General features: G+C 32.7%; 108 protein-coding genes, 1 pseudogene and 1 riboswitch (1 of these 110 running past the window's edge). Of the genes and pseudogenes, 73 read left to right on the top strand and 36 right to left on the bottom strand.

Annotation, left to right across the window (positions count from 1 at the left end; genetic code table 11):
• From TD18_RS02320 to TD18_RS16550, 3 genes are all read left to right on the top strand, one after another.
• Window positions 1-1,000, top strand: a 1,000-nt coding sequence (locus tag TD18_RS02320; RefSeq protein WP_040248009.1) for a DUF4347 domain-containing protein, incomplete at its 5' end; no start/stop codon positions are given.
• A gap of 82 nt (window positions 1,001-1,082) precedes the next feature.
• A complete protein-coding gene (locus tag TD18_RS02325) occupies window positions 1,083-1,709 on the top strand; it encodes a hypothetical protein (protein WP_040248014.1) in 627 nt (208 codons plus the stop codon).
• A gap of 202 nt (window positions 1,710-1,911) precedes the next feature.
• The gene (locus TD18_RS16550) at window positions 1,912-2,592 is read left to right on the top strand and encodes a toxin-antitoxin system YwqK family antitoxin (RefSeq protein ID WP_152611294.1); all 681 of its coding nucleotides are present in this window, start codon (window positions 1,912-1,914) and stop codon (window positions 2,590-2,592) included.
• On the opposite strand, the gene TD18_RS02335 is transcribed toward TD18_RS16550, so the two are convergent.
• The 6 genes from TD18_RS02335 to TD18_RS02360 all read right to left on the bottom strand — a co-directional run bounded on the left by TD18_RS02335 (window position 2,589) and on the right by TD18_RS02360 (window position 7,923).
• Window positions 2,589-3,710 carry a type II secretion system F family protein gene (locus TD18_RS02335; RefSeq protein ID WP_040248700.1) on the bottom strand — a complete coding sequence of 374 codons (1,122 nt, stop codon included), beginning with the start codon at window positions 3,708-3,710 and terminating at the stop codon, window positions 2,589-2,591. The two genes, TD18_RS16550 and TD18_RS02335, sit on opposite strands and share 4 nt — an antisense overlap.
• A complete protein-coding gene (locus TD18_RS02340; protein WP_040248016.1) occupies window positions 3,700-4,182 on the bottom strand; it encodes a type II secretion system protein in 483 nt (160 codons plus the stop codon). The genes TD18_RS02335 and TD18_RS02340 overlap by 11 nt, the downstream gene beginning before the upstream one ends.
• Entirely contained in the window at window positions 4,166-4,522 is a 357-nt protein-coding gene (locus TD18_RS02345) for a hypothetical protein (RefSeq protein WP_040248019.1), read from the bottom strand. The genes TD18_RS02340 and TD18_RS02345 overlap by 17 nt, the downstream gene beginning before the upstream one ends.
• Window positions 4,500-5,723 carry a hypothetical protein gene (locus tag TD18_RS02350; protein WP_152611296.1) on the bottom strand — a complete coding sequence of 408 codons (1,224 nt, stop codon included), beginning with the start codon at window positions 5,721-5,723 and terminating at the stop codon, window positions 4,500-4,502. The genes TD18_RS02345 and TD18_RS02350 overlap by 23 nt, the downstream gene beginning before the upstream one ends.
• 138 nt (window positions 5,724-5,861) lie before the next feature.
• Window positions 5,862-6,680, bottom strand: coding sequence for a CsgG/HfaB family protein (locus tag TD18_RS02355; RefSeq protein WP_152611297.1), 819 nt, complete (start codon window positions 6,678-6,680; stop codon window positions 5,862-5,864).
• Window positions 6,673-7,923 carry a hypothetical protein gene (locus TD18_RS02360; RefSeq protein ID WP_040248027.1) on the bottom strand — a complete coding sequence of 417 codons (1,251 nt, stop codon included), beginning with the start codon at window positions 7,921-7,923 and terminating at the stop codon, window positions 6,673-6,675. The genes TD18_RS02355 and TD18_RS02360 overlap by 8 nt, the downstream gene beginning before the upstream one ends.
• Window positions 7,924-8,292: 369 nt before the next feature.
• Here TD18_RS02360 and TD18_RS17355 point away from each other — a divergent pair, with 369 nt between their 5' ends.
• The 16 genes from TD18_RS17355 (at window position 8,293) to TD18_RS02430 (ending at window position 22,997) form a co-directional block, all read left to right on the top strand.
• A complete protein-coding gene (locus TD18_RS17355; RefSeq protein ID WP_162835785.1) occupies window positions 8,293-8,463 on the top strand; it encodes a hypothetical protein in 171 nt (56 codons plus the stop codon).
• A 31-nt stretch (window positions 8,464-8,494) separates the two neighbouring features.
• Window positions 8,495-10,201, top strand: coding sequence for a tetratricopeptide repeat-containing sensor histidine kinase (locus TD18_RS02365; RefSeq protein WP_152611298.1), 1,707 nt, complete (start codon window positions 8,495-8,497; stop codon window positions 10,199-10,201).
• Window positions 10,202-10,207: 6 nt separating this feature from the next.
• Window positions 10,208-10,876, top strand: a complete 669-nt coding sequence (locus TD18_RS02370; protein WP_040248030.1) for a DNA-binding response regulator — start codon at window positions 10,208-10,210, stop codon at window positions 10,874-10,876.
• A gap of 87 nt (window positions 10,877-10,963) precedes the next feature.
• Window positions 10,964-11,170 carry a hypothetical protein gene (locus tag TD18_RS02375; protein WP_040248031.1) on the top strand — a complete coding sequence of 69 codons (207 nt, stop codon included), beginning with the start codon at window positions 10,964-10,966 and terminating at the stop codon, window positions 11,168-11,170.
• A 32-nt stretch (window positions 11,171-11,202) separates the two neighbouring features.
• The gene (locus tag TD18_RS17360; protein WP_162835786.1) at window positions 11,203-11,343 is read left to right on the top strand and encodes a hypothetical protein; all 141 of its coding nucleotides are present in this window, start codon (window positions 11,203-11,205) and stop codon (window positions 11,341-11,343) included.
• A gap of 28 nt (window positions 11,344-11,371) precedes the next feature.
• Window positions 11,372-11,620 carry a hypothetical protein gene (locus TD18_RS02380; protein ID WP_040248033.1) on the top strand — a complete coding sequence of 83 codons (249 nt, stop codon included), beginning with the start codon at window positions 11,372-11,374 and terminating at the stop codon, window positions 11,618-11,620.
• 479 nt (window positions 11,621-12,099) lie between these two features.
• Complete coding sequence (locus tag TD18_RS02385) at window positions 12,100-12,543, top strand: tellurite resistance TerB family protein (protein WP_040248034.1); 444 nt, start codon at window positions 12,100-12,102, stop codon at window positions 12,541-12,543.
• Between the two features lie 222 nt (window positions 12,544-12,765).
• A complete protein-coding gene (locus tag TD18_RS02390; protein WP_040248037.1) occupies window positions 12,766-12,975 on the top strand; it encodes a hypothetical protein in 210 nt (69 codons plus the stop codon).
• A gap of 1 nt (window position 12,976) precedes the next feature.
• Window positions 12,977-13,183, top strand: a complete 207-nt coding sequence (gene yidD, locus TD18_RS17550) for a membrane protein insertion efficiency factor YidD (protein ID WP_052461015.1) — start codon at window positions 12,977-12,979, stop codon at window positions 13,181-13,183.
• Between the two features lie 122 nt (window positions 13,184-13,305).
• Window positions 13,306-14,574 (top strand): hypothetical protein, encoded by a 1,269-nt coding sequence (locus tag TD18_RS02400; protein WP_040248039.1) that lies wholly within the window; start codon window positions 13,306-13,308, stop codon window positions 14,572-14,574.
• A gap of 12 nt (window positions 14,575-14,586) precedes the next feature.
• Entirely contained in the window at window positions 14,587-14,973 is a 387-nt protein-coding gene (locus TD18_RS02405) for a hypothetical protein (RefSeq protein ID WP_040248042.1), read from the top strand.
• 4 nt (window positions 14,974-14,977) lie between these two features.
• Window positions 14,978-16,513, top strand: coding sequence for a hypothetical protein (locus tag TD18_RS16555; RefSeq protein ID WP_052461016.1), 1,536 nt, complete (start codon window positions 14,978-14,980; stop codon window positions 16,511-16,513).
• Window positions 16,514-16,540: 27 nt separating this feature from the next.
• Window positions 16,541-20,101, top strand: a complete 3,561-nt coding sequence (locus TD18_RS02415) for a hypothetical protein (RefSeq protein WP_040248044.1) — start codon at window positions 16,541-16,543, stop codon at window positions 20,099-20,101.
• A 1-nt stretch (window position 20,102) separates the two neighbouring features.
• Window positions 20,103-21,764, top strand: a complete 1,662-nt coding sequence (locus TD18_RS02420; protein ID WP_152611299.1) for a hypothetical protein — start codon at window positions 20,103-20,105, stop codon at window positions 21,762-21,764.
• Between the two features lie 3 nt (window positions 21,765-21,767).
• Complete coding sequence (locus TD18_RS02425; protein WP_152611300.1) at window positions 21,768-22,586, top strand: hypothetical protein; 819 nt, start codon at window positions 21,768-21,770, stop codon at window positions 22,584-22,586.
• A 99-nt stretch (window positions 22,587-22,685) separates the two neighbouring features.
• Entirely contained in the window at window positions 22,686-22,997 is a 312-nt protein-coding gene (locus tag TD18_RS02430; RefSeq protein WP_040248053.1) for a hypothetical protein, read from the top strand.
• A 42-nt stretch (window positions 22,998-23,039) separates the two neighbouring features.
• Here TD18_RS02430 and TD18_RS17555 read toward each other — a convergent pair.
• The 4 genes and pseudogenes from TD18_RS17555 to TD18_RS02445 all read right to left on the bottom strand — a co-directional run.
• Window positions 23,040-23,197: pseudogene (locus TD18_RS17555) on the bottom strand (helix-turn-helix domain-containing protein); the annotation flags it as partial.
• 343 nt (window positions 23,198-23,540) lie between these two features.
• Complete coding sequence (locus tag TD18_RS02435) at window positions 23,541-24,356, bottom strand: endonuclease/exonuclease/phosphatase family protein (RefSeq protein ID WP_040248054.1); 816 nt, start codon at window positions 24,354-24,356, stop codon at window positions 23,541-23,543.
• A 262-nt stretch (window positions 24,357-24,618) separates the two neighbouring features.
• A complete protein-coding gene (locus TD18_RS17410; protein WP_174435317.1) occupies window positions 24,619-25,020 on the bottom strand; it encodes a hypothetical protein in 402 nt (133 codons plus the stop codon).
• 115 nt (window positions 25,021-25,135) lie between these two features.
• A complete protein-coding gene (locus TD18_RS02445) occupies window positions 25,136-26,362 on the bottom strand; it encodes a 3-deoxy-D-manno-octulosonic acid transferase (protein WP_241480631.1) in 1,227 nt (408 codons plus the stop codon).
• Window positions 26,363-26,449: 87 nt separating this feature from the next.
• Here TD18_RS02445 and TD18_RS02450 point away from each other — a divergent pair, with 87 nt between their 5' ends.
• The 3 genes from TD18_RS02450 to TD18_RS02460 all read left to right on the top strand — a co-directional run bounded on the left by TD18_RS02450 (window position 26,450) and on the right by TD18_RS02460 (window position 29,010).
• Window positions 26,450-27,604 carry a DegT/DnrJ/EryC1/StrS family aminotransferase gene (locus tag TD18_RS02450; RefSeq protein ID WP_040248056.1) on the top strand — a complete coding sequence of 385 codons (1,155 nt, stop codon included), beginning with the start codon at window positions 26,450-26,452 and terminating at the stop codon, window positions 27,602-27,604.
• A gap of 5 nt (window positions 27,605-27,609) precedes the next feature.
• A complete protein-coding gene (galE, locus tag TD18_RS02455) occupies window positions 27,610-28,635 on the top strand; it encodes a UDP-glucose 4-epimerase GalE (protein WP_040248059.1) in 1,026 nt (341 codons plus the stop codon).
• 183 nt (window positions 28,636-28,818) lie between these two features.
• On the top strand, window positions 28,819-29,010 hold the full coding sequence (locus tag TD18_RS02460; protein WP_040248062.1) for a hypothetical protein: 192 nt from the start codon (window positions 28,819-28,821) through the stop codon (window positions 29,008-29,010).
• Window positions 29,011-29,051: 41 nt separating this feature from the next.
• Here TD18_RS02460 and lspA read toward each other — a convergent pair whose 3' ends face one another.
• From lspA to TD18_RS02490, 6 genes are all read right to left on the bottom strand, one after another.
• Window positions 29,052-29,549: a signal peptidase II gene (gene lspA, locus TD18_RS02465; protein WP_040248064.1), complete on the bottom strand. Its 498-nt coding sequence runs from the start codon at window positions 29,547-29,549 to the stop codon at window positions 29,052-29,054.
• Between the two features lie 6 nt (window positions 29,550-29,555).
• Window positions 29,556-30,449 (bottom strand): ACP S-malonyltransferase, encoded by an 894-nt coding sequence (fabD, locus tag TD18_RS02470; protein WP_040248067.1) that lies wholly within the window; start codon window positions 30,447-30,449, stop codon window positions 29,556-29,558.
• A 44-nt stretch (window positions 30,450-30,493) separates the two neighbouring features.
• Complete coding sequence (locus TD18_RS02475; protein WP_040248069.1) at window positions 30,494-32,053, bottom strand: NAD(P)/FAD-dependent oxidoreductase; 1,560 nt, start codon at window positions 32,051-32,053, stop codon at window positions 30,494-30,496.
• Window positions 32,054-32,139: 86 nt separating this feature from the next.
• Complete coding sequence (locus TD18_RS02480) at window positions 32,140-35,721, bottom strand: M1 family aminopeptidase (RefSeq protein ID WP_040248071.1); 3,582 nt, start codon at window positions 35,719-35,721, stop codon at window positions 32,140-32,142.
• Between the two features lie 22 nt (window positions 35,722-35,743).
• Window positions 35,744-36,628 carry an ABC transporter ATP-binding protein gene (locus TD18_RS02485; protein ID WP_040248074.1) on the bottom strand — a complete coding sequence of 295 codons (885 nt, stop codon included), beginning with the start codon at window positions 36,626-36,628 and terminating at the stop codon, window positions 35,744-35,746.
• Between the two features lie 168 nt (window positions 36,629-36,796).
• The gene (locus TD18_RS02490; RefSeq protein WP_040248076.1) at window positions 36,797-37,726 is read right to left on the bottom strand and encodes a dihydrofolate reductase; all 930 of its coding nucleotides are present in this window, start codon (window positions 37,724-37,726) and stop codon (window positions 36,797-36,799) included.
• Window positions 37,727-38,025: 299 nt separating this feature from the next.
• On the opposite strand from TD18_RS02490, the gene TD18_RS02495 reads away from it, so the two are divergent.
• Window positions 38,026-38,325, top strand: coding sequence for an isoamylase early set domain-containing protein (locus TD18_RS02495; RefSeq protein WP_040248079.1), 300 nt, complete (start codon window positions 38,026-38,028; stop codon window positions 38,323-38,325).
• A gap of 57 nt (window positions 38,326-38,382) precedes the next feature.
• Here the strand turns inward: TD18_RS02495 and TD18_RS02500 are convergent, their stop codons facing one another.
• The 6 genes from TD18_RS02500 to TD18_RS02525 form a co-directional block, all read right to left on the bottom strand.
• Window positions 38,383-38,814 carry a hypothetical protein gene (locus tag TD18_RS02500; RefSeq protein WP_040248081.1) on the bottom strand — a complete coding sequence of 144 codons (432 nt, stop codon included), beginning with the start codon at window positions 38,812-38,814 and terminating at the stop codon, window positions 38,383-38,385.
• Between the two features lie 5 nt (window positions 38,815-38,819).
• Entirely contained in the window at window positions 38,820-39,644 is an 825-nt protein-coding gene (locus TD18_RS02505; protein ID WP_040248711.1) for a thymidylate synthase, read from the bottom strand.
• Between the two features lie 252 nt (window positions 39,645-39,896).
• On the bottom strand, window positions 39,897-41,606 hold the full coding sequence (locus tag TD18_RS02510; RefSeq protein WP_040248083.1) for a nucleoside transporter C-terminal domain-containing protein: 1,710 nt from the start codon (window positions 41,604-41,606) through the stop codon (window positions 39,897-39,899).
• 12 nt (window positions 41,607-41,618) lie between these two features.
• Window positions 41,619-42,227, bottom strand: coding sequence for a bifunctional nuclease family protein (locus tag TD18_RS02515; RefSeq protein WP_040248087.1), 609 nt, complete (start codon window positions 42,225-42,227; stop codon window positions 41,619-41,621).
• Between the two features lie 114 nt (window positions 42,228-42,341).
• Window positions 42,342-43,304 carry an electron transfer flavoprotein subunit alpha/FixB family protein gene (locus tag TD18_RS02520; protein WP_040248089.1) on the bottom strand — a complete coding sequence of 321 codons (963 nt, stop codon included), beginning with the start codon at window positions 43,302-43,304 and terminating at the stop codon, window positions 42,342-42,344.
• A 125-nt stretch (window positions 43,305-43,429) separates the two neighbouring features.
• Window positions 43,430-44,176, bottom strand: coding sequence for an electron transfer flavoprotein subunit beta/FixA family protein (locus TD18_RS02525; protein WP_040248092.1), 747 nt, complete (start codon window positions 44,174-44,176; stop codon window positions 43,430-43,432).
• Between the two features lie 376 nt (window positions 44,177-44,552).
• On the opposite strand from TD18_RS02525, the gene TD18_RS02530 reads away from it, so the two are divergent.
• From TD18_RS02530 to TD18_RS02580, 12 genes are all read left to right on the top strand, one after another.
• Complete coding sequence (locus TD18_RS02530) at window positions 44,553-45,143, top strand: MCP four helix bundle domain-containing protein (RefSeq protein ID WP_040248095.1); 591 nt, start codon at window positions 44,553-44,555, stop codon at window positions 45,141-45,143.
• A complete protein-coding gene (locus tag TD18_RS02535) occupies window positions 45,136-46,227 on the top strand; it encodes a sensor histidine kinase (protein WP_040248098.1) in 1,092 nt (363 codons plus the stop codon). The genes TD18_RS02530 and TD18_RS02535 overlap by 8 nt, the downstream gene beginning before the upstream one ends.
• Window positions 46,228-46,235: 8 nt before the next feature.
• Complete coding sequence (locus TD18_RS02540) at window positions 46,236-47,564, top strand: sigma-54-dependent transcriptional regulator (RefSeq protein ID WP_040248100.1); 1,329 nt, start codon at window positions 46,236-46,238, stop codon at window positions 47,562-47,564.
• A 186-nt stretch (window positions 47,565-47,750) separates the two neighbouring features.
• Complete coding sequence (locus TD18_RS17160) at window positions 47,751-47,927, top strand: hypothetical protein (RefSeq protein ID WP_160289447.1); 177 nt, start codon at window positions 47,751-47,753, stop codon at window positions 47,925-47,927.
• A gap of 375 nt (window positions 47,928-48,302) precedes the next feature.
• A complete protein-coding gene (locus tag TD18_RS02545; protein ID WP_040248103.1) occupies window positions 48,303-49,607 on the top strand; it encodes a Glu/Leu/Phe/Val family dehydrogenase in 1,305 nt (434 codons plus the stop codon).
• A gap of 22 nt (window positions 49,608-49,629) precedes the next feature.
• Complete coding sequence (locus tag TD18_RS02550; RefSeq protein WP_040248105.1) at window positions 49,630-50,049, top strand: GreA/GreB family elongation factor; 420 nt, start codon at window positions 49,630-49,632, stop codon at window positions 50,047-50,049.
• Between the two features lie 11 nt (window positions 50,050-50,060).
• Window positions 50,061-50,480, top strand: a complete 420-nt coding sequence (locus TD18_RS02555) for a hypothetical protein (RefSeq protein WP_040248107.1) — start codon at window positions 50,061-50,063, stop codon at window positions 50,478-50,480.
• A 72-nt stretch (window positions 50,481-50,552) separates the two neighbouring features.
• Window positions 50,553-50,882: a hypothetical protein gene (locus TD18_RS02560; RefSeq protein ID WP_241480632.1), complete on the top strand. Its 330-nt coding sequence runs from the start codon at window positions 50,553-50,555 to the stop codon at window positions 50,880-50,882.
• Window positions 50,883-51,067: 185 nt separating this feature from the next.
• On the top strand, window positions 51,068-51,457 hold the full coding sequence (locus tag TD18_RS02565) for a universal stress protein (RefSeq protein ID WP_040248112.1): 390 nt from the start codon (window positions 51,068-51,070) through the stop codon (window positions 51,455-51,457).
• Between the two features lie 30 nt (window positions 51,458-51,487).
• A complete protein-coding gene (locus TD18_RS02570) occupies window positions 51,488-51,898 on the top strand; it encodes a hypothetical protein (protein WP_040248115.1) in 411 nt (136 codons plus the stop codon).
• A gap of 212 nt (window positions 51,899-52,110) precedes the next feature.
• A complete protein-coding gene (locus TD18_RS02575) occupies window positions 52,111-53,094 on the top strand; it encodes a pyruvate dehydrogenase complex E1 component subunit beta (protein ID WP_040248118.1) in 984 nt (327 codons plus the stop codon).
• A 96-nt stretch (window positions 53,095-53,190) separates the two neighbouring features.
• Window positions 53,191-55,701 carry a DUF5686 and carboxypeptidase-like regulatory domain-containing protein gene (locus tag TD18_RS02580; RefSeq protein WP_040248714.1) on the top strand — a complete coding sequence of 837 codons (2,511 nt, stop codon included), beginning with the start codon at window positions 53,191-53,193 and terminating at the stop codon, window positions 55,699-55,701.
• Here the strand turns inward: TD18_RS02580 and TD18_RS02585 are convergent.
• Window positions 55,698-56,141: a DUF4174 domain-containing protein gene (locus tag TD18_RS02585; RefSeq protein WP_040248120.1), complete on the bottom strand. Its 444-nt coding sequence runs from the start codon at window positions 56,139-56,141 to the stop codon at window positions 55,698-55,700. The genes TD18_RS02580 and TD18_RS02585 overlap by 4 nt on opposite strands.
• A gap of 162 nt (window positions 56,142-56,303) precedes the next feature.
• Here TD18_RS02585 and TD18_RS02590 point away from each other — a divergent pair, with 162 nt between their 5' ends.
• The 3 genes from TD18_RS02590 (at window position 56,304) to TD18_RS02600 (ending at window position 60,445) form a co-directional block, all read left to right on the top strand.
• The gene (locus tag TD18_RS02590) at window positions 56,304-56,831 is read left to right on the top strand and encodes an inorganic diphosphatase (protein WP_040248122.1); all 528 of its coding nucleotides are present in this window, start codon (window positions 56,304-56,306) and stop codon (window positions 56,829-56,831) included.
• A 117-nt stretch (window positions 56,832-56,948) separates the two neighbouring features.
• Window positions 56,949-59,360, top strand: coding sequence for a sodium-translocating pyrophosphatase (locus TD18_RS02595; protein ID WP_040248125.1), 2,412 nt, complete (start codon window positions 56,949-56,951; stop codon window positions 59,358-59,360).
• A gap of 83 nt (window positions 59,361-59,443) precedes the next feature.
• Window positions 59,444-60,445, top strand: coding sequence for an App1 family protein (locus tag TD18_RS02600; RefSeq protein ID WP_040248128.1), 1,002 nt, complete (start codon window positions 59,444-59,446; stop codon window positions 60,443-60,445).
• On the opposite strand, the gene TD18_RS02605 is transcribed toward TD18_RS02600, so the two are convergent.
• From TD18_RS02605 to TD18_RS02625, 5 genes are all read right to left on the bottom strand, one after another.
• Complete coding sequence (locus tag TD18_RS02605) at window positions 60,435-60,890, bottom strand: glycosyl-4,4'-diaponeurosporenoate acyltransferase CrtO family protein (protein WP_040248130.1); 456 nt, start codon at window positions 60,888-60,890, stop codon at window positions 60,435-60,437. The two genes, TD18_RS02600 and TD18_RS02605, sit on opposite strands and share 11 nt — an antisense overlap.
• A 119-nt stretch (window positions 60,891-61,009) precedes the next feature.
• On the bottom strand, window positions 61,010-61,624 hold the full coding sequence (locus TD18_RS02610) for a deoxynucleoside kinase (RefSeq protein ID WP_040248133.1): 615 nt from the start codon (window positions 61,622-61,624) through the stop codon (window positions 61,010-61,012).
• Between the two features lie 2 nt (window positions 61,625-61,626).
• Window positions 61,627-62,412 (bottom strand): hypothetical protein, encoded by a 786-nt coding sequence (locus tag TD18_RS02615; protein WP_040248136.1) that lies wholly within the window; start codon window positions 62,410-62,412, stop codon window positions 61,627-61,629.
• Window positions 62,413-62,445: 33 nt separating this feature from the next.
• Entirely contained in the window at window positions 62,446-63,126 is a 681-nt protein-coding gene (locus TD18_RS02620; protein ID WP_040248140.1) for a response regulator transcription factor, read from the bottom strand.
• Window positions 63,119-64,735 carry a sensor histidine kinase gene (locus tag TD18_RS02625; protein ID WP_040248143.1) on the bottom strand — a complete coding sequence of 539 codons (1,617 nt, stop codon included), beginning with the start codon at window positions 64,733-64,735 and terminating at the stop codon, window positions 63,119-63,121. The genes TD18_RS02620 and TD18_RS02625 overlap by 8 nt, the downstream gene beginning before the upstream one ends.
• 123 nt (window positions 64,736-64,858) lie before the next feature.
• On the opposite strand from TD18_RS02625, the gene TD18_RS02630 reads away from it, so the two are divergent.
• From TD18_RS02630 to TD18_RS02650, 5 genes are all read left to right on the top strand, one after another.
• Complete coding sequence (locus TD18_RS02630; RefSeq protein ID WP_040248144.1) at window positions 64,859-65,227, top strand: hypothetical protein; 369 nt, start codon at window positions 64,859-64,861, stop codon at window positions 65,225-65,227.
• A 5-nt stretch (window positions 65,228-65,232) separates the two neighbouring features.
• A complete protein-coding gene (locus TD18_RS02635) occupies window positions 65,233-66,048 on the top strand; it encodes a GLPGLI family protein (RefSeq protein ID WP_052461020.1) in 816 nt (271 codons plus the stop codon).
• 106 nt (window positions 66,049-66,154) lie between these two features.
• The gene (locus tag TD18_RS02640; RefSeq protein ID WP_040248146.1) at window positions 66,155-67,033 is read left to right on the top strand and encodes a GLPGLI family protein; all 879 of its coding nucleotides are present in this window, start codon (window positions 66,155-66,157) and stop codon (window positions 67,031-67,033) included.
• Window positions 67,034-67,091: 58 nt separating this feature from the next.
• The gene (locus tag TD18_RS02645) at window positions 67,092-69,842 is read left to right on the top strand and encodes a TonB-dependent receptor (RefSeq protein ID WP_040248149.1); all 2,751 of its coding nucleotides are present in this window, start codon (window positions 67,092-67,094) and stop codon (window positions 69,840-69,842) included.
• 243 nt (window positions 69,843-70,085) lie between these two features.
• Complete coding sequence (locus TD18_RS02650) at window positions 70,086-70,919, top strand: GLPGLI family protein (RefSeq protein WP_040248152.1); 834 nt, start codon at window positions 70,086-70,088, stop codon at window positions 70,917-70,919.
• Between the two features lie 188 nt (window positions 70,920-71,107).
• Here TD18_RS02650 and TD18_RS02655 read toward each other — a convergent pair whose 3' ends face one another.
• A complete protein-coding gene (locus TD18_RS02655; RefSeq protein ID WP_040248153.1) occupies window positions 71,108-72,934 on the bottom strand; it encodes a carboxypeptidase-like regulatory domain-containing protein in 1,827 nt (608 codons plus the stop codon).
• A gap of 159 nt (window positions 72,935-73,093) precedes the next feature.
• Window positions 73,094-74,347 carry a methionine adenosyltransferase gene (gene metK / locus TD18_RS02660; RefSeq protein WP_040248156.1) on the bottom strand — a complete coding sequence of 418 codons (1,254 nt, stop codon included), beginning with the start codon at window positions 74,345-74,347 and terminating at the stop codon, window positions 73,094-73,096.
• 378 nt (window positions 74,348-74,725) lie between these two features.
• On the opposite strand from metK, the gene TD18_RS02665 reads away from it, so the two are divergent.
• The 8 genes from TD18_RS02665 (at window position 74,726) to TD18_RS02700 (ending at window position 85,399) form a co-directional block, all read left to right on the top strand.
• A complete protein-coding gene (locus TD18_RS02665) occupies window positions 74,726-76,279 on the top strand; it encodes a hypothetical protein (RefSeq protein ID WP_040248158.1) in 1,554 nt (517 codons plus the stop codon).
• 165 nt (window positions 76,280-76,444) lie between these two features.
• A riboswitch (SAM riboswitch) is annotated at window positions 76,445-76,570 on the top strand.
• 138 nt (window positions 76,571-76,708) lie between these two features.
• Entirely contained in the window at window positions 76,709-77,716 is a 1,008-nt protein-coding gene (locus tag TD18_RS02670) for a homocysteine S-methyltransferase family protein (RefSeq protein WP_040248161.1), read from the top strand.
• A gap of 40 nt (window positions 77,717-77,756) precedes the next feature.
• Window positions 77,757-78,116: a four helix bundle protein gene (locus tag TD18_RS02675; protein ID WP_040248163.1), complete on the top strand. Its 360-nt coding sequence runs from the start codon at window positions 77,757-77,759 to the stop codon at window positions 78,114-78,116.
• Window positions 78,117-78,118: 2 nt separating this feature from the next.
• Window positions 78,119-80,866, top strand: coding sequence for a methionine synthase (gene metH / locus TD18_RS02680; protein WP_052461021.1), 2,748 nt, complete (start codon window positions 78,119-78,121; stop codon window positions 80,864-80,866).
• Window positions 80,867-81,226: 360 nt separating this feature from the next.
• Window positions 81,227-82,183 (top strand): methylenetetrahydrofolate reductase [NAD(P)H], encoded by a 957-nt coding sequence (gene metF / locus TD18_RS02685; protein ID WP_040248166.1) that lies wholly within the window; start codon window positions 81,227-81,229, stop codon window positions 82,181-82,183.
• A gap of 67 nt (window positions 82,184-82,250) precedes the next feature.
• Window positions 82,251-83,510 carry a pyridoxal phosphate-dependent aminotransferase gene (locus tag TD18_RS02690; protein ID WP_040248168.1) on the top strand — a complete coding sequence of 420 codons (1,260 nt, stop codon included), beginning with the start codon at window positions 82,251-82,253 and terminating at the stop codon, window positions 83,508-83,510.
• A 45-nt stretch (window positions 83,511-83,555) separates the two neighbouring features.
• Window positions 83,556-84,653, top strand: a complete 1,098-nt coding sequence (locus tag TD18_RS02695; RefSeq protein WP_040248169.1) for an acyloxyacyl hydrolase — start codon at window positions 83,556-83,558, stop codon at window positions 84,651-84,653.
• Window positions 84,650-85,399 (top strand): head GIN domain-containing protein, encoded by a 750-nt coding sequence (locus TD18_RS02700; protein WP_040248171.1) that lies wholly within the window; start codon window positions 84,650-84,652, stop codon window positions 85,397-85,399. The genes TD18_RS02695 and TD18_RS02700 overlap by 4 nt, the downstream gene beginning before the upstream one ends.
• A 3-nt stretch (window positions 85,400-85,402) precedes the next feature.
• On the opposite strand, the gene gldA is transcribed toward TD18_RS02700, so the two are convergent.
• Window positions 85,403-86,299: a gliding motility-associated ABC transporter ATP-binding subunit GldA gene (gene gldA / locus TD18_RS02705; protein ID WP_040248172.1), complete on the bottom strand. Its 897-nt coding sequence runs from the start codon at window positions 86,297-86,299 to the stop codon at window positions 85,403-85,405.
• 279 nt (window positions 86,300-86,578) lie between these two features.
• Here gldA and TD18_RS02710 point away from each other — a divergent pair, with 279 nt between their 5' ends.
• From TD18_RS02710 to TD18_RS02725, 4 genes are all read left to right on the top strand, one after another.
• A complete protein-coding gene (locus tag TD18_RS02710; RefSeq protein WP_040248724.1) occupies window positions 86,579-87,406 on the top strand; it encodes a prephenate dehydratase in 828 nt (275 codons plus the stop codon).
• Window positions 87,403-88,560, top strand: coding sequence for a pyridoxal phosphate-dependent aminotransferase (locus TD18_RS02715; RefSeq protein WP_174435318.1), 1,158 nt, complete (start codon window positions 87,403-87,405; stop codon window positions 88,558-88,560). The genes TD18_RS02710 and TD18_RS02715 overlap by 4 nt, the downstream gene beginning before the upstream one ends.
• The gene (locus tag TD18_RS02720) at window positions 88,553-89,404 is read left to right on the top strand and encodes a prephenate dehydrogenase (RefSeq protein WP_040248176.1); all 852 of its coding nucleotides are present in this window, start codon (window positions 88,553-88,555) and stop codon (window positions 89,402-89,404) included. The genes TD18_RS02715 and TD18_RS02720 overlap by 8 nt, the downstream gene beginning before the upstream one ends.
• 73 nt (window positions 89,405-89,477) lie before the next feature.
• Complete coding sequence (locus TD18_RS02725; protein ID WP_040248179.1) at window positions 89,478-90,560, top strand: bifunctional 3-deoxy-7-phosphoheptulonate synthase/chorismate mutase type II; 1,083 nt, start codon at window positions 89,478-89,480, stop codon at window positions 90,558-90,560.
• 41 nt (window positions 90,561-90,601) lie between these two features.
• On the opposite strand, the gene TD18_RS02730 is transcribed toward TD18_RS02725, so the two are convergent.
• Window positions 90,602-91,054 carry a hypothetical protein gene (locus TD18_RS02730; protein WP_040248181.1) on the bottom strand — a complete coding sequence of 151 codons (453 nt, stop codon included), beginning with the start codon at window positions 91,052-91,054 and terminating at the stop codon, window positions 90,602-90,604.
• Window positions 91,055-91,211: 157 nt separating this feature from the next.
• Here TD18_RS02730 and TD18_RS02735 point away from each other — a divergent pair, with 157 nt between their 5' ends.
• The 10 genes from TD18_RS02735 to rlmN all read left to right on the top strand — a co-directional run bounded on the left by TD18_RS02735 (window position 91,212) and on the right by rlmN (window position 102,790).
• Window positions 91,212-92,855 (top strand): hypothetical protein, encoded by a 1,644-nt coding sequence (locus tag TD18_RS02735; RefSeq protein WP_152611301.1) that lies wholly within the window; start codon window positions 91,212-91,214, stop codon window positions 92,853-92,855.
• An 86-nt stretch (window positions 92,856-92,941) separates the two neighbouring features.
• A complete protein-coding gene (rsgA, locus tag TD18_RS02740) occupies window positions 92,942-93,889 on the top strand; it encodes a ribosome small subunit-dependent GTPase A (RefSeq protein WP_040248186.1) in 948 nt (315 codons plus the stop codon).
• 18 nt (window positions 93,890-93,907) lie between these two features.
• The gene (dtd, locus tag TD18_RS02745; protein WP_040248188.1) at window positions 93,908-94,360 is read left to right on the top strand and encodes a D-aminoacyl-tRNA deacylase; all 453 of its coding nucleotides are present in this window, start codon (window positions 93,908-93,910) and stop codon (window positions 94,358-94,360) included.
• Window positions 94,360-94,878: a metal-dependent hydrolase gene (locus TD18_RS02750; RefSeq protein WP_040248190.1), complete on the top strand. Its 519-nt coding sequence runs from the start codon at window positions 94,360-94,362 to the stop codon at window positions 94,876-94,878. The genes dtd and TD18_RS02750 overlap by 1 nt, the downstream gene beginning before the upstream one ends.
• Before the next feature lie 104 nt (window positions 94,879-94,982).
• The gene (locus TD18_RS02755; protein ID WP_241480633.1) at window positions 94,983-96,848 is read left to right on the top strand and encodes a DUF3857 domain-containing protein; all 1,866 of its coding nucleotides are present in this window, start codon (window positions 94,983-94,985) and stop codon (window positions 96,846-96,848) included.
• Complete coding sequence (locus TD18_RS02760) at window positions 96,849-98,885, top strand: DUF3857 domain-containing protein (RefSeq protein ID WP_052461022.1); 2,037 nt, start codon at window positions 96,849-96,851, stop codon at window positions 98,883-98,885. It abuts the gene before it with no gap.
• A complete protein-coding gene (locus tag TD18_RS02765) occupies window positions 98,885-99,211 on the top strand; it encodes a nucleotide pyrophosphohydrolase (RefSeq protein ID WP_040248195.1) in 327 nt (108 codons plus the stop codon). The genes TD18_RS02760 and TD18_RS02765 overlap by 1 nt, the downstream gene beginning before the upstream one ends.
• 2 nt (window positions 99,212-99,213) lie before the next feature.
• Entirely contained in the window at window positions 99,214-100,437 is a 1,224-nt protein-coding gene (locus TD18_RS02770; protein WP_040248198.1) for a 3-phosphoshikimate 1-carboxyvinyltransferase, read from the top strand.
• A 140-nt stretch (window positions 100,438-100,577) separates the two neighbouring features.
• On the top strand, window positions 100,578-101,627 hold the full coding sequence (gene queA / locus TD18_RS02775; protein ID WP_040248201.1) for a tRNA preQ1(34) S-adenosylmethionine ribosyltransferase-isomerase QueA: 1,050 nt from the start codon (window positions 100,578-100,580) through the stop codon (window positions 101,625-101,627).
• Window positions 101,628-101,749: 122 nt separating this feature from the next.
• A complete protein-coding gene (rlmN, locus tag TD18_RS02780; RefSeq protein WP_040248203.1) occupies window positions 101,750-102,790 on the top strand; it encodes a 23S rRNA (adenine(2503)-C(2))-methyltransferase RlmN in 1,041 nt (346 codons plus the stop codon).
• A gap of 49 nt (window positions 102,791-102,839) precedes the next feature.
• Here rlmN and TD18_RS02785 read toward each other — a convergent pair whose 3' ends face one another.
• Window positions 102,840-103,652 (bottom strand): T9SS type A sorting domain-containing protein, encoded by an 813-nt coding sequence (locus TD18_RS02785; protein ID WP_040248206.1) that lies wholly within the window; start codon window positions 103,650-103,652, stop codon window positions 102,840-102,842.
• A gap of 203 nt (window positions 103,653-103,855) precedes the next feature.
• Between TD18_RS02785 and TD18_RS17165 the strand changes: the two genes are divergently transcribed.
• Complete coding sequence (locus TD18_RS17165) at window positions 103,856-104,014, top strand: hypothetical protein (protein ID WP_160289448.1); 159 nt, start codon at window positions 103,856-103,858, stop codon at window positions 104,012-104,014.
• Window positions 104,001-106,601, top strand: coding sequence for an alkaline phosphatase family protein (locus TD18_RS16935; protein ID WP_084205827.1), 2,601 nt, complete (start codon window positions 104,001-104,003; stop codon window positions 106,599-106,601). The genes TD18_RS17165 and TD18_RS16935 overlap by 14 nt, the downstream gene beginning before the upstream one ends.
• A gap of 45 nt (window positions 106,602-106,646) precedes the next feature.
• Here the strand turns inward: TD18_RS16935 and TD18_RS02795 are convergent, their stop codons facing one another.
• Entirely contained in the window at window positions 106,647-107,588 is a 942-nt protein-coding gene (locus tag TD18_RS02795) for a T9SS type A sorting domain-containing protein (RefSeq protein WP_040248208.1), read from the bottom strand.
• A gap of 145 nt (window positions 107,589-107,733) precedes the next feature.
• On the opposite strand from TD18_RS02795, the gene TD18_RS02800 reads away from it, so the two are divergent.
• The 5 genes from TD18_RS02800 to dnaG all read left to right on the top strand — a co-directional run bounded on the left by TD18_RS02800 (window position 107,734) and on the right by dnaG (window position 113,447).
• On the top strand, window positions 107,734-108,711 hold the full coding sequence (locus TD18_RS02800; protein ID WP_040248211.1) for a polyprenyl synthetase family protein: 978 nt from the start codon (window positions 107,734-107,736) through the stop codon (window positions 108,709-108,711).
• Window positions 108,712-108,877: 166 nt separating this feature from the next.
• The gene (locus TD18_RS02805) at window positions 108,878-109,441 is read left to right on the top strand and encodes an RNA polymerase sigma factor (protein WP_040248214.1); all 564 of its coding nucleotides are present in this window, start codon (window positions 108,878-108,880) and stop codon (window positions 109,439-109,441) included.
• Window positions 109,428-110,219 (top strand): hypothetical protein, encoded by a 792-nt coding sequence (locus TD18_RS02810; RefSeq protein ID WP_040248216.1) that lies wholly within the window; start codon window positions 109,428-109,430, stop codon window positions 110,217-110,219. The genes TD18_RS02805 and TD18_RS02810 overlap by 14 nt, the downstream gene beginning before the upstream one ends.
• 57 nt (window positions 110,220-110,276) lie before the next feature.
• Window positions 110,277-111,374: a hypothetical protein gene (locus tag TD18_RS02815; RefSeq protein ID WP_040248218.1), complete on the top strand. Its 1,098-nt coding sequence runs from the start codon at window positions 110,277-110,279 to the stop codon at window positions 111,372-111,374.
• A 105-nt stretch (window positions 111,375-111,479) separates the two neighbouring features.
• Window positions 111,480-113,447, top strand: a complete 1,968-nt coding sequence (gene dnaG, locus TD18_RS02820) for a DNA primase (protein ID WP_040248221.1) — start codon at window positions 111,480-111,482, stop codon at window positions 113,445-113,447.
• On the opposite strand, the gene TD18_RS02825 is transcribed toward dnaG, so the two are convergent.
• Window positions 113,444-114,073, bottom strand: coding sequence for a response regulator (locus tag TD18_RS02825; protein WP_040248223.1), 630 nt, complete (start codon window positions 114,071-114,073; stop codon window positions 113,444-113,446). The genes dnaG and TD18_RS02825 overlap by 4 nt on opposite strands.
• A gap of 118 nt (window positions 114,074-114,191) precedes the next feature.
• Window positions 114,192-114,992, bottom strand: coding sequence for an NAD(+) synthase (gene nadE, locus TD18_RS02830; RefSeq protein WP_040248224.1), 801 nt, complete (start codon window positions 114,990-114,992; stop codon window positions 114,192-114,194).
• Between the two features lie 105 nt (window positions 114,993-115,097).
• Between nadE and gldB the strand changes: the two genes are divergently transcribed.
• Window positions 115,098-115,343, top strand: partial view of a gliding motility lipoprotein GldB gene (gldB, locus tag TD18_RS02835; RefSeq protein ID WP_040248226.1) — the start only. Its footprint extends 714 nt past the window's final position; 246 of the gene's 960 nt are visible here — the first part of the coding sequence; the start codon lies at window positions 115,098-115,100; its stop codon lies off the right edge, out of view.

A 115,343-nucleotide genomic window follows, 5' to 3' on the forward strand; every position in this document is an offset into this window, starting at 1 on the left:
AGGTGGAGGGAATAGTTATGATTTTGGAGCTAGAATGTTGGATCCTAGAATTGGAAGATGGATGAGCCCAGATCCTTTGATGGATCTTTTTCCTAGCCAATCCCCTTACTCTACTTTCGACAACAATCCTATCTTTTGGATAGATCCAAATGGAGCTGCTCCTCAAAGCAATGACAAAGATAAGGAGAAAGAGAAAGAGAAAGAGAAAACAAAAGTTAATGTGTTGATTGGGCCAAAAGATAAGACTTGGTCAGGAAATGAAAAAACTAAAGACACTAAACAAAAAGATGTAGATGCAGCAATGATGAATTTTATTTCTAATGCTAAAAGCGAATCTGAACTTATTGTTATTGAGGCAACTAATATAGATGATGCGCTTGTTCTTTTGAAAGAAGCACTAGGTGATGATAAGGAAATAGAAAATTTATTTATAGCTTCGCATGGTGGGTATAAAAACGCATCATTTAGGATAGGCAACAATGGTGCAAATGGGTCACTTTATCATGCTTGGAGTGTTTCAAATGATAAAAAGCTAAAGAAGTTGGGTGAATCATTAAGTGATAATTCAAATGTTATTTTGATGGGATGTCATGCAGGATCTTATCATAATGGAGGAGATAAGCTAGTCCAAAACCTATCTATCGCATTAAACGCTACTGTTTATGCAAATCAAAGTTGGGGCTGGAGTCCACAATCTAATCTATTTTATGATGACACTTGGACAAACTTGTGGGGAGCTTTTGACGATCCATATTATCAAGCAGGCTATTCGAATCCAGCAGAGTTTCCTTATGCTAGTAGAAAACAAGCATATGATAATGCGGGAAAATGGACAAAAGCTAGCCCTGTTTTAGAGAAAGGCGAAGCTAAAGCTAATTTAGAAACTGTTAACGCTGTTTACTATAAAGCTAATGGTACAATAGGTGTTTCTGATTTTGATTGGAGCGAAACCCAAGAGAACAAAGTAGAACTCAAAAAAGTTAAAGAACTTAAAGATTAGGTAAATGAAATATAAAATACAAATATTGACCATAATAGTTTTTCTTCTTCTTTTCGTTTTAAGTGGATTTAAATTAAAAAGTATGAACGATAATATTAAATATTATAAAGATTTTGATGAATTAACATTAACAGGTTTTGGATTAATTAAGGACAAAAAAAAACTGAATTATCCTTATGTAGAAGTGAGATACGATGAGGACAATAAAGTTAAGGATGTTTTTATACACGTTTCAGAGAAAAGGGTGTATGTAAAGGATATAGTTGAAATAGAAGGGAAAAGATGTTTAAGATACATAGCTGGGCATCAAGATGAAGGTTGCTTGAATCATTATTACACTTTGTATGTTGAGAATTTATCTTACACATTTGAATATTGTGGTAATCTTGATAATGACGAAAACTTTTATTTAAGTAGTCTTAAAATTAGTTCTAAAGATAAAGAGGTAACTTATATTTATGAGCCTTATAAATATAAATCTAAACCTACACTAGATTTTATAAATGATATTCCTAAGCCAAAAGTAACCTACAATATTCATATTGACATTGATGAAAACAACTGTTTAAAATATACAGAACAAAGAGTTGATAATTGGGACAACAACAGTATTGGTTATGAGGAAGTATCTTGTTATGAATTAGGTAATTATTCATATTTTTGGTGGACATATTTTGGAAACAGGATGAAGAAAGTCTCATGTAGATAATTAATTGTCTTTATAAGGAATAATAAAAAAAAGTTACTTTTTACTGTAGTTTTATTATACTTAATGCAAAGCCATATTCTCATCGAAGAACTGATTGAATTAGAAATCAACAAAAGTAAAGTTCTGAAAACCCTATTGCTATAATAAGCTTAACAGTTGTCTAACTAAAAAAAGTTAGATACATTTATACAAAATACTTTTCGTGAAAAAAAAATTACTACTTATAATCTGTTTTAGTTTGTTATTATCTGTTTCATCAGAGATGCAACGTAAGTATATTAGAGCAGGAGATTTTGACATTGTTTGTCATGTGGCGCTTAAGCAAGTTAATAATTACCAAAATGGCAAACTTTACTATTGGTTTAAGACAGGAGAAATCCATACAAGTATTTCCAATGCAGGTGGCTTGGTATTACATGAAGACTATTCAAAATTTTATAGATCAAAACAATTAGCCGAAAAGGGTGATTTTAATTATGGTCTTAAAGATGGTGAATGGCGTTCTTGGTATGAAAATGGAAGTTTAAAAACCATAATCGATTGGAAAAGCGGTCTTAAACATGGTGTTTACATCTCTTACGACCAAGAAGGAGAATTAAAAGAATCAGGTACTTATACCAACCATAAAAAGAGTAGAATGTGGATTAACCACAAGCTTAAAGACACAACCTATTACAAAGGTGATAGTGCTTATGCAACGAAGCCAGTAAGTAAAGTTAATGGTTTTTTTAGTAAGTTGTTTAGAAAGCGAGATTCTACAGAAAAAGCACAAATTAAATTTGATCGCCAATTAAAACGAAAAGCAGATTCGACATCTAGAATTCAACGAAAAAAAGAGAAGCAAGATGCTAAAGAAAAAGCTGAAATGCAATCAAATAATTAGCGTTCTAATATCTTACTTAAATTAAATATTGGTGAATACATCGCAACCATAATAAACCCAACAATACTACCGATTAAAAGTATCATTACAGGTTCTAAAATAGTACCAATAAGTTTTGTTGAATGATCAATGTCTTCATTGTATTGATTAGCTAAATTATCATACATTTTATCTAATTCATTAATCTGCTCTCCAATAACTGTCAATGAGATTATTTTGGGTGTAAAAAACGAATGCTTAGCTAAACTATTTGCTAATGTTTCTCCTTTTAAAACATCTATTCTAGTATGATATAAAGCTGTTTTAAGTGGGTAGAAACTAATCATTTTTTCTGTCAAATCTAATGCTGTTATTAATGGTGTTTTTGCGGCTAACAATAAACTAAATGATTGACAAAATCTAGCTAAATATATTTTAGTAAAAAGTGGTCCAAAAAATGGAATATTCATTAGTAATTTGGAAGTTAAATGACGATATTTTTTATTGGCTTTTAAAAGCTTATGACCAAAAACAAATCCTAAAACGATTAATAGAAATACAAGGAGTATGGTGTTGAAATTTTCAGATAAATCCAGAACAAATTGTGTAATTCCTGGCAGTTCTTTTCCAAATTGTTTGAAAATGGAAGAGAACATAGGAACCACAAAATTTAACATAAAATATAAAACACCAAAAGTGATAAACAACACAAAAACAGGGTAGGCAAGTACAGAAACTACTTGACGTTTCATCTTTATTTTCCTAGCAAAATATTTTTGTAATTGATCAAAAACTTCAGGTAACCTACGTGTGTCTTCACCAATTTTTATACTGTAATATTCGTAAGGTGAAAAATGCTTAAAATCTTGAATCGCTTGATGAAGAGGCCTGCCTTTAACTATTGCGCTATTAATTTGCTCATAGATTGTTTTTAGAAATTTTGATTTTTGTTGACCAGACAGTATTTGTAGCGCCTGATTATAATCTACACCAGATTTCAAAAGCGTTGAAAATTCTCTGTAAAAATCTTCTTTTTGTTTATTTGAAAACCTTTTGAATGAGGGTAATTTTGTATCATAACCCAAGCTTAATGAAGGCTTTTTAGTTTTCTTATTATTTTGAGATAAATCAATCTTCATTAAATAGTTGTTTGTTGATTTTTTTAGCATTATTTTCTTTAAAATAATAGCTTGTTGTAATGGTATCTTTAAGAAGTTTTAGTTTGATTTCTAGGTTATTCTTTGCTTTACGACCTTCTTCTACTAAAGAGAAATTTATGGTATGTATTTTAAATGAGTTTTCGAAATTGTCCTGACGTCTTAAAATTGCATCATCTAAAATATAATAATCAATATGAGCTTTGCTGTAAAAGTCTAAATGAATATGATTTTCATTAACTAAAAACCCATTAGCATTATTAACGTCATTCATAAATGTTGAATTAAATAAATTATACTCTAATATTTCAGTGTTTTCTTTTTCAAATAGGCTTAACTGTCTTCCAATTAAGTCAATTAAGGCATAGGAAAGTGCAATAATAATACTTATCAGCATTAAGGTAATTAGAGACTCTAATAAGGTAAATGCATGTATTTTAATTACCTTTTTCAAATTTAACAAGTTTAATAATATTATATTTTTTATTTCCAGTAGTGATAGTGTAGTCTAAAACAACTATCTGTTCATCAGCTTTTATAATTGCATTTTTTGTTATAGTGTAATGATTATATTTGAAAATGTCATTTTCATAATCTTGATTTTTTATAGCTAGATGAGTTAATTGTTCAACCTTGTGTTTGGCTTCATAATAATGAACAGGGCTATTTTGGCTTATAACATTTATATATACGGATAATGCTACTAATGAGCATATCGAGATTAATACAATTGCTATAATAGTTTCTACAATTGAAGAAGCTTTTAATACCTTAAAATTCTTTAATAATTTCATGTGTCTTAGTATTAATTTCTAAACCTGATAGAGTTAGGTTTACAAAATTTTCAGGCAAACTATCTCGACTTATTTTTCCATCTAAGATAATATTTTGATAATCTAATGTTTTTGTTTTTAAAAAGAAACGATCTGTATATATTTCTCCGATGACTTCGCCTTGCAATTGAGTATTACCATAGCAATAAACACTGCCATAAATTTTAGAAGACTTATCGATTATAAGTTTTCTTTTCAAAGATCCTTCATATGTATTACCATCAATTATGATTCCTCCAGCAATTTTTGAGAATTCTTTTAAATGTACTTTAACTGAATCTGTGTCATTTTTAATATAAATACTGGAAGGATATTTTAGTTGGCTATTTTTATTTAAAGTAACCTCATTATTTGAAACGATTTGTAGATTGCCTGAAAAACCTGATTCTATTATAACTTTTTTTGCAATTAATACTACATCACTTAATTCAGTAGAAGGGGAAATAGTAAGTTCATCTGAAGTATATATAATAACATTGCCTTTAATAGTGAGATCTCTTAAGTCTGAAATGTTGGAAACATCAATAACCAAGGTTTCTAAATCAAATGAATTTATAATAGAATTAGTTTTAACATCACTAAGAATAACTTTTTTGTATAGAGAAAGATCGAAGTTATATTTTATATCTAAAGTTGGTAGTTTATCTTCTGATTTAAGTTGTTGTCCACTAATAGTTATGGAGTTAGTTTGTTGATTATTTATATAAGCCTGCTCAATTAATCCGTTTGGAACTTTAGATATACCTTTTATAGTAGTATTTCCAGCTACTTTTATAGGGCGATCATAATTTGTAACATATAAAACAGGTGAGTTTTTTTTGTTTTGGAAATTTCCAATTAAACCAATTCTACGAATAGTATCGCCTTTAAATATGGTTTTAGAAGATAGCAAATCATAGAAACCCCATTTTTTTTTGGTTGTATGAGTTCTAATTCCATCTTCAAAAATATCTTTTGTACTACTAATATCATATTCTAATTTGTCAAGATTTAAAGAATAGTATGTAAAAGCAGCATTATTTGAATTAATTAATGATTCTCTTAACTCTAATTTTAGATTCAGTAAATTTTGATAATGAGATATAAGCACTAAGCAACCCGAAAATATCGAGATCATTAAACACACAAAAATAGCATTGCTTAAGGAGGATGCTTTTAACAAGATTTTAAAATTTTATTCAATGTCATGATAATATTTTTATTTTGAAAACATTTGTGCGTAAAATGAAGATAAAAAAATCACTAAGTTTGAGAAGAATGATTTTAGTAATATTTTTGAAAATGATAAAGCCTATTAAAACTATTTTAGCTCTATAATCTTAGATTGACAAGTTTTAATTTGAAAATTACCTTCATTAATTATCGTAAACCCATCTTTTGATACTGAAAAATAAAAGCCTTCAGGAGGAAGGTTTTTAATACAACCGTGATTTCCGCCATTAACAGTTATTGTTCTATATGTTGAAGAGAGCGTTTTACCAATATCTTGAATTTTTATTACATATTTAGTATTTGAATTATTTTCAAAACAAATGTCTCCAACATTTTCCTTATCACAATTTGGGTTACTGCTTTTATTTTTTTCAGCTTCTTCTATCGTCACTTTCCAATCTTTTAAACCAATATAGTTTGCTATATCATAAGTTATAGGCAATTTACCAGATTCAGTAGTTATAATTTTGCCAGTTTGAGTATCTGTGACAGTAACTCTTAACCTAATGATACTATTAAAAACATAAACCATACCTGTTATGTAAGCATCAGCAGCGATTAACATACCAAATTGCTTTTCTGTTTTAGGGTCAATCAAACCTCTACTTTTTAATTTATGTTCTTTAAAATATTCATCAAAGGTAGCTCTATCCATTACTTCATAATTAATCGCTGACTTGGGCATCAAATCCCAAAACTCCTCTGTTACATACTCTGCGAGGACATCTTCATTTTCTTTTTTGAACTTAAAAGGATAAATGGCAATTTGAAAATTATCATTATAGTTATTAAGATCTTTTGCAATGCTTCCAATAACCTTAGCTAAGCTTGAATCAAAATCTTGAGCATGATTAACTTGAGTCATTAGAAAGAATAGGCTTATTATGCATATTAATGTTTTAGTCATAATTTATTTTTTTGATAGCGTTAATTTTTGCTTCAGTGTTAGTGTATCCTGATCCAATAGTTTTTATTGTTTTGGAATTAATTTCATTCCAGCTTTTTTTAATATTGACGTAGACAGTTAATTCTAAATTTAGATTACAAGTAATCATATTTTGTATATCGATATCTTTTGAGAAATGATATGCAGATGTACCTAAAACAAGTGTGTCAACTTTAATTTGCTTTCCAAATAAGTAGAGTTTTTCATTTGGATTGAATTTGGAAATAAAACTTTTTTGATAATTATTTGAGTCTCTTAAATTTATCACAGAACTATTTTTATCTAAATAGTTTGACTTCAAATTTGTTACTAATTCATTGTCAAAATCATTATCATTTAAAATCAAAACTGCTATTCTCTTATTTATAGAATTTTCGTTTTCATTAGAAATAAAGGAATCAGGTTGAGTCTTGTGGATTGGTACATATTTTTGAATCATTCCTTCAGTTATTTTTTTTAAAGTTTCTCCATTTACTGGGTGCAGTCCAGGCGAGGTAAAGTATTCTAACTTATCTTCTTTAGTTTTGTAATACCAAACTAGAGGTTTTCCTGTTTCTTCTGAAAAAAAAGTAGTTGAAGCATCGACTTCGATCTTTTTCATTTTACTTTTAGATAGTAGAAAGGGCTCTACCTTAGTTCCATGATCTGGATGTAATTGAAATCCACAATCTGTAATTTCATAATGATCTTTAGCCCAAGCCATGCATTCTATTGGTTGTTTATCATCGGTTTTGTTTTTCCATATATGGTTACTGGCAATCTGATAAAGAATAAGTGTAAGAGCAGATACAATAATTATTTGAAGAGTTAAAATCCATTTTCTTTTTTTACTATTGTTTTCTTCTTCTTCTTCTATTGGATCAGAGGTATCTATTTTTGTGTTTTTAGGTTCTATTTCATTCTTGGGTTCTTCGTCTTTCAGTTCAATTTTTATGTTATTTTTTAAATAATCTTTATAATCTTCATAGCCTATAAACTTACAAAAGTTGTCTATAGATTGCTTTTTAAACTTTCCTATACTATCATCATTTTCAATATATTTTTTATGAGCCCTTTCTGCTGTTTTATAACTAATCCTATTTTTTGGATCAGATTGTAATTCAATTTCATTAGTCCAACCAGTTATTGAGTCTGTAGTTGAGGTCAATTTGATTTTATCAAACATCTGTTCAACTATCTGTTTAATATAATAATGATGATCCATACTTTAAAGTTACAAAATTTCATTAGATATATATGACATGATGTCTCAAACACCCTGATATTAAAGGTGTCTTAAAGAAGTCCTTTAGAAGTCTCATCCTTGTCTGCAATAAATGTACAATCTCTTATTTACTTTGCTTCAGTGATTGGTTCTCGTTATGCCTTGCTAAACATAACTCTTGTACAAAACTAATTATTATGGAAACCCGTAATGCGGTTTGTTGATAGTCAATAAGGAAGTTACTAAAGACGATCGCAAAGGGTTTCAGCTTCCTTAAATAATTTTTATCAGATGGCAAAGCGCCATTCACGTCTCTAGGTAAAAAACCTGGACAGGGACACTGATGTTTAATTCAAAAATTTTAAAATCATGAAAAATATATTATATGTTATAATTGTTTTGTTTATGGGTGCTAATATTACGTCTTGCACACCAGAGAATATTGTTGATGAGGTTACTCAACCACAAGCTTGTTGTGACGATGGAGGACACATCCCTCCACCACCTCCGCCACCAGGAGGAGACCCTGTAGGAGGATAATAGTTAACTAAATAATTAATACTTTAGAGGTATGAAACTAATTAATACTTCATTCCTCTTTTTTTTTGTAAAACTTGCCTTTATGCTACTAAGTGGTGTGTCTTTTGTTTACGGACAAGAAGAGTCAATTGATAGTTTAAGCTATTATTATGAGCTTGCAAATAATCCCAAGGATAAAATTGATTTAACATTAGCTTATGTTTATTATGAAAATCATAAAGATGATAGTTTACTAAAAAAAGATACTATAAATGCCATTAATGATTTACGGCAGATTGCAATTATTCAATATGAGTTAGGCCTTATACACGAAAGTGAGATAACAGCAACTGAAGCTTTAAATTTAATTGATAACCTCAAATTAAATGATTCACTCATTTATGAGCCTAAAGTTGGTATTTATAACCACTTAGGAAGGGTTTCAGATTATTTAGGGGAATATGATATTGCGTTAAATCACTATGACAAAGTGTTGTCTATTGAAAAAGATTCGTCTAGAATTAATGTGTTACTTAACAATAAAGCTTTAGTATATTATAAGCAAGGTAAGTATGAATTATCATTAAGAAATTTTAAAATAGTATATGAAAATAGTTTGAAGTATGGCGAAAAAAAGGAAATGGCAAGAGCTTTGAATAATTTAGGAATGGCTAAGTCAAAATTAAATCTTCCAGATGCGTTATTAGACATTCAAAATGCTTTAAATATTAGAGAAGAAATTAATTATGACATTGGTAAATTTTCAAGTTATCTTGATTTATCAGAATATTACATTGACAGAAGCAACAGAATTAAAGCTAGAAATTATATTCAAAAAGCATTAGATATTTCTGATAAAAACAAGAATATAAAGTTAAGGGAGAGCGTTTTATCTGCTTTAATTGATTTAAATAATGATTCAATTGTAATTGAATATAAAAAGCTAAATGATAGTTTAAATAAGAGTAAGCAAAATATTAGGAATATATATTCATCAAAAAAATATGCATATGATAAACAAGAAAAAATAGCTAATGAAGTTAAACTTAAACTTAAAGACAGTGAATTAATGCGTGAAAAACAAAAGTCTAAGATAACTGTATCAATTGTTGTTGCAATATTTGTAGCGTTGTTATCAATGTTTATGTTTTTCATTCTTAAATCAAGACACACAAAAGAAAAGCAAAAAAAGGTGCTAGAAACCGAATCTCGTATTTCAAAACGTATTCATGATGAGCTAGCTAATGATGTATATAGTGCTATGGTTCAGCTAGATAACAACTCGGTTCCAGTAGCTGAAATTCTTAATGATCTTGAAAACATTTACCATAAAGCAAGAGATTTGTCTCAAGAAAAGTCTACAATAAAAAGCATTAAGGAGTTTATGGAAGATCTAAAAAAAGCATTAGCGTCATTCAATAATGATATGACAAATGTTATAGTTAAAGGTTTAGTTCCAGACATATGGATTGATGTTTCAGACGAAAAAAAGCTAGTTGTCTTTAGAGTTATCAAAGAACTTATGGTAAATATGCGTAAGCATAGTAGAGCTAATATAGTAAGTATTATTTTCGAGAGAAGTAATAATATAATAACTTTAAGGTACGCAGATAATGGTGTAGGATCATATAAAAAAGAAGTTTCGAAAGGGGTAGGATTGGTAAATGCGGAAAACCGTATTCAAGCTATTGGAGGTAATTTTATATTTGATGCATCCTCAGAAAAAGGGTTGAAAATAATTATAGAAATTCCAGCATAAAAAATTATGTTTAAAAAAGTATTAGTTGCAGAAGATCTAGGAACAACCAATTATGGTATTGCCAATATCTTGAAAGAAAAGCTTGATATTCCAGATGTGCAACAGGCACTTTATTGTGATGATGCCTTTATGAAAATGTGCAAGGCAAATAAAGATAATACACCTTTTGAAATTCTAATAACAGACCTTTCTTTTACCAAAGACTACAGAGAACAAAACATTAAAAAAGGAGAGGAATTGATAGTGAAAACTCGTGAAGTTATTCCTAATATCAAAATTCTAGTGTTTTCCATAGAAAATAGGCCGTCAAAAATTAAATCATTATTTAAAAACTATGCTATCAATGGTTATATATGTAAAGGTAGATATAGTTTAAAGGAGTTAGAAAAAGCTATGCCCCAAATACATTTAGGTATTAATTACGTGTCTAAAGACCTTGAACGAACACTTAAGTCTTCAATCATCTTTGAACTCAAAGAATTCGATACTATATTGCTACAACGATTGTCAGAAGGGCTTTCGCAAGAACAAATTTCACTTCAGTTTAAAGAAGAAGGCATTTCACCAAGTAGCCTAAGTAGTATAGAAAAGCGATTAAATAGCATTAAACTAGAGTTCAGGGCAGGAAATACCATTCAACTTATTTCTATTGTAAAAGATTTAGGTTTGATTTAGAAAAATTTCCATACGATAAGGTATCCCGTAAAGTAAATCTTCAAATGACTATTAGTTTTGTTTTAAACAATTTAAAACATTAAAACTATGTCTCGTTATTATGTAAACAACAATGCCCAATCAAATGGAGATCACGAAGTCCATAAAGAAGGCTGCTTTTATCTCCAATTTGTAATCAGTAAAAAAGATTTAGGTTATCATACCACTTGTGAAAGTGCTGTAAGAGAAGCCAAAGAAACCTATGCTACAGCAGATGGTTGTAAAACTTGTTCTGAGGAATGTCATAACAGCTGAAAATAAAGATATTGATAATTAAAAAATAAATAATGAATAAAAATCAAGCAATTAAACCAGGGCCAAAACCAAAAAAAGAAGATGGAACACCTGATAAAAGAAGACGTGTAACACCAGAAAGGAGACCAAAACATCCAGGACTAAAACCTCACAAGCATAAACGTGGGGATTAAAGCTTTTGATAGAATAAAAATAAATTTTATGATTGAATATTTTATAAGATACGATTTAAGAGATAGTCAAGACTATCAGAAATTATATGATGAATTAAAAAGATTTAAAGCTATTCAAGTATTAGTATCTCTTTATTGCCTAAAATATCAAAATGATAAAACTGAAGAACTTTGTAATCATTTTAAAAAATTCATTGATGGTGATGATGGACTGATAGTTATTAAATCTGCATTTTGGGCAGGAGTTAATTTAGATAATAGTCCAAACAATATTTAACATTATTTATGAGATATATTAAAAGTAATTTGAAAACACTATCCTTGGCAATAGGATGTTTTATTTGTATTCAAATATTTACTTCTTTCACCCTCAATTCTAATATACGGCAAACACATTCAACAAATGAATTTATTAGTTCCAATGTTTCTCATAAAGTTTCAGATATTCAAGTCTACATTTGTAAAGGTCCTACTAGCAAACGATATCACTACAATAAATCCTGTCGAGGATTAAATTCCTGCTCTACAAAGATTTATAAAGTTTCACTTTCAGAAGCAGAGGAAATAGGAAGAACCTTATGTGGTTGGGAAGATTGAACTCAAAACTTTTTTTCATTTAAATTCTCACTTTACGGAAATCCGTAATAAACTGATTTTCAAACTTGCTAGGTTTGTTGTTGATAAAGGTTCTTGTCAAACCTTATCTAGAGGAAGCCGAAAATCTATACAGAGTAGGTTAGCATAAGAATAAACAATATGGGATTATTTAGTAATGTTTTAAAAGGAAATGAATCTGATTCTTCATTTACAAACGAAGAAGCTTTTTTAGGTACCATAGTTGCGATTACTGCTGCAGATGGTGATATATCAGATGAAGAAATGTCTGATTTAAAATCGATCATAAACAAATCGCAAACATTATCAGATGTTGATGATAACACTTATAGTAAAATCGTGAATAAAGTATTTAGGGTTCTACGAAAAGATGGTGTGGATCATCTAGTTAACCTTTCTGTAAACGGCTTGTCCGATAGCTTATATGAGGGTGTCTTCGCGTTAGTTTGTGATCTAGCTTACTCAGATGGATTCATTGAAAAAGATGAAGAGAGAGTACTGGAGCGTCTACAGCAAGAATTTAATATTTCAGATAGTACTGCACTTAATATTGTTAAAGTCATAACTGTAAAAAATCTAGTCTAGACGTAAAGCGTTTAACACTTAAGTTATAAATATTCAAAGAAACAATTTAATTATTATGGCAAAAGGAAAAAAATGTCCGTATTGTAGTACAATACTATATGTACAATCAGAAAGAGAAGAACCCAAAGGAAATTGGGTAGTTTACATATGTCGAAATGGTAATTGTAGGCATACTGAAAAAATATTTGAAAGCAAATAATAATTTATTAAAAACCAACAACTATGCAATACAAAGTCATTCCTTTTCCCCAATCCAAAAATATAAACAAACAATTTCAATCTATAATTGACGAACATGCTGTAGATGGTTGGGTTTATGTAAACCACAATTACTCGCATTATTTATTGCCTGGAAACGCAGGTTGTTTTGGTATAGGTGCAAAGCCAGATACTATTTGGCATGTTGGAAATGTGGTTCTCCAAAAGGGATAATATGAAATATATTTTATTGGTCATCATTAAATCCTATTGGCATTTAATTCCAGCTAAAAAAAGAACGCTATGTATTTATAAAGAAAGCTGCTCTCATTATGTTTTTGACAAAACTAAAACTGAGGGTTTTTCAAGTGGATTAAGAGCATTATGGTTTAGATATCAAAATTGTCGTCCTGGCTATTATTTAATGACAATTAATAATTAAACCATTTTAGTTACTGTAAATAATGAAGTTTTTTCAGAAGAAGAAATTGATTCTAGACTATTAACTCAACAAAACCAATGAATTTGTTTAACCGCTATAATTTTACAATTCTATATATACTTTTGAGTATCATATTTGTTTTTTCTACAACGAGTTGTAGTGATAAAAATGTTTATGAACTTTCCACAGAGCAAGAGACTCCTGTTGATACATTAGGCTTATTAGGTGTTAATTTCTATTTAGAGACTTCAGCAAGTATGAGAGGATACGTTAATTCTAATGTACCTGGTAATTACCCATTAAAAGATTTAATGCCTTTTATAGTGACTGACTTCGACAATACATTCGCTATTGAGAGTAATTTGTATACGATATCAGATAAGCAACAAAAGTACAGATATTCGAAAGCAAAGTTTTTTGACCAGTTAAGAGCTGGTAAAGTTTTCACAGGTAAGTCATCAAAACTACAAAACATTTTCGCTGATGTTATTTCAGCTACAGGTAATGGTACAGTAAGTATTTTAATCACAGATTGTATTCCAGATTTAGGAAAGATTAATACTAAAACTGAGGGGTCTAAAATCACAAGCCAGTTATATAATCATTTAGTAGGTAATAAATCTCTTGGTGTAGCTGTATTTAAGTATAGTAGCAATTTTAATGGGACTCATTATTTTAATCGTGAAAATAATAACGGAGTGCCTCAAAGTAAAAGACCGTTTTACAATCAAATTTTAAACGATAGACCATTTTACATATGGGTATTTGGAGAACCAACACTAGTTACAAAAGTATTATCAAAAAATATTATAAAAACTTATCAAGCTGCTCACACCTATAATTTGCCATTGCAAAAGATGGAAGTTGGATTGTTGAAATATCCTAAATCTGGAAAAATTTCAATTACTCCTGAAAAAAATACGATTTTGATAAAAGAGATTGAAGCTAAAAGACCAGCTACATTTACTATAGGATTGGATTTAAAGGAGCTTTCAGATCTTCAAAAAAATCAACTTTTAGATTCCTTGAACTATGAGGTGTATCCTAAATATATAGCAGAGACTATTAGCTTAATTATAAAAGATAAAAACACATTGCTTTTAGAAAAAATAAAAGATAAATCGGTGATTGAAAGCTCAAGCTATACTCATTTTGTACAACCTACTCTATATGATTTCAATGTAGGGACAGAGAAAATATATTTCAAAAATTTTAATAAGGAAGCTGAGTGGATAAATGATACTGATTTAGAAGATGATGTAGATATTTCAAAAAGTGATTTAGAAAATAAAACCTTTGGTTTTCAATTTATCACCAAAGCCTTTAGCAGAGCTTTTTCAGCCGAAAACGCAAGTTTGCAACTAACACTCACAAAACAAGAAAAACGATAAACATTTATACTCATGGAAGAATTTTATTTCTTATTTGAAGACTTAAATAACTGGGACGTTTGGACCGACACAGGCTACACAACTGCATTCATCATTTTAGTAACTACTTCGCTCATTGTTAGTGCAATTTATTACTTGTTATTAGGGAGAATAAGTATGCGATATTCTACTATGGGGAAGTGGTTTCTATTTAGTATGATTAATTTAATGTTAGTTTTTATTCTAACTATAACAATAGAAGGTATCTTAATTTTTGATTTGGTTTTCGGAGAGTTTTTTCCAAAACTGTGGATTTTTACAATTATAAATTCAATCTACAGCTTTGTATTGTATTTATTATTGTCATTAGTTTTTAAGCGATTCTCAATTTTCTCAAAATTCATACCTGTAAAATTTTAAAACGATGTCAAGACCAAAATTATATTTATTTGCAATTGGAGGTACAGGATCAAGAGTATTACGATCATTAACTATGCTTCTAGCTTCTGGAATAAAAACGAATACCGAAAAAATAATTCCTATGATTATTGATACCGACATCAATAATGGAGATGTTGAGAAATGTAGAAATATTATAAAAAACTACAATGATATTCATAATGCTATATATAATGGCGTAAGAGAAGAAGAGAACCAAGGCGAGTTTTTTAGAACCAAAATTATGCCTCCAAAAGAGTTAAACATCAGTGGTACAGATTATGGCACACTAAAGGATATGGTGGGTTATAATTCATTGGATGCTAAAGGTTATGATAAAACTAGAGCTCTTTTTGATTTGTTGTATAGTAATGATAATAAAAATATGCCACTTGAAAAAGGGTTTTTGGGTAATCCAAATGTTGGTAGTGTAGTGCTTAAAAATGTGGTTGAATCTGCTGTGTTTAAGGAATTTACTCAAGATTTTAGTCAAAATGATAGAATCTTTATAATTAGCTCAATTTTTGGAGGTACTGGCGCAGCTGGGTTTCCTTTATTGATGAATGTTTTTAGAGATGAGATGAGTACTCTAAACAATGGTAATTATATAAATAATGCTATTATAGGAGGTGTTTCTGTATTACCCTATTTTCAAGTAGATGTAGATAAATTTAATGAAGGCGAGAGTGCTATTAATTCAAGTACATTTATTACAAAAACTAAAGCAGCATTAGCATATTACAACCGTAATTTAAAGCAGTTAGTTAATGCCATGTATTATGTTGGAGATACTCGTCAGAGTAATTATGAAAATTTTGATGGTGGTATCGAACAAAAGAATCCTTCTAACTTTATAGAACTTACAGCGGCAACTTCAATTTTAGATTTTTTGGATTATGATTCAAATGCAAATACAAAAGAAGATTTACAAGTTGAATCTAAGTTTTTTGAATTTGGTATCACTACTGATACAGGAGTTGTTGATTTAAATCATATAAAACGAGATGATCTTAAAGAGCATTTACTACACTTTCATTATTACAATGTATATGTCTCTGATTATATGAAAGATGCATTGACGAATGAAAAATTAGCTTGGTGTAACGAATTAAAACTTTCTAATAATTATCACAGACAGAACTTTTTTAAAGCCCTTGAAAAATTCACAACTGTACACTATTACAGATGGTTAATTGAAAATGCTCTTGATAAACATGATAGAAGGTTTCTACCATTTGATAATTCTATTATTATTAACGAAGACGATATATTAAAAGACGTATCTGATACACTTCCAGTAAAAACGTTTGTTGATGATAAAAAACTATTCACACTTATTACAGGTATTCCTGCAAAGAATAATAGTAATTTTTTCAAGAAGGATTACATAAAATATGATGAAGAGTTTTCTAAAATAGCACAAAAAATAGTTGCCTTACAATATGGAAATACAGAACGTATGGTTCATACATTATTAAATAGAGGTGTTCGAAACATCATAGCCGATAGATATGTATTGTAACAATTATAAATATTAAAATATTAAGATATGCCATATAAATTAAGTTTGATACGTGAACAACAGATTAATGACCACGGTTGGAATCAATACGATGGTAATCCGTATAATGCAAATACCATAAAGGAAATTACCGATAACATAGGGAAAATGGAAGTTCCTGTAACGTCTATTCCTTCTCCTTTTGCTCAAATGCATCTTTTTGAAACATCTTTTGAGTTTATTAACAAAGCTTTCGAAGAATCTAATAAAGATAAAACGTCATTGGAAGGTAAAACGACATATCATAAAAATGTATCACGTTGTTTAGATATTTTTGAAATGCTTTTTCGTTTTGAAACGCTCAAATTGAAAGATCGTATTTCGGTTAAAATATGGCATGTTGATGAACTTAAGAAAGTGGCTAAAGATCATAATCTTGGAATTAAAACATTTGCTGAAACATTACAAATTTTTATTGGTAATTATAATAGTGATAAGCGTTTTAAAAATCAAGGTATTCTTAATGCGTTTAGTGATTTCACGCTTATATATCTTAACAATGTAATTATTGCTGGAACGTCTCCTTATACTGGGTTTTTTACTATTGGTGAAGCATTACCTCAAACGATTTTGAATGAAGACAATAGAGCATTTTTTTCAAATAACTTACCACTCTATAAGCGAAAAGGAGATTTTCAGAAATATATGAATGTGCTTTTTTTTAAAGAACCTAATTTAGTTGAATCCTTCAAAGAAGTATATGCTTACATGCAACATAGTAATAAAATTTCAGAGATTTCTGGATTAAGACATTTTGTTGGAAGCCTCTCTTCAGAAGATCAAAACCAGCTTACACAAGGTTATACTATTCTCGAAGTTAGTAATACTGAAATAACTTTTTTAAATGGAAAGGTACCTTTCTTGTGTGAAAAGTACAATAAGCAAGAAGATGAAATAATTGCTAAAAATAGTGATTACGTAATTGTTACTTCTAAGCAATTAAGGCGCCCTCCTTTGGCCCTTTCTATAAATGGAGTTAAATCAAGATGGAATTATCTTGATGGTAATTCTTTTCCTAAAGATGGAAAGACAACATCAACTAAAATTATTGAAAAAAGAAAATTACCACAATCGGTTATTGAGTATCCTTGGATTAATAGAAATGACTTTTTATCTAAGCATCTTATCCAATTAGATTATAATGTTAATACATCAAAATTTTGGTTGCCAGGTGGAGAAGTCAAAAATATTATACTTCCTATTGCTACAGCATATTTCGATTATTTCACAATAGATGATCTAAAAAAACATATTACAGTTGAAAAATTAAACTTGGGAGCTATTGTTGTGACACTTAAAATACCTATCAAGGCAGATAATGGAAGAGGAACTATAAAATTTGAACGTATTTACGATTATGTGGTTCCTGAAACCATTGATAATGATGAAAATGGAGCGGTTATTAAATCATCATTGGCTTTTGGGATTTATCCATTTTTTAAAGTGTCAGATCCTGTATTTAATGATAGATATAAAGCTTTGTCATATCATATGAAAGGCGAAGAGATAAATTATAATTTTTTACGTGAACTCATAACCGAGCCAAACACAACTAAAGTTGAAGCTACAGAAATATCGAGAACACGTAAAGATGAAAACTATCCAAGTGTTTCAAACTATTTAGATATTTCTTCAATTAAATATAATAGTCAAGGAGAAGTTACTTATTGTATAGATAAAGATATAACTTTTGATTTAGTTTCTGTTGCGGTTACCAACCTGGACAAAAATATTTCTTTACACGGCATTTTACTTCCATTAATGGGAGAGCAAATACAATTGTCAGATGGGACTTCTTCTATTGCCTTCGATATTGGAACAAGTAATAGTTTTGTAGCATTTAAAACGGTTAATACTGTAGAAAACCTTTCAACCTATAAAGGGAAAGGAACAACAATTAATCCAGACTTTGTGTTACTCAATGAAGTTTCTAAAGATGGGGAACAGTATAAAAAATATGATTTAAATAAAATTAAGCCCATTTATGGAGCAGTACAAGATGCTGAATTTTTACCGAGTGTTATTGGTGACGAATCTCCATTTAAATTCCCAATTCGCTCTATTATAAATATAGATAACGACACAAAACCCGAACAACCAGGTAATATAAACATCTTATCAAATGCCAATATACCTTTTGCATTTGGGCATAGTAGTTTAAGGTATGAATATGACTTTACACATTCTAATATAAAATGGGGAGTTACAGATAGTAATAATAACTCTGCTCAAAATAAACTGCACGGTTTTATAGAACAATTAGCTTGGATGGGTAGAAATAAACTATTGAGCGAAGGTTATAACCCTAGAGCAACCAATGTGATATGGTTTAAGCCTTTAAGTATGAGTACTAATCAAATGACAGTATTCAATAGTATTTGGCAAGAACTCTTTGCGACTTATTACAGCAAATCTGAAAACTATAAAAATTTAGTTTCAGTAACAGAGTCTTGGGCACCATACTATAGTTATCCTAACGATTTTGGGTCTGGAAAAGTATTTATGAACTTAGACATTGGTGGAGGTACCACAGATTTAATTGTATTTGAAAATGAAAAACCTACTCTAACAACATCATTTCGATTTGCAGGAAATAGTTTGTTTGAATCCAGAAATAGTAATAAACCATTTGACAATGGTTTTGTTACGCGTTATGAGACAGCTATGCTCAAATATTTTGGTGAAGATTTAAAGAAAAAAGAAACCGTTAAGTATATTAAAAACTCAAATGGATTACAGTCTACGGATTTGTTGAGCTATTTTTTTAATTACAAAGAATTTGGCAAAAAACTAGCAATGGATAGTGAGTTTAAATTATTGTTTTTAATTCATAATTCTGCAATTTTTTATCACTCTTGTCAAATGCTTAAAATGATTTATTGTAAAGATTTACCAACCTATATAGGGCTAAGTGGTAATGGAGCAAAACTCATGGAGGTCACCAATGGTACTTCAGATTTAAACAGAAGAAATGGAATTTCAAAACTAGGGTCACTTATTTTAAAACAAGTTTTTAGTTTGGATAAACTACATCAAATAGAGATTCAAATTCTAAAAAACCCAAAAGAGTCAACTGCAATTGGTGGCATAGATGGATTAAAAAACATAAAAGATAAGAGTGAAGCTGACATAGAGAATTATTATATCTCTGTTGGTACTGAAAATGATTTGATTAAAAATAATGACGCAATTCAGAAGCAAGCATTTAAATATGTGAATTTTCTACAAGAAGAAAATTCGACTATTGACAATGTAACCGACAATGTCGTTGGATTTTTCACCTATTTTTTCGAAAAATTATGGTTTGAAGCAGATTTTGTTCAAAATTTTGGTGTAGATAAAGCTTACAATACTAATAAATTGAAAAACTTTTTTACTGATAGAACTAAGATTAGTGATACTATACGTCAAACAGTACATCACAAAGTAAATATCGAAAAGGAAACACCTTTAAATGACACTCTATTTTTTGAAGCTATAAAGGCATACTTATATGCATTTTCAAAGTATATCGTTACAGATAAAATTAATCAATATAAAGGTGCTTAAAATGTTTCGAAAAGTCATACAACATAGCTTTTTAGCATTAGTAATTCTATTACTAGTATCTAGCTGTAGTGATAACAATAATGCTTACGATGAAAACAATGATAATCAGAATGAAGAATCTATTGAAAATGTTTACTCTGAAGAAGACTTCTTAGAATTAAATAAGAATGAGATAATAGCATTCTATGACAATATAGGTTTTGAAATTATTGATCTTATACTTGAAGATAGAGTATATGAAAAAAATGGTAATATAAGACAACTAAAAGGAGTCGCTTTAGATGATTATCCTAGGAGATTGAATGACAGTATGAACGAAAAAAAAGTGAAACTTTACTCTGAACGATTAATTGAATTTAGAAATGGATTTATTGACTCTATTTCTAATGAAACTATCCTTGAGGATTTTATAAACTCTAAAGATATGTTATTGCAGAGTTCTTTTTTCAATGATACCATTATTGGTTTAGATACTGAAAGATTAACTAGAAAAGATAAGCCTAAGTATATTTCGCTGGTTGACATCATTAATAAAAATGCTGATGAAGCTATCACAAGGCTTTCAGAGATTAAGAATCAACCAATAATTGAATCTAATGCTAATGATGCATTAAGAATAGAAAAACAAGATGTTTTTAATGAAAAAATGAAAACAAAAGAGAATTCTTTAATATGGATTTCTTTATTAGGAGTTAGTGTATTAATTAATATTTTTCAATTCGTTTTTTTTAGAAAAAACATCAAAGATATAAAAGAGCAATCTAACAATAATCAAAATAAGTATCTAAAAGAGAATACAAAAGAATATAAAAGAAGTTCTCAAGAGAATTTAGCCACATCAATACCTGCAAAGCTTAAAAGAGATAGAGTAAAAGAAATAATAAACGAAGCATATAATAATATGCAACAATTATTATCTGATAAATATCATCAAGATTGTGTTATGTTAATTTCTGATCAATTGAATAGTTATAGGTCTAAAGCTATAGATGGTTTAAACTCAATATCGTTTCATAATCAATTAGAAGTAGAAAAAAAGGTTAAACCAATAATAGACGAGCACCAATCAATTTTAGAGCGTGAATTAGAGATTTGCATTCCGAAATCTAAAGCAGAGATTGATATTAAAAATACTGTCAAAAGAGAAAACTTCATCGAGGTTGCAAATATTGAATTACTATCAGAAGATGAGATTAATTCAATAATTCAACAGATGAAACAGATAACCTTTTTGGATCTAACTCCTACTATTAATAAAAATCAATTAGCTGCTAAGATTGATGAACTTGAAGAGAATATAATAGAAGCACTACAAAAAAAGATTAAAGATAACTTAGTATACTACTTCCCTTTTACTGATGCTAATGGCAGTCTTGACGATGAAAAAAAGACCAAAGCAATTGAAAGGGATAGTGCCATTAAATTGTCTATTAATAATGAAGATATGTCTAAAGCAACATTTACACTACTGTATGAAGAAGATGATATGATGCAAGCTGGCATTATGAGTTATGATTCTTTTCTAGTTCCGATATGTGAATTAAAAAGTGAAGATTTTAATAGTACTGGAACAAGAATAGAGCAGACTGGTGATGACGGTACAATGGAGTTGGAAGATGGTTATTGGAAAGTAAAAAACAAACTACCTATAAAAGTAATCTAAATTATGATCTATCTAGTTGTTGTACTCATTATTAGTCACTTTGTGGTATTATATTATATTAATAGCTTTATTAAAGCCTATAAACTCAATAATCATAACTATTTGACTAGAGAGTTAAAAAAATTAGAGGCTCTGTTTTTGGAAGGGCTTGTTAACATTGATAGTGGCGTAAATCTTCTCACTGAAAAATCAGTACAGTCGTTTGAGAAATTAAAATTAGAAAACATAAATTTTATAAGAGCACATAAATCGAGTTTTAATGATGTAACTAGCTTTATACAAAATGATTATAGATCACTAACCCAATCATTAGAAAAGAACAATGATTTATTAGTAACTCTTTTACAAAAAACAGAAGAAAATATCACAAAAAATATAGAACTGAAACCATTATTAATAAATAGTAATGATGAATTGGAAAAGATTTACAGTAAAATAAAGATGCTAATCACAAATTATGAAAAAAGCATCAATGATATTCAAGACGAAATGGAAAGTTCGCTTAATGTTATCGAAAGTACTTTGGAAGGTAAAATAAAACAGTTGGCTACAAGTGGAGAAAAAACAATCCGCGAATCTATTGAGAACAGTAAAACTACAATTACCAAAATAACTGAAGAAACCAATAACGGACTCAAAAAAGTTTTAAAGGAGAATCAAATAAAGGTACTTACTGAGAAAGTTGAAACTATTGATAGTGAGTTTAAAAGTAGTATAGAGGAAGTAATGTTATCTATTAATGGATTAGATGAAATGTTTTTTAATAAACTAAAAGAATACAACGACAAAGAAGGAAATAAGAAAGGTTTTTTTGGATTTTAGAATAAAATTATGTTTAGGAAAATTTTAATACTGTTGTTATTGTTTTGTCTTGTTTTGAATTCTTGTTCTTCAAAGTAAAAAAGCAATCATACTATACAAATGATTCTTGAATCACAATTTAAATATGCGTCTAATAAATTTTATCCACTAGCCGATTTTAATGTTCTAGAGACTACTTCATTAATGAATTATTCAATAAACCATATTGATGATACATCAGGCCAGATTATTTTGCTTTCAAGTAGACCTTATAATGAAGGACAGAAAATAAGAGGTTTAAAAATCAAGTATATAAGATTCTATGGTGATTCTAATGAAACTATTGGGTTATTGGTAGATGAGGAAAGTAGTAAAATCGTAGATAGATATGGTTCGATATTGATTAACACAATTATGGAATTATCTTTTTAAAGATAATTTTAAAACCATCTAAAAAAAGTTAAAGATTATTCAATGTGAAAAATTTGCGTCATATTTATCATTAGGTTTATTGACTAATTTGTTTATTTCTCTAGAGATTGTAGATCGAGATCTATTGAGTTGTTTAGCGATATAAGCTTTGGATCTATTTCGTTTAAAAGTGTCTCAATAATGACTCTTTCTTTTAAGATAAGTCTCCTATGTTTTTTTACTTACATTATAACAAATCTATTAATTTAGATTTGTTGCGTTAAGTTATTGAATAGAGCTAATTGACTCTAAAATAATTACGACCTGTATAAATAACACAAATATTTCAGATATGTTTTATAATTTATTTGGTAATGATAGTGATTGTATTAAAACAATTGATTTTGAAAGGCTAGAAATGAATAATGGCACCATTGTAAAGCAAATAAAATTTTCTTTCTAGAAAGAGGAGAGATTTTTCTTTGATTAATAGACAATAATAAGCAGTCATTATATCACCAAAAAATGATTTAGTGATTGATACTTCGTATAATATAATTTACCTTAGTTAAGCTTGAATTCAAAATAGACTGGAAGATGGTCAGATAATTTCCGAGCGTTTTCGATTTGATCACACACCAATACAAAATCTATTACACCAGATTTTATTTTTGAAATATCCTTAGAGTAGTATAAGTTATCAATATTATAATTAAGATAATTGCCGTTTTCACATTTTTTTTTAAGTGTTGTTTTTTTATTATATAAGGCTGGTAAATATGCATTATTTATGAAGTTTTTAAAAGCATCATCGCTTTCATTGATATTAAAATCACCAGCCAATAATAATGGAGAATCTTTAAAATTAGAAGTAATGTAATTTGTCAGTACTTTTATTTCTGGTCTTGGGTTTTTTGAATAAGGAATAGAATGATAATTTATTATAGTGAAGCTTTTTTCATTTATAAAAAAATCTACTAATAACGGCTCTCGTTCTATTACATCTTGCAATTCTTTTAGGAGTCTACCTCTGTTTTTTATCTTTATAAACTTTGTCTTCCAAATAAAAGCATACCGTTCAGTCATATATTTTGAACTAATTGTTGGGTCACTAACTATATAATCCCATTTAGCTCCTTTTCTATTCAAAATGTCACTTAATTTCGCAACAGCCTGTGCACCACCATAACCAGCTACAACCTCCTGTAGAGCTACTATATCTGCATTTTTAATGATATCTGCAATTTTTTCTAATTCTTCACTATTTTTACTCCTTCCAAAATCTTTTATATTCCATGAGATAATTTTAATTGGATCATTTTGTGATAGAATTATTATTGACTGAAATAAGAATAAAAGAAAAATAAAATAGCGTTTCATATATTTTTTGATTTAGGTGTAAAATATATAAAATTAAATTTTTGTATTACGGTAAACCATAAAATAAGGACAGAAGCGTATATTATTAAAATTTAATCCTTAACATATTTTCAAATACAACTATAGTCTGGTTCGATAATAGGTCAATGTAGTGTACAGAAGAAAAGCCAGATCGAAAGTTCTGGCTTTTTTGTTTTATACGTGATCATATAAAAAAAAGGCCTGATTTACATCAGACCTTTCTTTATAAAACAACTAAAGCTTAGTTATTTTTTTTCATTTTGTCAGCCGCATTTTTAACTGCATCCTCACCGTCTTTTTTAACTTTTTCAACAGCATCTTTTGCATCTTCTTTAGCTTTAGCAGCCGCATCGTTAACTGCATCTTTAGCATTGTTTAAAGCATCTTCGGCTCCTGCTTTAGCTGAATCAACAGCGTCACCAGCAGAATCAGCAGCATCTTCCATTGCATCTTCAACAGCTTCAGCACCATCTTCTAATGCATCTCCAGTTGCTTCTGCAGCATCTTCAATAGCTTCTCCAGCTTCTTCAGCAGCATTTTCAACAGCATCAGCAGCGCTTTCAGCACCTTCCTTAGTTTCTCTACATGATACGGATACAATAAGTGCCAATACCAATACGATGTTCAATAATAATTTTTTCATTGTAATAGTTTTAGTGTTAATTAATAATACACGAAATTAATAAGTTATATTGAAATGACCTTAAAAAAATTAACTTTTTGTTAACAGCCTAAGGCTTTACTTACAATTTACAGTCTTATATACGTATGTAATCTGTGATTTGGTTGACAGCACCTTTATTTTTTTGAATAAAAGTTTTGTTGAGAGAACCGAGTTGAACTCTTTTATCTGAGTTTTTAACTAATTCATTCAGCTTCTTTTCAAGAATATTGAAATTATTTACCGAAAATACGCCCCCGTTTTTGATCATTAATTCAGCTTCTGGAAATTTGTCATAATTACTACCAATAATGATTGGGACACCAAATACAGCTGGTTCTAAAATATTATGAAGTCCTGTAGTTCCCATTGCTCCACCTACATAAGCCATATCTGCATAGCTATATATTTTAGTTAATAATCCTATTGTATCCATAACAAAAACAGGAGCATCTTTGATATTTTGATTTTGCATGTCTGAAAACAAGACATAGTCAGGCTCAAGTTTAGTGGTAATGTTTTTAATTTGAGTATTCTGAATGTTGTGAGGAGCAATGATAAATTTTAAATCTTTTGACGCATTTTTATTAATGTATGGAATTAGAAGTGCTTCATCTTCTGGCCATGAACTTCCAATCACTATGCATAAGCTGTCACCTTTAAAATCTGAAATAAAATTTAGAGTATTATCTTGTAATAATTGATTTGAAACACGGTCATATCTGGTATCTCCAGAAACGGTAACATTAGTGATGTCAATATCTTCAAGTAACATTTTTGAATTTTCATTTTGAACAAAAATATGCTCAAAAGCTCGTATGGCTTTCCGAAGATGATTGCCATACCATTTAAAATATGAATGATTTTTTCTGAATAAGGCTGAAATGAGAATAGCTCGTCCTTGTCTTCGTTTTAATTCATTTAGAATATTTGGCCAAATATCGTATTTTATAAATACTGTAAATTCAGGATTAACAATATCCAAAAAGCGTCTTGAATTACCTTTAGTGTCTAATGGTAAATACACAACAACATCTGCAACAGGTGTGTTTTTGCGAATCTCATAACCTGAAGGCGAAAAAAAAGTTAGTACGATTTTATATGCAGGATACTTTTTTCTAATCGATTCGAATACAGGTAGACCTTGTTCATATTCACCTAAGGAGGCACAATGAAACCAAATCGTTTTATCGTTAGGAATTAAATGGTTTTTTAATATTTCAAATGTTTTTTTACGACCTTCAACACCTTTTTTAATCTTATCATTAAATAATGCAAGTGCTTTTAAAATGAATGAAAGTATATGTATTCCTAAATTATACAATATATAAACGTTTAGTTCCTGCTAAAATACTGTTCTTTGAAATAATTTCATTGCTTAATGCTTATGAATTTTGTAATTTCGTCTTGTATGAAAAAAATTCAAATGGTTGACCTTAAAGGTCAATATAGCAAAATAAAAGCTGAGGTTGACAGCTCTGTTTTAGAGGTGTTAGATTCTACGGCATATATTAATGGGCCAAGAGTTCATGAGTTTCAGAAAAATCTAGAATCCTATTTAGGTGTTAAACATGTAATTCCATGTGCTAATGGTACAGATGCGTTACAAATAGCGATGATGGGATTAGATTTGAAACCAGGTGATGAAGTTATTACGGCAGATTTTACATTTGCTGCAACTGTTGAAGTTATTGCGCTATTGCAACTAACACCAGTATTGGTCGATGTAGATCCTGTAACATTTAATATCGATGTAGATGCTATTAAAAAAGCAATTACACCAAAAACTAAAGCGATTGTTCCTGTTCATCTCTTCGGAATGTGTGCCAATATGGAGGCAATTATGACTATTGCTAAGGCTCATAATCTTTACGTTATTGAAGATAATGCTCAGGGTATTGGTTCTACATACACCTACAGCGATGGCACTAAGGCTAAAGCTGGAACTATTGGACATGTAGCTTCGACGTCCTTTTTTCCATCTAAAAATCTGGGATGTTATGGAGATGGTGGTGCGATTTTTACAAATGATGACGATTTGGCACACACCATAAGAGGTATTGTAAATCATGGCATGTATGTGCGTTACCATCACGATGTTGTTGGCGTAAATTCGAGATTAGATTCTATTCAAGCTGCTATTTTAGATATTAAATTAAAACGACTCGATACATATAATCAAGAAAGACGAAAGGCAGCAAGAGCTTATAACACTGCTTTTAGTGGCATTGACAATATCATTATACCAAGTGGCAAAACAACTTGTCAAGGCATATGTGACACATGTGACTGTCATGTGTTTCATCAATATACACTACGGATTTTAAATACAGACAGGGACGCATTGGTAAAACACTTGAATGACAATGGAATTCCATGTGGTGTGTATTATCCAATTCCTCTACATTTACAGAAGGCATATCAAGATTCTCGATATAATGAAGCAGATTTTCCGGTTACAAATCAATTAGTTAAAGAAGTTATTTCATTGCCAATGCATACTGAATTAGATGATGAACAAATTGAGTTCATTACGTCTACAGTTATCAATTTTGTAAATTCTTAATACTAATGAAGAAAATTCTTGTTACTGGTGGATTAGGGTTCATTGGTTCACATACGGTTGTAGAGTTACAAAATGAAGGTTACGACGTTGTTATCATTGATGACCTGTCTAATGCTTCTATCGATGTTATAGAAGGTATTACTGAAATTACCGGAATTTCTCCAATGTTTGAAAAAATAGATTTAAAAGAAAAGTCTTCAGTAGAACATTTTTTTCAAAAGCATAATGATATTTCTGGAGTCATTCATTTTGCGGCCAGTAAGGCAGTTGGTGAAAGCGTAGCAAAGCCTTTGTTGTATTATGAAAACAATCTCAATACACTTATTTATGTGTTGAAAGAAGTTCTTAATCTAAAATCTTCTAATTTTATCTTTAGTTCGTCATGTACTGTTTATGGTCAGGCAGATGAAATGCCAATAACTGAAAATGCACCTGTAAAACCTGCTGAATCTCCGTATGGAAACACAAAACAAATAGGTGAAGAAATTATAAAAGATACCTGTAAAGTCAATGCTAATCTAAATGCAATTGCCTTACGATACTTTAATCCTATTGGTGCTCATTCGTCTGCTAAAATTGGAGAATTACCTATTGGTGTCCCTCAAAATTTGGTGCCATTTATAACGCAAACAGCTGCTGGACTTCGAGAGTGCTTGTCTGTTTTTGGAAATAACTATCCAACCTCAGATGGGACTTGCATAAGAGATTACATTCATGTTGTGGATTTGGCTAAGGCTCATGTTGTTGCTTTACAACGACTTTTGGAAGCTAAGAATTCATCAAATTTTGAAACATTTAATGTTGGTACTGGAGTTGGTAGTTCGGTATTAGAAGTGATTCAGTCTTTTGAGAAGGTTTCAGGGCAATCTCTTAATTACAAAATAGCGCCTAGAAGAGAAGGTGATGTGGTTAAAGCCTATGCAAACACTAAAAAAGCAAATGCTGTTTTAGGTTGGGAAGCAAAATCGACACTTGATGATGCCATGTTATCTGCCTGGAAATGGGAGCAAAATATTAGAAATCTTAAATAAATCGTCATCATCTCATTGTAAAACTGTTAGTTGATAGGCGATATCCTTGTGAATCTGTTAATAATAATAGCTTATAATTATTGGTTTTACATTTAACAATTTGATTAACAATCATTTAATGCTTTAAACTTGGAATTGGTTATTGGTATATGTTCCTTTGTCTTTAATGATAAATGAAAACCAATGAAACTGATTAGTATTAAAAGAGAAACGAAGCCTGAAGTTAGATTTACTAAAAAAATGGGAGCATTGTCCATCAATGTGACTTACATTAAGAAACAATTTCTTAATATTCCATTTAAAACACTTCATAAATACAGAGAAACCTATTATGGTGAAGTGAAAGATTGTGACAATATTAGTTTAGCAAGATAAAACAAAAAGCCTATTCCATTGGAATAGGCTTTTTGCTTAAATTATGAGACCGTGTTTTTTTTTGGTGCTATGATCCAGGTGTATATAAGAACAAGCATTCCGAAAGTTACAGACATATCAGCAACATTAAAAATACCAGTTTTAAAAACACCTCCTAAGTCGATAAAGAAAAAGTCAGTTACTTTTCCGAAAGCAATGCGATCAAACACATTAGCAATTCCTCCACCAGCGATACAACTTAATGCCATCGTACTTAATTTGTCTAAGGTTTTGTTAACTATTATATAGTAAATCAGGTAACCTAATACTAATGTTGGAAGAATCAATAAGAAAATAAGCCTCAGTGTCTCATTCATTTCGCTTCCCATGCCAAGAAAAGCACCTTTGTTTTCTACATTGGTAAGAATAAATTTGTCACCAATAAGTTCAATTACTTCTCGTAGTTCAATATTTGCTCTAACAATTACTTTGGAAATTTGGTCAATTGCAATATTGAAGATGATAAGCAATACAATGCTTACGTTTCTAGATAACTTCATAGAATCTTAAGCATTAGTTTCAAAAGTTGCTGAAGCCGTTTCAGATTCTCGATTTATTTTTTTAACAAGACCTTGTAAGACTTTTCCTGGTCCAACTTCAGTGAAATGAGATGCGCCATCCGCAATCATTTGTTGTACAGACTGAGTCCATCGTACAGGAGCAGTTAATTGTGAAATTAAATTTGCTTTAATTTCGTTTTCATCAGTGATAGCAGTAGCTGTTACATTTTGATAGATAGGACACTTAGGTTTGCTAAATGTGGTGTTTTCTATGGCAGCCGCTAATTCTTCACGAGCTGGTTCCATAAGAGGTGAGTGAAAAGCTCCGCCAACAGGCAAAACTAGAGCACGACGAGCACCTTTTTCTTTTAATGTTTCACATGCTTTGTGAATAGCTTCAACTTCACCAGAAATCACCAACTGACCTGGACAATTATAATTTGCAGCAACCACAATGCCTTCAGTGTTTGCACATACATTTTCTACAACATCATCGTCTAAACCTAAAACTGCAGCCATCGTGCTTGGTTGTAATTCACAAGCTTTTTGCATTGCTTGAGCACGTTGAGAAACCAGTTTCAATCCGTCTTCAAAAGTTAAAGCACCTGCAGCTACTAAAGCTGAAAATTCTCCAAGTGAATGGCCAGCAACCATATCTGGCTTAAAGTTGTCACCAAGTGTTTTTGCTAAGATAACTGAATGCAAAAAAATAGCTGGTTGCGTCACTTTAGTTTCTTTTAAATCGTCATCAGACCCTTCAAACATGATATCTGTAATAGGAAATCCTAAGATATCATTAGCTTTTTCAAACAACTCTTGAGCTAGAGGTGAGTTTTCATAAAGGTCTAATCCCATTCCTGAGAACTGAGCTCCTTGACCTGGAAATATATATGCGTTCATTTTAATCAAAAATTTATTGTGCAAAAATAGGAATAATATTGAACTTATAAGTTTGAAGTTGCAGCTTCTGCACAACGTTCGCCATCCATAGCAGCAGAAACAATTCCTCCAGCATAACCTCCACCTTCACCACAAGGATATAAATTAGTGATTTCAGGATGTGCTAAATCCTCGTTTCTAGGAATGCTTACAGGTGATGAAGTTCTAGATTCAACGCCTATGATATTGGCTTCTTCAGTATAATAACCATGCATTTTTTCACCAAATGCTTTAAAGCCTTTTCGAAGTGAGCCACCAATTAATTTTGGTAATAAAGAATGTAAAGGAGCAGATTTCAAGCCTGGTTGATAGGATGTTTCATTGAGACTTGAAGATAGCTTGCCTGCTACAAAATCGGTTAATCGTTGGCCAGGAGCAGATTGTCGTCTTCCGCCTGAAGTAAATGCTAAGCGCTCTAAATCTCTTTGATATTCTAGCGCTTTCAATTCGCCAAAATGTTCGTATTTGTATAAATCTTTATCCGCATTAATTTCTACAACAATGCCAGAATTTGCAAACTTGTTATTTCGTTTTGAAGGCGACATGCCATTAACGACGACCTCTCCATTTGCAGTCGCAGCAGGAACTATAAATCCGCCAGGACACATACAAAATGAATACACACCTCTGTCATTTACCTGTTGTACTAAACTGTAAGCTGCAGGAGGTAATAATTCGCTGCGCTTTTCGCCTATGCAGTGGTATTGAATGCCGTCAATAATATCTTGTGGATGTTCTACCCGAACTCCCATGGCGAACGATTTTGCTTTTAACTGAATGTGTTTGTCGTTCAATAAATAAAAGATATCACGAGCTGAATGACCAGTAGCTAAAATAACTTTTTCAACAGCCAATTCATTGCCATTTTGAAGTTGAATTGCTGTAATTTTTTTGTCCTTAATTGTAAAGTCTGTTACTCTAGTTTCGAAATGAATTTCACCGCCAAATTTTAAAATGGTTTCTCTAATATTCTGAACCACATTAGGTAATTTGTTAGTTCCTATATGTGGATGTGCATCAACTAAAATTTGTTCTGTTGCACCATGGAAGACTAAATTTTCAAATATGCGACGCACATCTCCTCGCTTCAAACTTCGCGTATAAAGTTTGCCATCACTATAAGTTCCGGCTCCACCTTCTCCAAAGCAATAGTTTGAATCCTCATTAACAATATGATCTTGATTTATGGCTTTTAAATCGCGACGTCTGTCTTGAACATTTTTGCCGCGTTCTAATACTACAGGCTTAAAACCTAATTCTATGCATCGTAATGCTGCCCACATTCCTGCTGGTCCGAAACCAATAATATGAATTGGTTTTGATTTCGAAACATCTTTATAATCAAATGTATAGTCTGACGTTTCTGGAACAGGTTCATTGATGTAAACTTCAACCTTGTAATTGAACATGATTTGGGACTTACGTGCATCAATCGATTTTCTTAGAATTTTAATTCCAGTTATCTCTGAAGGGTTGATACCTAAATCATAGGCTGCCTTGTTAAGCAGACCGTCAGTTTTGGCTTCTTGATGTAAATTAATGCGTAACTGTAAGGCTTTTATCATGGTTCGAAATTAATGAATATTCAAATAAAAAAAACACCTTAAGCTAAATTTAAAGTTTAAGGTGTTCTGTTATAAACATTGAAATCTTAATCTTCCTGACTGATACTTTTTATATTATCATTAAATACACGATCAATCAAAATATGTCTAGGGTCAATAGCTGCCTTAACTGGCAAAGAATCTAATTGAACTGTAATCGAAGATGTTTCTTTATCAAATTTTAAACGCTGTTGTTGATATAATTTTTCTTCATCACTATCCATAAAGAAACCAATATCAATCCAGTCGTTAATTGGAACTTTTGTTTCATTACCAAGGCTATCAGATTTTATTTTAGAACTTTCAATCTCCATAGTAATTTCATATTTCCCGTTGTCTAAAGTTTTGTAAGTAGCTTCTTTTAATCTATTGTCGTAAAGTGTGATTTCCTTGAACCAATCTTTAATTAAATAATTGAGCGAATCTGGAACTTGTGGCTCTAAGTGACGCAAGAAATCATGTGAGCTTGGATAGGGAGGACCTTTATAACGATATTCTTCTAAAAAGCCTTTCATTGCTGTATTGACTTTGTCTTCTCCAATATAGTCTTGTAAGGCATATAAAATGACACTTCCTTTTCCGTAATGAATATAGCCTTGATTTTCAACTTGATATAATGGCAATTCTTTAAGTCGTTCACCACTTCGTCCGCGTAAATACCGATCGTGATTGTACTTTAAAAATTCTCTCATTTTCATCGGATTTTCAGTAATGTTTTTTAAGGTCATTAAGGACGAATATTCTGAGAACCCTTCACTTAACATTGTGCTACCTTGCATATAAGCGCCAATAACCTGGTGAGCCCAGTACTGATGTGCCATTTCATGAGCAATAACTGCATCTACTACATTGTTTTCTGTTTCATCTTCCAGATCAATTACAAATCCAATAGCTTCTGAATATGGCATCGTTCCAGGAAAAGCTTGAGCGAATGATGCATACCTTGGAAATTCAATAATTCTGCATTGCTTGTGAAAATAAGGACCAAAATGTTCTGTGAAGTATGTTAAAGACCGTTCAACAGCATCTAACATCATATCTACATTTTCAGGATGTTTTTCATCATAATAAATTTCAATATCAATGCCATTCCACTTGCGTTTTTTAATTTTAAAATCAGCAGACATGAATGAATAAAAGTTTAATGAAGGCGTATCGACTTTATAATGAAAATAGTTTCGACCATTTTCTTCCCACTTATTAATTAAGGAGCCAGGAGCAATAGCAGTTTGATTACCAGAAGTTGATATCACTGTTTCAACATTTATAAAATCTGATTGTCCATTAAAAATATAATTGCCCATATGCAAATCGGTAACACCTTCAGTAAGTTCTGGCATTCGATCCTTCTCAGGAAGATCATATTTTTTTCGGGTATTTTTATCGCTTAGTTCATAGCCTTCATTATATCCCATAGTAGGTAAAATATCACCATTATTGAAGAAGCTACCATTTTTAACAATCTTAGTATTACCTCTGTTGTTGCTAAACCCTTTGGTTATGTATTTGTTATTTACAGTCATGGTTATTTTTTCACCTGGTTGTAAAGGTGGACTCAACCTGTAAATTTTAAATAAATAGGTTGTGTCTTTATAAACTACAGTTCCATTTGGAATATTCAATTTCGTATCCCAACCATCACTATTATAAAAATGAAGTGAATCGATGGGCTGGTCTGAAGCATTTGTTAATTCTAAATCTGCTTTAACATGAATGTCTCTTTTGTCAGGAAAAATATCAATATAATATTTTGCATCTGTGATTTTTGGAGTAACAATGTCTCTGTATTTTCCGTACTTTTTTTCGTAATCTGCAGATAATTGTTCTAAGGTATCACCAGAGTAATACGGATTTAAAATCTGAGTGTTATAATAGACAAAACCTGCAACTCCAATCCACGCAATTGCTGTAATGGCAATAACACTTCGGTAGCTTTTTGGCACTTCTTTTCTGGCTGTTTTAATACGACTAAATAATGAATTTTTAGAACCTCGATTCCATAAAGCACCAGCGATGAGTAAACCTAATACTGAAAATAAAACCCAATAGAGATTAAACCACAAAGCACCTTTAACACCTGGGCCAAAGCCGTTCATATCAGAATAATAAGTAGAAACACCACCTCCAACATCTAACATATTTGAACTTATATCCATAATACTTAATACAATTTCCCAGACTAAGAGAATAAGAATAGCAATGAAATATCCAATATATTTATTACTGGAAAGGACCTGCACTAAAATTGTAATGCCGCCAAAAACAATAAAAAGCGGTAAGTTGTCATAGAAAAAATCTAAAAGATACACATCAAGCTCGATACGAGTGAAGCCATTTAATAATTGATAAATAACACCAATTAAGATGAAAAACAGATTCAAAATGGTTGCAATGCTAACTAACGATAAAGCTTTTGCTGCCATAGATATAAAGGAAGTGTGTGCAGTGGCATCAACGACTTCATTTATTTTATAATCACGATCTCTCCAGATTAATTCTCCACTAAAAAAGACCACAATAATGATAATGAAAATATCAGTATTATCTTTAATAGAGTCGATAAGTTTATACGTTACAGGATACGATTGTAATCCGAAGTACTCAAAGCCACCACTTAAGTCTGCTACCAAAATAATGATACAGAAGAGGAATAGAATTTTAAAAGTGACACTTTTTATGATGCTTAAGAAATTTGTGTAAAAAAAGCTTTTAAACTGAAGCCAGTTTGTAGCATTATTAAAAGAAGGATTTAGTTTCGGAAGTGTAAAAACAGTTTCCTCTTTTCGGGTGCTGATTTTCTCTTTTTTAACCTTTTTATTTTTCTGTTTAAATGAAAAACTAAAATAGGATAAAAATAAAATTAGTAATCCAACAGCAATCCAGATTAATCTATTATACAATAAAAGGCCTGAAAAACCTGGGCTAATAGTGTTTTTTTCAACTGGAGTGAAGTATTTAGTTTCAATAGCGTAGGTGTTAATGCCAAAAATATCAGATAAACCAGCTATGGTTTCATTGTCAACATCACTCATTAGAGAACCTGAAACAATATAGGCAACAATAATAACTAAGCCACCAACAAATGAAATCACTGTACTCTTCCATTTATTTGCCATTGCAAAAATGACCGTTCCTGCCAGAAACATGTTTGGAAGAATAAATAGTAAGTAATTGTTTAAGAAGGTTTCAAAATAGAATGGACCAAATCGCGATGGATCTATCCATTCAAAAATTGAATTCAAATACGTGCCCAAAAGCATTCCAATGAAAACGCCTACAAGAGGTAAAGTTGATACAAACAAGGCGCCAAGAAAGCGACCAAAAAAGTAACCAGATTTACTTAGAGGTGTTGTAAAAAGAATTTCGTTAAACTCGTTATTATGATCTCTTAAGGCGGCATTATTAAAAAAGGCAACTGCCATTAATAAACTAAATATGCAAAATATAGTTACATGAAGCGTAAGCGTGTACGGCGAGTTTCGATACACGTTTCCAATAGCCCCTCCAACCTGAACGTTATCACTGACCGTTGCAAAAAACTCCATGAGAGCTAAAATGAACATAAAAATATACACCATAGGTTGCTTAAGTGTGTATTTTAATTCTGAAAGAAAAAATGTTTTAAACATGATTGAAAATGGTTAGATGGGATTAAACAAGTACGTTTGAAGTGTTGATTTTAGAAAAGAAAACATCCTCTAAATTAGGGGTTACTTGTTCAAATCCGTTTTGTGGATCAGCTTCACTAAAGATGTGAATTAGTGGTTTTCCACCAACCATTTTATTTGATATAATTTTATATTCCTTGGCATAAGTTTCAAGATCTTCTCTGCTTACAATTTTCTGATATACTTTACTACTTAAGTCGTCAATAGCTGTTTGAGGCGAACCATGAAAAACGATTTCGCCTAAATTCATAATGGCCATTTTTGTGCATAATTCACGTACATCATCAACAATATGAGTTGATAAAATAACAATAACGTCTTTACCAACATCGGCTAGTAAATTGTAAAAACGGTTTCGCTCACCTGGATCTAAACCTGCAGTTGGTTCATCAACGATAATTAATTTCGGATTACCAATGAGCGCCTGAGCAATTCCAACACGCTGCTTCATACCACCAGAAAACCCTTTGACAGATTTGTTTCTTTTATCGTATAAATTCACTTTATCAAGTAGATATTTGACGAGTTCTTTACGTTCTGAAGTATTTGTAATACCTTTTAAAATTGCGAGATGTGTTAATAGTTGTTCGGCTGTAATTCTAGGATATACGCCAAATTCCTGAGGCAAGTAACCCAATACTTTTCTCAATTCTGCAGGTTGATTTAAAATATCAATATCGTCTAAAGTTGCTGTCCCTGAATCGGCTTCCTGAAGTGTTGCTAAGGTTCTCATCAACGATGATTTTCCTGCGCCATTCGGTCCTAAAAGTCCGAACATGCCGTTTTCAAGTTCCAGATTTACATTGTCTAATGCCTTTACGCCATTGGCGTAAGTTTTTGATAAATTATTGATTTTTAAGGTGCTCATTGAATAGTGTTTTTTGATTGGTTATGTAAATATGACGACGCAAAAGTGAAAGCGTTACAAATTAAAAGTATCTCACTACAAGATACTACTTATAATTAAGACGCAATTTGCCAGCAAAAGGTTGCTTCTATCTTAAGCAGATAACAAAAGAATATTTAAAAGGAAAGTTTATTTCCTTACATAGGTAATAAATGAAAATGCATGCGCATGTTTGTCGTCAGCTTCATGAGAGATATTACTTATTTCTTTCCATTGCATGGCATCAATCTCAGGGAAATAGGTGTCGGCATTTTCAAAATTTGCATGCACACGTGTGAGTTCAATCTTGTGAGCCAAAGTCATCGATTGTTTGTAGATTTCACCACCACCAATAATAAACGGTTGCTTATCATGTCTAGCTGCATCAATAGCATCATCTAAATTGTTCACGACAATAACACCTTCAGGAGCTATGTAACCATTTTGTCTGGTAATAACAATATGCGTTCTGTTAGGAAGTGGTTTTGGAAAACTCTCAAAAGTTTTTCGTCCCATGATAATATGGTGACCGTTAGTGAGTGCTTTAAAGCGTTTAAGGTCATCGCTCAAATGCCAGATTAAATCATTGTCTTTTCCAATGGCATTATTTTCACCAGCTGCAACAATTATTGTGAGCTCAGGAGTTTTTTTTTCTGGAGTTATTTTGCTATCTAAAATTTGATTGTAGGCTTGAGATTTAGCAATTTCTTTCTCTTCCTTTATGTATTCCTGAGTAAGCTGATCAATGCGTTCTTGTTGTTTTGCTACAAGAGCTTCACGTTGTTGATCTTCCCATTCTTTGCCCATAAACTTGTGCGTAATAAACACAGAGATAAAGTGGTATATAAATAAGAATAACCATAAGACAATAGCGATGACAAACCATTCGAGTCCAGCAATTTTTAAATCTTTTCCTATACCCAAAACTGTGTTTGCTAGAATAAGAAAGACAGCTCCAATCAAGAAAATCACAAAATGAATGTATAAACGTTTTTTCTGTTTGATACGTTTTTCTGCAGCTTTAATTAAAGCCAATTGCTCTTGATCTATACTTGGTTTTGTTTTCTTTTTTCCGAACATAATTGTAAATATTTACAACTATAAAGTTATGATTTTTTACGCAAACGTTGTAATGATTTTAATTTAATCTTCCTGTATGTAAACGCAAACGTTATCGTTCTAAAGTTGTTGAAAATCAGCATCTAATAAAATATCTAATACTTATTAATCTCATAATTTTTATCTGTATTTTATTCATACTTTAAATTAAAAAGGGTTTAATTTTATCAAAATGATAATTCTTTGGTTTTGAACTTATTATTAGTTTGAGTGTGTGTGTTTCTTTTATACCTTTGACCTATAATTAAATTCTTAGTATTATGGCAATTACAAAACAATACTTAAAAAGCAAACCGGTTTGTAAAGTAACTTTTACTGTACCTGCTGAAGAAGCAAAAAAAGTAGCAGTTGTAGGAACATTTAACGAGTGGAACGCAAAGAAAGCAGTTCAGCTTAAGAAATTAAAAAACGGAAACTTTAAAGGGACTGTAGATTTAGAAAAAGACAACTCTTATGAGTTTAGATATTTAGTTGACGGAACTTACGTCAATGATGACCAAGCAGATGCTTATGCATGGAATGACTTTGCAGCAGCTGAAAATGGTGTCTTGAATTTATAGTAGATTCCGTTTTATAACCTTAAAAAAGAGCTTTCAGTCATGAAAGCTCTTTTTTATTTATTGAAAATATAGCGTCATTAACAAGCTAAAAGGGGTATCAACTGCTTCACCATTTGAAAAACCAGGCTCCTTAAATTTTGGAAGACGTTTAGCAACCTTTATAGCTTCAATAGCTATGGCTTTATGATTAGCTTTAGCATTTACATGTTCTATTTTTCCTTTTGTATTGATTGTAAACTCCAAGAGGAATTGCGTTGATTGTTCCAAAGGCATCACTCGACTTGCCATGTCAATATCAAAACTCATTTTGATAAAAGTCATGATTTTGTGTTTTGAACAGTCCTCTAAAGCTTTATTACTTGATTCTTTATCGCAACCTCTGTACACTGGATATTTAGAAGAATCTTCATTTTGGTTTTCAGTAGATTCTTGTCCAAATAGAATACTTCCACATACAAATATTACTAAAATGAGTGTATTTTTAATCATAACGTCTAAACAGCTACCGCACCTTTGATATGTGGATGCGGATTATAATCTACCAATGTGAAATCCTCAAAATCGAAATCGAAAATATCTTTTACTTCAGGATTTAAAATCATTTTAGGCAATGGTCTGATATCACGAGAAAGTTGGAGTTCTAATTGCTCAAAGTGATTGCTGTAAATATGCGCATCACCAAAGGTGTGAATGAATTCTCCAGCTTCATAACCACAAACCTGAGCCATCATCATCGTTAACAACGCATACGAAGCAATATTAAAAGGTACACCTAAAAAGATATCTGCACTACGTTGGTAGAGCTGACAGGATAGTTTTCCGTTAGCTACATAAAACTGAAAAAAGGCATGGCAAGGCGGAAGTGCTGCCTTCCCATTGGCTACGTTTTCGTCGAATGATTTTGAAGTGTCTGGTAATACTGAAGGATTCCAGGCAGAGACCAACATACGACGACTGTTAGGATTGTTTTTTAAAGTTTCAATCACATCTTTAATTTGATCGATGTCGTCGCTATTCCAGTTGCGCCATTGATGACCGTAAACAGGACCCAAATCACCATTTTGATCGGCCCAATCGTTCCAGATTCGGACACCGTTTTCAGTTAAATACTCAATATTTGTATCACCTTTTAAAAACCAGAGTAATTCGTATATAATAGATTTTAAATGTAATTTTTTTGTCGTTACCATTGGGAAACCTACACTTAAATCAAAACGCATTTGATATCCAAATACACTTTTGGTTCCAGTTCCTGTGCGATCTCCTTTTTCGTTTCCTTGTTCTAAAACGTGCTTAACTAGGTCGTGGTATTGCTTCATGTTCATTTCCTGCGAATGCAGAAATCTATTTAAATTAAACTTAATTCTTGTTGGGATGAGATGCTAAAATCAAAGATTCATGAATTTCTAAAATTAAAGTAGATTTTAATGAATAAACAAGTTCAGCATGACGTAAAGCGAAAATAGAAAAAAGCCATAAAAATTAATTCTGATGGTCTTATTTTATATTAAAAGTTATTAACGTTTTTTTTGCATTCGAATGCTCTAATTATCATCTTTAGCGATTCGCCACTAGCCAATAATCATTCCAGCGATAGTTGCTGAAATAAGTGAAGCAATTGTTCCACCAATTAAAGCCTTCATACCAAATTTAGACAATTGCGTACGTTGTCCTGGAGCTAGCGATCCAATTCCGCCAATTTGAATTCCAATAGACGCAAAGTTGGCAAAACCACACAGCATATAGGTTGCCATGATAATTGATTTTTCATAAGTTAAATGCGTTGCACTAGCAGCATTTTTAAGATCTGCTAATTGAATATAACCTACAAATTCACTGGCTGCCAATTTGATTCCTAAAAGCTGTCCCATGAGCATAATATCTTCCTTTGCGATTCCTATTAACCACATTAAAGGTGCGAAGACAGTGCCTAAGATGGCTTCTAACGATAAGGCATCATAAGGAGAATTTGCACTTACCCAATCATTAAGACCTCCAATAGTACCTATTTTTAATAAACCATAATTAATCATTGCAATAAAAGCGACAAATACGAGAAGCATTGCGCCAACATTAACGGCTAGTTTTAAACCTTCAGTAGTTCCGTTCGCAATAGCATCTAAAAAATTAGAACCTATTTTTTCTTGAGATACAGCAACATCAGTATTGACTTGTTCAGTTTGGGGATATAATATTTTTGAAATCACAATTGCTCCAGGTGCTGCCATAACAGAGGCGGCTAATAGGTGCTTTGCATAGACCAATCTTAATACAGGATCATCTCCTCCGAGGAAACCAATATAAGCTGCTAATACTGCACCAGCAACTGTAGCCATTCCACCAATCATGACCAATAGAATTTCTGACTTGGTCATTTTTTCTAAATAGGCTTTTATAAGGAGAGGAGCTTCCGTTTGTCCTAAGAAAATATTTCCTGCAACACTTAAGCTTTCAGCTCCCGAAATTTTCAATAGTTTAGACAATAGCCATCCAAATGCCTTTACTACTTTTTGAATAATTCCTAAGTAGAATAAAACCGAAGTTAATGCTGAAAAGAATAATATCGTTGGAAGAACTTGAAAGGCGAAAATAAATCCGAAAGTATCCATATCTACCACTAAGCCTTCAAATAGAAACTGACTTCCAGCCTTGGTGAAATCTAGGACTTTAATAAAAACTTTTCCAATAGATTCAAATATGGTCTTGACCAATTCAATCTTTAATACACCAACAGCAATAATAAGTTGAAATGCTAAACCTATTCCAACAGTTTTCCAATTTACAGCCCTACGATTACTACTAAAAAGAAAGGCAATAAAAATTAAGGTTGCCATACCCAGTATCCCACGCCAAAGGCTATTAAAAGAAAAACCTTGACTTGGTATTATAGCAGCAGTATTATCAGTTACCGATGTAACGGCTTCGGCTACTTTTGGTGATTTGAATTTGTAAACGGTTTTGTTTTCAGAAACGACTAAGGTAGAATCGGTGAGTTCAGAAATTTTATAACGTTGAATCGTATCATTTGGTTTTGAATAATAGAAAACCAATAGATTATTTTGATACATATAATCGCCTGAAGCTTTAAGATTTTTGGCTTGAAGCGTATATTCAAATTCGCCAGCACTAAGATTTATGACATCAGAATCTGATATTTCAAGAAGTGATAATCCATTTTCATCCTGTATTGCATCAAATTGCCATTTCTTTTCTATGTCTTGACTAAAGCTAGTCGTAAGTCCAAAAAAAATAGCTGCAACAGCTAGTAGAACATGTTTCATCTGAAAGTGTATTTAACGTTTGGATATTTCGTCTCGAATTTTGGCTGCTTTTTCATAATCTTCATTATTAACAGCTTCATCTAGAAGAGCATTGAGTTCTTTTAGGCTTTTATCTTTGTAGTTTTCTTGAACACTTGCTTCAATTTCTTCAGCGACAAAATCATCTACCAAAATACTATCTTGTTCTTCTTCTCCTTTTTTCGGATTCACTTTTAAATAAATTCCAGCCTTATCTAAAATATTTTTGTAGGTAAAAATTGGTGCTTGAAAGCGTAATGCTAAAGCAATGGCATCACTGGTTCTGGCATCAATAATTTCCTCAATTTTATCTCGTTCACATATTAAACTAGAATAAAATACACCATCAACCAGTTTATGAATAATAACTTGTTTGACAACGATATCGAAACGGTCTGCAAAATTTTTAAATAAATCGTGAGTTAGCGGTCTTGGAGGTCTGATTTCTTTTTCTAAAGCAATAGCAATAGATTGCGCTTCAAAAGCTCCAATAACGATTGGAAGTTTACGATCACCATCTACTTCATTCAGAATTAAAGCATAAGCGCCATTTTGGGTTTGGCTATATGAAATTCCTTTTATATTTAATTTTACTAAGCTCATAATATATAAAACGTAAAGAACTGTTTAAATTAGGACTTTACCAACTGCAAAATGCAGATTTGTAACTAAAGAACCAAATCTAAACAGCCCTTTCTAAACACAATTTAAAAAAAATTATGCGTTTTGAGCTTTAAAAGCTTTTAATTTTTCAATGAGTGTAGGTACAACTTCAAAAGCATCACCTACGATACCGTAATCTGCAGCTTTAAAGAAAGGGGCTTCAGGATCTGTATTAATCACAACTTTTACTTTTGAAGCATTAATTCCTGCTAAATGCTGTATTGCTCCAGAAATACCAATAGCGATGTATAAATTTGATGCTACAGGTTTTCCTGTTTGACCAACGTGCTCACCATGTGGTCGCCATCCTAAATCTGAAACGGGTTTAGAACAGGCAGTTGCAGCTCCTAAAACATCGGCTAATTCTTCAATCATTCCCCAGTTTTCAGGACCTTTTAAACCTCTTCCAGCAGAAACAACAATCTCTGCATCAGCAATTGTGACTTTATCTGTTGCTCTATCAACTGATTCTACTTTTACTCCAGAAGCTGGCAAAGAAGGTGAAAAGTCTTCGGTAGTTGCATTTCCATTAGATTCAACTAAACCAAATGCATTTTTAGATACACCAACCACTTTAGCATCTGTATCTATTGTGGTCATGTTAAATGCTTTGTTAGTGAAAGCAGTACGTTTTACAGTAAAAGGAGTAGTGCTGGAAGGAGCGTCAACAACGTTAGATGCATAACCAGCATTTAAACCAATAGCTAAAATTGGAGCTATGTATTTACTGTCTGCACTTGAACTTACAATAACAACCTTGGCATCTTCTTGCTTTGCCGCTTGTTCAATTGAACTTGCATATGCATTAGCATTGAATGACGCTAGATCGTCATTTGTTATTTTTAATACTTTATCTACTCCGTAGTTTCCTAATTCTGAAGTGTCATTGGCATTGATGGCTACAGCAGTAACTGTTGTACCCATTTGGTCTGCAACAGCTTTGGCATAAGAAGCCGCTTCTAAAGCTGTTTTTTTAAATTTTCCTTGTTCTGATTCTGTATATACTAAAACTGACATGTTGTATTTTGTTTTGACATCCTATATATGTTTCAGGATCTCGTTATTGTTTTTATTTCCTTTAAATTACCTAATTAGACATTTAGACTGTACTCAATGTGACAACTTAGTAAGGTAGAGCTCATTTAAATGACTTTCGCCTCATTATGAAGTAAACTGATCAGTTCATCAATATTATCGGCATCCACTAAAGTTACAGCACCTTTTGGAGCTGGTTTTTCAAATTTAACAGATGAGGTTTCTGCTGAAGCATTTACTGGCTCAACGACAGACAATGGTTTTTGACGAGCCATCATGATTCCTCTCATATTTGGAATACGTAAATCACTTTCTTCAACCAAACCTTTCTGTCCGCCAATAACTAAAGGTAAACTCGTTGAAACCGTTTCTTTTCCTCCATCAATCTCACGCATTGCTGTAGCGTTTGTTCCATCAACTTCCAAACTAATACAATTCGTTACAAAATTTGCATTGGTTAAAGCAGCCAACATTCCTGGTACCATACCACCATTATAATCAATAGATTCTCGTCCTGCAATTACTAAATCGTAACCACCTTCATTGACTACATTGGCTAATTCTTTGGCAACTTGAAAACCATCTTTGGCTTCAGTATTTACTCTAATGGCAGCATCTGCACCAATGGCTAAAGCTTTGCGAAGTGTTGGTTCTGTTTCTGGTCCTCCAACGTTAACAACAGTCACATTGGCACCTTGTTTTTCCTTAAACCACATGGCGCGAGTTAATCCAAATTCATCATTAGGATTAATTACAAATTGAACTCCGTTTGTATCAAATTTTGTATCGCCATCAGTGAAATTAATCTTTGAAGTCGTATCAGGTACGTGACTAATACATACTAATATTTTCATATCGAAATTTTTTATTTTGAGTATACATTTTTTTTCTTGAGCACGAAGATAATTATAATAATTTGAATTTTACTATGCATGCATAGTAAAATATTGTTAAAAGTGGGATTGATAATTTACGTCATCATTAAATAGTTTAAAAAGCATCTCGCTCATGCAGATAGTCATATTCAATGTAACAACTTATCAAGTGTTCTAGATCTAGTCTTGAAATTACAATATTGGGTAAGTATTACCCAATTGAGTAAATATTACCCAATGTAAATTTTGGCATAACTACGTAACTAATTGATTATAAATGTTGTGTATAATTAGTTTAGATAAGGATTGGTAATTGATGACTCTAAAAGTAATACCATAATAACATCAAACAATCATGTCTAATAAAACAAATATTTCCAATAAGATTAATATCGGATTTGCCCTTCTTATTGTTTTTCTTCTGGTTTTTGCAACAAATAGGATAGACAAAATTCATTTTGAAACTGTCCAAAACGCACTTACTACCGTTTATAAGGATAGAGTTGTAGCTCAAGATTATGTTCACAAAATGAATACTGTAGTGTATAAGATACGATTGCACCTTGTTAATGGCAATGGTATTCATGTAAATCAGAATTTAAATAGGGAATTTCAAACACTTCTCGATGCATTTGGCTCTACGAAACTAACACTAACAGAGGCAAAAACGTTTGAGAGTCTAAAAGACAACTTTCTTAAGTTTACACTCAAAGAGGAAACATTAACGAAAAAGGAAATTGAAAATCATTTAGACCTTCTTCAAGCTGATTTAAGGGGTTTGGCTGTGATACAAGTCTCAGAAAGTAAATATTTGACTGACATTGCACAGAAATCATTAGATAACAATAGATTAATATCTCAATTAGAAATTGGGTTTTTAATTTTAGTCGGTTTTCTAGTCCAATTTATTATCTTTTACAGAACAAAGAAAGTGAAAGATGAATAATATCGAAATAGAATTAAAAGAGCGTATTAAAGAATTAACTTGCCTCTATGAAGTGTCTTCAATAATTGCAAATACAGATTTTGAGACTATAGAACCTACTGTAAAAGCAATTGCATTTAGTTTAAAAAAGGCTTTTCAATATCCAAATAAAACTGATATCATTATTGATTGTGGTGAAATTTCAATGTCTACCAACGAATTTGCAGAAGACGATTTAACGATCTATAGCGATATAATAATTTTTAATCAGGCTGAAGGGCAAATTACAGTTCACTTAAATACGACTGACTCAAAAGAAATTAACTTTTTAAGAGAAGAGCAATTGTTGTTGAATAGCGTGGCATTAAAAATTGGAAACTTGTTAGAGCGTGTAGAAATTCAAAAAAATGAAACTTCACTTAAACGCCAAATGGAGCACGCAGATCGCTTGAGTATTCTAGGTGAAATTACAGCTGGAATAGCACACGAACTTAATACGCCTTTAGCTAATATTTTAGGTTTTGCCGAATTGTTAAAAAACGATTTGAATAAGGAAGACAAATCATCTCAGGATGTCGATAAGATTATTAAAAACGCAATATTTTCAAGAGAAGTTGTAAAAAAATTGATGTTTTTTGCTTGTGAGATGCCACAGGAAATGAAACGTGTCGATTTAGTGTCTCATATAAAAAATGCAATTAATTTGCTAGATGCTACATTTAAAAAGGAGCAGGTAAAATATGCTGTTAAAATTAAGGACAAGGAACTTTGGTTAAAGGCTGACCCAATTCAACTCACACAAATTATTTTTAATTTGTTGATTAATGCTATTTACTTTTCACCTAAGGATGGATTAATAACTATAGAAGCTCTTAAAACAAAAAATGATATTACTCTAAAAATATCTGATGAAGGTTTGGGTTTTGCCGAATCTGATTTAGATAAAGTGTTTCAGCCCTTTTATACGACTAAGCCAACTGGTGATGGTTCTGGATTAGGACTCAGTGTTGTGCATGGTATAGTGGCTTCTCATAAAGGAAAAATAACCGCAGAAAATAACATTAAAAAAGGCGCTATCTTTACCGTAAGCCTTCCTAAAGAGTAATTTTGATTATGCAATTACGAAAAGAAAACATACTAATAGTCGATGATGATGTCAATATTCTTGAGCTCTTACAGCGTCATTTGCAATCATGGAATTACCATGTTTTTAAAGCAATTTCGGTTAAAGAAGCTGTAACAATATTAAGAGATACTCCTATCAATTTGTTGATTACTGATTTGAAGATGCCTGAAGTTGATGGATTTGAACTCATAAAATTTGTGTCTGAGCATTATCCGAAATTACCAAAATTAGTAGTAACAGGTTACCCATCTGTTCAAGGATCTTTAGAGGCAATTAAATCTGGAGTTGTTGATTATCTCACCAAACCATTTACAAAAGACGAGTTGAAACTTGCATTAGATAAGACTATGGTTGCTTCCGAAAAAAATGTGCTTCAGGCTAAGAATTCTTCCGAAGAAATACAACAAGGCTATCGCGAAATAATTGGTAATTCTGAAAAAATTAATACCGTTATTCAAATTATTGAACGTGTAAAAAACAACAAAGCTACAGTTTTTATAAAAGGTGAAAGTGGAACTGGAAAAGAATTGGTTGCGCGTGCTATTCATTATCAAGGCAAATTTTCGAGAGCACCATTCATAGCCGTAAATTGTGGTGGTATTCCAGAGAATTTATTAGAAACTGAATTGTTTGGATATATTAAAGGAGCGTTTACTGGTGCTGAAACTAATAGAGAAGGGTTTTTTCAAGCTGCTAATGGAGGTACGATTTTTCTAGATGAAATAGGAAACGCTTCATTAACAGTTCAATCAAGATTGTTACGCGTGCTTCAGGAAAAAGAAGTTGTTCGCGTTGGCTCAACCAAAGCAGAAAAAGTTGATGTGCGAATCATTGCAGCAACCAATAGCGATTTACAGGATATGATTCAAAAACAAACCTTTAGAGAAGATTTGTTTTATCGGTTAACTGTGGTAGAAATTAATGTGGCACCTTTACGAGACCGAAAAGATGATATTCAATTATTAGTTGAAAAATTTCTATTCAAATATGGTGTAGAATACAAAGATCGATTTTTAAAAATAGCACCTGAAGCTTTAGCCATTTTAGAGCGATACGATTGGCCAGGAAACATAAGAGAATTAGAAAATATCATCCAACGTGCTGTAATTATGAGCGATAAAATTGTAGATATCGCACATTTACCTGAACACTTAAAGCATAGTATAACTTTCTCTCCAGAAGCTTTAGTGCCATTAAAAGTAGTTGAAAAGCAATATATAGAAAAAGTATTGCGAGCTACTGGAAATAATAAAACCAAAGCCGCAGAAATTCTTCAAATAGACCGAAAAACCATTCGGCAAAAACTTTTAGATTAAGAATTATTAATTGATACATCTTTCCTCGCTTGGGTGATTTTGTACCAATACATTATGTTCTAAGGTTTAACTAAAAATCATTAAGACCTTTTGTTTATAAGGGTTTTTCTTGTTTTATAATTTGTTTAAATTCTTATGGCATAGGTGTTGCCTTTTGATATGTCAATAACAATAATGCGTTTAAGTATGAACCACATTAATATTTGTCAGAGCTGTATGCATCGCACCAATTGTGTGTTAACCGCACAAAAAGATGACGTTTGGTCTTGTAGCGAGTTTGACGAAGAAACCCCTAAGAATTACGGTTTAATGGTTATTGATGAAAATGAACAAAAGAAAGAACAAGAATTAGAATTAGTTTAACAATTTAATATGAAAGCTTATGATTTTTAATGCCCTAGTTGCAGCAGTAACAGCTCAAAACTCTACAGATAAAACATCGAATAGCAGAATAGCTCGACGAAGATATGTCACTGAGAAATATCACGAAAGATCTATTGCTAACCGATATTTTAAATAACACTTAAAACAACTGACGATTAGAGATAAAAAAAACTTGTATCAAAATACTATTCAGAATTTTTATAAAAGACAAATCATGAATTTTATACAGCCTTGAAAACCATCGGACGACCTATGGAATATTCACATTTGAAACCATTTAAACAAGTCCTTACAAATTTCCAAATAGAATAAAGTTTTAATAATCATTTAGTTACAATCTAAAATATATTAGAAATGACACCAATAACAGCAGAATTAAAAAAAGAAACAAAAAACATACCTGTACGAGGTATGATGGATAACGTTATGGAGCAATTTAATAGTGCTGCAGACCAAATTAATCTACATCCAAATATTAGAAAAATATTAAGTATTACAAATAACGAAATCATTGTAAACTTTCCAGTAAAAATGGACAATGGTGACGTCGAAATCTTTACAGGATACCGAGTGCAACATAACAATGCATTAGGTCCATATAAAGGTGGTTTGCGTTACCATCCAACGGTTGATATTGATGCTGCAAGAGCATTAGCGATGTGGATGACCTGGAAAACCTCATTAGCAGGTTTACCTTATGGTGGTGGAAAAGGAGGCATTAAATTGGACCCTTCAAAATATTCTCTAAGCGAGTTAGAACGTATCACAAGACGTTTCACATTTGCTTTAGCTGATAACATTGGGCCTGAGCATGATATTCCTGCGCCAGATGTAAACACAAATAGTCAAACTATGGCTTGGATTGCAGATACATACATGAGTACACGTCCACCAGCTGAGCGCACAGCAAATCAACATGTTGTTACTGGAAAGCCAGACGCAAGTGGAGGATTAGAAGGTCGTGATCGAGCAACTGGTTATGGTGTGTATTTATCAATTAAACTTTGGTCTGAAAAGAATAATAGAACCTTAGAAGGAAAGAAGTTTATTGTTCAAGGATTTGGTAATGTAGGCTATTGGGCTGCCCATTTTTTAGAAAAAGATGGCGCTAGATTAGTTGCTGTACAAGATGCTTTTGGCAGTATTCAAAATCAAAAAGGTATTAAGGTTGAAGACTTATTTAATTACAGTAAAATTAACGATGGTAGTATTGTAGATTATCCAAATGCAAAGACAGTAAACAAAAATAAATTCTTCGCTTTAGATTGTGATATCTGTATTCCGGCAGCATTAGGAAATCAAATCACAAAAGAAAATGCATCAAAAATAAAAGCAAGACTAATTGCAGAAGGTGCTAATGGACCTACTAATGTAGAAGGAGAGCAAATTTTGTTGGAAAGAGGCATCACTATTATACCAGACATTTTATGTAATTCTGGTGGTGTTGTTGGTAGTTATTTTGAATGGCTGCAAAACCGAAACGGCGAATTATGGCAATTGGATGAGGTGATGGTGAAGCTTCAAAAAAAGTTGAAAGAATCTTTTGATAAAGTATATGAGTATTCAGAACGTGAAGCAATGGATATGAGAACTGCAGCATACTGTATCGCCATTGAGCGTATAGAGAAAGCCTACATACAAAGAGGGATTTTTCCTTAATATCAATTTAAAGCTTTAAGACATGAAGTACGGAAGTTTAATATTAGAAAAGAAAGAATATGTATACCTAAAACGCATACTCAATATATCTGGATATGCAGAAGACCACGAAACTCAAAAATGTTTAATGGCATTAGCTGAAGAGTTAAAAACCGCACACATAGTTGATGAAGAAGAAATGCCATATGACATTATAAGGTTTAATAGTAAAGTAACTGTGGTTTTTGAAAGTGGTTTAGAAAAAACGATGCAATTGGTAATTCCTATCGATAAAGATGTAAAAAAAACTAAGATTTCAGTACTCACGCCAATGGGATCAGCTTTGATAGGTTATTCTAAAAATGATGTTATTGAATGGAATTTTCCTAATGGAAAACAAAAAATTGAAATTGCAGAAGTAACTCAGGAAGAAACGTTTAATGGTATCGATATAGTAATTTAACTCAATAAGAAATGAAAACTCAAAACGCCGAAATATTAAAACATGATTCTGATGTTGATATAACTCATAAAATAAATACCATGGAGTTAGATAATTGGATTAATCATCTTAAATATGTAAAGAAAGAATTAGTCAATCTCATAGGTATTTGTAATAAAGGGCTTAACAACAAATTAGGCGATATTAGTGTGGTAAGTCGTTTTAAGAAAAAGGAAGTCGAAAACGAGACTTTATTAAACGCCCTTCTAAAGTATGCTCAGTCTAGAGTTCATATAGTTGAATGTGAAGACGCACATTGTGATATGATTTATATCACAGAGCATGAAAGTTACCGAAGAAGTTATTTATATCATTTAGATAAATATAGACGACTCAAGGATGAGTTTTTCAATAAAGTGCAAGGTAAATTTACACTGGTTAAAGTTGACTAATTTCTTGAGTATTTGACTTCAAATTCCACATACAAGCTTGATGAGCACCGAAGGTTGTGCTTACAAAAAGATTTGATAGAATTGAATTTCTGGATTCATACATTAGAATATGTCAACAGTGAATTAAATCACTTATCTGATATTGAAAAACAACTCATAAAACTCACATCTGTTTCAGTGTCAATTCAAGCCATCCGTAGAAAGAATGTATTGAATATGGCAAGTTTATGTAAATATGAACAAGAGCTTAAAACCGAATATGAATACGGAAAAGTTAAATATGATAACCTAAGATTAAAAGCTCATGAGCAAAAGCGAGAGAACTATTTGAAATTTATAAATGAATACAATTCATTTAAAGAACAATGCTATGTGTTGCTAAAAAAGTATCAACGGAAATAATTAATAGGAGTACTGACTATGATTTTTAAATATAGTTAACAATTGATGCACACATTCTATATTGATTAATAGCAAAATAATTCGTGTTGGTTTTTGTGTTTAATAGCCGTGGAATCAATTTTTTTCACGGTTATTTCAAAAACGTATAAAAACGTGTGAGTCATATCAATCTAAATAAAAAGAAGATGAAAAAAATTTTAATTCCAACAGACTTTTCACTTAATAGTTATCAGACGGTTGATTATATAACGACGCTTTTCAAAAACGTCAATTGCGAGTTTTATTTATTAAATACATATTTATATGAAGCATCAGGTTTGACTGCAATTGAAATGCTTCAAGCCGATGATGAATGGTTTGATAAACCAAAAGAGGAATCTTTGAAGAAGTTAGGAAGATTAGTCACACGTTATACTTTAAAATGTAATAATCCAAAACATTCGTTTCACGCTATTTCAGAATGTAGAAGTGTCGTCGAAGGTATTAAAGAAAATGTTGAAAAAATAGGAATTGATGTTGTCGTGTTAACTAGCAAAGGTTCAAATTCATTAGGATCAACTATCGAAGTTATATGAGCACAAATAAGGTCTTGTCCAGTTTTAATTGTGCCACCACATGCCACTGCATCTAATGGTATCAGTTTAACGGTCGCATCAGATTTTCAAGAAAAAATTAATACAGTCGAAATACAACGATTTTTTAAGGCCTTAACAAATACCAATACCCATATGAGCATTTTAGTTTTAAAAAAACAGAATACGCTTTCGGATATTGAAGCAGATTATTTAGAGTTATTATTAAACTATCTTAAACAATTATCGAACAAGCCAATAGGACTGGAGTTTTTAAGTCCAAGAGATAAATTAGCAGATTATGCTATTTCGCATCGTGATGAGATTATGTGTGTTATAGATAAAAAGCCAGATATATTTAGGAAAATTGGACTTGTCAATTCTAAAATCATTGCTATTTTAAAACAATTAAAAAGTAATTCAGTTCTAACAATTCATCAGTAAGTGGAATTGTTTTTAAATGGTTTCTTCTGTTCATTTATTAAGTATTCAAAAAATTAATCACTTTTTTATCGATTACTTAAAGTTTAGGACTTATAAGGCTTTATTTTCTTTGAATAGCAGATAGCCGGTTTTTAATGTTATTTCAACTCTAATTTTATGTGCTTTTATTGGCAATAATTATTACTTTTGCTATTCGATAAAAAAACGGATACATGAAGACAATTCAATTTAGAGAAGCTATTTGTGAAGCCATGAGTGAAGAAATGCGCAGAGATGAAAGCGTTTACTTAATGGGAGAAGAGGTGGCAGAATACAATGGAGCTTATAAAGCTTCTAAAGGTATGTTAGATGAGTTTGGACCAAAACGCGTGATTGATACACCTATTGCTGAGCTTGGTTTTGCAGGTATAGCTATTGGTTCTACAATGACAGGAAATCGTCCTATCGTTGAGTATATGACCTTTAACTTCTCTTTGGTTGGAATTGATCAAATTATAAATAATGCTGCGAAAATTAGACAAATGTCTGGCGGACAATTTAAATGTCCAATCGTATTTCGTGGACCTACTGCTTCTGCAGGTCAGTTAGCAGCAACACACTCTCAAGCGTTTGAAAGTTGGTTTGCAAATACACCTGGTCTAAAGGTAGTTGTACCATCAAATCCTTATGATGCCAAAGGTTTATTGAAATCTGCCATTCGCGATGACGATCCGGTAATTTTTATGGAAAGTGAACAAATGTATGGCGATAAAGGTGAAGTGCCAGAAGGTGAATACACCATTCCGTTAGGTGTTGCAGAGATTAAAAGAGAAGGAACTGATGTGACGATCGTTTCTTTCGGAAAAATCATTAAAGAAGCTTACAAGGCAGCAGACGAATTAGAGAAAGAAGGTATTTCTTGTGAGATTATCGATCTAAGAACAGTTCGTCCGATGGATAGGGATGCTATTATCACATCTGTAAAGAAAACAAATCGTTTAGTGGTTCTTGAAGAAGCTTGGCCTTTCGGAAACGTTTCAACCGAAATTACATACCTGGTACAATCGGAAGCATTTGATTATTTAGATGCTCCAGTTGTTAAAATCAATACAGCAGATACACCTGCACCATATTCTCCAGTGTTACTCGAGCAGTGGTTGCCTAATAAAGACGAGGTGATTAAAGCTGTAAAAAAAGTAATGTATATAAATGCTTAGTGGTTTTTTATAAACCATCTAATAAAGCGTAATTTTTTACGTTAATAAACTTCATCAACACATTTTTGCATGATTGTTGATGAAGTTTTTTTGCCTATGAACCTTAAATATCTTCTTTTTTTCTTTTTCTTCGGAATACTCTTCAGTTTTTCACAAACTAAAGTCAGTGGTTATGTCTTTGATGAATATGACCAGCCTGTGGCATTTGCTAATGTGATATTTAAAGGTTCTACTGAAGGAACCATTACCAATGAAGACGGTCGCTTTTATTTAGAGTCTGAAAACACTTGGGATACACTTATCATTTCGTTTTTAGGTTTTGAAATGAAAGAAGTCATCCTTGAAAAGAAAGTGAATTACGATTTAAGATTTATCTTAAAAGAAGAGGCTGCCGCACTTGATGAGGTTGTAATTGTATCTGGAAAGCAATCTAAAAAAGCTTCCGAAAATCCAGCGATTAGAATCCTGAAAAAAATATGGGAACGCAAACGTAAAAATGGATTAAGCCAGTTTAAACAGTACGAGTACGATAAATATGAAAAAGTAGAATTTGATCTCAATACCATCGATAGTGCTCTTATTAAAAGTAAGTTGTTTAGAGGTATGGAGTTTGTATTTGAGGAAGTAGATACTTCTAAAGTTACTGGAAAAACCTATTTGCCAATTTTTATAAATGAAGCTGTGAGCAGAGTTTATGGAGATAATGTGATAAACAAAGAAAAAGAAGATCTTAAAGGAAACAAGAATTCAGGTTTTAGTAACAATCAAGTGATTATTGACTTTATCGACGATTTATATGCCGATTTTAATGTGTATGATAATTACCTGAAATTCTTCGATAAAAGCTTTGTAAGTCCATTATCTAGAACAGGAATTCAAACTTACAACTATGTGCTTTCAGACAGTGCGTTTATTGATAATAAATGGTGTTATAACATAATCTACTATCCTCGTCGTAAAAACGAGTTGACCTTTAAAGGCGACTTTTGGGTAAACGATTCAACCTATGCCATTAAGGATATCAACTTGCAGGCGTCAAAAAGTGCAAACATTAACTGGGTTAAAGAAATCTACATTGAGCAGGAATTCGAGGTGCTAAATGATTCCGTTTTCTTGATTAAGCGTGATTATATGTTGTCGGATTTCGCTTTAAACAAAAAGGAAAAATCCCGTGGTGTTTATGGTAAACGGACAACACTTTACGAAAATTATGTTTTTGATCAACCTAAAGGCGAACCATTTTACGATGAAGAAGTCTATGCTTTTGATGAAGACATTTACAATCGAGATGATGCTTTTTGGGAACAAAACCGTTTAGAATCGCTTAATAAAGACGAGAAAGGCGTCTATAAAATGTTAGACACGCTTAAAACCGTAAAAAAGTTTAAGCGCTTGTATAATATAGGAAGTATTCTGGCATCTGGTTATGTTGAATTTCCAAGTATTAATTTTGATTACGGACCAATATTTTCGACTTTCGGATTTAACGATGTTGAAGGTTTGCGATTGCGAACAGGTGGTCGAACTTATTTTGGACCAAATGACCTTTGGCGATTGGAAGGCTTTATAGCTTATGGTTTTAGAGACGATAAGTTTAAATACGGAATTTCTGGTAAATGGTTGCTCGACAAAAAAAGCAGGCTTACCATTTTTGGTGGGAATCGACGAGATGTCGAACAAATTGGAGCAAGCTTAACAAGTTCTACAGATGTATTAGGTCGAAGTTTGGCATCGTCCTCAGTTATTGGAACTGGTGCAAATGATAAGCTCACCAATATTTCCTTAACTAATTTAGGAATGTCTATTGAGCCCTCTCGTAATTTTGAAATACGCTTAGATGGAAGTTTTAGAACATTACGTTCGGCATCACCAACGTTTAGTATGGATTATAATGATCCAGAATCGGCAACAGGTATTTCTTCAGAAGTAAAACAGTTTGAAAGCCGATTGTCTTTAGGATTTTATCCTAAACGACAAATGACCGGTTATGGCGTAGAACGTAGAGAAAAGAATGATAATTTTGCACGATTATTTGCTCAGGTAAGTCGTGGTGATCGCAACTGGTTCGATAGTGATTTTGATTATACTAAAGTTCAACTTTCATACATACAGCCATGGCAAGTTGGTGGTTTTGGCCGATTGACAACGTCTATAGAATCTGGTAAAACCTTTGGAGACGTACCTTTGGGATTATTAAGCGTTGTACCAGGAAATCAAACCTATTTTTCAATTTATAATACGTTTCCACAACTTGATTTTTATGAATTTGTAACCGATACCTATACGTCTATGCACGTTGAACATAATTTTAATGGACGACTGTTTTCTAGAATTCCGTTTTTAAAAGATTATAATTTGCGATTTGTATTAGGTTTAAGAGGAGTTTGGGGAGATTTATCTAATGAAAATATTGCGTTGAATAGCACTGGAAATCCAGTTGAAATCCCTTTGATTGCGCCTAATAATCGTATATATTACGAATACAGTTTTGGTGTAGCTAATATTTTTAAAGTTCTTAGAATAGATTTTAACTTCAGAGGAAACTACCTCGATACACCAGATGCCAGACGTTTTGGTGTTACTGGAAGTTTTGGATTTTACTTTTAATTTGCTTTTTTTGATCTGGATAGCTCTGCTCGACGCATAGGCATACGGTCAATAGTATTGCATAACTTTTCAATACTAATGCATTCATTTTGCTCCAATTTAATACGGCCGTCTAGACCAATTAATACCACTTTAAATGATAGTGATTCCGAATTAAAACTGCTGTATAAATTTGAGCTTTTAATCCAAATGTCAGATGCTACAAATCCTGTTTTAAAGGCTTTTGAAGTGACCTGATATACAATAAGTTTTCGATTATCAAGAGCGTTTCGGTGTACTTCCAGACTTTGCATTTGCTGTTGAAATAATAGATTAGTTTCACTATCGGTAATGACAAGTAAAACTCTGTCATTCCATCGATGAGATTTTAGATTTTGACCTTTTATGGAATTTGTTTGTGCGATAAGAATTAGTGTAATTAAGAGTAATTGCAATTTCATTCTTTGAAAATGATTTTTTATCGTTACTAATGTCAAATACGCTGACTTGAAACTATTAAATCAATAGAAATATACGCATTTTTTAAACAAATCATTGATTATTTATCGATTCAACCCAAACAATATATTATCTTTGCAGCCCGAAATTAGATTTAAAAATATATGACACCAGCAGGAAAATTAACTTTTGATGTACTGATAGAAATCCCAAAAGGAAGTCGTAACAAATACGAATACGATTTTGAACTTAATAAAATACGTTTCGATCGCATGTTGTTTTCATCTATGATGTATCCTGGTGATTATGGATTTATCCCAGAAACTTTAGCTTTAGATGGCGATCCTTTAGATGTTTTAGTGATGGGAACTGAACCAACATTTCCGATGTGTGTGATGGAAGTAAAACCAATTGGTGTATTTCATATGGCTGATGAAAAAGGACCAGATGAAAAATTAATTTGTGTGCCAGTAACAGATCCAATTTGGAATACTTACAACGATATTCAAGATCTGAATCCGCATCGAATCAAAGAAATCACACACTTTTTTCAGGTATATAAAGATTTAGAAAAGAAAAAAGTTGATGTAGGTGGTTGGGGAAATGCTGAAGAGGCTTACGAGATTTTAAATAACTGCATCGATAGATACGAAAACAGCGAACATAAGGCTAATGGTGATTTCACTATTTAGTTTTTAATTCATAACTCATATGATAGCCCTTTTGTAATAAAACAAAAGGGTTTTTTTTGTTTTAATGGTTTTCACTACTTTTGCCCAGCTAATTAACAAATCAAATAATATTAAAATATGGAATCACTAATGATTTACATGCCAATTGCTTTGGCGCTTTTAGGATTAATTTACATGCTCATTAAGAAATCTTGGGTTATGAAACAAGATGCTGGAGATGGTAAAATGAAAGAAATTTCAGATCACATCTATGAAGGTGCTTTGGCTTTCTTAAATGCTGAGTATAAATTACTTGCTGTTTTTGTTGTTATTGTAGCAGCTTTATTGGCTGTAGTCTCTTTTATTGTGCCAACAACACACTGGTTAATTGTCATTGCGTTTGTTTTTGGAGCTGTATTTTCAGCTTTCGCAGGAAACATAGGAATGAAAATTGCAACTAAAACGAACGTTAGAACTACACAAGCCGCCCGAACCAGTTTGCCTAATGCCCTTAAAATCTCTTTTGGAGGAGGTACAGTCATGGGTCTTGGTGTAGCAGGTTTAGCTGTGTTAGGGTTAACAGCATTCTTTATATTTTTCTTTTGGTTCTTTATGGGAAGCGAATGGACAAATACAATGGACATGACCATCGTATTAGAAACTTTAGCTGGTTTTTCTTTGGGAGCTGAATCGATTGCATTATTCGCAAGAGTAGGTGGAGGAATTTATACGAAGGCTGCCGATGTTGGAGCTGATTTAGTTGGTAAGGTTGAAGCTGGTATTCCTGAAGATGATCCTCGTAATCCTGCTACTATCGCAGATAACGTAGGTGATAATGTTGGTGATGTTGCTGGTATGGGAGCCGATTTATTTGGATCGTATGTGGCAACAGTATTGGCCGCAATGGTTTTAGGTAACTATGTAATTAAAGATATGGGAGGAGCAATTTCTGATGCTTTTGGAGGTATTGGTCCAATCCTTTTGCCAATGGCAATCGCTGGTGCTGGAATTATAATTTCTATCATTGGAACCATGTTGGTAAAAATAAAAAACAACGATGCTAAAGAAGCTCAAGTTATGGGAGCTCTTAACGTTGGAAACTGGACGTCAATTATCTTAGTGGCTGTGTCATGTTTCGGATTGGTAACTTGGATGTTACCTGAAACAATGCAAATGAATTTCTTCGGAGAAGGATTGCAAGAGATTTCTTCAATGAGGGTATTCTATGCAACTTTAGTAGGTTTATTCGTAGGTGCTGTTATTTCTTCAGTAACGGAATACTATACAGGATTAGGTAAAAAACCAATTTTAAATATTGTACAACAATCGTCTACAGGAGCAGGAACAAATATTATTGCTGGTTTAGCAACAGGTATGATTTCTACGTTCCCATCCGTTTTATTATTTGCTGGAGCAATCTGGGCATCGTATGCTTTTGCTGGATTCTATGGTGTGGCTTTAGCAGCTTCTGCAATGATGGCAACTACAGCGATGCAATTAGCTATTGATGCATTCGGACCAATCTCTGATAATGCAGGTGGTATTGCTGAAATGAGCGAGCAAGAGCCTATCGTAAGAGAACGTACTGATATTTTGGACTCTGTTGGTAACACAACGGCTGCAACTGGAAAAGGATTTGCTATTGCTTCTGCAGCGTTAACGTCATTAGCCTTATTTGCGGCTTACGTAACGTTTACAGGAATTGACGGAATTAACATCTTTAAAGCACCAGTATTAGCAATGCTATTTGTTGGTGGAATGGTACCTGTTGTATTTTCTGCTTTGGCAATGAATGCTGTAGGTAAAGCTGCCATGGAAATGGTAGAAGAAGTTCGTCGTCAGTTTAGAGATATTCCAGGAATTATGGAAGGTACAGGGAAACCTGAATATGATAAATGCGTTGCGATTTCAACTGAAGCTTCTTTAAAAGAAATGATGTTACCTGGTTTATTAACCATTGGATTCCCATTAATTATTGCTTTTGTGCCAATGTTATTTGGTATGAATCCTTTAGCGATTGCTGAAATGTTAGGTGGTTATATGGCAGGTGTTACAGTTTCGGGTGTGTTATGGGCAATCTTTCAGAACAATGCTGGAGGTGCTTGGGATAATGCTAAGAAATCTTTTGAAGCTGGTGTTGAGATTAATGGCGAAATGACTTTTAAGGGTTCTGATGCTCACAAAGCGGCTGTAACAGGTGATACTGTTGGAGATCCTTTTAAAGATACATCTGGACCATCTATGAATATTTTAATTAAGTTAACATGTTTAATTGGTTTAGTGATTGCACCAATCTTAGGTGGACATACATCTGATGAAGGTGTCACAATGACTAATGATATTAACATTGAAATGACTTTAGATGCTGAAGATATAGCACAAGCGACTGTCACTTACACTACTATTGAAAATGGAGTGGAAGTAAGTAAAGAAGAGGTTTTCAACGGAACAGAAGTTGAAGTTGAAGCAAAGCTAAGAGCTTTTGAAAAATCTCTTAAAGAGGCTAACGGCAAAAATGTAATTAAAGAAATGGAAGTAACCAAACAATAGGTTGCACCACATATAAATATTAAAAAGCCACGTTAGTCGTGGCTTTTTTTATTAATTTTAGTTTTTTAATTCTAATCTATTAGATGAACTGGTTCAAAAAGGATCCCTTACAAATTGTAATCTTTCAAAGTTATGGTACTGACACACATTTTTATATGCGAGGACGTGCATTGGAAGATGAAACAATTAACCTAGAACAAAAAGGGCTGTTGGGCTTATTTATCAATTCATGGAAACGGTTTGAAACCGATGAAATTAAACACACGGAACTCAAAATCTCCTTACCCGACAAAACGGTTCTAAAAACTATCACAGACGACCATGGGTATTTCAAAATTGATGTACAGTTAAAGAACTTAAATGCTATGGCAAATGATGAAGGCTGGCTCAAAATTGAAGCATCCTATAATGATGTGAATATTAAACGCAGTATTCAGAATGAGAACCGATTTCCTGGTGAACTATTAATACCTTGTCCGAAAGCAGACTTCGGAGTAATAAGCGATATTGACGATACCATTATTCATACTGGAGTTGTGTCTACATTAAAATGGAAAGTACTCTTAAATAGTATTTTTAAAAATGCTGCTAGTCGAATTCCATTAGAAGGTGCGGCTGATTTCTATCATAAGTTACATCGAGGAGCATCTGGCGATAATGCTAATCCGATTTTTTACGTAAGTCATAGTCCGTGGAATTTATATCGCTATTTAGAATTCTTTCTTAAACAAAACACCTTTCCAAAAGGGCCTATTTTATTGCGAAGTTTTAAGGATATTTTCAAAAAGAAATCTGGTGATCAGCCACAAAAACATATTGAAATTGTAAATATTCTGAAAACCTATCCGCATTTAAAATTTATTTTAATAGGAGACAGTGGTGAGCACGATGCCGATATTTACATTGCTATTGCGAAAGCATTTCCATCTCAAGTTGCAGCTATTTATTTGCGAAGCGTTTCTCATAAAAAGAAAATGCAACGCGTGAAATTGCTGTTTCAAGATTACAATCAGATTCCAGTCTTATTAGTTGAAAGTAGTGATCAGGCGATTAAGCATGCTCAACATAATGGCTTTATTGCTTAAGGATTCTATCAATTCGTTTTTTGTTTTGCTGTTGTAATAACGAAGGATACAGGTTGAAAACGATATTACACATAAACAAAATAGCAGCATACATTAGTGCTCCATTTACCAATTTTATTATGACAATAATAAAGATGAATAGGAAAGCAATCAAGTGACCAATTTCAGAATGAGTCATTTCATTTCTAATGGCTTGTAGTTCTGTGCTGCTTGGTCTGGTTTCAAATTTTATTTTCTGATTAAAGTATTTAAAGAAAGAGTTTTTAAGTGCCCATTTAAAAGCTGTCATTCCGATCGTGTGATAAGTCGCTTCGTTCTTTATAAAATTAAAATGGGAGAGTTTTGAATAAAACGCCATGTTTTTAATCGCGTTATTTAGAATCAAACCTATGGTCCATGAGCCCAATGTAAAGGCGATTGAATTAAAAATATAAATAGATATCATCTTAACATGAATTAAGTTCTAGCTATGCGTTAAGGATAGAACGGCATGTTTGAGCTCCTTGAAAAGAGCGAGTAGTGATAGCCTGACCTTTCGCAGCTATAGCGAAGGAAGGAAACGCCCTAAAATAAGCCGTTAATCTGTGCATCAATTTTATTGATAATACCTCCTAAATCTTCGGGATTGGCCACAAAGTCTAATGGATCTACATCAATAATAAGCAAGTTGCCTTTATCATAACCATGAATCCAGGCCTCATAACGTTCGTTAAGTCGACTGAGGTAATCAATGCTTATCGAATTCTCGTAATCACGCCCTCTTTTATGTATTTGAGCTACAAGGTTTTGAATAGAACTACGCAAATAGATTAATAAATCTGGACCTTCAACAAAGGACTCCATCAAATCAAAAAGTGAACGGTAGTTTTCAAAATCACGATTGGTCATCAAACCCATGGCATGCAAGTTGGGTGCAAAAATATGCGCATCTTCGTAAATGGTTCTGTCCTGAATAATGTCTTTACCACTCTCACGAATTTGCGCTACTTGACGAAATCTGCTATTTAAGAAATAGACCTGTAGATTAAAACTCCAACGTTCCATCTGGTTATAAAAATCATCGAGATACGGATTATCGACAACATCTTCAAGTTGAGGTTCCCATTTGTAATGTTTAGCGAGTAGTTTTGTGAGTGTTGTTTTACCAGCACCTATATTTCCTGCAACTGCAACATGCATATCTAATTGATTTTTAGTTGGTATTTATGGAGTTTTTCAAGATCGTAAATATACAAGGTTTCATTGGTCAATAAAAACTGATTTATTAACAATTTTGGAAGTTTAATAGGTGTTAAATCTTCCTTTTTCTTGTGTTTGAAATACAAAGAGTCTTCCTTTTTTAAAATGAGATGACCATTACTTTTAGATATTTCGGTAAAGCCTGTATTTTCAATTTTAGAAATCATACTACCAAAATAATTGTATTGATATAAAAATTTTTCGGTAAGTAGCCAGCAAAAATTATAATCACTCTCTAAATCTAATACTAACGATTGTACAGGCACTGCTGAGAATCGTGTTTTATTGGCTTTGTAATCGTAGAGTTCTAATTTCTGAAAGTCAACATTAAACACCCAAAGCGTATTATCAAATCCGGTTGAGACATGACTCACATTTTTATAGGGTTGGATGGTATTGAAATCAATTTTGAAAATTTCAGCTAAGCGATTGTCTAATATAATAACCATATTAAAATCCTGATAAAACAAATTGATTTTCAAAGGGTTGAAGGTGTTGGCTGTCGTGATTTCTCCTAACTGATAATTACTGTAGTTTATTGAAGTGCCATCCTTGTTTTGCTTATAAATCGTATTATCTCGAATGAAATAAAAGGTTTCAAAATTATCAAGATCCACAACCTGATCTACTTTTAGATCGGTTGAACTGATAAGCTTAGCATCTATTACAGATTCCTGACTAGTAATAGTCATTGTGAACAACAAACAGATGTATATGATATATCGCATAAGGATTTGAAAAGTACAAAAATCAAACCACTTTTAGCAGATTAATTTATATCCAAAACCTCTAACGTTTAAAATTTGAATGGAATTGTCTTTACTGAGCTTTTTACGAAGTTTAGAAATAAAAACATCCATACTTCTGGCATTGAAAAAATCGTCATTTCCCCAAAGCTTATTTAAAATTAGCGAACGATCTAAAACTTTATTTTTGTTCTTTACCAGATGAAATAGTAAATGTGCTTCACGATGTGTTAGCAGAATAGAATCGTTGTCTTTAAATCCGAGAGTTTGCTTCGGGAAATTAAATGTATAGTCACCCAGTTGCAGTATTTCAGACGTTTTTTGAATGGTCGTTCTGTGGAGTAAATTATTGATTCTCACAATCAACTCTTCCATGCTAAAGGGTTTTTTTAGATAATCATTGCCACCAATTGTAAATCCTTCTACAACATCTTGAGTTTGAGATTTAGCCGTTAAAAAAATAATAGGAATCGTGTCGTCAATGGCTCTAATGTCTTTAGCGAGACTGAAGCCATCTTTTTTTGGCATCATAACATCTAATACTAAGAGTTCAGGATGCTGGGTTTGATAGGTTTCTAGAGCTTTTTCACCATTATCACATAATAAAACCTTGAAGCCTCTTGTCTCTAAACTTTCTTTGATAATTTGTCCTAATGCAGGTTCGTCTTCAGCGAGTAAAATAGTAGTTTTAGGCATTTGGTATGACAATTTTAAAGGTTGTTTTTTGTTTATCTAATTCAATTTGGATAGTTCCATTATGCTTTTCAATAATTTTCTTAGTGTAGTATAATCCAATTCCAAAGCCTTTGATGTCATGTGTATTACCTTTAGGAATTCGGTAAAACTTTTCAAATACCCGATTTATATTTGCTTTTGTAAGGGTTGTTCCATTGTCTGAAATAGCGATTTTTATTTGCGAAGAATCACTTTTGACGTTCACCTCAATTTGATTGCCACCATACTTAAATGCATTATCAATGACATTATTTATAGCATTTTCAAAATGAAATACATCTACTTGAGCAAACAGATTGTCATCGATCTCATAGTTCACCAATTTGTCATTTTGCATTTTATGTTTTTCGACGATGGTCGTTACTACCTCTGAAATGTTATATCGATCTTTAATAAGTTCTAAATTCTCGCTGTCAAGCGTCGCTGTTTCGAGAAGTTTTTCAACCATAATATTCAATTTAGACAATTGATTGTTAGACATGGCTAAGTATGTTTTGGTCTTTTCTTTGTCATTGATGATATTAAAATTCTGAATGCCTTCTAAAGCGACACCAATAGTAGCGATAGGTGTTTTAAATTCATGAGTGATATTGCTGATGAGGTCGTTTTTAACTTCAGACAATTGCTTTTGTTGTTTGATAATTTTAAGTAAGTAAAACAAACAACTTATTACTGCAAGGATTAATAATGTAGAAAGTGAAATACCCAGAAGACTCCGTTTAAATGTTTCTTTAACTGGGTTTTTGAAATGTAATGTGATAGTTTCATCGCCTTTTAAATAGGTAGTTTTTGCATTCTTTTTAATAGGGAACTCAGGTTGAGTGCTTGACTTAGAAGCGTATAATGTGTCTTCATTTTTGAAATGAGTCAGATAAAAATCATTATAAACACCTTTATTTTTTAATTCTGAGACAAGCAGAGAGTCTAGCTTTTTATAGTCTAAAGAATCTTGCTGCATAGCAATATAAATAGTTTTTAGTCCTTTTATTAGTTTTAAACTATCTCTAGATTTTTTACCCCAAAACACCTTATTTTTTGAGATAGTTTGCTTGCCTTTATCAAAGGTTAATCCACTTTTTTTGTCTTTAGAAATTTGTGTAAATTTATCTACAATTACCTTATCGCTAGCCAGTATTTTTTTATTGAGGCTATCTTCATAAGTATTAAATACGTCATTAAAAAATAAACCATCTATGCTGTCTAACTGCGATTGGTCATCACCAGAAATATCAATTGTAGTAATTTTAAGCGAAGCATCGTTACCATTGTTTTGATCTTCAATAGTTTTGAGTTTGCTTTTGAAAGGTTGCAAAATACTGTCCCAACCAATATCACTAAAATCAGTTTGGTCATCAGCCTCACTTCCATCTACGATGGTTAGAAAATTCTTTTTAGAAAGCATTGAATAATACGTTTCTACAGCATTATCTAAACTCCATTGAATGTCATTGTAAACTTGCTGCTTATTACTCTGGTAGTTTTTGTAATTCCAGAACACCTGAATTGCAATCGTACTAAGAATCACAAAAACAATAAGATATAAGATGTATTGATAACGTTTGTCGTTCATAATTCAAATGTAAATGTTAAAGTGGTTAAAAACTAATCGGTTAACACACGTTAACATTGGTTAACTAAAAGCCATGATAGTGCCACATATATTTGCAGAGTAATAATCTAAAAACCAATAAATATGAAAACTGCATTTACAATTTTATTTCTTTTTTTAGCAACAATTAGTGTTGCTCAATCTCAAAATTCTGATCATTCTAAAAAGATTCAAGTGACTAAGGTTACCGATTTTAAAATTTCGGTTGTCGTCAATTCTTTAAATGAAATAAAAAGAACATTTACCATGAATGATATTAAAGATATTTTAAATGACCTGCCAGAAAATGAAAACGTATCGTTTGAAATGATTTGTAATGGAAAAGAAATGTCTGATAACAAAAAAAGTAGCGTATCTTATAAAGTAATGGGTAATGTTGATGATCGCAGAGGATTTTTAAAAACGATTGAAAAAGTAAGACAAGGAGCCATTAACTATTACAAAAGCAAATAGTAGTCATGAGAATCATTATTAATGTTTTAGTTGTCGCACTGGTTTTAGTTAATACTAAAGTTTATGGACAAGAATTTAAAGGAAAGGCCATATACAAGTCACATCGTAAAGTTGATTTAGAGATGGATGAAGATGATAAAAATGCTGAGATGAAAAAGCAAATTCAGGAGCAATTGCGTAAACAGTTTCAGCAAGAGTACACCTTAACTTTTGATAAGTATCAATCATTTTATAAGAAAAATGAAAAGCTAGCAGCTCCAGCACCTGCTTCAAGTGGTTTCCAAATAACAATTTCTGAAGGGTCTGAAGCACTGTATAAAAATATTAAGGAGAAAAGATACAGTAATGCAACAGAAATATTTGGAAAGCTATTTTTAGTTAAGGACAGCCTCGTGTATAGAAAATGGGAACTCATAAATGAAACTAAGAATATTGGTCTTTATACATGTTATAAAGCTGTGTTTAAAGATTCCTATACAACTGAAACAATAACTGAAGAAAATGAACTAGAAACAGTAGAAAAGGAAAGAACTACTATTGTATGGTACACACCTCAGATTCCTGTTTCAAATGGTCCAATGGATTATCATGGATTGCCTGGTTTGATACTGGAAATTAATGATGGTGAGCTCACTTTGGTTTGTACAAAAATTGTACTTAATCCGGAAGAAGATATTAACATCAATGAACCCAACAAGGGAAAAGTGGTAACTCAGGCTGAGTTTGAAAAAATCATGGACGAAAAACAAAAAGAAATGATGGATCGTTTTCCGACAAGAAGAGATGATGGTAAGACAAGATTTATTAAAATTGGAGGATAATTTTAGGAATACTTTAACTTTTGTTTGGTTTAACTAAAGTTGCTTTTTAAAGTCTAATTTGTATTTATGACCTATTTTTAGACTCTTAACTTTAGATACAAATTTTATGAAATCCGTAACCATCAAAATTTTCGCAGTATTATTTTTTGTAAGTGGTTTGCTTACAGCACAAGACTTTCAAGGACAAGCAATTTATCAGACTAAAACAACTGTTGACATGAGTAATTTTGGTGGAGGTCAAATGAGTGATCAGCAAAAAAAGATGATTGCAGAACGTATGAAAAGTATGCTAGAAAAAACCTATGTATTGAATTTTAATCGTAGTGAATCTACATACAAGGAAGAAGAAAAATTAGATGCTCCAGGTTCGGGAGGTAGTCCATGGCGAGGAATGATGAGTAGCTTTACAGGTGGTCCTCAGTATAAAAATATTAAGGAGCATCTCATATTACAAGAGCAAGAATTTTTTGGAAAACAGTTTCTAGTCAAAGATTCACTACCTAAATTAGAATGGAAGCTTGAAAACGAAACCAAGTTAATTGGTCAGTATACCTGTTTTAAAGCAACAACGGTAAAGCCTGTTGACGACATGGATTTTATGAGTATGCGAAGACGAGGTAGAAATAATGACGAAAAAAATGAGGGAGACACTAAAAAAGATTCCATACAATCAGAAAATCCTTTGGATGAACTTGAAGTACCAAAATTTGTTGTAGTTACGGCATGGTATACACCTCAAATACCAGTAAGCACTGGTCCCGGAGAATATCATGGACTACCAGGTTTGATTCTAGAGGTACAAGCCGATAGAACCGTTATGCTTTGTACAAAAATTGTGATGAATCCTGAGGAAAAAGAAGCGATAACTAAACCGGATACTGGTGAGGTTGTTACCCGAGAAGCATATAATGCCATTATGAAGCAAAAAATTGAAGAGATGAGACAAATGTACGGCGGAAGAGGCGGAAGAGGTCGAAGAGACTAACATGATGTCATGATTCAATTTTTTAAAAGCAATTAATAATAGAAATATAATACGACAAATGAGAAATATAGTCTTACTAATGTTGCTTCTAGTAACAAGTGTAGCAAGTTCGCAAATAACGGTTCGAGGAGTCGTAAAAGATAGTATTGGGTCACCTCTTGAATTGGCTAATATAATAGCCATTAATAAGGAAACACAAGCGATGGCTTCATATGCCATATCAAATGATAAAGGTCAATATAAACTAGATCTCGATAAAAGTAAAGTCTATATCCTACAAGTCAGTTATATCGGCATGAAGTCGGTTTCTGAAGAGTTATCTACTCAAGAAGATGATATTTCTAAAGATTTCACGCTTCAATACGATAATGCACTTGATGCCGTAGAATTAACGTATGAAATGCCTGTGACCATAAAAGGAGATACCTTGGTCTATAATGCCGATTCATTTAAAGATGGCTCTGAACGAAAGCTGGAAGACGTTCTCAAGAAATTACCAGGTGTTGAAATAAATGACGATGGACAAATTGAAGTCGAAGGTAAAGTCGTCAATAAATTAATGGTTAATGGAAAAGACTTTTTTGATGGAGATTCAAAGTTAGCAACAAAGAATATTCCGTCTAATGCGGTTGATAAAATTCAGGTATTGCGTAACTATTCAGAAGTTGGTCAGTTAAGTGGTGTTCAAAATAACCAAGATAATGTTGCTATTAATATTAAATTAAAAGAAGGGAAAGAAAATTTTTGGTTTGGAGATGTTACCGCTGGAGTAGGTACTTCTCCTGATAAAGAATTGTACTTAGTACAACCAAAGCTATTTTATTACAGTCCGAAATATAGTTTAAATGTCATAGGTGATTTGAACAATATTGGAGAAGTTGCTTTAACCAATCGAGATATCAGAAATTTTGGAGGCGGATTTAGACGTCCTAGTCAAAGTAGTGGTACCAATATTAATCTCGGAGATAACGGATTGGGAGGACTAACAAATCTTGGTAATGCTCAAGACATCGAAACAAAATTGGCAGCAGGTAATTTTAGTTACTCACCTAACAAAGCTCTTGATTTGAGTGGTTTTTTAATTTACAACAGTAGTCGTTTAAGAACACGGGAAGAAAGTTTTATCAGATATATAGATCCTGATTTAGGAATTCCTAATGAAGAAAAAGTGCAAACGGGAAGAGAGGCTACTAATCAAGGGATTGCAAAGTTGAGTGCAACTTACAAACCAAACTTTAATAACCAATTAGATTATGATTTACTAGGTCGAATTTCTAATGATTCTGAAAGGCAATCTGAAGTGTCCTCTGTAGTTGGAAATACCAATCAGTTAAATGAAGTAACCCCTTTTAGTATCAATCAAAACTTAAATTATTACTATACGCTTGACGAAAAGAATATTTTTGCACTTGAAGCACAACATCTCATAAAAGATGAAGACCCGTTTTACAACGCGTTACTTGTTAATGACCCTACTAATAATAGTGCGCCTCAGCAAGATCAAGATGCTTTTGATAACACAGCCTTAGCTTTAGGGTTTGACAGAGATCAATTTGGATATAATCTTAACCAAAATAGACGTATCAAGTCAAATCAATTAGATGCTAAAATAGATTACTATTATATCTTAAATAACAAGAGCAATATCAATTTAACTTTTGGAACGATATTAAGCAATCAAAAATTCAATTCTAATATTTTTCAATTTTTAGATAATGGTTCTTATTTTGACCCAGTTGCAACGTTAACAGATAGTGATGGAAATATTTTGCTTAACCAAAATGACACCGAATATAATTTTAGTGATGTGTATTTAGGTTTTCGTTATAGAGTTAAATCTGGAAAATTCACGATTACACCTGGATTTTCTCTACATGCTTATGGTAACCGAAACATTCAATATGGTGAAGAATACAAAGATAATTTTTTCAGAGTCTTACCTGAATTCGAAACGCTTATTCAATTTAAAAAGAGTGAAAGTTTAACCTTTCGCTACAATATGAGTAATTCGTTTACAGATGTAACAAGCTTAGCTGAAGGTTTGGTCTTAAACAGTTTCAGTAATATCAGTTATGGTAATCAAGAATTACAAAATTCATTATCACATAATTTGAGTTTGAGATATTTTAGTTTTAATCTTTTCAATTACACCAATGTGTTCGCTATTGCTAATTACAGTAAAAATATTGATCAAATAAGAAGCACCACAAATTTTGATAATGTTATTAGGACCAGTTCATTTTTCAACTCTAATTTTGCAGACGAATCTGCTACAGTTTTCGGACGCGTAGAACGTACCTTTAAAAAAATAAGAGCACGATTAGGAGTGCGTTTTTCGTACGCTAAACAAAATCAGTTTGTACAAGATATTCGCACAGTTAATGAAAACTTTACCCAAAGTTATACACCTGAGTTACGAACTAATTTCAGAGAGGCTCCTAATGTTCGATTAAGATATGCCTATTCAATTACCAATAATGACCAAGGTGCCACGTCAACTAGGTTCGTTACTAATGCACCATCAGTAGAATTTGATGCATATTTATGGAAATCAGTAACCTTTAGAACCGATTTCACTTATACCAATCAAGATGATGGCGTTAGACCGTCACAATCATTTCAAACATGGGACGCGAGTTTAGCCTACAGAAAAGATAAAGATGCTAAATGGGAATATGAGGTAAAAGCTTCTAACTTACTCGATATTGACTCAAACGTCAATAATAGCGCTAATAATATTTCAGTATTTAACTCAGAAACATTTATTCAACCAAGATTTGTAACGTTTAGAATCATTTATACCTTGTAATTTGGGCGTTACTAACCTTCGCTTAAGCTACGGTTAGTCAGGCTTTCAAGGCTCGATCTCAGTGAGGAGCTCAAACAAACCTTTCAATCCTTAACGCAAAAAAACAGTCTTCCCCTAAAAGAAGACTGTTTTTTTATGAATTCATAGTAGAACAACTTTACTGTTAATTTTATGATAATGCCGAACAAAATGTTTAACATTTTTTTAAATTTGTTAAACAGTTAATCAGCTATTTATAATATTATGGAAACAGTTGCCAGCAAAATAGGTCTTTTTGTAGTCGCTCTACTTCTGAGTTTACATGTGCAAGCACAAGAATTTCAAGGACAAGCCACGTACATTTCTAAGTCTACATTAGATTTAGGTAATTGGGGAAAACGACTTAGCGAAGCCCAAAAAAAGCAAGTCATGGCCAATCTGAAAAACAGATTAGAAAAAACATACATTCTTAATTTTAATAAGGAAGCGTCTTTTTTTAAAGAAGCTGATAAATTAGATGCCATGTCTGGAGCAACTGATTCTTGGGGTAAAAATTTTGCAGCAGGAGATCAATATAAAAATGTTAAAACCAACACTCAAATTCAAGATCAAGAATTCTATGGGAAACGATTTTTAGTCAAAGATAGTTTACAACCCATCGAATGGATTATGGGTACAGAAACGAAACAGATTGGTAATTATACGTGCTTTAAAGCTACAGCGTCAATACCCACAGATGAATTAACATGGTATTCGTTTTCTTGGGATAAATTGAGAAGTAGTAATGCAACAGAAACAGCTGACGGTGAAACCAATGCGCCGGAAATTCCAATGACTGATGTAGAGGCTTGGTACACACCTCAAATACCTGTGGCTCATGGGCCATCAGAATTTTGGGGACTTCCTGGTTTAATTCTGGAAGTAAGTGCTGGAGACACAACCATGTTATGTTCTAAACTGGTTATTAATCCGGAAGAAGACTTAAAAATTGAAGCTCCAGATAAAGGAAAAGAAACCACAAAAAAAGAATATCAGGAAACACTTATTTCGAAAATGACAGAATTTCGTAATAATCGTATGGGCAGAGGTCGTGGCTAAAATTGCTTATGAAAAAGAAAAGCCTTTTCAATTCTGAAAAGGCTTTTTTATTGTATTTATGAAATATATTTATGTGGATCCATCGCTTAAAACACCGTTATCCTTAAAAATGTTTTAATCGATTTCGTCTTTAATATATAGATGCGAAATCTTTAAAATGGTTGCGTAAATTGAAGATATTTTTAGCTTTAATAATCTCTTAATACATGAAGAGTTCCTTTTACGTTGTGAGGATTTCCTTGATTATCTGTACAATCAAAACCAAAACTCATATCAATATATTCTCCAACTTCACCAGTATAATTTAAATGGTAATACTGATTCTCAAAATTAGAATAGTATTGACTGTTAATGTATGAGTGCGTGTAAAATCCAGGCTCAACCGAGTAATATGAACTATAATTATAAGAGTCGATATAAGGTTCTGGATTAAGAATTCCGAACAGAGATATTGTAGTACCATCAGAATTTCCAGCACCTATAGTTAATGTTGGTTGGTAGTCATAGCTTTGACTCGAAGCGTTTAAAAACACATCAGGATCACTTAGAATTAAGAAATTTTCAGAATCATCAAAAGTAAATTGAATAAATTGATTGATTGAATTACAAGAATTTAGTACACCTAAATATGTAGTTGAAGTATTAAAAGTATAATATAAAAAATCTGTTGACTGGAGATTATTAAAGTCGTGACCTTTAATTCTAAAAGAATCATTAGTAGCGCATCTTAAAATAGTTATTTCAAAATTGCCATCAGAGACTAAATCAATATAATTTTGATAAGCATAATCTAAGGACACATACCCTAGGGATACGAAATTGCCATTACATGTCTTAAAATCTCCTGTAACAGTTTCCGAAATAAATTCAGTAGAATTAGGTATTGTAATATTCAAGTTAGAATCTCCTGAAAATGGTCCAATAGCTTGAGTCCCTATGGGAGACGTTCCGTTAATATCGCAATAATATAAATTTAGTTCAAGAGTTTCATTCACTGGGATTTTACCACAAATCTCACCATTTTCATTCGTGTAATTCCCTATCGTACCATAATTAATACTACTAAGAGTAACCCATAAATTTGAAGGTGCATTTCCATCTTCATCACTAAAATTAATACATAAATTAGAATGATTGACAGGTACTCCGCAAACCCAAAACGAAAAATGAGATACAGTCCCAACATAAGTATTTCCTGTAAATGTGGCTTGGCCATCTTCAATCCAATATCCATTTACTTCATCAAAATGCCATAACGGAATTGTACTAGGAGCAATGCCTATTAAACTTGCATCCAAAGGCATTGTGATTTCTGCAGTAGAACCTTCGGCTAAATTTAGATTTTCACCACTGTCACCTTTTAATTCTACAGCTAACATTCCAAACGTTTGTAACATGCGTTCTTCCTTTTGTGCATTGGCAGCATATAACATTCCAGGCATTTGGTATTGCATATTATCATCAGCAGGATCTAGATGATGCATAATTACATTGACACTCCCTGAATAACTTGATCCATCAGATTTTATATAATCGCCTTCCAATGCCACTTTAGAACCGTTAGGTAAGCTAATTGTTTCTTGAGTTCCGCTGGTCGTTGTTACTGCAATAGTTTCTGGTAACATCATGATACGAACCTTATTTGTGCCTTCACTAGGAACAACAGCTCTTGAAGCATGAATAAAACCAGCCTTTTCTGCAGTTACGTATCCAAAGCCTTCATTTACTGGAGCGTTTTCAATTATAAAAACACCATTACTGTCAGTCATAGCTGTAAGGTTTCCAACCTTAACAAGTACATTTTCAATCGGATTGTCATTGGTGTCAACAACCTTCCCTAAAAAATTTCTAAAAATACTATTCCCAAAATAGTTTTCAGCAAAAGCAGTTGGGTCTGGATCTTGGTTTTGTTCTTGCGGATTGGAAATATTATCATCATTATCACAAGAAAAAGTGATACCAGTACATATTAGAAGAGTCACAAAAAATTTTGGTAGTAATTGAATTGACTTCATAGAGTTTTTGTTTCTATATATTAAACAACTTAGAAGTTAGAAACCCTAACTTTCTATTATTTAATAGACGCAGAATATTAAAAAGGTTGCTTTAAAGTTATAAAAAAACCTCTAAGTAAAACTTAGAGGCTTCATTATATAATATCTACTAGGAATTGATTACAATCCAAAAGCATCTTTTACTTTGTCTACATGATCTAATTTTTCCCAGGTAAACAATTCTACATCAAGAGTAACAGGTTCACCATTAGGTTGCTCAAATGTTTTTCTAACCGTTTTAGATTCTCTTCCCATATGACCATAAGCCGCAGTTTCACTGTAGATAGGTTGACGTAACTTTAATCGTGCTTCAATAGAAGCTGGACGCATGTCAAAGATTTTAGAAATGGTTGCAGCAATTTCGCCATCAGTAATGTTAAACGGACATGTTCCGTAAGTATCTACAAATATTGAGGTTGGTTCAACAACACCAATGGCATAACTGACCTGAACTAAAATTTCATCACATATACCTGCTGCGACCATATTTTTTGCAATATGTCGTGTGGCATAAGCAGCACTTCTATCCACCTTACTCGGATCTTTTCCTGAGAACGCACCTCCACCATGAGCACCTTTTCCGCCATAAGTATCTACAATGATTTTACGACCTGTTAGTCCAGTATCGCCATGAGGTCCTCCAATTACAAATTTACCTGTCGGATTAATATGATACGTAATGTCATCATTAAATAACACTTGAATGTGTTCTGGTAATTTAGCAACAACTCTCGTAATTAAAATTTCAATAATGTCTTTTCTAATTTGCGCTAACATGTCCTCTTCTTTAGCAAAATCATCATGCTGTGTAGAAACCACAATAGCATCAATACGTTGAGGAACATTATCATCACTATATTCAATAGTTACTTGGCTTTTTGAATCTGGACGTAAATACGTGATATCTTTATTTTCGCGTCTAAGTTCAGCGAGTTCTATTAAAATTCTATGCGATAAATCTAAAGCCAAAGGCATATAGTTTTCCGTTTCACGAGTTGCATAGCCGAACATCATCCCTTGATCACCTGCACCTTGTTCTTCTTTGCTTGCTCTGTCAACACCGCGATTAATATCTTCAGATTGCTCATGAATTGCAGAAAAAACGCCACATGAATTCCCGTCGAACATGTATTCGCTCTTCGTATAACCTATCTTATTGATTGTATCACGAGCTATTTTTTGAACGTCTAAATACGTGTTCGATTTTACTTCTCCTGCAAGAACAACCTGACCAGTTGTAACCAAAGTTTCACAGGCCACCTTCGATTCGCTATCAAAGGCCAAAAAATTATCTATTAAAGCATCACTAATTTGATCTGCTACTTTATCTGGATGTCCTTCGGAAACACTTTCTGAAGTAAATAAATATGCCATAATCTCTTATCTGTTTAATTTCTAAATGTTGTTAAGATTGCAAGGTAGCTAGAGAAGTTATAAATTAACTGCTTTAGCATTTTTCAATTCTGAATGGTTTCAGAATCTGTCCGTTAGAACAGGCGCAGAACTAAATTCTGCACTAGAGGTTGCAATCAGAACAAATTTTTCCTCTTTTTTGTTGACGACAAAAGTACATATAATATTGAAACTAGAAAAAGAAGAATTAAAAGGAAATTGAAATCCGTTTAAATTCTATCTTCGCACGTGAGTTATTTATAAAATTTGCATTTATGTTGAGCAGTACTTTTATTATTTGCATATGTATTACTCTTTTTGTTTAACTTGGGATGTTTATCGTATTAAGCGTTAGTTTTCATGTCTAAAGACCAAAAAGACAATTTATTTGTACTGGTTAAATCCTTAACCAAATCGGAAAAACGACAATTCAAATTGTATGTTGGTCGCCTTGATGTTAATCAGGACTCTAAATTTTTAAACCTATTTAATTTTCTGGATAAATCAAAAGCTTATGATGAAGCAGCAATTTTAAATCGTGACATTGTTAAAAAGCAACAATTAGCTAACGTTAAAGCGCATTTGTACAAACAAATCTTAATAAGCTTAAAATTAAATCCGTCCCATCAAAATATCAGATCACAAATTAGAGAACAATTAGACTTTGCTTCAATTTTGTATCATAAAGGGCTCTATAAACAGAGTTTGAAAATATTAGACAAAGCGAAGGAAGTTGCCATACAAAATGAAGAGAAAAATTTGGCTTACGAACTTGTTGAACTTGAAAAAATAATCGAATCTCAATACATTACAAGAAAGATTAGTAAAAGAGCTGATGAATTAACAACACAAGCCAAAGAACTTAGTGCATTAAATTTGATTTCAAGTAAACTTTCCAATTTGTCATTGCAATTGTATGGTATTATTTTGAAATCTGGTTACATAAAAAATGAAGTAGAAAGCAATGAGATTAAAACATATTTCAGCGACAGATTCCCAGAATTTGATTTTAAAGATTTAGGTTTTAGAGAAAAATTGTGGTTGTATAATGCCTATTTGTGGTATAGCTTTCTGCTACAGGATTTTAAAAATTGTTATCGATATGCACTTAAATGGGTCAATTTATATCAAGAATATGAACATATGATTACAGTAAATCCTGTGTTTTTTTTAAAGGGAAATAACTATTTATTAGAAGCTTTATTTTTTATTGGTAACAAGCAAAAATTTCAAGATAACTTACTCAAATTTCAAGAGGTTATTTCTGAAAAGACATTCCCAAATGATGATAATGTTCAGGCATTAACTTTTCTGTATCTCAACCTGAATTCTATTAATTTGTACTTTATTGATGGCAGCTTTCAGGAAGGCGTCAAAATTATTCCAAAAATTGAAAGTGAATTAGATGTATTCAAAGATAGATTGGGCGACCATCATGTGATGATTTTCTATTACAAGTTTGCCAATATGCATTTTGGTCATGGAAACATTAAAGCCTGTATCTTTTATTTAGATAAAATTATAAGTAACAAGTCCTTGCTAATACGCGAAGATTTGCAATGTTTTGCACGTGTATTAAATCTGGTAGCTCATTATGAAGCAGGTTTAGACCATAATATTGAAGCCTTATTAAAAAGCACCTACAAGTTTTTACTTAAGATTAACGATTTGTATGAGGTACAAAAGGAGTTGATTAAATTTTTAAGGAGTTTGCAAGATATTTATCCTCAAGACTTAAAACAAGCTTTTATAACTCTTAGAGATACTTTGAGGAAATATGAAGATCATCCTTTTGAGCGCAGAGCGTTTTTATATTTAGATGTCATCTCATGGCTGGAAAGTAAAATTCAAAATGTGCCTATTGGAGAGGTAATTCGTCAAAAATATTTAGAAAAAAATAATTTGAATTCTTGAAATAAGCCTACATAACCCTTTTACGAAATTCTATATTACGTAATATTTAATTATTTGACGGTTGAAATGAGAATGTCATAATTCTTTTTTAAATCTGGTATTAAATTTGGAATTTAACCTTTCTGTTGCAATATTTGTATTCATAAAGTTCAATACCGTATTGAAATGTTATCAAGAAAGGTGGAGGGATTAGACCCTTTGAAGCCTTAGCAACCCTTTGAATTCATCAATGAAGGTGCTAAATTCTACTAAGTTATCCGATTCATTTATCGGAAACTGGATAGATAACCCAAATGTAATATCACATCTGTTATTGCATCGTTTCTTTTTAACATTTTTCTATGAAGTAGGCTTCTTACAGGGCTTATTTGACTTTTGATTTAATTCATTTATTGACTAGATATTTTAATTCTAAAGACATTAGAAAGCATGCCAGTAAGCAAAATTTATAAAGAAATTTCAAATCGAATTTTAGTTCTCGATGGCGCAATGGGAACCATGTTACAACGCTATAATTTTTCAGAAGAAGATTTTAGAGGTGAACGTTTTAAGGATTATCCAACATCGCTTAAAGGGAATAACGATTTGTTATCCTTGACACAGCCACATGCGATTGCAGCAATTCACAGACTCTACTTTGAAGCTGGAGCAGATATAGTAGAAACCAATACCTTTTCAGGAACTACGATTGCCATGGCAGACTATAACATGGAAGATCTGGTGTATGAACTTAACTTTGAGTCAGCCAAAATAGCTAAACAGGTTGCTGATGAGTTCACAAAAGCAAATCCACAAAAGCCACGATTTGTCGCAGGTAGTATTGGTCCGACAAACAAAACAGCAAGCATGTCGCCTGACGTTAACAAACCAGAATACAGAGCCATAACTTTTGAAGAATTGCGAGTGGCTTACAAACAGCAAGTCGAAGCATTAATCGATGGAGGTGTTGATGTGCTGCTTGTTGAAACCATATTTGATACACTCAATGCTAAAGCGGCTTTATTTGCTATTGAAGAGGTTAAAGAGGAACGTCAGATTGATATTCCTGTTATGGTTTCAGGAACGATTACTGACGCTTCCGGACGCACATTATCTGGACAAACGGTTGAAGCTTTTCTAACCTCAATTTCACATATTCCTCTGTTGAGTGTGGGATTTAATTGCGCTTTAGGAGCTGAACAACTTAAACCTTATTTACAGCGATTATCTCGTGAAACTGAGTTTTATACGTCTGCTCATCCCAATGCTGGTTTGCCTAATGCTTTTGGTGAATATGATCAGTCTGCAAAGCAAATGCAAGTCCTAATTGAAGATTACCTCAAAGACGGATTAATAAATATTATTGGTGGTTGCTGTGGAACAAATCCAGAGCATATCAAAGCTATTGCTGAGGTTGTATGTAAATATAAACCAAGAAAAGTGAGTGTTAGTGTTTAGTTTATGGTTTATTGTGTATAGGAATTAAAGTAATCATATTATGAAAAATTATACAGAATTAGATGTTTGGAAGACAGCAAGGAAATTAGTTAAGACTGTTTATGACTTGACGTCTAAATTTCCAAATACTGAAATATATAGTCTCACAAATCAAATTAATAGAAGTGTGGTTTCAATTCCTTCAAATATTGCTGAAGGTATAGGAAGGCAAACAGATAAAGAGACAATTCAATTTTTATACATCTCAAAAGGGTCCCTTTTTGAGCTTGAAACACAATTGTTTTTAGCAAATGATTTGAATTATATTTCAGAAAAACAACTGTCAGAAGTTTTAGAAAATATTACCTCTGTAAAAAAGCTATTAAACGGATTCATTAATTATTTCAAAAACAAAAAGTAATTATGAATGCTACCAAACACCAAACACAAAATACCAAATATCTTGAACTTTCAGGTTTAGAACGGCTAGTTGTTACACCAGAAAGTAATTTTATAAACGTAGGCGAACGGACTAATGTTACAGGTTCAAGAAAATTTCTTCGGTTAATAAAGGAAGAAAAATACGATGAAGCATTAAGTGTGGCTAGAGATCAGGTTGAAGGTGGCGCACAGATTCTTGATGTCAATATGGATGAAGGCATGCTGGATGGAAAAACAGCAATGATTAAATTTCTGAATCTTATTGCATCAGAGCCTGATATTTCTAGAATACCAATAATGATTGACAGCTCTAAATGGGAAATTATTGAAGCTGGATTACAAGTGGCTCAAGGGAAATGTGTCGTAAATTCTATTAGTTTAAAGGAAGGTGAAGATGAATTTATTAGACAAGCAAAACTTGTAAAACGTTATGGAGCTGCAGTTATCGTTATGGCTTTTGATGAGAAAGGTCAGGCAGATACTTACGAACGTCGCATTGAAATTTGTAAGCGTTCGTATGACATTCTGGTTAATCACGTCCATTTTCCACCTCAAGACATCATTTTTGATCCCAATATTTTTCCTGTGGCTACAGGTATGGATGAACATCGTTTAAATGCATTAGATTTTTTTAATGCAACGAAATGGATTCGTGAAAATCTGCCTTACGCTAATGTTTCAGGTGGTGTTAGTAATGTGTCCTTCTCTTTCAGAGGCAATTCCATTGTTCGTGAAGCGATTAATTCTGCATTTTTATATCACGCCATTCAGCATGGAATGAATTTAGGAATTGTGAATCCAACGTTACTAGAGGTTTATGATGAAATTCCGAAGGATTTATTACAGCATGTTGAGGATGTTTTATTCGACAAGCATGAGGATGCTACTGAGCGATTATTAGATTTTGCTGAAACTCTAAAAGACCAGAAAAAAGAAGACACAGTTAAAATTTTAGAGTGGCGAAGTGAGCCATTACAAGACCGAATTACTCATAGTCTCGTTAAGGGAATTGACACGTTTATCATTGAAGATGTCGAGGAAGCGCGTTTAGCTTCTGATAAACCTATAGAAGTTATTGAAGGTCATTTGATGATTGGGATGAATGTTGTTGGTGACCTTTTTGGAAGCGGAAAAATGTTTCTGCCTCAAGTGGTAAAATCGGCTCGTGTGATGAAAAAAGCCGTAGCGTATTTACAACCTTTTATTGAAGCTGAAAAAGATGGAAAGCAGGAGTTTGCAGGAAAAATTTTAATGGCAACTGTAAAAGGCGATGTACACGATATTGGTAAAAATATTGTGAGTGTTGTTTTGGCATGTAATAATTATGAAATCATCGACTTAGGTGTGATGGTGCCTCCCGAAAAAATAATTGAGGCAGCAGTTAGCGAAGACGTTGATGTCATTGGACTTAGTGGTTTGATAACACCATCACTTGATGAAATGGTTTACCTTTCTAAAGCTATGAAAAAGGAAAATTTAAGCATTCCATTAATCATTGGTGGTGCAACCACATCTAAAGCGCATACGTCAGTTAAAATTGCTCCAAATTACGATCACACTGTGGTTCATATTAATGATGCGTCAAGAGCAGTAACTGTCGTTGGAAACTTGTTGCAAAAAGACAATCATATCTATAAAGAACAAGTACGACAGGAGTATGATACATTCCGTGAGCAATTTCTAAACAGAGGCAAACGAAAAGAATACCTGTCGATTGAAGCTGCTCGAAAAAATAAATATCAAATTGATTGGAATACCACTGAAATAGTAAAACCTAATCAGTTAGGTATTCAGGTTATTAATGATTTTAACATTGCAAATCTTGAAGCGTTTATTGACTGGAGTCCGTTTTTTAGAAGTTGGGATCTTCACGGAAAGTATCCAGATATACTAAACGATGAGGTCGTTGGTGAACAAGCTAAGGAGTTGTTCAAGGATGCACAAGCACTATTGAATCGGATTATTGACGAACAACTGTTGACCGCAAAAGCTGTTTTCGGATTATTTCCTGCTAACACCATTAACGATGATGACATTGAAGTGTCAATTAAAGGCTGTCATGCTGAACTTGATTCAGCATCTCATGAAGAAGATGTGATTTCTCCTCGACCAGACACGTTCAAATTCCTAACCCTTCGACAGCAGTTAAAGAAAAGAGAAGGCATACCAAATCATGCCTTAGCCGATTTTATTGCGCCAAAAGATTCAGGTATTCAAGATTATATTGGTGCATTTTGTGTTACCACAGGTTTTGGTACTCAGGAACTGGCTCAACAATTTGAAGCTGATAATGATGATTATAATTCCATAATGATTAAAGCTTTAGCCGATCGATTAGCTGAAGCTTTTGCTGAATATCTCCATAAAGATGTAAGAACCAAACATTGGGGTTATGCTAAAAATGAAGCGTTAACCAACTACGATTTGATAAAAGAAAGTTATAAAGGGATTCGTCCTGCACCAGGTTATCCTGCTTGTCCAGACCATCTAGAAAAAACCACATTGTGGCAGTTATTAGATGTTGAAAACCAAATAGGCGTAAAATTGACAGAAAGCTTAGCCATGTGGCCAGCGGCAAGCGTAAGTGGTTATTATTTTGGGCATCCTGAAGCTAAATATTTTGGACTTGGGAAAATCACAAAAGACCAATTAAAAGATTATGCTCAACGTAGAGGCATTAGTGAGGCTGAAGCAGAAAAATGGTTAAATCCAAACCTCTCAGAAACTTAACAATTTCTTAGAATTGGGATGATAATCAGATGATCGTAAAGTTGTTGCTTTGCTATAAAATTTAAGAATCTAAATTATGAAAAAGTACAAATTAGAATTGAGATTTGCTTTGCACTTAGTTCTTCTTACGATTGTCGCGTTGCTTGGAGCAAATTTGATTAGTTAGTCTTTGCGTTAGTGATTGAACGTTTCGACTGCGCTTAACGCAGGCTAATTGTTTGAGCTCTGCACCTTAAGTGCAAGCGAGTAGTGAAAGCACGACGTTTTGCGATCCTGCAAGGTTTTCAGAACCTTGTAGGTATGAGTAAAACGTAACGCCATAATAAAAATTAAATAGAGAATTGCATTTACAGAGATGATATGAAAGTAACTGAACATATAAAAAAAGCTAACGGAAACACGCAGTTTTCATTCGAAATTTTGCCACCTTTAAAAGGTCAGCATATCCAATCTATATTTGATAATATTGATCCCTTAATGGAATTTAAACCTCCTTTTATTGATGTCACGTATCACAGGGAAGAATATGTGTATAAAGAACTCGAAAATGGATTGCTCAAAAAGCAGGTTGTTAAAAAGCGACCTGGAACGGTTGGAATTTGTGCGGCCATTCAAAATAAATATGGTGTGGATGCTATTCCACACATTTTGTGTGGCGGATTTACAAAAGAAGACACTGAAAACTTCTTAATCGATCTCGATTTTCTGGGCATAAATAATGTGATGGCACTTCGTGGTGATGCTGTTAAAACCGAAACCTATTTTAAAGCCGAAAAAGAAGGTCATGCCTATGCCAGCGAATTAGTGAATCAGATTACCGACTTAAACAAGGGTATCTATTTGGATGAAGAATTAAAAAACTCATCAGAAACTAATTTTTGTGTTGGTGTTGCTGCTTATCCAGAAAAACATGCCGAAGCACCAAGTTTGGACAGTGACATTTATTTTTTGAAAAAGAAAATAAAAAATGGTGCACAGTATATCGTGACACAAATGTTTTTTGACAATAGTAAATACTTCGAATTTTTAAATAAATGCCGAAAGGAAGGTATTACAGTACCAATCATTCCAGGTCTAAAACCCATAGCAACGAAGAAACAACTCAATTTAATTCCGCATCGATTTCATGTAGATTTACCTGAAGATTTAATTATTGAAATTGTAAAATGTAAAGATAATAGCGCTGTAAGACAAGTTGGGATTGAATGGTGTATCGACCAATCAAAAGCCTTACAAAAAGCCGGAATTCCAATTTTACATTATTACTCTATGGGAAAGAGTGATAATATTCATGCTGTGGCTTCTAACGTGTTTTAAAAATCCATTTCTAAAATCGTTTATTTAAGCTTACTTTTGCAGCACGAAATCGATATAGTTTATAGCCATGCAAACATCAAAATTAGCTGAAGGATTAAAAGGGTCTGAAATTATTAAAATCGCTGGAGAAGTGAATGCTCTTAAAGCTCAAGGCGAAGTGATTTATAATCAAACCATTGGAGATTTTGATGCCACTATTTTTCCTATTCCAGAAGAATTGAAAAGCGAGATTATTGCTGCATATCATAATAACCAAACAAATTATCCTGCGGCAAATGGGATGGAAGTGTTGCGTGAAAGTGTATCGTCTTATTTATCTAACCGTCTTGGTCTTGACTATTCTAAAAATGAAATTCTAATTTCTGGAGGTGCTCGACCATTAATTTATGCAATTTATCAAACCGTTTTAGATCTTGAAGATACGGTTTTATATCCAGTGCCTTCATGGAATAACGATGCCTACACTTATCTGGCCAGAAATAATTCGGTTATTATCGAAACAACACCTGAAAATAAATTCATGCCTACGGTTGAGGATATTAAACCTCATATTAAACATGTGAATTTAATAGCGCTGTGTTCACCTTTAAATCCGACAGGAACAACCTTCGATAAACAAACGCTTACAGATATTTCGAAACTTGTTGTTGATGAAAATAAACGCAGACTTCAAAATAACGAAAAACCATTGTATGTGCTTTATGACCAGATTTACTGGCAACTGACTTATGGTTCAACTGAGCATTACAATCCTGTAGAGTTAGTTCCTGAAATGCGAGATTGTACCATTTTCGTAGATGGGATTTCAAAAGCGTTCGCTGCAACAGGTGTTCGAGTTGGTTGGGCTTTCGGTCCTGTCCATGTGATTAATAAAATGAAAGCCATGCTGAGTCATATTGGTGCCTGGTCTCCAAAGGCTGAACAGATGGCAACAGCGTCTTATTTAAATCAGACCGAAGCTGTTTCAAACTACTTAGAGCATATAAAAAGTGAGCTGGATTTTAGATTGCATCGTTTTTATGATGGTTTCCAGAGTCTGAAGTCTGAAGGATTTCCTGTTAATGCTATTGAGCCAGAAGCTGCATTATATTTAACGGTTCAAATTGATCTTATTGGAAAGACAACTACTGAAGGAAATACCTTATCGACCATTCAGGAAGTAACAAGTTATTTGCTTACGGAAGCTAAACTGGCCATCGTACCTTTTTATGCCTTTGGAACTTCTGAAGACTCAAACTGGTTTAGACTTTCAGTCGGAACTTCTAAAAAAGAAGATATTTCAACCATATTTGAATTGTTAAAGCAAGCACTAAACAATGTATCGTAGTTGTTATTTCAATTATTCTTTTACTTTTGTTTCAGAATAAATTGCATGAAGTTTTACCTAACTATTTTATTTACGCTTTCCTTTGTTTCTTTGTTTTCGCAAGAGGAAGAGCCCAATATTTTTACCATAGACGCTAATTTTTTTTATGGTACTATTTTAGAGCATAATCCCGACATCTCACATCTTATTACTGAACATCCAACAGGATTGATTTTAAGTTACAACAAAAAAACTTACGGTTTTAAAGATTGGGAAAGTAGATACAACTATCCAGATTGGGGATTTTCATTTATTTATCAGGATATGAAAAATGAAAATTTGGGTCAAAACTATAGTTTGTATGCACATTACAATATGTATTTTCTAAAACGACGTCTTAATTTGAGAATCGGACAAGGTTTAGCTTACAATACAAATCCTTATGATAAAGCCACAAATTTTACTAACAATGCCTATGGATCGCATCTATTGAGCACCACGTATTTGATGTTTAATTATAAGAAAGAAAATATATTTAAAGGCTTCGGACTTCACGCAGGAATTTCAGTTATACATTATTCTAATGCCAATTTTAGAGCGCCAAATACGTCTACAAATACATTTGTATTTAATATTGGAGCAAATTATATGTTTAATTATCAAGATGAACCAGAATACCTACCATCTACAGAAGACAAGAAGTTTAAAGAAAAGATAAAATATAATCTTGTATTTAGATCTGGAGTTAACGAAAGCGATGTGATTGGTGTTGGTCAATTTCCCTTTTATATTGTGTCTGCTTATGCCGATAAGCGATTGAACCGAAAAAGCGCAATCCAACTTGGAGCAGATGTATTCTTTTCAAAATTTCTGGAAGAGTTGATTTACTATTACTCTGTCGCGTTTCCAGAATTTGACGTTAGTGGTGAAGAAGATTGGAAGCGTATCGGTATTTTCGTTGGACACGAATTATTTATCAATAAAATGTCGATTATCACGCAATTGGGATACTATGTTTATTATCCTTACGATTTTGAAGGACGCGTATATAATAGAATTGGATTAAAACGTTATTTTGGAGATACATTTTTTGGAGCTATTACCTTAAAGTCTCATGGAGCTAAAGCTGAAGCTGTAGAATTTGGAATAGGAGTTAGACTATGAAAAAAGTGTTATTTATAATTTTTGCAACTGTACTGTGTTCCTGTAATAGCGAAGATGCACCAGACTGTTTTCAAAATTCTGGAGCAATTTTGCAACAGGAATTTAGTGTTAGTGACTTTTCAAAAATCACTGTTTTTCCAAGAGTAGAACTCATAATCAAACAGGAAGCTACTCAAAAGATTGTTGTTGAAACGGGAGAATATTTATTGAATGATATTGAAATCAAAGTAGAAAACAACCGATTGCTCATTACCAATAATAATGCTTGTAACCTCACAAGAAATTATGGGATTACTAAAGTGTATGTGAGTGCACCCAATGTAACCGAAATTAGAAATGCATCTGGTTCAACCGTCAAAAGTGATGGAGTTCTGGGTTATGACAATTTAAAACTAGTTTCCGAAGATTTTAATGCTGAAGGCGATGTGAATAACAATGGAGACTTTCATGTACAAGTAGATAGTGTTACGTTGGATTGTATAGTGAATAATTTATCGTCTGTTTTTGTAAGTGGAACGGTTGATGATTTGTTCGTTGGGTATTACTCTGGTGATGCACGTTTTGAAGGTAGACATCTTGTAGCTCAAAATATTGCCATATTTCAAAGAAGCAGTAACGATCTAATTCTTAATCCTCAGCAATCACTAAGTGGTGAAATTAGAAGCACAGGTAATGTGATTGTCGTAAATACACCTCCAATCATTGACATTGAGCAGTTCTACACAGGTCATTTGATTTTTGAATAACGATTAATCTGAGGTCAATTCTCTAAATAAACTTTCGAGGCTAGCATTTTTCTGATTCAATTGAAGGATTTTCAATGCATTATCGTGAGCAAAATCAAAGACATGAGAACGCATATCATCAGACGTTGAAAATGTAATTTCATAGACAAAATCATGGGTATTTTTTACGGTATTCACATGCGGTAATTTTAATAAAAAGACGTCTTCTACCCGATAATCAAATTCTACAATAACCGTTTGCTCTTTTTCATCACGAAGCTCTTTCAGCTTTTTATCGGCGACAATCTTTCCTTTATTAATAATGATAACGCGATCACAAATCGCTTCAACTTCCTGCATAATGTGAGTTGATAAAAATACCGTTTTATTTTTGCCAACCGTTTTTATTAAATGTCGTATATCAACCAACTGATTTGGGTCAAGACCAGTTGTAGGTTCATCAAGAATTAAAACATCAGGTTCATGTAATAACGCGTTTGCTAATCCGACACGTTGACGATACCCTTTCGACAATTGTCCGATTTTTTTATGTGCTTCAGGTGTTAAACCCGTTAGCTCAATCACATCATGAACTCTGGATTTATCTGTATTGTAAACATTGGCGTTAAACGTCAAATATTCTCTAACGTACATGTCGAGATATAAAGGATTGTGTTCAGGAAGATAGCCAACACTGGTTTGGACACGCTGTTTGTCTTTTGAAACATCAAAACTATTGACTTTTGCTGAGCCTTCAGAAGCATTGATATAGGTCGTTAATATTTTCATTAAAGTTGATTTTCCTGCGCCATTCGGACCCAGAAAACCTACGATTTCTCCTTTATTAACTGAAAATGAAATGCTGTCAAGGGCTTTCTGTTCACCATAAACTTTCGAAATGTTTTCAACTTCAATAGACATAGACCAATTTGTTTTCTCAAAAATAGTAATTATAACGAATGACCACCTTCAAATTATGAATTCTTTAAAACTGAAACGTAAAACTCAAAAATAACGTATAACAATTTTGATTTGTTAAAATAATAATTACATTAGCATCTTAATAATGACATGAACACATCAAATCATACATATTATAACTGGTTTTATTTCTTTTTTAGCGAAAAGAGAGAGACGTTATATGTATAATTTATACTAATAAATATAATATGAGTCTCGATGGAAATCGGGACTTTTTTTATGATAAAATCTGTAGCCATACAAGGAGTAAAAGGATCATTTCATCACATTGTGTCACAGCAATATTTTGATAAAACGATTGCTGTTTCAGAATATCTAACATTCGATGGAGTGGTAGATAGCATTCTGAAAACTACCAATGATGCCGCTATTATGGCAATCGAAAATTCAATTGCTGGCTCTATCATTCCAAATTATGCGTTGATTGATACCTTTAATTTGCATATTGTAGGCGAACATTATTTAGATATTCAACATCATTTAATGGCATTGCCAGATCAAACCATTGACGATATAAAAGAAGTATATTCACATCCAATGGCCTTATTGCAGTGTAAAACGTTTTTCAAACAGTATCCACATATCAAATTAATTGAGGACAGAGATACAGCTGAAGTAGCACAACGCATCCAAACGCATCAACTAAAACACGTAGCTGCAATTGCATCTCGATTGGCTTCCGAATTATTTGAACTCAAGATTCTGGCAGAAAGCATTCAAACCATAAAGCACAATGAAACACGATTTTTTATTGTAAAGACTCAAAATTCTGAAATCCCAGAGGAAGCCATCAACAAAGCTTCCATAAAATTTGAATTAGACCATAAAAGAGGAAGTTTAGCGACTATTTTGAACGTATTAAGTGATTGTAAACTAAATTTAACAAAGATACAATCACTCCCTAAAATTGAAACACCTTGGAAATACGCTTTTTTTGTTGATGTCACCTTTGACACATACAACGATTATAAAAAAGCGAAGTCCATTATGGAAATTATGGCTCAAGAGTTTAAAGTCCTGGGAGAATATAAAAATGCAAGATTATGATACCTATAGCGAATCGATTACAACATGTTGATGAATACTACTTTTCAAAAAAATTGAGAGAAGTTAACTTGCTCAAAGCTCAAGGTAAACCTATCATTAATTTAGGCATTGGAAGTCCGGATTTAAATCCGCCTGAACGTGTTCTTAATGCTTTGGTAGAAACCTTCAACGAAGATGGAGCGCATAAATATCAAAGTTATCAAGGTCTTCCAGAATTGAGAGAAGCGATAACCGACTTTTACAAACGACATTTTAATGTGCCTTTAAGTCCGTTAACGGAAGTATTGCCACTCATGGGAAGTAAAGAAGGAATCTTGCATATTTCTATGGCTTTTTTAAATGCAGGAGATGAAGTTCTTATTCCAAATCCTGGTTATCCAACGTATCAATCGGTTACTAATCTGGTTGGAGCAACACCAGTTTTATACGATTTAACTGAAGAACATAACTGGTTTCCAGATTTAATAGCTTTAGAGAAAAGAGGCGTGGACAAGGTAAAATTAATGTGGGTGAATTATCCTCACATGCCTACGGGAGCCACAGCAACTAATAAGTTATTTGAAGATTTAATCACTTTTGCTAAGCGTAATGATATTTTAATAGTCAACGATAATCCGTATAGTTTTATTCTTAATAAATATCCAAGAAGTATTTTAAAATACAAAGATGCTAAAGAGGTGTGTTTAGAACTTAATTCTTTAAGTAAAACCTTTAATATGGCAGGTTGGCGAGTAGGAATGCTCTTGGGAAAACCCGAATATATCAATGCGGTTTTACGTGTTAAAAGCAACATGGATTCTGGAATGTTTTTAGGAATTCAAAAAGGAGCTATTGAAGCATTGAATTGCTCAGATATGTGGTACGTTAGCCTCAATAGCGTTTACGAACAACGACGACAAATTGTCTGGAAAATTGCTGATGCACTTAACTGTACTTACGATGAAAACGCAGCAGGATTGTTTGTCTGGTGTAAATTGCCAGATTACTTAGATGCTGAAGAGTATATCGATTTAATCCTTAAAGAACGATCTATATTTATTACACCAGGAACCATTTTTGGGTCTAATGGAAACCGATACATACGAATATCACTTTGCGCTTCTCAAGATGACCTTGAAGAAGCTTTAGCGAGATTAAAACCAAAGAATGAATAAGATATACATTATAGGCGTTGGTTTAATTGGAGGAAGTATGGCTTTAGATATAAAGTCTATTAATAAGCAGGCTAAAATCTTCGGAATAGATACCAATGCATCGCATTTAGACGAGGCTATAAAACTCAATATCATTGATGAAAAAGCCACGTACGATGATTTGGAAGCAGCAGATTTAGTCGTGTTGTCTATTCCTGTCGATAAGGCAGTTTCCGAATTGCCTAAAGTTCTTGACCGTATTTCAGATACAACCTTGGTTATTGATGTAGGTTCTACAAAATACCCTGTTTGTAAAGCTATTGAACAACACGAAAAGCGTCGTAATTTTTTGGCAACACATCCTATTGCTGGTACTGAATTTTCTGGACCGAAAGCAGCTATTCATAGCTTGTTTCAGAAGAAAACCAATATTATTTGTGAAGTTGAAAAAACAACATTTAAACTTCAGGAGAAAGCTTTGCAGTTATTTTCAGACTTAGGTATGCGTATCAGATATATGAATCCGGAAGCGCATGATAAACACATAGCTTATGTATCACATTTGTCGCATATAAGTTCGTTTATGCTGGGAAAAACAGTGATTGAAAAAGAAAAAAACGAGCGCGATATTTTCGATATGGCAGGAAGTGGTTTTGAAAGTACAGTTCGATTGGCAAAAAGTTCTCCTGTCATGTGGACGCCAATTTTCAAACAAAATAAAGATAATGTCATTGAAACACTTGATGAATATATCACCAATTTAAAACAATTTAAGGCGTTCATGGAAACTGATAATTTCGATGAGATTTTTAACGAAATGCAAAATACAAATCATATAAAGGACATATTAAACGGAATACAATAAAAAAAATGCAAGGTCTAAGATTGTCTCACTGAGCGTAGTCGAAGTGCAATCAAGACCTAATTAAAAACTTACTATGGAAAATAAAAAAGAAATGAGAACATGGTTAGATGATTTAAATTTAAGTCATCCTCTGGTCATCGCTGGACCATGTAGTGCTGAAACCGAAGAACAAGTGTTGAACATAGCACATGAGCTAAAAGATACCGATGTAAATTATTACAGAGCTGGTATTTGGAAGCCTAGAACGCGTCCGGGAAACTTTGAAGGCGTTGGCGCTTTAGGTTTAAAATGGTTGCAGAAAGTAAAAGAAGAAACTGGATTAAAAACGGCAACCGAAGTCGCGAATAGAAATCATGTTGAACTTGCTCTGGCACATGACATCGATTTATTATGGATTGGTGCTCGTTCTACTGTGAGTCCGTTTATTGTACAAGAAATTGCCGATGCCTTAAAAGGAACCGATAAAATTGTATTGGTGAAAAATCCAGTAAATCCCGATTTGCCTTTGTGGTTAGGCGCTGTAGAGCGTTTAGCGTCTGCTAACATTAAAAACTTAGGCGCAATTCACAGAGGGTTTTCTACCTATGAAAAATCGAAATACCGTAACAATCCAGAATGGCAAATTGCTATTGAGTTACAAACGAGATTTCCAGATTTACCACTAATTAACGATCCATCTCATATTACTGGGAAGCGTGATATGATTTTTGATGTTTCGCAAACAGCATTAGACCTTAATTTTGATGGACTGATGATTGAAACACACACAACTCCAGATAAAGCATGGAGTGATGCTGCTCAGCAGGTAACACCTCAAAATCTGGTACAAATCATGACCGATTTGAGAATTAGAAAGGAAACAGATCCTGAAGCTGAATATAATACGCAGCTTAATAACTTAAGGGCTCAAATTGATGTTGTCGATAACCAGCTGATCGAACTTTTAGGAAAGCGAATGAAAGTTGCCGATGGCATTGGTCAGCTTAAAAAACAAAAGAATGTTGCTGTTTTACAAAGTAAACGCTGGAATGAAATTTTAGGTAAAATGGTTCTTGAAGGCAATGACAAAGGACTAAGCGAAGAGTTTATTTTGCGCTTGTTTAAAGCGATTCATCAAGAATCTATTAATCATCAGGAGAAAATTATTAATAACTAACCTCATAAAACAAAGCCTCGTTAATTCGAGGCTTTGTTTATCTATTGCTTGTTTCGTTTAAAAATAAAACGTGTTATAAAAATACCTTGACCATCATCGGTACCACTATCACTTTCTACAGCACTTGTTACAAATGCTAATTCCCAGCCTTCTTCAATCATCGTGTTTATTTTTGATGACAAAACAGCATCATTTGCAGCAATATTTTGAAAACGAATACCTCCCAAATTATAAAAATTCAACAATTTTGTCTCTTCAAAATCTTTGACTCTAATATCACCTCGCTTCGATTTATTTCTCGAATTGTCGTCTTCGGTTTGTTCTGAAGTGAAATCTTTATAATCTCTGTCTTCATTAGCTGAAATAAGTCTGGAACGACCCAATCCATTTGGTACAATAGATTCTACACTTGTAATAATTTTATACTCTACCTGAGCATAGAAATCGGCTAAACTGAGTAAACCAATAGCTAAAAACAGTATTATTTTTTTCATGTTAATTATGTTAATAATGATTTCACTAAGATAATCTTTATCCTTAAGCTTTTAAAATTGTGGTGACTAATAGACCCTAAAATTTGAAAAGTAAATTAAAAGTCTATTTTTGTTGCCGAAAGCGTTTTCTTTCAATCAACAACAACAACAAGATTTTATGATTAAAAAAACAATGTGCCTGTTAATGATGCTTGGTCTCTCAGTAATAGTGAATGCACAAAACATCGGACCAATTTCAATTACTCATGGAGAGGAAATTGAAGCAGATAAAGAAAAAATTGTCAGAATTGCTGGTGAAGCCAACGGTAAAATTTACACTTTAGCAACGGCAAAGAAAAACTTCTACATCAAAGTATTTAATTCTGATGACATGTCTTTGATTTCAACCAATGAAATTGAGATGGACGATTTTAAAGATAAAGAACCAGAGTTCGAAGAAATCGCTGTATTAGATGGTAAAATGTTTATCCTTGGTAGTGTTTATGATAAAAAGGCTAAAGAAGCTAATTTGTTAGCTGTTGAAATTTCTGAAGATGGAAAACTCACCACAAACGCTAAGAAGTTATTTACAACCAAAGTGACCAAAAATCGGGAGCGAGGTGCTTTTTACATTAAAGAATCACCAGGTCTTGACCGACTTCTAATTTTACATGCAGCCTTATTTGATAAGGAAGAAGTAATTCAGTATGAAGTGAAACTCATCAATAATAATCTTGATATTATGATGAGTCATATTGAGAAAGTTCCATTTAACGATAGAAAAGATTTAGAGTTTGATATTGCAGATTTTGATGTCAATTTTAATGATGATGTTTTTATTGTTATTAATGAGAGCTATAGAGACAGAAAAGCCAAAACGAATCATGAGAAATTTCAATTACATACGTTTAAATCGGCTAACGGTTTCGAAAAAGAAGTCGTAGATATCGCATTTACTGATAAAGAAATTATTAATTGTGAAATGTTAGCTGATGAAAACGGTAAAGTGCGATTAGTTGGTTTTTACTCTAGTGTTAGAGACAATGGAAAGGCTAATAAAGAACTGAAAGGTGTTTATGCTTCTGTAGTTGATGTTAATTCTAAACGTGTAGACCAGTTAAAATTTAATGAGTTTGATTATGATACTAAAGTGAAATTACTTGGTGAACGTCGAGCTAAAAGAGGAAAAGATGTCAAACCACTTTATATTACACACAGTTTGGTTCAGAAAAGTGATGGTGGAGTTATACTGCTTTCAGAATATCAATTGATAATCGTCGGAAGAAGTTCGGGTATTGGTCCATTGCAAATTACACCTATAACACATATTAACAATGAAATTATCGTAACCTCAATTAATGCTAATGGTTCTGTTGATTGGGCAAATGTAATTCCTAAAAAACAAAAAGCAGCCTATTCTTCGTTAGCAATAGGATTTGCAGCCTTTGCAGGAAATTCAAATTTTACGGTGAGTGCAGGTGTAAGTGTGCCCATTGGAGTTTTAGGAAAAGGACCTGAATATTTAAGCGCAATGCCAATTTATGAAAACGGACAATTGACTGTTTTATTTAACGACAACACTAAAAATTACGGTGTAACAGATATTGAAGAAATAAAATGGTTAGGAAATTATAATAAAGCTGTTCCTGCTGCAATTATGTTTGATAGTAATGGTGAAATGACACGTGTTGATCAGGAAGATGTAGAAAAACAGCAATTGGTGTTAAGACCAAGAGTACATTTCAGAAGTTCACCTACAGAATATATTATTTATTCATCTAGAAAGTCTGAAGACAAACTAGGTCGAATGAAAATGAACTAGTATAAAATTAATAATCGTTAAAAGACCGTCAAGCTGACGGTCTTTTTTTATTGGTAAATGCTATAATAATTAGCATCTTTGTTATAATGACAGGAATCGTTTATAAATCTACAGGAAGCTGGTACACCGTTAAGACAAATCTTGGTGCTGTATATCAATGTCGAATTAAGGGAAAATTCAGATTAAAAGGAATCAAAAGTACTAATCCTATTGCTGTTGGTGATGTGGTCGATTTTGAATTGGAAACAAAAAATGATACCACGACAGGTGTAATTAATTCCATTCACGATCGTAAAAATTACATCGTACGTAAATCGGTGAATTTATCTAAGCAAACACATATCATTGCCTCAAATATAGATCAGGTTTTTTTACTCGTTACAATAGATAATCCACCAACATTTACCACGTTTATAGATCGTTTTTTAGTCACAGCCGAAGCGTATTCTATTAAAACGATTCTGCTTTTCAATAAAATTGACACCTATAATGAAACGACTTTAGATGAAGTGCGATACTTAGCACATATTTATAGAAAAATTGGTTATGAATGTATCGGAATTTCAGCAGAAACAGGAAAAAATGTCGATAAGGTAAAAGCACTCATGGTCGATAAAGTAAGTATGTTTGCTGGTCATTCTGGAGTTGGAAAATCTACTTTGGTAAATGCTATTGAACCAGAGTTAGATTTAAAGACTAAAGCCATATCTACACAACATAGTCAAGGTCAACATACCACAACATTTGCAGAAATGTTTGACTTAAGTTTTGGAGCAAAAATTATTGATACACCTGGTATTAAAGGTTTTGGAATAGTTGATATGGATAAAGAAGAAGTAGGTGATTACTTTCCTGAATTTTTTGAACTAAAGCAAGAGTGTAAATTCAATAATTGTTTGCATAAAGAAGAGCCTAAATGTGCCGTAAAAGAAGCTCTGGAAAGGGATGACGTGTCATTTTCGAGATATAGAAGCTACCTTCAAATTTTGGAAGGTGAAGATGAACATTACAGAACTGATAATTGGGACGAATAATCTAAATAAGTTCAAACTATGAAAGCAGTCATTCAAAGAGTAACAAGAGCTAGTGTCACTGTAGATGCAGAAATTCTTGCTGTCATTTCAAATGGTTTGCTAATTCTTTTAGGTATCGAAGAGGAAGATACTCATGACGATATTACTTGGCTTTCAAGTAAAATAGCAAATCTTCGGATCTTTTCTGATGATAATGATGTTATGAATGTCTCTTTAAAAGACTCAAAAGGTGATGCAATCGTTGTTAGTCAGTTTACACTTCATGCCAGCACCAAAAAAGGAAACAGACCTAGTTACATCAAAGCAGCAAAGCCAGAAACTGCAATTCCATTGTATGAAGCATTTGTCAAGCAATTGGAATTAGACTTAGGCAAACAGGTTAGAACAGGACGCTTTGGAGCAGATATGAAAGTTGAACTTTTAAATGATGGTCCTGTAACTATCATTATTGATACCAAAAACAAAGTTTAATGGCTTCACTTTTTGGTCATGGTATTTTGGCTTATACGATTTCTAAAGTTATAGATCAGAAAGATTTAAAACGTTTAACTTTACTGGCTATAGTGTCGTCAATTCTCCCAGATGCAGATGTCATGGCGTTTAGTTTTGGGATTCCGTATGAGCATATGCTAGGTCATCGAGGTTTTACGCATTCTATTGTTTTTGCTTTGCTTTGGTCATTAATGTTAACGGTTATATTTTCAAAGACTAGAAAAATTATCTTTTTTAGCGTTTTATTCTTGTCAACAATATCTCACGGAATTTTAGACGCCATGACTTCAGGCGGTAAAGGTGTTGGTTTTTTTATTCCTTTTACAGATGCTCGCTATTTTTTTTCTTTCAGAGAAATTAAAGTGTCTCCAATTGGTATTGAAAAATTCTTTTCCGAATGGGGAAAACAAGTCTTGTTGAGTGAAATGACCTATATTTTGCTGCCTTGTTTAGTTGTGTTGATAGTGGTTTTTTTGACAAAATCATATAGAAAATAGTCTTAAAGTTTTGTTCTCAAATATAATTTTCTTTCTTTTGGTTTAAGAATTTATTAACAGTTTGCATGCTTAACAAAGCACTTCTTTTCCTCAGCTTCATTTTTTTGTCGTTTCCTATGATGGCTCAAGAAGAACTCTTATTACAATCAATTCTAATTCCTTCAGAGTTACGAGAAAATGCCAACGCTGTTGTTCGATTTGAAAATACCAACATCGAGATTCTTGCAATTGACAAAATGATTTATAAAAATAAACGGATTGTCACCATTTTAAATTCTTCAGCTGATTCAAAACATGGTGCGTACATGCATTATGATGAAAATACAAGTATTAAAAAGCTGGAGGCCAAAATTTATAACCAACAAGGAAAGGAGATTAAGAAATTTCGAAAAAACGATTTTAAAGACCAATCTGCAGTTGAAGGAGGTACTTTGTATTCAGATAGTCGTGTAAAATATCTGGACTATACACCCATAAATTACCCTTATACTGTTGTTTTTGAAACTGAAGTCGAATATCGTTCTACGGCATTTATTCCGTCATGGCGACCTATTGAAGGTTATTATACAAGTTCTCAAAATGTGAGTTATAATATATCAAATCTTTCAGGTATCGATTTAAATATTAAGACCTCAAACTTCGAAAATTACAACATAGAGAAACACCATGAAATGCATTACTCTGCTGAAAATTTGTATGCTTTAAAATACGAATCCTATAGTCCGCCATTTAGTGATTTTGCTCCAATATTAAAGGCTTCATTAACTCAATTTAATATGGAAGGTGTTCTGGGTGTAAATACCAGTTGGAGCGATTTTGGAAAATGGATGAATGATAAACTCATTCAAGGCACACAGGAATTACCTCCTAATCTTATTGATGAAGTAAAAGGTTTAACTGCAAATGCTCAAACCGATTTGGAGAAAGCTAAAATTGTATATCAATTCATGCAAAATAGAACACGTTATATAAGTGTTCAGGTAGGTATAGGAGGATGGAAACCTATGTTAGCTAGTGACGTCAATAGGCTGGGATATGGTGACTGTAAAGGTTTAACTAACTATACTAAAGCCATGCTTGATGAATTAGGTGTTGAATCCTATTATACTGTTATTTACGGAGGAAGAGATATTAGAGATATCGATGAATCATTTTCATCAGTTCAAGGTAATCATGTGATTTTATGCATTCCAAATGCGTCTGATTATGTTTGGCTAGAATGCACGAGTCAAACAGTCCCTTTTGCTTATAATGCAAATTTTACCGACGATAGAGATGCGCTTATCATTACTCCTGAAGGTGGTAAAATAGTGCATACTAAGGTCTATAAAACTGAAGATAATTTACTGGATACCAAGGCAATTATTAATGTCGATGATTCAGGAAATATCACTGCAGAAGTCGTCTCAAAATCTTATGGAACACAATATGGTCAACATGATGGTAAAGAAAATTTATCAGTTAAAGATCAGATTTTAGCATACAAAGATTATTGGAGTCATATCAACGGATTAGATGTTTCTGAAATGAATTATGTCAACGACAAAGATAGTATTGTATTTACCGAAACCGTAAAAGTATCAGCAGAACGCTATGCTGCTAAAGCAGGTAACCGACTTTTATTACAACCGAATCTATTTAACCGATTAGATTCTGCTCCAACACGTTATGATGAACGTACACTTCCTTTTGAAGTTGACAGAGGGTTTGTTGATACCGATAGTTATGAAATTAAATTACCAAACACTTTACAGATTGAAGCCTTAATGAATCCGGTTTCCATTGAAAACAAATTTGGAACCTACAAAGCCTCAATAACACAAATCTCTGAAGACACATTATTATATCAACGCGAATTCACGATGAATAAAGGCAATTATACCAAAGAAGAGTATGAGGCTTTCAGAGCCTTTTGGCTTGACGTTGTAAAATATGACAAATCTAAAATAGTATTAAAATCTAATTCTTAAATGATGAAAAAATTATTAGCAATAGCTGTGTTAATTTTGGCGCAAACAATCACTGCGCAGAACTATAAATTTGGTAAAGTGAGTGAGGAAGAACTTTTGGAAAAGTCACATCCTGATTATCCTGAAGCTAGTGCTGCTATTTTATATAGTAAAAATCAAGTGAGTTTTGATTATCAACAAGGAAAAGGATTTGTACAAAATAATGAGGTGCATCAACGTATTAAGATCTACACGAAAGAAGGATTTGACTATGCCACTAAGATTATTGGGTTGTATCAAGGGGAACGAAGTACATATACAGAAGATATTATAGGTCTTAAAGCCTATACTTATAATCTGGATGGCGGAAAAATAATTAAGGATAAATTAGCTAAGGACGGTATTTTCAAAGAAGAAACCAATAAATACAGAAGGACTACCAAGTTTACCATGCCTAACATTAAAGAAGGTTGTGTCATTGAATTTGAATACACTGTGCAGTCGCAATTATTAGGAATTGATGATATCACATTCCAGCAATTAATACCAATTAAGCGCATGGAATTTAAAGTTAAAACACCTGAATATTTTAAATACTCTAAGCTGTTAAATCCAAGAGCTAGTTTTATTCCAACTATTGAAGAAACTAAAGAAAGTGGTCGAATTATAATAACATCAAGAGCATCTTTCACAGCTGGTCTTTCGAGTCAAGGAGGAGGTCGTAATAAATCAAGTGGTGGAACTATAGATTATCAAGCTGATGTGCTCATAGGAAATATGGACAATATTCCACCTTTAAAAGCAGAGAATTATGTTGATAATTTGAGTAATTATCAGGCAAAATTAATTATGGAATTGGAAGAGGTTGCCTACCCAAGTGAACCCATAAAATATTTATCAACCTCTTGGGAAAAGGTAACTAAAACCATTTATGATGATACAGATTTTGGAGATCAATTAAAAAAAGACAACTATTATAAAGACGACCTTAATGCCTTATTGTCTGGAGTCCCAGAAACCGATCTTCAACAAAGAGCTGCTTTAATATTTAATCATGTCAAGTCAAAAGTAAAATGGAATGAATATTTTGGCTATACAGCGGAACAAGGTGTTGCTAAAGCTTATAAACAAGGCTCAGGAAATAGTGGTGATATCAACCTTATGCTTACATCAATGTTGCGATATGCTGGTTTGGATGCCAATCCTGTATTGGTAAGTACTAAAAGTAATGGGATTCCTTTAATCCCAACACGTTCTGGATTTAATTACGTAATTTCTGCTATACAATTGGAGGATTCTGTAATTCTTTTAGATGCAACACGTAAATTTACTACGGCTAATATTTTACCTGTTAGTACACTCAATTGGTTAGGTCGATTAATTAAAGAAGATGGCAGTTCAGGTTGGGTTGATTTAATCCCTAAAATGACTTCTAAAGAATCCGTATCTCTCAATGTAAAATTAAATTCAGATTTAACTGCGAGCGGTAAGGTTAGACATCAATACACCAATTATCAAGCTAAAAATATTAGAAACCGATTTAGTAATTATAATACAGACGAGATCATCAAAAGTTTAGAGAAGGACAAAGGTGAAATTGAAATTTCAGATTTGGAATTAGAACATATGTATGATATTGGTGAACCTATTAATGAATCTTACAGCTACGTTCTTAATGATGCCATGGAAGATATTGGAGGAAATTTATATGTGACGCCATTATTATTTTTAGCTTCCGAAGAGAACCCATTTAAACAAGACACACGCTCTTATCCAATTGATTTCGTGTATCCTATTGAGGATAAGTATATGGTTAATGTGATGCTTCCTGAAGGTTATGCCGTCGAATCAATGCCAGAGAGTGTTAAATATCAATTTAATGGTGTAGATGGTGAATTCACCTATCTTGCAAAACAGAATGGTAATTTTCTACAGTTTATTGTGTCATTAGATTTAAACAAAACCTTAATTTTACCAGAAGAATATGAGCAATTTAAAGAGTTTTATCAATTAATGATTGAAAAACAAACAGAACAGGTTGTTCTCAAAAAAATATAATGGATATTAAAAACGCGCAACTAGAGGTTGATAACTGGATAAAAGAACACGGAGTTCGCTACTTTAATGAACTGACAAATATGGCACAACTCACCGAAGAAGTAGGTGAGGTAGCTCGTATTATTGCCAGACGTTATGGTGAACAAAGCGAAAAAGAAAGTGATAAGGATAAAGATTTAGGTGAAGAGCTTGCAGATGTGATGTTTGTAGTGCTGTGTCTTGCCAATCAAACAGGGATAGATCTTCAAACAGCTTTTGATAAAAAAATGGATAAGAAAGCCAAGCGTGATCATGATAGACATCATAATAATCAAAAATTGAAGTAACAATGAACATTGTACTTCAAAAGTCTTCAATAGAGAATCACTCTTCAGTTGTTATCACAGGTTCTAAAAGCGAATCCAATAGATTGCTATTGCTTCAGGCACTATTCCCAGAAATAATTATAGAAAATCTATCCAACAGTGATGATACTAAAGTCATGCAAAATGCCTTGCAGACTTCCGATGATATTATTGACATTCATCATGCTGGAACAGCCATGCGTTTTCTTACAGCGTATTTCGCTACCGAAGAACATAGAAATATCACACTAACAGGATCGTCTCGGATGAAAGAGCGACCAATAAAAATTCTGGTCGATGCTCTAAATACGTTAGGTGCAGATATTTCCTATCTCGACAATCAGGATTGTCCGCCTTTGAAAATTAACGGACAAACACTTAAGAAAGCTAAGGTAACTCTTAGTGCCAATGTAAGTAGTCAATATATTTCAGCCTTGTTACTTATTGCTCCAAAACTAAAAAACGGACTAGAATTAACGCTTGAAGGTAAAATCACATCTGTTCCATACATCAATATGACCTTAAATTTATTGAATCAGATTGGTGTGAAGACTGAATTCACTAATCAGATTATTAAGGTCTTTCCAAAATCAACTACAGGTGCTTTGCAACCTTTGGTGGTTGAATCAGATTGGTCTTCTGCATCTTATTTTTATAGTATTTTGGCTTTATCACCTGTGGGAACTCAAATAGCATTGTCTTCTTATAAGCAAAATAGTTTGCAAGGTGATGCTGCATTAATTGAAATTTATAAAGATTTCGGAATTGAAACAAAGTTTATAAACAACTCAATTCTACTGAAAAAAACATCGGAAAATATTAAAGCTAAAAAATACGACTTAAACAGTTCGCCAGATATTGCTCAAACGATTGCTGTCACATGTCTTGGATTAGGAATTGAATGCCAGCTTACAGGGTTACATACTTTGAAAATTAAAGAAACTGATCGCCTCGTAGCTTTAAAGACTGAAATTGAAAAACTTGGTGGAAGCGTTGATATCACTGAAGATTCACTTCATCTGCAATCATGTAAAATCATAAATGAAGATGTTTCCATTGATACTTATAATGATCACAGAATGGCTATGGCATTTGCACCTCTAGCTCTTAAAAAAAGGATAAAAATTAACGAAGCGAGTGTAGTTTCAAAATCATTTCCAACATTCTGGGAAGATCTTAAAACCATCGGATTCAAAATTTCTCAATAAAATCAGTCCATTTACTTGACAACGCCTACTTTGAGATTGTATATTTGCAACTTGCTAAAACGCAAGCATCTTATGAAATGAGCCAAAGCAAAATTTTGGCGAATTCTATTTGATCTATTTAAATAAATAAAAAACAACAAATGAAATTATCACACTTCAATTTTAAATTACCAGAAGAATTATTAGCAGAACATCCATCAGATATCAGAGACGAAGCTAGGTTAATGGTTTTAGATAGAAAAAAGAAAACTATTGAGCATAAACTTTTTAAAGATATTATCGATTATTTCGATGAAGGTGATGTGATGATATTAAATAATACGAAAGTGTTTCCAGCACGTTTGTATGGTAATAAAGAAAAAACAGGAGCAAGAATTGAAGTGTTTTTATTAAGAGAACTCAATGAAGAACAACGTCTCTGGGATGTTTTAGTTGATCCTGCAAGAAAGATTAGAATTGGTAATAAATTATACTTTGGTGATGATGATACCTTGGTAGCTGAAGTGATTGATAATACGACTTCGAGAGGAAGAACTCTACGTTTTCTTTATGATGGATCTTATAGAGAATTCAGAAGAAAATTAACAGAATTAGGCGAAACACCTTTGCCTAAATATATAAAAAGAGATGTAGAGCCTGAAGATGAAGAGCGTTATCAGACTATTTTCGCTAAAAAGGAAGGTGCTGTAGCTGCTCCAACTGCTGGTTTACACTTTTCAAAACACTTGTTGAAGCGACTGGAAATTAAAGGTGTACACTTGCCAGAAGTAACGCTTCATGTTGGTTTAGGAACCTTTAATCCTGTTGAGGTTGAAGATTTGTCCAAACATAAAATGGACAGCGAAGAAATTGAAATCCTTGAAGATGCAGCAGATGTTATCAATAAAGGTATAGCCGAAAAGAAGCGTGTGTGTGCCGTTGGAACAACTGCAATGCGAGCTATTGAGAGTTCTGTGTCATCTAGTGGAACGCTAAATGAATATTCTGGATGGACGAATAAGTTTATTTTTCCGCCATACGACTTTAGTATTGCTAACAGTATGATTACGAACTTCCACACGCCAAAATCTACGTTATTAATGATGGTCTCTGCGTTTGCTGGACACGACTTTATTAAGGAAGCTTATGAAGTTGCAGTGAAAGAAAAATACCGTTTTTATACTTATGGTGATGCCATGTTAATTATATAAGCGCATTAATTTAATATTATATTACATAAAGCCTTGTCTAAAAAGATAAGGCTTTATTGCTACATTGAAGTTCAGTAATTTACTTACACATCAAAAAACCTTTGCTTACTTTTGCAGTACACATGGACATAAAAAAGAAAGACATACGAGCATTAACTAAAGAGCAATTACGTGACTTCTTTGTAAGTCAAGGTGATAAAGCATTTAGAGGTAATCAGGTTTATGAATGGTTGTGGAGTAAAAGCGCTCACAGTTTTGAAGATATGACGAATATTTCATTAGAAACTAGAGAGATGCTTGAGGCGAACTTTACAATCAATCATATCAAAGTTGATCAGATGCAACGTTCTTCTGATGGAACAATTAAAAACGCTGTTCGATTACACGATGGTTTAATCGTAGAGTCTGTCTTAATTCCAGCTAAAAACCGTACTACGGCTTGTGTATCTAGTCAGGTTGGTTGTAGTTTAGATTGTAGGTTTTGCGCTACAGCAAGACTAAAGCGAATGCGAAATCTAAATCCAGATGAAATTTATGATCAGGTTGTCGCTATTGATAGGGAAAGTAAATTATACCACAACAGACCTCTAAGCAATATTGTGTTTATGGGAATGGGAGAACCGCTTATGAATTACAATAATGTTCTGAAGGCAATTGATAAAATCACATCTCCTGAAGGTTTAGGAATGTCGCCAAAACGAATTGTGGTCTCTACTTCTGGTGTGCCTAAGATGATTAAGAAAATGGCAGATGATGAGGTGAAATTTAAACTGGCTGTATCGCTACATTCTGCCATTGATGACATTCGAACATCGATAATGCCTTTTAATGAAACATTCCCTTTAAATGATCTTAGAGAGGCTTTAGAATATTGGTATGCTAAAACTAAAAACAGAATTACTTACGAATATGTGGTTTGGGACGGGATTAATGATACGAAAAGAGATGTAGAAGCTTTGATTGAATTCTGCAAATTTGCACCGAGTAAAGTAAATCTTATTGAGTATAATCCAATTGATGATGGCGAGTTTCGACAAGCCAATTCAAAAGCTATTGACATGTATGTGTCAATGCTTGAAGCTAATCGTATTACTGTTACAGTAAGGCGTTCAAGAGGTAAAGATATTGATGCTGCTTGTGGGCAATTAGCAAATAAGGCGTAAAAAAAAGAGTTTCATTGCTGAAACTCTTTTTTGTTTATTTATGTTTTTATTACAACACAATTTTCTTGCGAATGACTGACTTGGAGTTTGCACTAGACAACTCTAAGATGTAAACGCCATTAGCGATACCATTAGCTTCGATAACATAATTTGTATCGTTAGTTGAACCTTGTAAAACAGATTTTCCTGAAACATCAAATACATTAAAGTTTGTAGTTTCTGATAAATTGTATAATCCGATACTTTTGTTCACAGCAACAATTTTTACCGAATTCAAAGAAAACTCATTGACACTTAAAGTCGTTTGTCCTGCATTAATGGCTTGGTCAGGAGTTGAATTATAAGCATATTCCTTAACTGTAAAACTGTCTCCAGATGCACTAACATCTAGTTTAGCCCAGCCATAATGTGTGTTTCCACTAATTTGAAAACGTAATCCTAAAAATTTGTCAGTCACACCACACCAATTGCTTCCGCCAATTCCACCATAACAACTTACATAGTTCAGTGTTCCTACATTTGAAGTTCCACCATACCAGATTGATTGTGCAGAGCTAATAACATCACCACTGTTTAAAGCAAAAGGATATTTAAATGAAGGGTTTGATCCTACCCAAGAATTTGATGGCAATACACCATAAAATCCAACAGCAGGAGCACTGGATCCAATTATTCCAAAGTCAACAACAGTGTCATTGTCCATGTCTAAGCCATAATTTATTCCATTTCCACCAGCAAAATCTGGCGTCACGTCTGTATACACGATTTGTCCGTTAGATTCTGAAACACCTGCAATAGCAACTGTCAAAGCTCCATATTGAGCAAGTCGTTTAGTTAATTTTGAAGAAGTAGTTTTTTTCATATTTTTTAACGAATTGATTATAAAGGACAATATATAAAAAAATATTAACAATAAGATATTTAATAGTTTTGGGTTGTTGTTTTGTGGTATTGTAAATTATCTTATAGCGTTTTTGTTAATCTATTAATTCTTGAGATATGTAGAGCGTAATAATTAGGATATTGGCGATTAGTTTTGTTTTTTTATGAACTAAAATCAAAAATATGTCTAATAAAAAAAGCAAATTAAGTAGCAAAAATGTGTTTGAGATTTCGAAAGAAGGATCATTAGGCTTGTTGGCTTATGGCGATATTGGTCTAAGGGAATGGCGAAAAGTTAAAAAAGAAATAAGAGAAAACAATACACCAAATGAAACGAAATAAAGTATTATTAATTGGTTGGGATGCTGCAGATTGGAAAATTATCTGGCCATTAATTGCTAAGGGCGAAATGCCAGCATTAAAGAAATTAATAGAACGTGGTGTTTATGGTAATATGAGCACGATGAATCCACCATATTCTCCCATGCTATGGAGCACAGTCGCTACTGGTAAAACGCCCGATAAGCATGGTGTATTAGGGTTTATTGAGATTATGCCAAATATGAAAGGAGTACGACCTGTGACTACAAATTCTAGAAAAGCCAAAGCAATTTGGAACATATTACATCACAAAGGTTATAAAAGCAATCTGGTAGGGTGGTGGCCAAGTTTTCCAGCTGAACCTATAAATGGTGTAGTCGTTTCAGATAAGTTTCAAAAAGTGAGTAAAGATCCAAATAAAAAGAGTCCAATTGTAAAAGGTACTATTCATCCAGAAGCCTTTACGAAAGAGATACAAGACTTGCGTATGTTTCCACATGAAATCACTGAAGCGCACATTTTACCTTGTATTCCTAATGCTTCAAAAATAGATCAAGAAAAGGACAAAGGATTAGAGAATTTTGCAAAAATGCTTGCAGAAAACACTTCAGTACATGCTGCTGCAACCAATTTACTACGTACGACTGAATGGGATTTTATGGCAGTGTACTACGATCTTATTGATCATTTTTGTCATGCCTTTATGAAATATCATCCACCAAAACTAAAACCAATATCACAAAACATGTTTGACATATACAATCAGGCTGTTGTTAGTGCATATAAGATTCAGGATATGATGCTAGAACGTACTTTAGAATTGGTTGATGAGGATACGACTGTAATTGTCGCTTCAGATCATGGCTTTGAGTCTGGTCATAGACGAATCCTAAAAATGCCAAAATATCCTGCAGCTCCTGCTTTAGAACATCGTCAGTTCGGTATTTTCGTGGCTGCTGGTCCTAATATCAAAAAAAATGAAAAGGTGTTCGGACTGGGTCTTATTGATATTGCACCTACGATTTTGCACATGTTTAATTTGCCCGTTGGTAAAGACATGGATGGTAAGGTCGCTTTAGATATTTTTAAAGACCCTAAAGATGTTAAATATATTGATAGTTGGGAAGCTGTAGAAGGTGATTTCGGTCAGCATGAATCAGATTCGAATGAGATCTTGGATGATCAGGAAACTATGAAACAATTGGTTGATTTGGGATATATTGAAAAACCTGATGAAAACATTGAGATAGCCATTCTGAAAACAAGTTGTGATTTAAAACATAATTTGGCAAGGGTGTATTTAGGTAAAAAAGATTATGTAAAAGCTAAAGCATTACTTTTGGAATTAATTCAAGGTGATTATCCTGTCTATGATGAAAAAGCTTTTGAAAAAAAGAATAAAGATGCCCTAATCAAACAAGGTTTTAAAGTTGGTGATTCCGTAATTGATACAATTCCGTTCTACATGGATTTATTAACAATTGCACTTTCTGAAAAGGATTATGACTTGGCTGATAAATACCTCAAAACGCTAAGAGCGTCTGATGTAAAATTCGAAATTAACACTTCTGTTGCTGAAGCCACTATTTTAGTAGGTCAAGGAAAAATTGAAAAGGCATTGAAGTGTTTAGAGGATGCGAAAAATAAAAAACCAAATGGAAGTATTTGGTATCAAATAGGTAAAATCCACAGAAAATTAAATCATTTTGAAGAGGCAAAGCGCGCTTTTGAAAATGCCTTGAAATTCGAAATCGATAGCTCCAAAACACATCAATCTTTGGCAGAAACGTTACTCAGATTACATCAGTATGAAGAAGCAGCCGAGCATGCTTTAACAAGTATAGAATTGGTGAAATACTTTCCTGATGCGCACTATGTTTTAGGTGAAGCCCTAGAGAAATTAGGCGATTTAGAAAATGCTAAGATTGCTTATGAAACGGCTGCAAGTTTGAAACCAGTCGAACATGTAAGAGCTGAAAAAGCGATAGAAAATTTAGAGGAAAAATTAGAAGAACAAAGGACATTAACAGATAAAGCCGAATATAAGTATAGAAAAGATCAAATTGTAATAGTTTCTGGTTTACCTCGATCTGGTACTTCTTTGATGATGCAAATGCTTAATCAAGGAGGTATTACTGTTTTAACCGACGAAAATCGAAAACCAGATGTGTCTAATCCAAAAGGTTATTATGAATATGATCCTGTAATGGCTTTACATAAAGATAATTCTTGGTTAGGATTGGCAAAAAACAAATCGGTTAAAGTCGTTGCGCCTCTTTTGAAGTTTCTTGATCCTCAATATCGCTATAAAGTAATATTTATGAATCGTGATCTTGATGAAATTGTTAAATCACAACAAAAGATGATTGGTAAAGATCCTGAAGTACTACCAACACGGCTTTTTGACGCTTATAAAAAACATCTCAATCAGGTTGAAGTATGGAAAGACAAAGAGCCAGGAGTTGAGCTTATCTATATAAACTACAAAGATGTTTTAGAGAATTCTAGTGAGGCATTAGAAAAAGTTACTTCCTTTATTGGTGTTGAGATGAATAAGAACGAAATGGCTAAATGCGTCGACAAAGCCTTATATAGAAACAAGTCATAAAAAAAGAGCTGCAATTTGCAGCTCTTTTTTAAAACGTAAATATAGTTATTGTTTTAATATCTTAATAGTTTCTGTTTTGCCTTGTATATTAATTTTTGCAAGGTAAATTCCATCATTGAGATTAGACATATTTACCAATTCATCATTACGAGATAATGTTTGCTTCATAACACGTTGTCCTAAAACACTGAAAAGTTCAATTCCACTTATAGGTAAACTTGAAGAAGTTAATTTAAGATGGTCTGTGTCTTTGTTGTAGGAATGCGTAAATGTGTTTGTATCAAATTCATTTACTGATGCTGTTGGTTCATCATTGGTTCTGAAATTGTCAATGTGAGCGAATCCAGCAAAATTATCATGTGCAAATCTAACCTGCTCAATATCAGTATTTGGTGTAGCAACAAGTCCAGAGTAGATGGACACATCATCAATAAAAACATCAACATTTGTTCCTCCCGTCATCTCTATACGTACGTTGAACCATGTGAGAGGCGTCCAATCAACCATAGTGTCATCCAATATGATGGTTCCTGCACCATCATCTGCTAGAACACTTATATTGCCTTCAAAAGTAAATCTAACATAAGTTACAAATACGCCATCAGTGATGTTAACAAAGCCAAATATATAATCGGAAGTATTTGCTGAATCAAAAGTGTCAATAAACATATCTGCAGAAAATGTAGCATCAATGTGTGGAACAGCAGTCACATAATTATAAAAAGCACCTACAATAGGATTTGCTTGTCCTGCAAATGCTCCTTCAGTGTCAATTTTTAAAGATAATGACCCATCGCTTGCCTGTTCATTACTAACCACTTGATTCATAATAAAACCTCCAGTACCATCTCCTGTGGTCACCCATCCATTTTGAGTATTGATATTTCCTGAAGCATAACCCTCAGAGGTTTCAAAGGAAATAGTTTGTTGAGCATTACTCAAAGAAAATGCTAAACACATAAATAATAGTAAAGTAATTTTTTTCATAAAGTTCGGATTTTGAATTAATTATAATGAAATATACAAAATTTAGCATTATTCTGGTTTGGCTTCTTAAAATTTAACTAATTAATGTCACTATTTAAAAACGGTAAGTACTTAATTAGTAATTTAGCAATTCAATGCGTTTAAATTGAAAATAACCGAACAAATAAAACAACCCATTGCCTATGAAATGGAACTTTTCGAACAAAAGTTCTTATTATCAATGTCTAGTAAGGTTGCGTTATTAAATAGAATCACACATTATATTGTCAACCGGAAAGGGAAACAAATGCGTCCTATGTTCGTGTTTTTGGTGGCTAAAATGGTTGATAACGGACAAGTTAGTGAGCGAACCTACAGAGGTGCTTCAGTTATTGAGCTTATTCATACTGCTACTTTAGTCCACGATGATGTGGTTGACGATAGTAATCGAAGGCGCGGATTTTTCTCTATAAATGCGCTTTGGAAAAATAAAATTGCGGTTCTCATTGGTGATTATTTACTCTCGAAAGGTTTATTACTATCCATTGATAATAATGATTTCGATTTGCTGAAAATTATTTCGGTTGCTGTTCGTGAAATGAGCGAAGGCGAATTACTTCAGATTGAAAAAGCCAGACAGCTCGATATAACTGAACATGTTTATTATGAGATCATCCGTCAAAAAACGGCAACATTGATTGCTGCTTGTTGCAGTCTCGGAGCAGCTTCAGTAAAACCCAATTCTCAAGATGTGGACACTATGAGGAAATTTGGTGAACTCATCGGAATGGCGTTTCAAATTAAAGATGACTTATTCGATTATGGCGAAGACGCTATAGGTAAACCAACAGGAATTGATATGAAAGAGCAAAAAATGACCTTGCCTTTAATTTATGTTTTGAATAACTGCTCTAAAAAAGAAAAATCATGGTTGATTAATTCTGTTAAAAATCATAATAAAGATAAAAAGAGAGTTAAAGAAGTAATTGCATTTGTCAAAGAAAACAATGGTTTAGAATATGCTGTGAATAAAATGAAGTCTTTTCAAGCCGAAGCGTTACAATTGCTAGATGCTTATCCTCAGTCTGAATACAAATCTGCTTTAAAACTCATGGTCAATTATGTGATTGACAGAAAAAAGTAGCTTAGTTTAGTTTAAAGGTGTTGAATTGTGAAGTCCTTATTACTACTGAATCAAAATGAGATAACTTAACGACAAACACATCAACAATAGATTTTTTTTTAAACTCTCAGGCAACCATGTACTAAAAACTTGCGTCTTTATAAATAGAAGACTTAAATAAGCACATTTGAAAGTTATTCATTTACATAACAACAATACGACACTTTTAAAAAAAGCAGCCAAAAACAATCGTGAAGCGCAACACGAACTGTTTAATGCACATGCGCCAAAAATGTTAAGTATTTGTCGGTATTATATAAAGGATATTCAAAATGCAGAGTCTGTTATGCTCAATGGATTTTTTAAAGCATTTGTAAATCTTAAGCATTTTAAGTACAAAGGAAGTTTTGAAGGATGGTTACGGAAAATTATGATAAGAGAATCTATTTCGTTTATCAGGCAACAGAAGCATATAGAATTTTCAATTGAAGATATTGTGCTTCCTCATGAGCAGTCAAACAATATTAATACTGAAATTGAAGTTGCTCAGATTCAGCAATTAATAGACGAACTTCCTGAAGGTTATAAACTGGTATTCGTAATGTATGCGATTGAAGGTTATAGGCATTTTGAAATTGCAGAGATGCTTAATATTTCGGAAGGCACGTCTAAATCACAATTATTTAAAGCAAGACAAATGCTTCAGAAAAAAATTAAAGAATTAAATCAAACGAGTTATGGCACCAATTAAATTTGAAGATAAGCTAAAAGATAAGCTCGAAAATCGAAGTCTTCAACCATCTGAAGATGCGTGGAGTACTTTGGCTAACAGACTGGATAAAGAAGAAGATAAGAACAGTAACACAAGGTTTTGGTGGCTTGGTATTGCTGCCAGTATCATAGGTGTGATTTTGATAACGACTCAGTTTTATAAATCAACTGAAGAGGTAAAAGATTTACCAGTTGTAGTTGATACAAAAGCAATGCCTCAGCGTGATTCAGGAGTTGTGAATGATGCGCATGTTATTGATAATGTTCTAACAAATTCCGAAGAAAAAAATAATATTATTGAGACTGAAAATGCGACTAATATAGCTGCTGTATCTAGTAATAAAGCTAATCAAAATCAGAAGTCTGATAGAAAAGAAAATGGTACAGAGCAATCGGAAGAATTACAAAGCATTGTTGCTTCTCAAGAAAAATCAACACCTGAAAGAGTTGGTAACAATCAAGTAAAAACATTAACTCAAGAAGAATTAAAAATTATTGAAGTTGTAGATGTCATCAAACAACTTCAGGCGAGTGAATCTTCGGTTTCAGATAAAGAAATTGATTCGCTTCTTAAACAAGCTCAAAGAGAAATTTTAAAACAACGCATATTTGACGAAACGACAAGAACAGTTAATGCAGATGCTTTACTTCAAGACGTTGAAGTTGAGCTCGAGCAGTCTTTTAGAGATAAAGTATTCGAAGCTTTAAAATCCAGTTACAATTCGGTAAAAACTGCAGTTGCCGAACGTCGTAACTAAACTATATCAAACAAAAAACGAAACGTTAAACCCAACATCAATTAAATTACGAATATTATGAACACTATTACTAAATGCGTAGTGCTGCTCACCTTATGTCTTTTTGTGAGTTTTGCAAGCGCTCAAGAACAACAAAACGACTCTATTGTAACTAAAACTATGCCTTATCGTGAAAATGGTTTAAAAATAGACAGACTCGAGGAAACTAAGAAATCGATTACAGAAGAGGAAAGGGCGTATTTAAAACAGGAAGTCGAACTAATTAATCAGCGTTTAGACAGAGGAGAAATTACCAGCACTGAAGCCGAAACCTTAAAAAAAGAGGCTGCTTTAAAGCATGCTGCAAATATAGAAGATCGTATTGCGATTATTGATGCAAAAATCAGTCTGCTAAAACGAAATCCAGATATTGAACATATTTCAGACGATGAAGATAATTCCATGTCTATAACCATAGGTTCCAAAGGGTTCTTAATAGACATGGCTAACAAAAAACGAGAACCACCTAAGTACGATATTAGAACGACCAACAAATTATTATTTTCTCTGGGATTCAATAATGCCATTGGAGATGGTCAAAATTTAGGAAATACACCTTATGAACTTGGTGGCTCCGGTTTTGTAGAATTAGGATGGATTTGGGAAACACGATTGGCTAAGAATTCCAATTTTGCGAGAATTAATTATGGATTTGCTTTTCAATGGAACAAACTTAATGTGAAAGATGATCTTTATTTTGTGCAGAATGGAAATGAAACAACACTAGAAGAGTTTCCTGTAGATTTGAGAAAATCTCAAATTAGAGTAACCAACTTAGTCGTGCCTGTTCATTTCGAGTTTGGACCTTCTAAATTGAAAGATTATGGTAACAGAGTTCGCTATTTAACTTATAATAAATTTAAAGTCGGAATTGGTGGTTATGCTGGTGTAAGATTAGCGACGCAAACAAAATTACGCTATAAAGATGAAGGCGATATTGTTAAAAATAAGACAAGGCGAAATTATAATGCTTCAAATTTTGTTTACGGATTAAGTGCTTATGTAGGTTTTGACCAAGTGTCACTTTATGCGAAGTATGATTTGAATCCATTATTCAGAAACCAACTGGTAGATCAACATAATGTGTCCTTAGGATTGCGATTTGATTTACATTAGAAAAAAACCTGAGTATCATAAAAAAAAGCTTCATTGTCATATGCAATGAAGCTTTTTTGTTCGCTAATAATACCCTAAATTTACCATTCACTTTTACTTTACAATTTGATATCACAACGCAGTATAGAACAAGTTTTTGAAACCGCTCGAGTAGAGGAGGTTATTGGTGATTTCGTGCAATTAAAAAAAGCAGGAAGTAACTTCAAAGGCTTAAGTCCGTTTAGCGATGAACGCTCTCCAAGCTTTATGGTGTCTCCTGTAAAACAAATTTGGAAAGATTTCTCTAGCGGAAAAGGTGGAAATGCAGTGACATTTTTAATGGAACATGAACATTTTACCTATCCTGAAGCCATTAAGTATCTAGCTAAAAAATACAATATTGAAATAGAGGAAACAGAGCAAACCGACGAACAAAAGCTAGAAGCCAATGAGCGTGAAAGTTTGTATCTGGTAAATGAGTTTGCTAATGCGTATTTCCAGAAAGTCATGCTTAAAACCGATCAAGGTCAGGCGATAGGCTTGAGTTACTTTAAAGAGCGTGGTTTTACAAATGAAACTATAAAAACCTTTAATCTTGGTTATTCCCTTGACGATTGGCAGGCTTTCACCGATGATGCTTTAAAAAAGGGATATCAATTAGAGTTTTTAGAAAAAACCGGACTTACAATTGTTAAGGAGGATAAGAAATTTGACCGCTTTAAAGGTCGTGTGATGTTTCCTATTCATAGTATGAGCGGACGTATTTTAGGGTTTGGTGGACGTATATTAAAAACTGATAAAAAAGCTGCTAAATACCTGAATTCGCCTGAGAGTGAGGTATATCATAAAAGTAAAATTTTGTATGGCTTATTTCATGCGAAGCAAAGTATTGCGAAAGAAGATAATTGTTATCTGGTTGAAGGTTATACAGATGTGATTCAATTTTACCAAACAGGAATTAAAAATGTGGTTGCGTCTTCAGGTACTGCATTAACTCCTGAACAAATTAGATTGGTTAACCGACTCACAAAAAACATAACGGTTCTTTTTGATGGTGATGCTGCAGGAATTAGAGCGTCCATTAGAGGTATCGATCTCATTTTGGAACAAGGCATGAATGTAAAAGTTTGTACTTTCCCAGAAGGCGAAGATCCAGATAGTTTTGCTAAACAAAATACTTTAGAAGAATTAACAAGTTATTTAGACAGCAATGCCAAAGATTTTATTCAGTTTAAAGCCTCATTATTGATTAAAGAAGCAAATAATGATCCTATTAAAAAGGCTGAAACAATAAGAGATATCGTTAACAGTATTTCTAAAATTCCAGATCAGATAAAAAAAGAAATCTATATTCAGGAGTGTTCCCGAATTATGGATATTAGTGAGGATGTATTGTTTAGTACCTTAGCGCAGATTAATAAAAAAGATTATCAGGAAGTAAATAAAGCATACAAATCTCAGCAAAAAGCCTTTGAAGTTGTTCGTCCAGAAGTGAAAGCGCCTAAAATAGATTTACAATACGAATTGGAACGAAAAATTATTGAAATCTTATTGCTCTACGGAAATAAAACAGAAGATTTTGAAGATTTGGTTTTAAAAGAAAGTGATGATGGTGAATTACAGCTTGAGCCTGTAGTTCACAATGCTAAAGTGTTTGAAAAGGTATATTTGGATTTACAGGAAGATGAAATGCAATTCACCAATGAAACATTTAAAAGTTTGTATTATACCATTATTGATACGCTGCATCAAGAGCCTGAATTTTCGACACGAAATTTTGTAAATAAATTAGATCAGGATTTAGCGTCCGAAGTCACTACGATTTTAATGAATGATGAACGTTATAGCTTACACGATTGGGAACGCAATCACATTATTCCTAAAGAAAAAAATCATGGTATATCGCAATTAGTGAATCAAACAATTTTGACTTTAAGGTGTTATTTAATTGATAAAAAAGTGGCTGAATACCAAAATGAAACGCTTCGAGAAGAAAGCAATTCAAGAAGTATTTTAGAAGACGTTAAAGATTATCTAGGACTCAAAATGTTGCTGTCACGAAAACTAGGGAAAGTGATTGGAGGAAAAGTTTAGGTAATCTCCATATGTTTGCCTTGATTTACCAGATCGATTAAGTTTGTTACATTAAGTTTTTTGAATAATCGGGCTTTGTAGGTGCTCACGGTCTTTTCATTAATATCAAGCTCCAAAGCAATTTCTTTATTCTTTTTGCCCGAGGATAATAATTTTAAGACTTCTACTTCACGAGTTGATAAACGTTTGTAAATTCTGCTTTTAGATTTTTTCGTGTCATCATATTTAAGGTGTTTAGACATTTTTTCACTTAAATATAATTCGCCTTTATGTGCCATTAAAATCGCTTTCTCAATAATATCAGTAGATTCAGTTTTTGAAACATAGCCTGACGCTCCGGCTTTAATTGTACTAATGGCATATATTTCTTCAGGATGGTAACTAAACATAATAATATTAATATTACTATGCTCTTTTTTAATAGCTCTTAATGCAGTAATACCATTGAGTTCAGGAAGATCAATTTCAGAAATGATAACATCAACTTGGTGACGCCTTACAAATTCAAATATTTCAACTCCACTTCCAACTGTTCCTATGACTTCTATCTCGCTATGTTCTTTGAACAATAGTTCTAAGCCAGTCCTGATAATAGGATGGCTATCTACTACTAATACCTTGATCATGATATTTAATTTAGTTGGTTACTAAGTGTCCAAAACTCAACAATGTTAAGTTCTAGATAGTGGAGATTTCAATTGTAAAAATAGAAAAAAAATCAACAAGTACGACTTTTAATAATGATTAATTCATTGTTTGTTTTAAATCTTTAGGAATTTCGCAAATTGGTATCGGAATCATTTTATGTTGATTATTGCGATTATACCTCATAAATATTTGAAAGACTTCACGTTGTCTGCCTTCAAAATCATCTACCGTTCTCCCTTCGTCTTTCTGCTGCATGGCCCATTCAAGTTCTGGATAGGATGCACCTATTTGATCTTCATCACTCCTAGCATCTCCAAATAGTCCATCGCTTGGCGCAGCCTTCATAATAGATTCAGGAACTTGCAGTAATTCTCCTATGGCATAAACTTCAGATTTCATCAAATCAGCAATCGGACTCAAATCTACGCCACCATCACCATACTTAGTATAGAATCCTACACCAAAATCTTCCACTTTATTTCCTGTCCCAGCAACCAATAATCCCAAAAGTCCTGCATGGTAATATAAAGTCGTCATACGAAGTCTTGCTCTGGTGTTTGCTAAAGCCATATCTACAATACTTTGCTTGCCTTCAAGCGACACTTCAGTTTTAAATTCTTCAAAAACAGGTGTTAAGTCTGTTCTGGTGTCCTTTACATTAGAAAAACGTTTTTTTAATTGTGCTATATGTTCTTGAGCTCGGCTCACATGACTAGCCGCTTGATGAATTGGCATTTCAATACACAATACATCTAAGCCTGTTTTTGCACAAAGTGTAGACGTTACAGCAGAATCTATTCCTCCGGAAATACCAACTACAAAACCATTAACTTTAGCATTTGTAGCATAATTTTTAAGCCAGTTTACAATATGGTCAATAACTTTATCTGTCTGCATTTTTTATAGTATTTAAATGAAAGAATAGTACCTTTGCAAAACAAAAATAAAGGAATCACGTTAGTTATAAAAATTAATAATACCTAAGTTTCTTTTAAATCAGATATGAAAAAAATTTACTGTATTTTCTTCTTATTAATAATTGCTTTTTCTTGTAAAAAAGAAGATCAAATTGAAAGTGAAATTGCTAAAGTTGAGGTTGATTTTTTGGTGGAACGTTTTGATCGAGCTTTTGCTGAAGCGACACCAAAAGATCTAAACCAGCTTAAAGAGACGTTTCCTTTTTTGTTTTCAAAACATGTACCTGATTCTGTTTTTATAGCACGAATGACAGATACCTTACAGAATGAA

The sequence above is a fragment of the Psychroserpens mesophilus genome (assembly GCF_000826645.1).
GTDB classification, from domain to species: Bacteria; Bacteroidota; Bacteroidia; order Flavobacteriales; family Flavobacteriaceae; genus Psychroserpens; species Psychroserpens mesophilus.

What these genes read in the sequence shown, in the direction of transcription:
- TD18_RS02630 (WP_040248144.1), top strand. Translation starts at nt 64,859, where the DNA reads ATGAAAACTGCATTTACAATTTTATTTCTTTTTTTAGCAACAATTAGT.
- TD18_RS02325 (WP_040248014.1), top strand. Translation starts at nt 1,083, where the DNA reads ATGAACGATAATATTAAATATTATAAAGATTTTGATGAATTAACATTA.
- TD18_RS02480 (WP_040248071.1), bottom strand. Translation starts at nt 35,721, where the DNA reads ATGTTTAAAACATTTTTTCTTTCAGAATTAAAATACACACTTAAGCAA.
- TD18_RS02345 (WP_040248019.1), bottom strand. Translation starts at nt 4,522, where the DNA reads ATGAAATTATTAAAGAATTTTAAGGTATTAAAAGCTTCTTCAATTGTA.
- TD18_RS02770 (WP_040248198.1), top strand. Translation starts at nt 99,214, where the DNA reads ATGAACATTGTACTTCAAAAGTCTTCAATAGAGAATCACTCTTCAGTT.
- queA (WP_040248201.1), top strand. Translation starts at nt 100,578, where the DNA reads ATGAAATTATCACACTTCAATTTTAAATTACCAGAAGAATTATTAGCA.
- rlmN (WP_040248203.1), top strand. Translation starts at nt 101,750, where the DNA reads ATGGACATAAAAAAGAAAGACATACGAGCATTAACTAAAGAGCAATTA.
- TD18_RS16555 (WP_052461016.1), top strand. Translation starts at nt 14,978, where the DNA reads ATGTCAAGACCAAAATTATATTTATTTGCAATTGGAGGTACAGGATCA.
- galE (WP_040248059.1), top strand. Translation starts at nt 27,610, where the DNA reads ATGAAGAAAATTCTTGTTACTGGTGGATTAGGGTTCATTGGTTCACAT.
- TD18_RS02670 (WP_040248161.1), top strand. Translation starts at nt 76,709, where the DNA reads ATGCCAGTAAGCAAAATTTATAAAGAAATTTCAAATCGAATTTTAGTT.
- fabD (WP_040248067.1), bottom strand. Translation starts at nt 30,449, where the DNA reads ATGAACGCATATATATTTCCAGGTCAAGGAGCTCAGTTCTCAGGAATG.
- TD18_RS02435 (WP_040248054.1), bottom strand. Translation starts at nt 24,356, where the DNA reads ATGAAACGCTATTTTATTTTTCTTTTATTCTTATTTCAGTCAATAATA.
- TD18_RS02735 (WP_152611301.1), top strand. Translation starts at nt 91,212, where the DNA reads ATGATTAAAAAAACAATGTGCCTGTTAATGATGCTTGGTCTCTCAGTA.
- TD18_RS02550 (WP_040248105.1), top strand. Translation starts at nt 49,630, where the DNA reads ATGAAGTACGGAAGTTTAATATTAGAAAAGAAAGAATATGTATACCTA.
- TD18_RS02595 (WP_040248125.1), top strand. Translation starts at nt 56,949, where the DNA reads ATGGAATCACTAATGATTTACATGCCAATTGCTTTGGCGCTTTTAGGA.
- TD18_RS02335 (WP_040248700.1), bottom strand. Translation starts at nt 3,710, where the DNA reads ATGAAGATTGATTTATCTCAAAATAATAAGAAAACTAAAAAGCCTTCA.
- TD18_RS02460 (WP_040248062.1), top strand. Translation starts at nt 28,819, where the DNA reads ATGAAACTGATTAGTATTAAAAGAGAAACGAAGCCTGAAGTTAGATTT.
- TD18_RS02730 (WP_040248181.1), bottom strand. Translation starts at nt 91,054, where the DNA reads ATGAAAAAAATAATACTGTTTTTAGCTATTGGTTTACTCAGTTTAGCC.
- TD18_RS02385 (WP_040248034.1), top strand. Translation starts at nt 12,100, where the DNA reads ATGGGATTATTTAGTAATGTTTTAAAAGGAAATGAATCTGATTCTTCA.
- metK (WP_040248156.1), bottom strand. Translation starts at nt 74,347, where the DNA reads ATGGCATATTTATTTACTTCAGAAAGTGTTTCCGAAGGACATCCAGAT.
- metF (WP_040248166.1), top strand. Translation starts at nt 81,227, where the DNA reads ATGAAAGTAACTGAACATATAAAAAAAGCTAACGGAAACACGCAGTTT.
- TD18_RS17410 (WP_174435317.1), bottom strand. Translation starts at nt 25,020, where the DNA reads ATGAAAAAATTATTATTGAACATCGTATTGGTATTGGCACTTATTGTA.
- TD18_RS02525 (WP_040248092.1), bottom strand. Translation starts at nt 44,176, where the DNA reads ATGAAAATATTAGTATGTATTAGTCACGTACCTGATACGACTTCAAAG.
- TD18_RS02610 (WP_040248133.1), bottom strand. Translation starts at nt 61,624, where the DNA reads ATGCATGTTGCAGTTGCAGGAAATATAGGTGCTGGTAAAACAACACTC.
- TD18_RS02405 (WP_040248042.1), top strand. Translation starts at nt 14,587, where the DNA reads ATGGAAGAATTTTATTTCTTATTTGAAGACTTAAATAACTGGGACGTT.
- TD18_RS02530 (WP_040248095.1), top strand. Translation starts at nt 44,553, where the DNA reads ATGTCTAATAAAACAAATATTTCCAATAAGATTAATATCGGATTTGCC.
- TD18_RS02510 (WP_040248083.1), bottom strand. Translation starts at nt 41,606, where the DNA reads ATGAAACATGTTCTACTAGCTGTTGCAGCTATTTTTTTTGGACTTACG.
- TD18_RS02580 (WP_040248714.1), top strand. Translation starts at nt 53,191, where the DNA reads ATGAACCTTAAATATCTTCTTTTTTTCTTTTTCTTCGGAATACTCTTC.
- TD18_RS17160 (WP_160289447.1), top strand. Translation starts at nt 47,751, where the DNA reads ATGAACCACATTAATATTTGTCAGAGCTGTATGCATCGCACCAATTGT.
- TD18_RS02620 (WP_040248140.1), bottom strand. Translation starts at nt 63,126, where the DNA reads ATGCCTAAAACTACTATTTTACTCGCTGAAGACGAACCTGCATTAGGA.
- TD18_RS02795 (WP_040248208.1), bottom strand. Translation starts at nt 107,588, where the DNA reads ATGAAAAAAATTACTTTACTATTATTTATGTGTTTAGCATTTTCTTTG.
- TD18_RS02450 (WP_040248056.1), top strand. Translation starts at nt 26,450, where the DNA reads ATGAAAAAAATTCAAATGGTTGACCTTAAAGGTCAATATAGCAAAATA.
- rsgA (WP_040248186.1), top strand. Translation starts at nt 92,942, where the DNA reads ATGACAGGAATCGTTTATAAATCTACAGGAAGCTGGTACACCGTTAAG.
- dtd (WP_040248188.1), top strand. Translation starts at nt 93,908, where the DNA reads ATGAAAGCAGTCATTCAAAGAGTAACAAGAGCTAGTGTCACTGTAGAT.
- gldA (WP_040248172.1), bottom strand. Translation starts at nt 86,299, where the DNA reads ATGTCTATTGAAGTTGAAAACATTTCGAAAGTTTATGGTGAACAGAAA.
- TD18_RS02475 (WP_040248069.1), bottom strand. Translation starts at nt 32,053, where the DNA reads ATGATAAAAGCCTTACAGTTACGCATTAATTTACATCAAGAAGCCAAA.
- TD18_RS17355 (WP_162835785.1), top strand. Translation starts at nt 8,293, where the DNA reads ATGAAAAATATATTATATGTTATAATTGTTTTGTTTATGGGTGCTAAT.
- TD18_RS02380 (WP_040248033.1), top strand. Translation starts at nt 11,372, where the DNA reads ATGATTGAATATTTTATAAGATACGATTTAAGAGATAGTCAAGACTAT.
- TD18_RS02490 (WP_040248076.1), bottom strand. Translation starts at nt 37,726, where the DNA reads ATGTTCGGAAAAAAGAAAACAAAACCAAGTATAGATCAAGAGCAATTG.
- TD18_RS02825 (WP_040248223.1), bottom strand. Translation starts at nt 114,073, where the DNA reads ATGATCAAGGTATTAGTAGTAGATAGCCATCCTATTATCAGGACTGGC.
- TD18_RS17360 (WP_162835786.1), top strand. Translation starts at nt 11,203, where the DNA reads ATGAATAAAAATCAAGCAATTAAACCAGGGCCAAAACCAAAAAAAGAA.
- TD18_RS02715 (WP_174435318.1), top strand. Translation starts at nt 87,403, where the DNA reads ATGATACCTATAGCGAATCGATTACAACATGTTGATGAATACTACTTT.
- TD18_RS02535 (WP_040248098.1), top strand. Translation starts at nt 45,136, where the DNA reads ATGAATAATATCGAAATAGAATTAAAAGAGCGTATTAAAGAATTAACT.
- TD18_RS02540 (WP_040248100.1), top strand. Translation starts at nt 46,236, where the DNA reads ATGCAATTACGAAAAGAAAACATACTAATAGTCGATGATGATGTCAAT.
- nadE (WP_040248224.1), bottom strand. Translation starts at nt 114,992, where the DNA reads ATGCAGACAGATAAAGTTATTGACCATATTGTAAACTGGCTTAAAAAT.
- TD18_RS02565 (WP_040248112.1), top strand. Translation starts at nt 51,068, where the DNA reads ATGAAAAAAATTTTAATTCCAACAGACTTTTCACTTAATAGTTATCAG.
- TD18_RS02635 (WP_052461020.1), top strand. Translation starts at nt 65,233, where the DNA reads ATGAGAATCATTATTAATGTTTTAGTTGTCGCACTGGTTTTAGTTAAT.
- TD18_RS17165 (WP_160289448.1), top strand. Translation starts at nt 103,856, where the DNA reads ATGTCTAATAAAAAAAGCAAATTAAGTAGCAAAAATGTGTTTGAGATT.
- TD18_RS02695 (WP_040248169.1), top strand. Translation starts at nt 83,556, where the DNA reads ATGAAGTTTTACCTAACTATTTTATTTACGCTTTCCTTTGTTTCTTTG.
- TD18_RS02605 (WP_040248130.1), bottom strand. Translation starts at nt 60,890, where the DNA reads ATGATATCTATTTATATTTTTAATTCAATCGCCTTTACATTGGGCTCA.
- TD18_RS02675 (WP_040248163.1), top strand. Translation starts at nt 77,757, where the DNA reads ATGAAAAATTATACAGAATTAGATGTTTGGAAGACAGCAAGGAAATTA.
- TD18_RS02415 (WP_040248044.1), top strand. Translation starts at nt 16,541, where the DNA reads ATGCCATATAAATTAAGTTTGATACGTGAACAACAGATTAATGACCAC.
- TD18_RS02600 (WP_040248128.1), top strand. Translation starts at nt 59,444, where the DNA reads ATGAACTGGTTCAAAAAGGATCCCTTACAAATTGTAATCTTTCAAAGT.
- TD18_RS02655 (WP_040248153.1), bottom strand. Translation starts at nt 72,934, where the DNA reads ATGAAGTCAATTCAATTACTACCAAAATTTTTTGTGACTCTTCTAATA.
- TD18_RS02785 (WP_040248206.1), bottom strand. Translation starts at nt 103,652, where the DNA reads ATGAAAAAAACTACTTCTTCAAAATTAACTAAACGACTTGCTCAATAT.
- TD18_RS02765 (WP_040248195.1), top strand. Translation starts at nt 98,885, where the DNA reads ATGGATATTAAAAACGCGCAACTAGAGGTTGATAACTGGATAAAAGAA.
- TD18_RS02710 (WP_040248724.1), top strand. Translation starts at nt 86,579, where the DNA reads ATGATAAAATCTGTAGCCATACAAGGAGTAAAAGGATCATTTCATCAC.
- TD18_RS02625 (WP_040248143.1), bottom strand. Translation starts at nt 64,735, where the DNA reads ATGAACGACAAACGTTATCAATACATCTTATATCTTATTGTTTTTGTG.
- TD18_RS02370 (WP_040248030.1), top strand. Translation starts at nt 10,208, where the DNA reads ATGTTTAAAAAAGTATTAGTTGCAGAAGATCTAGGAACAACCAATTAT.
- TD18_RS02650 (WP_040248152.1), top strand. Translation starts at nt 70,086, where the DNA reads ATGGAAACAGTTGCCAGCAAAATAGGTCTTTTTGTAGTCGCTCTACTT.
- TD18_RS02615 (WP_040248136.1), bottom strand. Translation starts at nt 62,412, where the DNA reads ATGCGATATATCATATACATCTGTTTGTTGTTCACAATGACTATTACT.
- TD18_RS02495 (WP_040248079.1), top strand. Translation starts at nt 38,026, where the DNA reads ATGGCAATTACAAAACAATACTTAAAAAGCAAACCGGTTTGTAAAGTA.
- TD18_RS02665 (WP_040248158.1), top strand. Translation starts at nt 74,726, where the DNA reads ATGTCTAAAGACCAAAAAGACAATTTATTTGTACTGGTTAAATCCTTA.
- TD18_RS02420 (WP_152611299.1), top strand. Translation starts at nt 20,103, where the DNA reads ATGTTTCGAAAAGTCATACAACATAGCTTTTTAGCATTAGTAATTCTA.
- TD18_RS02750 (WP_040248190.1), top strand. Translation starts at nt 94,360, where the DNA reads ATGGCTTCACTTTTTGGTCATGGTATTTTGGCTTATACGATTTCTAAA.
- TD18_RS02500 (WP_040248081.1), bottom strand. Translation starts at nt 38,814, where the DNA reads ATGATTAAAAATACACTCATTTTAGTAATATTTGTATGTGGAAGTATT.
- lspA (WP_040248064.1), bottom strand. Translation starts at nt 29,549, where the DNA reads ATGAAGTTATCTAGAAACGTAAGCATTGTATTGCTTATCATCTTCAAT.
- TD18_RS02360 (WP_040248027.1), bottom strand. Translation starts at nt 7,923, where the DNA reads ATGGATCATCATTATTATATTAAACAGATAGTTGAACAGATGTTTGAT.
- TD18_RS02810 (WP_040248216.1), top strand. Translation starts at nt 109,428, where the DNA reads ATGGCACCAATTAAATTTGAAGATAAGCTAAAAGATAAGCTCGAAAAT.
- TD18_RS02555 (WP_040248107.1), top strand. Translation starts at nt 50,061, where the DNA reads ATGAAAACTCAAAACGCCGAAATATTAAAACATGATTCTGATGTTGAT.
- TD18_RS02365 (WP_152611298.1), top strand. Translation starts at nt 8,495, where the DNA reads ATGAAACTAATTAATACTTCATTCCTCTTTTTTTTTGTAAAACTTGCC.
- TD18_RS02390 (WP_040248037.1), top strand. Translation starts at nt 12,766, where the DNA reads ATGCAATACAAAGTCATTCCTTTTCCCCAATCCAAAAATATAAACAAA.
- TD18_RS02725 (WP_040248179.1), top strand. Translation starts at nt 89,478, where the DNA reads ATGGAAAATAAAAAAGAAATGAGAACATGGTTAGATGATTTAAATTTA.
- TD18_RS02700 (WP_040248171.1), top strand. Translation starts at nt 84,650, where the DNA reads ATGAAAAAAGTGTTATTTATAATTTTTGCAACTGTACTGTGTTCCTGT.
- TD18_RS02355 (WP_152611297.1), bottom strand. Translation starts at nt 6,680, where the DNA reads ATGACTAAAACATTAATATGCATAATAAGCCTATTCTTTCTAATGACT.
- TD18_RS02375 (WP_040248031.1), top strand. Translation starts at nt 10,964, where the DNA reads ATGTCTCGTTATTATGTAAACAACAATGCCCAATCAAATGGAGATCAC.
- TD18_RS02430 (WP_040248053.1), top strand. Translation starts at nt 22,686, where the DNA reads ATGATTCTTGAATCACAATTTAAATATGCGTCTAATAAATTTTATCCA.
- TD18_RS02590 (WP_040248122.1), top strand. Translation starts at nt 56,304, where the DNA reads ATGACACCAGCAGGAAAATTAACTTTTGATGTACTGATAGAAATCCCA.
- TD18_RS02505 (WP_040248711.1), bottom strand. Translation starts at nt 39,644, where the DNA reads ATGAAGCAATACCACGACCTAGTTAAGCACGTTTTAGAACAAGGAAAC.
- metH (WP_052461021.1), top strand. Translation starts at nt 78,119, where the DNA reads ATGAATGCTACCAAACACCAAACACAAAATACCAAATATCTTGAACTT.
- TD18_RS16935 (WP_084205827.1), top strand. Translation starts at nt 104,001, where the DNA reads ATGAAACGAAATAAAGTATTATTAATTGGTTGGGATGCTGCAGATTGG.
- TD18_RS02720 (WP_040248176.1), top strand. Translation starts at nt 88,553, where the DNA reads ATGAATAAGATATACATTATAGGCGTTGGTTTAATTGGAGGAAGTATG.
- TD18_RS02640 (WP_040248146.1), top strand. Translation starts at nt 66,155, where the DNA reads ATGAAATCCGTAACCATCAAAATTTTCGCAGTATTATTTTTTGTAAGT.
- TD18_RS02520 (WP_040248089.1), bottom strand. Translation starts at nt 43,304, where the DNA reads ATGTCAGTTTTAGTATATACAGAATCAGAACAAGGAAAATTTAAAAAA.
- TD18_RS02545 (WP_040248103.1), top strand. Translation starts at nt 48,303, where the DNA reads ATGACACCAATAACAGCAGAATTAAAAAAAGAAACAAAAAACATACCT.
- TD18_RS02575 (WP_040248118.1), top strand. Translation starts at nt 52,111, where the DNA reads ATGAAGACAATTCAATTTAGAGAAGCTATTTGTGAAGCCATGAGTGAA.
- yidD (WP_052461015.1), top strand. Translation starts at nt 12,977, where the DNA reads ATGAAATATATTTTATTGGTCATCATTAAATCCTATTGGCATTTAATT.
- TD18_RS02425 (WP_152611300.1), top strand. Translation starts at nt 21,768, where the DNA reads ATGATCTATCTAGTTGTTGTACTCATTATTAGTCACTTTGTGGTATTA.
- TD18_RS02760 (WP_052461022.1), top strand. Translation starts at nt 96,849, where the DNA reads ATGATGAAAAAATTATTAGCAATAGCTGTGTTAATTTTGGCGCAAACA.
- TD18_RS02515 (WP_040248087.1), bottom strand. Translation starts at nt 42,227, where the DNA reads ATGAGCTTAGTAAAATTAAATATAAAAGGAATTTCATATAGCCAAACC.
- TD18_RS02585 (WP_040248120.1), bottom strand. Translation starts at nt 56,141, where the DNA reads ATGAAATTGCAATTACTCTTAATTACACTAATTCTTATCGCACAAACA.
- TD18_RS02485 (WP_040248074.1), bottom strand. Translation starts at nt 36,628, where the DNA reads ATGAGCACCTTAAAAATCAATAATTTATCAAAAACTTACGCCAATGGC.
- TD18_RS02815 (WP_040248218.1), top strand. Translation starts at nt 110,277, where the DNA reads ATGAACACTATTACTAAATGCGTAGTGCTGCTCACCTTATGTCTTTTT.
- TD18_RS02690 (WP_040248168.1), top strand. Translation starts at nt 82,251, where the DNA reads ATGCAAACATCAAAATTAGCTGAAGGATTAAAAGGGTCTGAAATTATT.
- TD18_RS02645 (WP_040248149.1), top strand. Translation starts at nt 67,092, where the DNA reads ATGAGAAATATAGTCTTACTAATGTTGCTTCTAGTAACAAGTGTAGCA.